At 54.3% G+C, this 115,343-nt stretch carries 111 protein-coding genes and 1 riboswitch (2 of these 112 only partly in view); of the genes, 36 read left to right on the top strand and 75 right to left on the bottom strand.

All coding sequences use genetic code 11. The features are described from left to right. From BJ887_RS05595 to BJ887_RS05465, 28 genes are all read right to left on the bottom strand, one after another. Positions 1-36: the start of an RHS repeat-associated core domain-containing protein gene (locus BJ887_RS05595; protein WP_121339513.1), read on the bottom strand. The gene continues 4,335 nt to the left of window position 1, outside the view; the window shows 36 of its 4,371 coding nt (coding positions 1-36); it begins with the start codon at positions 34-36; its stop codon lies off the left edge, out of view. A 3-nt stretch (positions 37-39) separates the two neighbouring features. After that, positions 40-480, bottom strand: a complete 441-nt coding sequence (locus BJ887_RS05590) for a DcrB-related protein (RefSeq protein ID WP_041162718.1) — start codon at positions 478-480, stop codon at positions 40-42. Positions 481-556: 76 nt separating this feature from the next. Further along, positions 557-934 (bottom strand): hypothetical protein, encoded by a 378-nt coding sequence (locus tag BJ887_RS23040; protein WP_229216806.1) that lies wholly within the window; start codon positions 932-934, stop codon positions 557-559. A gap of 35 nt (positions 935-969) precedes the next feature. Then, on the bottom strand, positions 970-1,626 hold the full coding sequence (locus tag BJ887_RS23035; RefSeq protein ID WP_229216805.1) for a hypothetical protein: 657 nt from the start codon (positions 1,624-1,626) through the stop codon (positions 970-972). A gap of 3 nt (positions 1,627-1,629) precedes the next feature. Next, complete coding sequence (locus tag BJ887_RS05580; RefSeq protein WP_229216804.1) at positions 1,630-2,184, bottom strand: hypothetical protein; 555 nt, start codon at positions 2,182-2,184, stop codon at positions 1,630-1,632. A gap of 75 nt (positions 2,185-2,259) precedes the next feature. Further along, entirely contained in the window at positions 2,260-2,736 is a 477-nt protein-coding gene (locus BJ887_RS05575; protein WP_229216803.1) for a hypothetical protein, read from the bottom strand. A gap of 10 nt (positions 2,737-2,746) precedes the next feature. After that, positions 2,747-4,669, bottom strand: coding sequence for a type VI secretion system Vgr family protein (locus BJ887_RS05570; RefSeq protein ID WP_063858471.1), 1,923 nt, complete (start codon positions 4,667-4,669; stop codon positions 2,747-2,749). Between the two features lie 174 nt (positions 4,670-4,843). Further along, a complete protein-coding gene (locus BJ887_RS05565; RefSeq protein ID WP_229216802.1) occupies positions 4,844-5,293 on the bottom strand; it encodes a hypothetical protein in 450 nt (149 codons plus the stop codon). A 92-nt stretch (positions 5,294-5,385) separates the two neighbouring features. Next, the gene (locus tag BJ887_RS05560; protein WP_121339509.1) at positions 5,386-5,733 is read right to left on the bottom strand and encodes an immunity protein Tsi6 family protein; all 348 of its coding nucleotides are present in this window, start codon (positions 5,731-5,733) and stop codon (positions 5,386-5,388) included. A gap of 258 nt (positions 5,734-5,991) precedes the next feature. Then, on the bottom strand, positions 5,992-7,062 hold the full coding sequence (gene tri1, locus BJ887_RS05555) for an ADP-ribosylarginine hydrolase Tri1 (protein WP_121339507.1): 1,071 nt from the start codon (positions 7,060-7,062) through the stop codon (positions 5,992-5,994). After that, positions 7,059-8,393 (bottom strand): PAAR domain-containing protein, encoded by a 1,335-nt coding sequence (locus BJ887_RS05550; RefSeq protein ID WP_121339505.1) that lies wholly within the window; start codon positions 8,391-8,393, stop codon positions 7,059-7,061. Before BJ887_RS05550 ends, tri1 begins: the two co-directional genes overlap by 4 nt. Positions 8,394-8,395: 2 nt before the next feature. After that, the gene (locus tag BJ887_RS05545) at positions 8,396-9,190 is read right to left on the bottom strand and encodes a DcrB-related protein (RefSeq protein ID WP_121339503.1); all 795 of its coding nucleotides are present in this window, start codon (positions 9,188-9,190) and stop codon (positions 8,396-8,398) included. Positions 9,191-9,201: 11 nt separating this feature from the next. Continuing rightward, positions 9,202-11,130 carry a type VI secretion system tip protein TssI/VgrG gene (locus BJ887_RS05540; protein ID WP_121339502.1) on the bottom strand — a complete coding sequence of 643 codons (1,929 nt, stop codon included), beginning with the start codon at positions 11,128-11,130 and terminating at the stop codon, positions 9,202-9,204. Positions 11,131-11,212: 82 nt separating this feature from the next. Continuing rightward, the gene (locus BJ887_RS05535) at positions 11,213-11,698 is read right to left on the bottom strand and encodes a hypothetical protein (RefSeq protein WP_229216801.1); all 486 of its coding nucleotides are present in this window, start codon (positions 11,696-11,698) and stop codon (positions 11,213-11,215) included. After that, positions 11,674-12,396 (bottom strand): ankyrin repeat domain-containing protein, encoded by a 723-nt coding sequence (locus BJ887_RS05530; RefSeq protein ID WP_198922454.1) that lies wholly within the window; start codon positions 12,394-12,396, stop codon positions 11,674-11,676. Before BJ887_RS05530 ends, BJ887_RS05535 begins: the two co-directional genes overlap by 25 nt. Before the next feature lie 35 nt (positions 12,397-12,431). Next, entirely contained in the window at positions 12,432-13,850 is a 1,419-nt protein-coding gene (locus BJ887_RS05525) for a hypothetical protein (RefSeq protein WP_020883471.1), read from the bottom strand. A gap of 36 nt (positions 13,851-13,886) precedes the next feature. Next, on the bottom strand, positions 13,887-15,323 hold the full coding sequence (locus BJ887_RS05520; RefSeq protein WP_047356829.1) for a serine/threonine-protein kinase: 1,437 nt from the start codon (positions 15,321-15,323) through the stop codon (positions 13,887-13,889). 24 nt (positions 15,324-15,347) lie between these two features. Further along, entirely contained in the window at positions 15,348-17,963 is a 2,616-nt protein-coding gene (gene tssH, locus BJ887_RS05515; RefSeq protein ID WP_121339500.1) for a type VI secretion system ATPase TssH, read from the bottom strand. 34 nt (positions 17,964-17,997) lie between these two features. Beyond that, positions 17,998-19,041: a type VI secretion system baseplate subunit TssG gene (tssG, locus tag BJ887_RS05510; RefSeq protein WP_121339498.1), complete on the bottom strand. Its 1,044-nt coding sequence runs from the start codon at positions 19,039-19,041 to the stop codon at positions 17,998-18,000. Next, entirely contained in the window at positions 19,038-20,909 is a 1,872-nt protein-coding gene (gene tssF / locus BJ887_RS05505) for a type VI secretion system baseplate subunit TssF (protein WP_040017737.1), read from the bottom strand. The genes tssG and tssF overlap by 4 nt, the downstream gene beginning before the upstream one ends. A 2-nt stretch (positions 20,910-20,911) precedes the next feature. Then, positions 20,912-21,475 carry a type VI secretion system baseplate subunit TssE gene (gene tssE / locus BJ887_RS05500; protein WP_010432861.1) on the bottom strand — a complete coding sequence of 188 codons (564 nt, stop codon included), beginning with the start codon at positions 21,473-21,475 and terminating at the stop codon, positions 20,912-20,914. Beyond that, the gene (locus BJ887_RS05495) at positions 21,468-22,280 is read right to left on the bottom strand and encodes a type VI secretion system accessory protein TagJ (protein ID WP_041162721.1); all 813 of its coding nucleotides are present in this window, start codon (positions 22,278-22,280) and stop codon (positions 21,468-21,470) included. The genes tssE and BJ887_RS05495 overlap by 8 nt, the downstream gene beginning before the upstream one ends. Positions 22,281-22,289: 9 nt before the next feature. Next, complete coding sequence (locus BJ887_RS05490; protein WP_113655980.1) at positions 22,290-23,276, bottom strand: hypothetical protein; 987 nt, start codon at positions 23,274-23,276, stop codon at positions 22,290-22,292. A gap of 16 nt (positions 23,277-23,292) precedes the next feature. Further along, complete coding sequence (locus tag BJ887_RS05485; protein WP_014170545.1) at positions 23,293-24,090, bottom strand: PP2C family serine/threonine-protein phosphatase; 798 nt, start codon at positions 24,088-24,090, stop codon at positions 23,293-23,295. Beyond that, a complete protein-coding gene (tagH, locus tag BJ887_RS05480) occupies positions 24,087-25,889 on the bottom strand; it encodes a type VI secretion system-associated FHA domain protein TagH (protein WP_121339496.1) in 1,803 nt (600 codons plus the stop codon). The genes BJ887_RS05485 and tagH overlap by 4 nt, the downstream gene beginning before the upstream one ends. 424 nt (positions 25,890-26,313) lie before the next feature. Further along, entirely contained in the window at positions 26,314-26,667 is a 354-nt protein-coding gene (locus tag BJ887_RS05475; protein ID WP_049022653.1) for a T6SS amidase immunity protein Tai4 family protein, read from the bottom strand. Continuing rightward, positions 26,664-27,155, bottom strand: coding sequence for a type VI secretion system amidase effector protein Tae4 (locus tag BJ887_RS05470; protein WP_121339494.1), 492 nt, complete (start codon positions 27,153-27,155; stop codon positions 26,664-26,666). Before BJ887_RS05470 ends, BJ887_RS05475 begins: the two co-directional genes overlap by 4 nt. Positions 27,156-27,214: 59 nt before the next feature. Continuing rightward, positions 27,215-27,697, bottom strand: coding sequence for a type VI secretion system tube protein Hcp (locus tag BJ887_RS05465; RefSeq protein WP_014884229.1), 483 nt, complete (start codon positions 27,695-27,697; stop codon positions 27,215-27,217). Positions 27,698-27,967: 270 nt separating this feature from the next. Here BJ887_RS05465 and BJ887_RS05460 point away from each other — a divergent pair, with 270 nt between their 5' ends. After that, the gene (locus BJ887_RS05460; protein ID WP_121339492.1) at positions 27,968-28,177 is read left to right on the top strand and encodes a hypothetical protein; all 210 of its coding nucleotides are present in this window, start codon (positions 27,968-27,970) and stop codon (positions 28,175-28,177) included. Between the two features lie 199 nt (positions 28,178-28,376). On the opposite strand, the gene BJ887_RS05450 is transcribed toward BJ887_RS05460, so the two are convergent. From BJ887_RS05450 to BJ887_RS05405, 10 genes are all read right to left on the bottom strand, one after another. Next, entirely contained in the window at positions 28,377-29,042 is a 666-nt protein-coding gene (locus tag BJ887_RS05450) for a hypothetical protein (protein ID WP_229216800.1), read from the bottom strand. Between the two features lie 98 nt (positions 29,043-29,140). Further along, positions 29,141-30,640: a type VI secretion system contractile sheath large subunit gene (gene tssC, locus BJ887_RS05445; RefSeq protein WP_121339489.1), complete on the bottom strand. Its 1,500-nt coding sequence runs from the start codon at positions 30,638-30,640 to the stop codon at positions 29,141-29,143. Between the two features lie 3 nt (positions 30,641-30,643). Beyond that, positions 30,644-31,168, bottom strand: a complete 525-nt coding sequence (gene tssB / locus BJ887_RS05440; protein WP_008502644.1) for a type VI secretion system contractile sheath small subunit — start codon at positions 31,166-31,168, stop codon at positions 30,644-30,646. A gap of 75 nt (positions 31,169-31,243) precedes the next feature. Beyond that, entirely contained in the window at positions 31,244-32,260 is a 1,017-nt protein-coding gene (tssA, locus tag BJ887_RS05435; protein ID WP_121339487.1) for a type VI secretion system protein TssA, read from the bottom strand. A gap of 11 nt (positions 32,261-32,271) precedes the next feature. Beyond that, positions 32,272-32,988: a type VI secretion system-associated protein TagF gene (gene tagF / locus BJ887_RS05430; protein ID WP_020883457.1), complete on the bottom strand. Its 717-nt coding sequence runs from the start codon at positions 32,986-32,988 to the stop codon at positions 32,272-32,274. Between the two features lie 16 nt (positions 32,989-33,004). Then, on the bottom strand, positions 33,005-36,625 hold the full coding sequence (gene tssM, locus BJ887_RS05425; protein WP_047356837.1) for a type VI secretion system membrane subunit TssM: 3,621 nt from the start codon (positions 36,623-36,625) through the stop codon (positions 33,005-33,007). 2 nt (positions 36,626-36,627) lie between these two features. Beyond that, entirely contained in the window at positions 36,628-37,866 is a 1,239-nt protein-coding gene (locus BJ887_RS05420; RefSeq protein ID WP_121339485.1) for a DotU family type VI secretion system protein, read from the bottom strand. A gap of 17 nt (positions 37,867-37,883) precedes the next feature. After that, positions 37,884-39,227 (bottom strand): type VI secretion system baseplate subunit TssK, encoded by a 1,344-nt coding sequence (gene tssK / locus BJ887_RS05415; RefSeq protein ID WP_121339483.1) that lies wholly within the window; start codon positions 39,225-39,227, stop codon positions 37,884-37,886. A 28-nt stretch (positions 39,228-39,255) separates the two neighbouring features. Next, complete coding sequence (tssJ, locus tag BJ887_RS05410) at positions 39,256-39,759, bottom strand: type VI secretion system lipoprotein TssJ (RefSeq protein WP_014170556.1); 504 nt, start codon at positions 39,757-39,759, stop codon at positions 39,256-39,258. Positions 39,760-39,782: 23 nt separating this feature from the next. Then, positions 39,783-40,277, bottom strand: a complete 495-nt coding sequence (locus BJ887_RS05405; RefSeq protein WP_014170557.1) for a hypothetical protein — start codon at positions 40,275-40,277, stop codon at positions 39,783-39,785. Positions 40,278-41,278: 1,001 nt separating this feature from the next. Between BJ887_RS05405 and BJ887_RS05400 the strand changes: the two genes are divergently transcribed. Together BJ887_RS05400 and BJ887_RS05395 are read left to right on the top strand one after the other, a co-directional pair. Then, positions 41,279-43,567, top strand: coding sequence for an FdhF/YdeP family oxidoreductase (locus BJ887_RS05400; protein ID WP_121339481.1), 2,289 nt, complete (start codon positions 41,279-41,281; stop codon positions 43,565-43,567). A 23-nt stretch (positions 43,568-43,590) separates the two neighbouring features. Then, entirely contained in the window at positions 43,591-44,493 is a 903-nt protein-coding gene (locus BJ887_RS05395; protein WP_063924850.1) for a LysR family transcriptional regulator, read from the top strand. A 17-nt stretch (positions 44,494-44,510) separates the two neighbouring features. Here the strand turns inward: BJ887_RS05395 and BJ887_RS05390 are convergent, their stop codons facing one another. After that, a complete protein-coding gene (locus tag BJ887_RS05390) occupies positions 44,511-45,263 on the bottom strand; it encodes a phosphate/phosphite/phosphonate ABC transporter substrate-binding protein (RefSeq protein WP_063215232.1) in 753 nt (250 codons plus the stop codon). After that, positions 45,256-46,227, bottom strand: a complete 972-nt coding sequence (locus BJ887_RS05385; RefSeq protein WP_121339479.1) for a fatty acid desaturase — start codon at positions 46,225-46,227, stop codon at positions 45,256-45,258. The genes BJ887_RS05390 and BJ887_RS05385 overlap by 8 nt, the downstream gene beginning before the upstream one ends. 165 nt (positions 46,228-46,392) lie before the next feature. Between BJ887_RS05385 and BJ887_RS05380 the strand changes: the two genes are divergently transcribed. Together BJ887_RS05380 and gap are read left to right on the top strand one after the other, a co-directional pair. Continuing rightward, the gene (locus BJ887_RS05380; protein WP_121339477.1) at positions 46,393-47,373 is read left to right on the top strand and encodes a GlxA family transcriptional regulator; all 981 of its coding nucleotides are present in this window, start codon (positions 46,393-46,395) and stop codon (positions 47,371-47,373) included. A 78-nt stretch (positions 47,374-47,451) separates the two neighbouring features. After that, positions 47,452-48,462, top strand: coding sequence for a type I glyceraldehyde-3-phosphate dehydrogenase (gene gap / locus BJ887_RS05375; protein ID WP_040017756.1), 1,011 nt, complete (start codon positions 47,452-47,454; stop codon positions 48,460-48,462). Between the two features lie 70 nt (positions 48,463-48,532). Here gap and BJ887_RS05370 read toward each other — a convergent pair whose 3' ends face one another. Continuing rightward, a complete protein-coding gene (locus BJ887_RS05370; protein WP_032678410.1) occupies positions 48,533-49,720 on the bottom strand; it encodes an MFS transporter in 1,188 nt (395 codons plus the stop codon). Between the two features lie 115 nt (positions 49,721-49,835). Between BJ887_RS05370 and BJ887_RS05365 the strand changes: the two genes are divergently transcribed. Continuing rightward, positions 49,836-50,792 carry an AraC family transcriptional regulator gene (locus BJ887_RS05365; RefSeq protein WP_063156550.1) on the top strand — a complete coding sequence of 319 codons (957 nt, stop codon included), beginning with the start codon at positions 49,836-49,838 and terminating at the stop codon, positions 50,790-50,792. Between the two features lie 361 nt (positions 50,793-51,153). Further along, entirely contained in the window at positions 51,154-52,839 is a 1,686-nt protein-coding gene (locus BJ887_RS05360) for an alpha,alpha-trehalase (protein ID WP_121339475.1), read from the top strand. A gap of 72 nt (positions 52,840-52,911) precedes the next feature. Here BJ887_RS05360 and BJ887_RS05355 read toward each other — a convergent pair whose 3' ends face one another. Together BJ887_RS05355 and BJ887_RS05350 are read right to left on the bottom strand one after the other, a co-directional pair. After that, positions 52,912-55,014: a TonB-dependent siderophore receptor gene (locus tag BJ887_RS05355; protein WP_121339473.1), complete on the bottom strand. Its 2,103-nt coding sequence runs from the start codon at positions 55,012-55,014 to the stop codon at positions 52,912-52,914. 111 nt (positions 55,015-55,125) lie between these two features. Then, a complete protein-coding gene (locus BJ887_RS05350; RefSeq protein WP_010432765.1) occupies positions 55,126-55,380 on the bottom strand; it encodes a GlsB/YeaQ/YmgE family stress response membrane protein in 255 nt (84 codons plus the stop codon). 207 nt (positions 55,381-55,587) lie between these two features. On the opposite strand from BJ887_RS05350, the gene BJ887_RS05345 reads away from it, so the two are divergent. After that, positions 55,588-56,319 carry a flagellar brake protein gene (locus tag BJ887_RS05345; RefSeq protein ID WP_020883443.1) on the top strand — a complete coding sequence of 244 codons (732 nt, stop codon included), beginning with the start codon at positions 55,588-55,590 and terminating at the stop codon, positions 56,317-56,319. A gap of 37 nt (positions 56,320-56,356) precedes the next feature. Here the strand turns inward: BJ887_RS05345 and emtA are convergent, their stop codons facing one another. Then, a complete protein-coding gene (gene emtA, locus BJ887_RS05340) occupies positions 56,357-56,968 on the bottom strand; it encodes a membrane-bound lytic murein transglycosylase EmtA (RefSeq protein ID WP_014170571.1) in 612 nt (203 codons plus the stop codon). Positions 56,969-57,075: 107 nt separating this feature from the next. Between emtA and ldcA the strand changes: the two genes are divergently transcribed. Continuing rightward, on the top strand, positions 57,076-57,990 hold the full coding sequence (gene ldcA, locus BJ887_RS05335) for a muramoyltetrapeptide carboxypeptidase (RefSeq protein WP_014170572.1): 915 nt from the start codon (positions 57,076-57,078) through the stop codon (positions 57,988-57,990). Positions 57,991-58,086: 96 nt separating this feature from the next. After that, positions 58,087-59,820 carry a potassium/proton antiporter gene (locus tag BJ887_RS05330; RefSeq protein ID WP_014170573.1) on the top strand — a complete coding sequence of 578 codons (1,734 nt, stop codon included), beginning with the start codon at positions 58,087-58,089 and terminating at the stop codon, positions 59,818-59,820. A gap of 60 nt (positions 59,821-59,880) precedes the next feature. Here the strand turns inward: BJ887_RS05330 and dadX are convergent, their stop codons facing one another. Together dadX and BJ887_RS05320 are read right to left on the bottom strand one after the other, a co-directional pair. Continuing rightward, positions 59,881-60,951 carry a catabolic alanine racemase DadX gene (gene dadX / locus BJ887_RS05325; RefSeq protein ID WP_040017760.1) on the bottom strand — a complete coding sequence of 357 codons (1,071 nt, stop codon included), beginning with the start codon at positions 60,949-60,951 and terminating at the stop codon, positions 59,881-59,883. 9 nt (positions 60,952-60,960) lie between these two features. Beyond that, positions 60,961-62,259 (bottom strand): D-amino acid dehydrogenase, encoded by a 1,299-nt coding sequence (locus BJ887_RS05320; RefSeq protein WP_020883441.1) that lies wholly within the window; start codon positions 62,257-62,259, stop codon positions 60,961-60,963. Between the two features lie 321 nt (positions 62,260-62,580). Between BJ887_RS05320 and BJ887_RS05315 the strand changes: the two genes are divergently transcribed. After that, on the top strand, positions 62,581-64,113 hold the full coding sequence (locus tag BJ887_RS05315) for a SpoVR family protein (RefSeq protein ID WP_020883440.1): 1,533 nt from the start codon (positions 62,581-62,583) through the stop codon (positions 64,111-64,113). A gap of 67 nt (positions 64,114-64,180) precedes the next feature. On the opposite strand, the gene fadR is transcribed toward BJ887_RS05315, so the two are convergent. Further along, positions 64,181-64,900 carry a fatty acid metabolism transcriptional regulator FadR gene (gene fadR, locus BJ887_RS05310; RefSeq protein ID WP_025203875.1) on the bottom strand — a complete coding sequence of 240 codons (720 nt, stop codon included), beginning with the start codon at positions 64,898-64,900 and terminating at the stop codon, positions 64,181-64,183. A 201-nt stretch (positions 64,901-65,101) separates the two neighbouring features. Here fadR and nhaB point away from each other — a divergent pair, with 201 nt between their 5' ends. Then, positions 65,102-66,640, top strand: a complete 1,539-nt coding sequence (gene nhaB, locus BJ887_RS05305; protein WP_020883438.1) for a Na(+)/H(+) antiporter NhaB — start codon at positions 65,102-65,104, stop codon at positions 66,638-66,640. 143 nt (positions 66,641-66,783) lie between these two features. Further along, on the top strand, positions 66,784-67,314 hold the full coding sequence (gene dsbB, locus BJ887_RS05300; RefSeq protein WP_020883437.1) for a disulfide bond formation protein DsbB: 531 nt from the start codon (positions 66,784-66,786) through the stop codon (positions 67,312-67,314). Between the two features lie 27 nt (positions 67,315-67,341). Here dsbB and BJ887_RS05295 read toward each other — a convergent pair whose 3' ends face one another. The 3 genes from BJ887_RS05295 to BJ887_RS05285 all read right to left on the bottom strand — a co-directional run bounded on the left by BJ887_RS05295 (position 67,342) and on the right by BJ887_RS05285 (position 68,861). Further along, positions 67,342-67,785 carry a YcgN family cysteine cluster protein gene (locus BJ887_RS05295; protein ID WP_020883436.1) on the bottom strand — a complete coding sequence of 148 codons (444 nt, stop codon included), beginning with the start codon at positions 67,783-67,785 and terminating at the stop codon, positions 67,342-67,344. A 93-nt stretch (positions 67,786-67,878) separates the two neighbouring features. Beyond that, the gene (locus BJ887_RS05290) at positions 67,879-68,538 is read right to left on the bottom strand and encodes a fumarylacetoacetate hydrolase family protein (protein WP_020883435.1); all 660 of its coding nucleotides are present in this window, start codon (positions 68,536-68,538) and stop codon (positions 67,879-67,881) included. Positions 68,539-68,585: 47 nt separating this feature from the next. Continuing rightward, positions 68,586-68,861: a YcgL domain-containing protein gene (locus BJ887_RS05285; protein WP_020883434.1), complete on the bottom strand. Its 276-nt coding sequence runs from the start codon at positions 68,859-68,861 to the stop codon at positions 68,586-68,588. Between the two features lie 124 nt (positions 68,862-68,985). Between BJ887_RS05285 and minC the strand changes: the two genes are divergently transcribed. From minC to minE, 3 genes are read left to right on the top strand one after another with little or no spacing between them, the layout of a single operon-like run. Further along, positions 68,986-69,693, top strand: coding sequence for a septum site-determining protein MinC (minC, locus tag BJ887_RS05280; RefSeq protein WP_020883433.1), 708 nt, complete (start codon positions 68,986-68,988; stop codon positions 69,691-69,693). A 23-nt stretch (positions 69,694-69,716) separates the two neighbouring features. Continuing rightward, on the top strand, positions 69,717-70,529 hold the full coding sequence (gene minD, locus BJ887_RS05275; protein ID WP_014170584.1) for a septum site-determining protein MinD: 813 nt from the start codon (positions 69,717-69,719) through the stop codon (positions 70,527-70,529). 3 nt (positions 70,530-70,532) lie between these two features. After that, a complete protein-coding gene (minE, locus tag BJ887_RS05270; protein ID WP_008500504.1) occupies positions 70,533-70,802 on the top strand; it encodes a cell division topological specificity factor MinE in 270 nt (89 codons plus the stop codon). Positions 70,803-70,880: 78 nt separating this feature from the next. On the opposite strand, the gene rnd is transcribed toward minE, so the two are convergent. The 5 genes from rnd to BJ887_RS05245 form a co-directional block, all read right to left on the bottom strand. Further along, complete coding sequence (gene rnd, locus BJ887_RS05265) at positions 70,881-71,996, bottom strand: ribonuclease D (RefSeq protein ID WP_229216827.1); 1,116 nt, start codon at positions 71,994-71,996, stop codon at positions 70,881-70,883. 83 nt (positions 71,997-72,079) lie between these two features. Continuing rightward, positions 72,080-73,765 (bottom strand): long-chain-fatty-acid--CoA ligase FadD, encoded by a 1,686-nt coding sequence (fadD, locus tag BJ887_RS05260; protein WP_032669980.1) that lies wholly within the window; start codon positions 73,763-73,765, stop codon positions 72,080-72,082. Positions 73,766-73,967: 202 nt separating this feature from the next. Next, positions 73,968-74,549 carry a Slp family lipoprotein gene (locus BJ887_RS05255; protein WP_121339471.1) on the bottom strand — a complete coding sequence of 194 codons (582 nt, stop codon included), beginning with the start codon at positions 74,547-74,549 and terminating at the stop codon, positions 73,968-73,970. A gap of 37 nt (positions 74,550-74,586) precedes the next feature. Next, positions 74,587-75,282 (bottom strand): tRNA (adenosine(37)-N6)-threonylcarbamoyltransferase complex dimerization subunit type 1 TsaB, encoded by a 696-nt coding sequence (gene tsaB / locus BJ887_RS05250; RefSeq protein ID WP_121339469.1) that lies wholly within the window; start codon positions 75,280-75,282, stop codon positions 74,587-74,589. 66 nt (positions 75,283-75,348) lie between these two features. Further along, positions 75,349-77,259, bottom strand: a complete 1,911-nt coding sequence (locus BJ887_RS05245; RefSeq protein WP_121339467.1) for an ATP-dependent DNA helicase — start codon at positions 77,257-77,259, stop codon at positions 75,349-75,351. Positions 77,260-77,390: 131 nt separating this feature from the next. Between BJ887_RS05245 and BJ887_RS05240 the strand changes: the two genes are divergently transcribed. Further along, the gene (locus tag BJ887_RS05240; RefSeq protein WP_014170591.1) at positions 77,391-77,735 is read left to right on the top strand and encodes a RidA family protein; all 345 of its coding nucleotides are present in this window, start codon (positions 77,391-77,393) and stop codon (positions 77,733-77,735) included. A 6-nt stretch (positions 77,736-77,741) separates the two neighbouring features. Here the strand turns inward: BJ887_RS05240 and BJ887_RS05235 are convergent, their stop codons facing one another. Beyond that, on the bottom strand, positions 77,742-77,924 hold the full coding sequence (locus tag BJ887_RS05235) for a YoaH family protein (RefSeq protein WP_020883426.1): 183 nt from the start codon (positions 77,922-77,924) through the stop codon (positions 77,742-77,744). Positions 77,925-77,985: 61 nt separating this feature from the next. Here BJ887_RS05235 and pabB point away from each other — a divergent pair, with 61 nt between their 5' ends. The 4 genes from pabB to BJ887_RS05215 all read left to right on the top strand — a co-directional run bounded on the left by pabB (position 77,986) and on the right by BJ887_RS05215 (position 83,206). Further along, complete coding sequence (pabB, locus tag BJ887_RS05230; protein ID WP_050736978.1) at positions 77,986-79,332, top strand: aminodeoxychorismate synthase component 1; 1,347 nt, start codon at positions 77,986-77,988, stop codon at positions 79,330-79,332. Between the two features lie 6 nt (positions 79,333-79,338). Then, entirely contained in the window at positions 79,339-79,917 is a 579-nt protein-coding gene (locus BJ887_RS05225) for a CoA pyrophosphatase (RefSeq protein WP_014170594.1), read from the top strand. Between the two features lie 184 nt (positions 79,918-80,101). Then, positions 80,102-81,466, top strand: a complete 1,365-nt coding sequence (gene sdaA, locus BJ887_RS05220; protein WP_020883424.1) for an L-serine ammonia-lyase — start codon at positions 80,102-80,104, stop codon at positions 81,464-81,466. A 141-nt stretch (positions 81,467-81,607) separates the two neighbouring features. Continuing rightward, positions 81,608-83,206, top strand: a complete 1,599-nt coding sequence (locus tag BJ887_RS05215; RefSeq protein ID WP_020883423.1) for an EAL domain-containing protein — start codon at positions 81,608-81,610, stop codon at positions 83,204-83,206. Positions 83,207-83,212: 6 nt separating this feature from the next. Here BJ887_RS05215 and yoaE read toward each other — a convergent pair whose 3' ends face one another. Together yoaE and BJ887_RS23270 are read right to left on the bottom strand one after the other, a co-directional pair. Next, positions 83,213-84,772 carry a CNNM family cation transport protein YoaE gene (gene yoaE / locus BJ887_RS05210; RefSeq protein ID WP_014170597.1) on the bottom strand — a complete coding sequence of 520 codons (1,560 nt, stop codon included), beginning with the start codon at positions 84,770-84,772 and terminating at the stop codon, positions 83,213-83,215. Beyond that, a complete protein-coding gene (locus BJ887_RS23270) occupies positions 84,760-84,918 on the bottom strand; it encodes a protein YoaL (protein WP_370874538.1) in 159 nt (52 codons plus the stop codon). The genes yoaE and BJ887_RS23270 overlap by 13 nt, the downstream gene beginning before the upstream one ends. Positions 84,919-85,234: 316 nt before the next feature. Between BJ887_RS23270 and manX the strand changes: the two genes are divergently transcribed. The 5 genes from manX (at position 85,235) to mntP (ending at position 89,387) form a co-directional block, all read left to right on the top strand. Further along, positions 85,235-86,197 (top strand): PTS mannose transporter subunit IIAB, encoded by a 963-nt coding sequence (gene manX, locus BJ887_RS05200; protein WP_014170598.1) that lies wholly within the window; start codon positions 85,235-85,237, stop codon positions 86,195-86,197. A 47-nt stretch (positions 86,198-86,244) separates the two neighbouring features. Further along, a complete protein-coding gene (manY, locus tag BJ887_RS05195; RefSeq protein WP_014170599.1) occupies positions 86,245-87,045 on the top strand; it encodes a PTS mannose transporter subunit IIC in 801 nt (266 codons plus the stop codon). 12 nt (positions 87,046-87,057) lie between these two features. After that, positions 87,058-87,909, top strand: a complete 852-nt coding sequence (locus BJ887_RS05190; protein WP_006810994.1) for a PTS mannose transporter subunit IID — start codon at positions 87,058-87,060, stop codon at positions 87,907-87,909. A gap of 54 nt (positions 87,910-87,963) precedes the next feature. Then, positions 87,964-88,422 carry a DUF986 family protein gene (locus BJ887_RS05185; RefSeq protein ID WP_121339465.1) on the top strand — a complete coding sequence of 153 codons (459 nt, stop codon included), beginning with the start codon at positions 87,964-87,966 and terminating at the stop codon, positions 88,420-88,422. A 198-nt stretch (positions 88,423-88,620) separates the two neighbouring features. Beyond that, a riboswitch (yybP-ykoY riboswitch) is annotated at positions 88,621-88,810 on the top strand. Between the two features lie 10 nt (positions 88,811-88,820). Continuing rightward, complete coding sequence (gene mntP / locus BJ887_RS05175) at positions 88,821-89,387, top strand: manganese efflux pump MntP (protein WP_014170601.1); 567 nt, start codon at positions 88,821-88,823, stop codon at positions 89,385-89,387. Here mntP and rlmA read toward each other — a convergent pair. From rlmA to mgrB, 7 genes are all read right to left on the bottom strand, one after another. After that, positions 89,384-90,199, bottom strand: a complete 816-nt coding sequence (gene rlmA / locus BJ887_RS05170) for a 23S rRNA (guanine(745)-N(1))-methyltransferase (RefSeq protein WP_121339464.1) — start codon at positions 90,197-90,199, stop codon at positions 89,384-89,386. The genes mntP and rlmA overlap by 4 nt on opposite strands. A gap of 67 nt (positions 90,200-90,266) precedes the next feature. Continuing rightward, positions 90,267-91,973: a peptidoglycan glycosyltransferase FtsI gene (gene ftsI, locus BJ887_RS05165; protein WP_121339462.1), complete on the bottom strand. Its 1,707-nt coding sequence runs from the start codon at positions 91,971-91,973 to the stop codon at positions 90,267-90,269. Positions 91,974-92,204: 231 nt separating this feature from the next. Next, entirely contained in the window at positions 92,205-92,414 is a 210-nt protein-coding gene (gene cspE / locus BJ887_RS05160; RefSeq protein ID WP_001062678.1) for a transcription antiterminator/RNA stability regulator CspE, read from the bottom strand. 39 nt (positions 92,415-92,453) lie between these two features. Then, positions 92,454-92,570 (bottom strand): DUF2627 domain-containing protein, encoded by a 117-nt coding sequence (locus tag BJ887_RS05155; RefSeq protein WP_032611517.1) that lies wholly within the window; start codon positions 92,568-92,570, stop codon positions 92,454-92,456. A gap of 525 nt (positions 92,571-93,095) precedes the next feature. After that, a complete protein-coding gene (locus BJ887_RS05150) occupies positions 93,096-94,085 on the bottom strand; it encodes an MBL fold metallo-hydrolase (RefSeq protein WP_121339460.1) in 990 nt (329 codons plus the stop codon). A gap of 23 nt (positions 94,086-94,108) precedes the next feature. Then, on the bottom strand, positions 94,109-94,399 hold the full coding sequence (locus BJ887_RS05145) for a YebO family protein (RefSeq protein WP_020883419.1): 291 nt from the start codon (positions 94,397-94,399) through the stop codon (positions 94,109-94,111). Positions 94,400-94,473: 74 nt separating this feature from the next. Continuing rightward, positions 94,474-94,617, bottom strand: coding sequence for a PhoP/PhoQ regulator MgrB (gene mgrB, locus BJ887_RS05140; RefSeq protein WP_014170606.1), 144 nt, complete (start codon positions 94,615-94,617; stop codon positions 94,474-94,476). A gap of 159 nt (positions 94,618-94,776) precedes the next feature. Between mgrB and BJ887_RS05135 the strand changes: the two genes are divergently transcribed. Then, positions 94,777-95,016, top strand: coding sequence for a YobH family protein (locus BJ887_RS05135; RefSeq protein ID WP_020883418.1), 240 nt, complete (start codon positions 94,777-94,779; stop codon positions 95,014-95,016). A gap of 64 nt (positions 95,017-95,080) precedes the next feature. Here BJ887_RS05135 and kdgR read toward each other — a convergent pair whose 3' ends face one another. Next, the gene (gene kdgR, locus BJ887_RS05130; RefSeq protein ID WP_014170608.1) at positions 95,081-95,872 is read right to left on the bottom strand and encodes a DNA-binding transcriptional regulator KdgR; all 792 of its coding nucleotides are present in this window, start codon (positions 95,870-95,872) and stop codon (positions 95,081-95,083) included. Between the two features lie 178 nt (positions 95,873-96,050). Between kdgR and BJ887_RS05125 the strand changes: the two genes are divergently transcribed. Continuing rightward, a complete protein-coding gene (locus BJ887_RS05125; protein ID WP_121339459.1) occupies positions 96,051-97,424 on the top strand; it encodes an MFS transporter in 1,374 nt (457 codons plus the stop codon). A gap of 48 nt (positions 97,425-97,472) precedes the next feature. Here BJ887_RS05125 and htpX read toward each other — a convergent pair whose 3' ends face one another. The 4 genes from htpX to BJ887_RS05105 all read right to left on the bottom strand — a co-directional run bounded on the left by htpX (position 97,473) and on the right by BJ887_RS05105 (position 101,896). After that, positions 97,473-98,354, bottom strand: a complete 882-nt coding sequence (gene htpX, locus BJ887_RS05120; protein ID WP_014170610.1) for a protease HtpX — start codon at positions 98,352-98,354, stop codon at positions 97,473-97,475. A gap of 193 nt (positions 98,355-98,547) precedes the next feature. Continuing rightward, positions 98,548-100,596: a carboxy terminal-processing peptidase gene (gene prc / locus BJ887_RS05115; RefSeq protein ID WP_121339457.1), complete on the bottom strand. Its 2,049-nt coding sequence runs from the start codon at positions 100,594-100,596 to the stop codon at positions 98,548-98,550. Between the two features lie 19 nt (positions 100,597-100,615). Next, positions 100,616-101,302, bottom strand: a complete 687-nt coding sequence (gene proQ, locus BJ887_RS05110; RefSeq protein ID WP_014170612.1) for an RNA chaperone ProQ — start codon at positions 101,300-101,302, stop codon at positions 100,616-100,618. Positions 101,303-101,398: 96 nt separating this feature from the next. Continuing rightward, positions 101,399-101,896, bottom strand: coding sequence for a GAF domain-containing protein (locus tag BJ887_RS05105; RefSeq protein WP_121339455.1), 498 nt, complete (start codon positions 101,894-101,896; stop codon positions 101,399-101,401). A gap of 132 nt (positions 101,897-102,028) precedes the next feature. Here BJ887_RS05105 and yebS point away from each other — a divergent pair, with 132 nt between their 5' ends. The 4 genes from yebS to BJ887_RS05085 all read left to right on the top strand — a co-directional run bounded on the left by yebS (position 102,029) and on the right by BJ887_RS05085 (position 107,778). Continuing rightward, on the top strand, positions 102,029-103,312 hold the full coding sequence (gene yebS, locus BJ887_RS05100; RefSeq protein WP_020883415.1) for a membrane integrity lipid transport subunit YebS: 1,284 nt from the start codon (positions 102,029-102,031) through the stop codon (positions 103,310-103,312). Continuing rightward, positions 103,281-105,914: a PqiB family protein gene (locus tag BJ887_RS05095; RefSeq protein WP_229216799.1), complete on the top strand. Its 2,634-nt coding sequence runs from the start codon at positions 103,281-103,283 to the stop codon at positions 105,912-105,914. Before yebS ends, BJ887_RS05095 begins: the two co-directional genes overlap by 32 nt. A 76-nt stretch (positions 105,915-105,990) precedes the next feature. Next, on the top strand, positions 105,991-107,433 hold the full coding sequence (rsmF, locus tag BJ887_RS05090; protein ID WP_040017777.1) for a 16S rRNA (cytosine(1407)-C(5))-methyltransferase RsmF: 1,443 nt from the start codon (positions 105,991-105,993) through the stop codon (positions 107,431-107,433). A gap of 105 nt (positions 107,434-107,538) precedes the next feature. Beyond that, entirely contained in the window at positions 107,539-107,778 is a 240-nt protein-coding gene (locus BJ887_RS05085; RefSeq protein WP_020883412.1) for a YebV family protein, read from the top strand. Positions 107,779-107,812: 34 nt separating this feature from the next. Here the strand turns inward: BJ887_RS05085 and pphA are convergent, their stop codons facing one another. Continuing rightward, the gene (gene pphA / locus BJ887_RS05080) at positions 107,813-108,457 is read right to left on the bottom strand and encodes a protein-serine/threonine phosphatase (protein ID WP_020883411.1); all 645 of its coding nucleotides are present in this window, start codon (positions 108,455-108,457) and stop codon (positions 107,813-107,815) included. A 167-nt stretch (positions 108,458-108,624) separates the two neighbouring features. On the opposite strand from pphA, the gene BJ887_RS05075 reads away from it, so the two are divergent. After that, on the top strand, positions 108,625-109,566 hold the full coding sequence (locus BJ887_RS05075) for a VirK/YbjX family protein (protein WP_059306269.1): 942 nt from the start codon (positions 108,625-108,627) through the stop codon (positions 109,564-109,566). A 406-nt stretch (positions 109,567-109,972) separates the two neighbouring features. Here the strand turns inward: BJ887_RS05075 and BJ887_RS05070 are convergent, their stop codons facing one another. The 3 genes from BJ887_RS05070 to yobA are packed head-to-tail and all read right to left on the bottom strand — an operon-like array spanning position 109,973 to position 111,570. Beyond that, on the bottom strand, positions 109,973-110,311 hold the full coding sequence (locus BJ887_RS05070) for a YebY family protein (protein ID WP_121339451.1): 339 nt from the start codon (positions 110,309-110,311) through the stop codon (positions 109,973-109,975). A 16-nt stretch (positions 110,312-110,327) separates the two neighbouring features. Continuing rightward, complete coding sequence (gene copD / locus BJ887_RS05065) at positions 110,328-111,197, bottom strand: copper homeostasis membrane protein CopD (RefSeq protein WP_121339449.1); 870 nt, start codon at positions 111,195-111,197, stop codon at positions 110,328-110,330. Between the two features lies 1 nt (position 111,198). Further along, the gene (yobA, locus tag BJ887_RS05060) at positions 111,199-111,570 is read right to left on the bottom strand and encodes a CopC domain-containing protein YobA (protein WP_121339447.1); all 372 of its coding nucleotides are present in this window, start codon (positions 111,568-111,570) and stop codon (positions 111,199-111,201) included. Positions 111,571-111,707: 137 nt separating this feature from the next. Here yobA and BJ887_RS05055 point away from each other — a divergent pair, with 137 nt between their 5' ends. From BJ887_RS05055 to exoX, 3 genes are all read left to right on the top strand, one after another. Then, the gene (locus BJ887_RS05055; RefSeq protein WP_013096102.1) at positions 111,708-111,938 is read left to right on the top strand and encodes a DNA polymerase III subunit theta; all 231 of its coding nucleotides are present in this window, start codon (positions 111,708-111,710) and stop codon (positions 111,936-111,938) included. A 109-nt stretch (positions 111,939-112,047) separates the two neighbouring features. Beyond that, on the top strand, positions 112,048-112,698 hold the full coding sequence (locus BJ887_RS05050; protein ID WP_121339445.1) for a carbon-nitrogen hydrolase family protein: 651 nt from the start codon (positions 112,048-112,050) through the stop codon (positions 112,696-112,698). A 24-nt stretch (positions 112,699-112,722) separates the two neighbouring features. Further along, the gene (gene exoX / locus BJ887_RS05045) at positions 112,723-113,385 is read left to right on the top strand and encodes an exodeoxyribonuclease X (RefSeq protein ID WP_014170626.1); all 663 of its coding nucleotides are present in this window, start codon (positions 112,723-112,725) and stop codon (positions 113,383-113,385) included. Here exoX and ptrB read toward each other — a convergent pair. Further along, positions 113,382-115,343 carry the 3' portion of an oligopeptidase B gene (ptrB, locus tag BJ887_RS05040; protein ID WP_121339443.1) on the bottom strand. Its footprint extends 99 nt past the window's final position, so only the last 1,962 of its 2,061 coding nucleotides appear in the window; the start codon falls outside the window, past its right edge; its stop codon occupies positions 113,382-113,384. The genes exoX and ptrB overlap by 4 nt on opposite strands.

Here is a 115,343-nt window from a genome sequence, read left to right as displayed (position 1 = left end):
CTCGTCGCCCTGACGGGCCGCGTTGTTATCGCTCATGCCTTACACATTCCGGTTGTCGTTTAGCGTCAGACTCTGCTTAAGTGCGCTCCAGCGCACCTCATCCTCTGCGGTGAATGCTCTGAGCGCCGAGAGGGTAAAAATCATCAACACCGGCTTGCCCGGCGTTTGTACGGCCAGCTGTTTTTGCCAAATGCGCTGTCCGTTACTGTCAAAAGTCGTCTCGACTTCCAGCGCGTTAATTTTTCCGTCAGGCCCGACCTTTACGCTCTGGAATGCGCTTTGGGCAATCTCGCCCATCTGCGGACGTAGTAGTTCCCACTGGCGGTGAAACTCTTTCTCATAGTCGCTGCCATCCGGAATAACACCGCGACTGACCACCACGGACAACCCGCTTTCGTCGTCGCGAATAATGTTCATACTGTTATCCTGCCACGCGGCAGGAAAAAGGGAGAAGGAACCTTCCTGGAGGGTATATTTCATATGGGAACTCGGGATGATTAATAGTGTGAGAAACAAAAGAGGCCAATCCACACTGGCCTTTTGGCTGGCGAATGCATTATTTAAGCCACTGACCTGACTGTTCAACTAACACATGGCTGCCTTTGCTCACGACCAATTTCACGGGTGAGTAAGTCACGGTGTAAGCGATCTCGCCATTCTTATAGGTAGAGCCAATTATTTTGCCTGCAGGATCGTGCAACGTTTTCCCCTTAAGGGAGATCGTACTATTATCACTTTTGCGCACGCCGAGATAATACATCTGGTCACATTCACTAGTAAAACGCCCGCATTTATTGACCAGAGAAATAGCGAACTTTTCAGTATTGAGTTTTCGGGTTTCAACTGTCTGAGCCGAAGCAGCTTTCTGTAACGTATAACGCTGTGGAGCATAATAATTTCCTTTTTGAGGAGGAGTAACTAAACGCCATTCCATTTCACTCCCCTTAATTTCCAGAACAGCCCGTCCGCCTATACCGCCAAACGATGAGTTGAACTCAACATTGGCACGATTGCCCGCGATCGTACCGCTAGCTCATCATCTTCCGGGCAATCAATGCGGTTTCCTCTTTGAGAAATATAGCAATAAGATCCGGAGATACGGCCACCTGATTCAGCTAACCGCAGAGTTAACGTCGAGTCGTTCGCGTACCCGCCTGACCATACTCCGCCAAATGCGGGACCAGATTGGCTTATCGTTTCAAAATGCAGTGTGCCAAATCTTGCAGCCCATTTTTTAATATCGCCGTTAATATCCTGGCGATGTTCAGAAGACTGATAATGAATAACGTCAGACTCGGGTATGACCCAGGCAGCGTAGATTTTGCCATCTGGTTCGATAACCAAAGCAGAGGCGTTTTCCAGATAAAGATTTTTTAGCCAGCCTTCAATCAACAATCCTCCGTCAGCCGTGGAATGCGGTTCACCAAATACATCAAAATTGTTGATAAACGTCTGGTAATCGCTTCCCAGGGCCTCTCTGAGGAGGTCTGTCACTTCGCTATCGTTAACGATGCGACTGACCGTATTGAGCTTATTGTATTGTGATAACTGTAGCGCAGTTGCAGTTTCAGCTGCATCTGCCAAGAAAGCGGTGAGCAATACGGCTGCCAGATATTTCCTTTTCATAAATTACTCTGGATTTCCATTGTCGTAATTCATTGTTATCTTAACAATTTTACTGTCTTTGATCTCAAAAGAGAGGACCTTTTTACCCAACTCATAGGTAATCCATTGTTCTCCGGCATCCTTTGCGACCTGACCGTCACCGTATGCTGTGTTCAAGTCCGTTCTCGTTGAACCAACATGGACACCACGCGGCGTTGCGGCATCTGTAGCAGTCAGCGTGATCTGCGACACGATATAATCATCAACGCTTCGTTCCGCTTTATCCCACCAGAGATTGGAACTGAAAATGTCTAACCCAGACTTTTGATGCTGGAAGAATTTATAGTTAGCTCCGTCAAAAGGAACCTCACCGGTAAAACTGCCTTCCACTGGCACGTCAATTCTGCGCGCAACGTCAGGAGTCCATCTTTCACCCAATTCGACAGGCTGGCTTTTTATCTGCACAGAAAAATCGTGATTTGTCAGAACGGGCGGTATAACTTGAGCCAATACCGCACTGCTGCACAGACAGGTAAGCATCAGAACAAAAAAAAGATATGTCGGAGTCTGTTTTTTCACGTTAATCGTCATTTTCTCAATCTAAATTACGCTTCTCACCGATGTGGGAAACCGCGAGTCATGGAAGCTGTTTTCTTAATCAGCGCTAATAACAACAGAGCTCAGACAGTCAGGTTTTTTTACGGTGAAACTGAAACTCACTTTTTGTCCATTCATATCTTTTGGTGCTGTATAACTGGTCACTTCATTCTCCGAGCGGCCTCGGGGATAATCAGTTAACGTCAGTTGTGGGTAATGCTTTTTAACGGTTTGAAGTGTGATGCACTGGCCTGATGGTGAAAAATTCAGTAAGGGAGCCATGCCATCATTTTCTTTGCTTACTCGTAAATCAATGGTAGTAATGCTCGTACGCTCCAAAAGCTTGAAATCATCAGCATGGTAGAAGTTCATATAAGCATTATTTTTCATGTAGTTAAAATGCAACGGCATGTCATTTAGACTCGTAACGGATAACGTTTTGAGTGAGGCGCTCATTTGTGAAATGAACGCCCAGAGATCCTTTTTCTCTGAATTTCCCTCAGCCATTCCCGTCGTTAATAATGCAATAAGCACTGCTACGACCTTACTCACCTTTAGTCGTAAATTTCTCCTGAACTGCCGCATCAATATCCCCTTTATGCCCGGAACCCGGCGCCGTGGTGCCCGGTTGTGTGCCAGACGTATTCAGGTGCAGCTTACCGCCGGTGGTGATATGACCATCCCCTTCAACGAAGAAATTAAACTCTTTGCCGATGAGGTTAATCTTGCCGTTAGCGTTCAGTTCAATTGCGCTTTCACCAGAGACCAGCCGTAGCTTCGTACCGGAAGCAATGACATATTGCTCCACCGCCGCATCCAGCTTGCCTTTGCCCGTCAGGATCTCTGTTCCGCCTTTCACCGCCTGGATCTGATTCGCTTCCACCCGATGCAGTTCATTTTTCTTCACATAATGGCTGCGCTCGCCACCGACGCTGTGCGTTTCATCGTTCTTAATGCTGGTGTCCATGTTGCGCTCAGCCTGGATCCACACCTGCTCAGCACCCGCCTTGTCCTCAAAGCGCAGGGCATTGGCATTATCCACGGAGCCATCCTTCGTGCGGCTCATAAAACCCATCTGCGTGGCCGCCGCCGGCAGCGCCCACGGCGGCATGCTTGCTTCGTTATACACCCGCCCGGTGATAATCGGACGGTCCGGGTCGCCGTTGATAAAGTCCACCACCACCTCATCGCCGACCCGCGGAATTTGCACCCCGCCGTACCCCTGACCCGCCCAGGCGCTCGACACACGCACCCAGCAGGAGCTGGTGTCATCCCCCTTCGCCAGACGGTCCCAGTGGAATTTCACCTTCACGCGGCCATATTTGTCCGTCCAGATACTCTCCCCATTTGGCCCCACAACCTTTGCCGTCTGCGGGCCGTAGGTGCGCGGCCACGCCGTGCTCTGCGCCGGACGGTATGACACCGACGCCGGGATAACCGCGAAATCAGTACGGTGAATGGTTTCCCCCTCGCCGCTCGCGTAGCGGTTCTCCTCGAAGTGGTAACCCGCCGCCGTGACCAGATAGTCACCGTTATCACTGAAGAACGGGGCGTTAGTCAGGGTGAAGGTGTGTCCCGGTGCAATACCCGCGGCCGTGGCCGTCGCCTGAATCTGCTGGTGCTCCACCTGCCAGCGCTCCTGACGGATACGGGCGTAGAACTCCGCATGCCCGGTCTCAACAAACCGTCCCGGCCAGTCGTACACGTCGATACTGCCCGGTTTCGGTGACGCCGGGTTCTGCTGCGCCTGGAACAGCCACGCGTTCGGCTTGCGGAAGTCGTAGTCATCGAGGCTGTAAATCCCCGGGGTGACGCTGTCCTCCAGCGCCCACTGGCTGATGCCTTCTTCATCCGTACTGCCGCCTGACGGCGTCTGGTGGTAAGGAATGACTTCGTAGCCGCTGAACGGCTGGTGCTGCGTCGCGGCGTCGGTGAGCACCAGCGTGTGCTTGTCCGCCTCGTGGCTGAAGTGATACGCAATCCCCTCCAGCTCCATCAGACGGCTGATGAAGTCCAGGCTCGACTCCTGATACTGCACGCAGTAGTCCCACACCCTGTAGCTCCCGGTGAGCTTATCTTCTACGTTAACCTGATGTTCACCCAGCAGGGTTTTCACAATCTGCGGCACCGTCTGGCCCTGGAAGATACGCAGGTTACGGTCGCGCTTCATCGGCCACAGGTCCGGCTCCACCGTCAGCTGATACACCGCATAGCGGGTGCCCGTCAGCTCGACGGCACTCACCGCCACGCGGGTGATTTTTCCATTGATATAGCGGGGCGTCAGCAGGCTCTGCGTCGGGATGGTCACCGTGACCGGCTGACCCAGCAGTTTGCTGCGGTCAATGCGCGCATCCGTGCCAAGCAGGGTCAGCGTCAGGGCGAACGACTCGGACATCGCCTCGCGACCTGTGAGTTTCCAGAACAGAAGCCCCTCCACCGGGAGCTGAACGGTAATTCGGTTGAGCATAATCTTTATTCCACTATGGACTAATCTCAATGCCAGAAGTTAACTCATCGTCGATAAGCAAAGCGGGAGCGCTGTTAATGTGATGATGAGTAGCTGTAAGAGTTACTTCCCTTGCCACAAAACAAGACTACTTTTCCTGAAGTTCAATTTAGATAATTTGAGTCAATGTCGTGCTTATTTAAGCCATAAACCTGAAAACATAAGGACGCTACCCAGGGAAACTACAATTTTGGCAATGATAAGTAAGCCAGGCGCAACGACGTGAGTCATAGACGATATTTTTCCATAATTTTCCGCATTGTATTTTTTGTGCCTCCCTATAATTCCGGAAAAGATCGTGCAGAGCAGCACAACGGTAACTTTTAGTCCCCATACGCACAGAAAAGACATAGAAAAGATAATCGAATAGTGTTTTGCCGTTGCAACGGAGAATAATGACATTGACTGAGCGAGCCATTTCAACGTAAATCCGATAACGACCGTAGCCACTAACACTAGAACAAACATCAATCCGGCCAGGAACCATTGCTTTTTATTGAAGAAATCTTTTCCATTCCAGATATATGCCAAAGTGACAAAAATGAAAAATATACAACCAATCCATTTCACCTTTTCATTCTCCACTCATATTTCCAGCATCACCATACAAACATTAAAAATAAGACCGACCGGGCTAAAACATTGACAACCTTCATACATTAAAACAAAAAACTTAATCATTTGAGATGTCTTTTTTGTCTTTTCAAATATTCCACATCTTGTTCATGAGGAAGAATGATCTTCAATCCTTTCCCCATCTGCGAAGCTATATAGTTAGCATGAGATAAATGCTCAGCAAGTTCGGCATCTGTTGTATCAAATTCTTTAGATGCAAGTACTCCAAGATTTAATGAATGTAATTTACTTTTATCTTTTTCAGCGCCAACCAAAACAGATTTAATATAATCCAACTGGCACTTCACCATAACATACAGTGAAAAATCAGGTTTTGTTTCCAATCGTTTATTGATTATATCAATGGCATCATTGATATAATTCAGCTCGTTATGATTTTCTTTATTCATGAGCACTCTTAGACATATTTTTATCTTAATAAATTCTGTATCCCCCTACCTTTTGGCTGGTAGGGATATTTTTAACTAGCCTAATACCAGGCACGGGAAGAAATATTACCGAACTACTCTACTTTTTTTGCATAATTCAGTATATTTTCTATGCTGGCAAAGTGAGTTCTTTTCCTCACATGTAACTTCACATTAACCCAAGATTTTCTCTTCAACTGAATGGCACGCTACAATAGCCGTGCCATATGAATTATTCAATTATAAAAAATTATCCTCAGGAGCTCTATCGAACAGTTCACCTGCCATTTTGGCGATACGCTCGTGTTGTACAAGTTTGTTTTTCCACTCCGACGGAATACCAGAATAACCATATAATGCTCCCGCTATTTGTCCTGCCGTCGCCGCAACGCTGTCAGCATCATCGGCAAGATTGGCAGCCAGCAGAATCGCATCATGGAAATTGTCAGTATTCCATACGGACCACATCGCGGCCTCAAGCGTATCTATTACATAACCACTTGAACGAATCTGATCGCGAGTTTTTTGCTTATACTCACCCGCATTTATGATCATTACACGCGCGCATAATGGGAAAACATGAGGGGAAAAAGCTTCTTCTTTTTTATAACCGTTAATTAAATAGTGCAATACCAATCCGAGAAATTGGCATGCATTAATTGACTCTACCGCGCCATGAGTTGCGCGACTCTGAGCCTGGGATTCGAAGTAAATCGCGCGCAGCGATTTTCGACGAAAGATAGACACCGGAGCTTGACGAATAACCCCAGCATTACCAGCAGTGTGTTTCTCGGTATTACCATACCAGGAAGGCCCAATACGCAAATACTGTTCAAGCGCAAATCGCGTCGTATTGCCAATATCGAAACACCGACCATTACTGCTATTATCACCGTTAAGATACCATTTAACGAGATATTTTCTAAGTATATCGGTATGCATTCTGTTTTCTGAAAGATAAGTTTCCGCCAGACATAATGCCATGGACGTATCATCCGTCCATTCACCGGGTTTTAAATGAAAAGGTCCGCCACCAATCATATCCGCTACATGTTCACTGTCTCTTTTTTTAAACTCAAGAGTAGTGCCGACTGCGTCCCCAACAGCCAAACCGACCAGCGCCCCAAGTGCTTTATCACGTGAAATATCTTCAGTCGTAATTAAAGGTAATGTTTCATCCCAGGCTTGTGAAGAACTCAAACCATCAATACCGTTATTTTTTATTGCCTTACGGACATTAATTGGCATGTATGTACGATAGCGATCGGCATAATGATTGATTACAGAGTCTTCAGTATGAAGGTCGATCATGGTATTTCCCTTAATTCTATATTTGTTATCCCAAGTTCATCTGACCTGCTGATAACCTCAAACGATGTATTAGGCTTAAATAGCACTTCAGTCTCTGTTGCATTGAATTCTGAAAGGAAGTCAATTTTCCGGCCGGAAAAACCTTCAATACGCATTTGGATAGGACCGCTGAAGCCTTGATTAACATCAGTACTAACAAAGGCTGGATCGATAACTGTTTTGCCCGGAGTATATCCATCCAATATGTGTGAAGGTAAGCTGTTCATCCCGCGGTATGTCTCTCCACTAAAAGCAGGAAGCTGGTCCAGGCCATCATTTATATGTTGAGTAAATGCTTCCATTTCTTTAGTCATTGGTTTCATACCTCGTAATGCTGGGTTTACCATTTGGTAGCCAGGATCGGTAGTATAACCATACAATGCGCCTACTTGCTCATCACTGAGTAAAGCAGACAAAGCAGGATCACGATTATCTGCCAATTCTCTGCCACGAGTAATCCATTTTTCAGCTCGTTGTTTCCCTACGGCTTCGCTTAAGCTCATCCTCGGCGAAGCTGGGGCTGTAATGGGTTCCGCACTAACGCGCGGCATTGATTTACCAGCTCGCCACGCATCAAACCGCGCCCCGCCTTTCATGCCAGCCCCGCCGCCGATAACCGAGCCGATCAGCATCCCCCATTTCTGACCGTCGCTACCTTCGCCAAACAGCATCCCACCTGCGTAGCTACCAACCGTTCCACCCCCCATCGCCCCGAGGGTACTCAGAAGTGCGATAGCAGGACTGGCAAGCACCGCCATGGCTCCGGCACCAACGGCGAGCATCGTCCAGTTCACCCATTCCGGGATTTCAGGACTTATTTCATCGGTCTGGACCTTGCTTCCGCCGATAATAACATTACGCGATCCCTGACTAATCTCAGCGCTGCATGTCAATTTATCGCCTGTGCGAGAGGCGGGGAAGTTGTTGATGTAAACTTTTATCGAACCTTCCGCGACCCGTTGCAGGCTGCCGCTGTGCTCATCACACTCTCCGGCTGATAGATGTGCGCGGATCGCCTTTCGGCTGTTGATAAAGACATTGGGTGAACCTTCTTTCAGCGTACCTGTCGTGTGATGCGGTGCCCATGACATACTGCCGAGGAGTTCACCCAGCCCACCCGCAGCACATGCCCCAGCCGCAACGGCAGAAACAGCAACCAGCGCGGTCCCTCCGGTGACGACAACGGCAGCAGCGCCCAGAATTGCCCCACCCACCAATCCTGCGATCATCCAGCCTTTTGAGGCTGTATGAGCAATCTCATCATCTACGCGTGCGGCCAGACATTCTGACATAACTATTCGGCTCGCTGTGCCATCAGATACCCACGTATCCGATCGGGTGTATTAAGTTGGTCAGAACCAGAGACCTGGCGGCATACGGAAAGTTGTGAAAGCAAGTGATGTGGTTTGTCTGAGGAAGTCGTCCAGAGCGCATAACGAAGGGGTTGGCTGTCCGGAACGGGTGCAATACTGAGTGGTTTACCTTTTTTTTCATAAAGCAAATATTGACCCTCTTTCGCCCGCTGAAGCGAAAGATGTCCATAAAGTTCCTGAATGTTTTCAAAGACACGGAGAACTTTACTCTCACTATCAAGCGCAAAAAAAGGCCCCTGGCTGTCGGCAGCGAGCATTTCTTTGGGATCCGTTTGAGCAGGTTTGTGAAACTTAATACTACGGATAATTTCCTGGTATTGATTATGATAATAATCGCTAAATTCGCCCGGGCATGTACCGATGTAACACACCATCTTTTGCCCGCCAGGATGGTCAGCGAGTAAAATCACCGTCTGCTTCTGAAAAATGACCGAGTTATCATTTTTAAACTGATAAAAAAGCTCTACCGCCGGATGACCATCAACAGAAGTCATCTGAGAGGATTCAAGACGAAAGTCGGGCACTGTAATTTCCAGTTCACGCGCCAGTCGGGTAGCCGCATCATGGACTTTATCTTCGTTTTTTGCCGTCGCACGAGAAACAACAAAAGTAAACTCGCTAGCTCCGTTATCACTCATGGTGAATAAATTCATGGTTCTGTCTTTAAATACATCGGGTAAGGCGAGTGTTGCTTCCTGAAGAATATAATCAGCCATTCGGGTTACTCTTACTTGTTGCCATTAATAACAAAAAAACTATCCACTTCCTGTTGGATTTCACCCTGAAGGGATGCACCAGGCGGATCGATGACATTTCGTCCATCATCAGGGTTCAAATGCAATTCGCCGGAAAGCGTATTAATTTGTGCGTTCTGTTTTGCAGTAAAGTTAAAGTTATTACCAATGATATGAACGCTACCGTCTTTTGATAGCTCGATGGCGCTTTCACCACATTCCAGTCTCAGCGTATTACCCGCGGAAAGTATAAAATTATTAACGACCTTATCGTTTCGACTGTTCCCCGTCAGGCATACCACATCGCCTTTAATCCCTGATTTCTGGTTTTTCGCTACCCGTAAGGTTTCATCCTCACCAACAAACTGGGTTCGATTTTTTTCAGTAGAATGTGTTTCGTCGTTTTTGACGTTAATATCCAGATTGCGCTCAGCCTGGATCCACACCTGCTCTGCACCCGCCTTGTCCTCAAAGCGCAGGGCATTGGCATTATCCACGGAGCCATCCTTCGTGCGGCTCATAAAACCCATCTGCGTGGCCGCCGCCGGCAGCGCCCACGGCGGCATGCTTGCTTCGTTATACACCCGCCCGGTGATAATCGGACGGTCCGGGTCACCGTTGATAAAGTCCACCACCACCTCATCGCCGACCCGCGGAATTTGCACCCCGCCGTACCCCTGACCCGCCCAGGCGCTCGACACGCGCACCCAGCAGGAGCTGGTGTCATCCCCCTTCGCCAGACGGTCCCAGTGGAATTTCACCTTCACGCGGCCATATTTATCCGTCCAGATACTCTCCCCATTTGGCCCCACAACCTTTGCCGTCTGCGGGCCGTAGGTGCGCGGCCACGCCGTGCTCTGCGCCGGACGGTATGACACCGACGCCGGGATGACGCTGAAATCAGTGCGGTGAAGGGTTTCCCCCTCGCCGCTCGCGTAGCGGTTCTCCTCGAAATGGTAACCCGCCGCCGTGACCAGATAATCACCGTTATCACTGAAGAACGGGGCGCTGGTCAGGGTGAAGGTGTGTCCCGGTGCAATACCCGCGGCCGTGGCCGTCGCCTGAATCTGCTGGTGCTCCACCTGCCAGCGCTCCTGACGAATACGGGCGTAGAACTCCGCATGCCCGGTCTCAACAAACCGTCCCGGCCAGTCGTACACGTCGATACTGCCCGGTTTCGGTGACGCCGGGTTCTGCTGCGCCTGGAACAGCCACGCGTTCGGCTTGCGGAAGTCGTAGTCATCAAGGCTGTAAATCCCCGGGGTGACGCTGTCCTCCAGCGCCCACTGGCTGATGCCTTCTTCATCCGTACTGCCGCCTGACAGCGTCTGGTGGTAAGGAATGACTTCGTAGCCACTGAACGGCTGGTGCTGCGTCGCGGCGTCGGTGAGCACCAGCGTGTGCTTGTCCGCCTCGTGGCTGAAGTGATACGCAATCCCCTCCAGCTCCATCAGACGGCTGATGAAGTCCAGGCTCGACTCCTGATACTGCACGCAGTAGTCCCACACCCGGTAGCTCCCGGTGAGCTTATCTTCCACGTTGACCTGATGTTCAGCCAGCAGGGTTTTCACAATCTGCGGCACCGTCTGGCCCTGGAAGATACGCAGGTTACGGTCGCGCTTCATCGGCCACAGGTCCGGCTCCACCGTCAGCTGATACACCGCATAGCGGGTGCCCGTCAGCTCGACGGCACTCACCGCCACGCGGGTGATTTTTCCATTGATATAGCGGGGCGTCAGCAGGCTCTGCGTCGGGATGGTCACCGTGACCGGCTGACCCAGCAGTTTGCTGCGGTCAATGCGCGCGTCCGTGCCGAGCACGGTCAGCGTCAGCGCGAACGACTCGGACATCGCCTCGCGACCTGTGAGTTTCCAGAACAGAAGCCCCTCCACCGGGAGCTGAACGGTAATTCGGTTGAGCATAACTTTATTCCATATGGCTTATGCGATGCAAAGACTCACGGCACTAAATGTGTCATGGTAATACTATGCAGTGTCAGATTGGTTATTTAGCGCGAACTGTTTTGATTATATATATGAGAGAGCCAATCTTTAATATTTCCGATAATATAAATAAAGCAATATTAATGGAAATAACGCTCAATCCTAAACCAGCGATCGCCATAGGGAAAAGTGTCACTGAGCAACTGAAGATGATAACGCGCAGCACTTCTTGTATAAGAGCAAAACCGACCGCATATCGATGTTTCGTGAAAAAAAACCAGGCAGAAAAAAGCAAGGAAACTGGCATGAGGAGATAAACAAGATAAAAAGCACCTGTCACTATTCCGTTTACGCCACCTGCTATCAGCATAAAGATAATTACACCCGGATTTCCTCCGGTGGCAACCCACCATGACTCAAGTAAATGGTATGGACCAATCGAATAAAACACAATCCCGATGACATCCATAACACCCCAGAAATAGAAAATTTTATTTTTCGCGGTCATGTTCGCCCTAACCTTTACTTGACTGGTGCTGGCGGCCATTTACCACCATGTTGAATAAGCGTCTCTTTGATTTCAGTTAGTTTTTTATATTCTTCACTGCCTTCTTCTGTTCTGTTCAGATAACGTTGAAGTTGATTACCCATCGTCCAGCCATTGATAGTCTTAATTTCAGGGTCAGTACCGCGTTTCAGCAAAAGGAGCACGTGATCGTAAGCGTGGTAATCCAGCGCGGCTACTAACAATGTACTACCCAGTGAGTCGGTAATATTAATATCCGCTCCGCCGTCAAGCATCGCCTTGAGTGTCTCGGTATTTTTCGCTTCGATACTTTCGAATATTATAGGCTCACCAAACGTTTTGTCTTTTGCATCTGGAGATAATCCGCCGTCCAGCATCGCCTTTATCCACACGTCGCTGTCCGCTTTTAATACTAATTCTGCAGGCGAACTTTTTCCCTGCGGCCTCGGCTGCAGCGGATCTGCGCCAGCCTTAATCAGAGTAGTGATAATTTTTAAATGTTCAGGCGTTTTTTTATCGTTAAGTGAATTCATCACCGCCCAAAACAACAGGGTCATGTCCTCTTTACCAGGTTTGTTTAAATCAGTTTTCGAAGCTAACTTTTTCACCTCATCGCCGTCACCATTCTCAATTGCGCGCGCTAATGTGAGCTGGTCACCATTAAAGTAATTATCTGGTTGTAAATCCATATTTTGCTTGCACCCCTGAACCATAAACATTAAACAAAGCGCTACCCAGCCAAAAATTAGTGATTTCACGCGCGGCTCCTGATAATAGAGATATCCTCATCCTTCTGTTGTTCAATACAGTTTATCGCTTGATCTATTCCATGTCGGTCAAATGCACTCCCCATTCCACCAGGAAGGTCGTGAGCTATTCCGGCAGCATTGGGCATAATGGCAGAAATCTCTTCTTTCGCTATAAGTGCTGGCACGTGCCCTTTTACCATTTTAAAATCTTCCCAAACATTTACTTCCTGAGTCCTGGTCAGCAGTTCACCCTCGACGCGGTAAGCCTGAATGTTATCCGTGCTGCCCAATATGCTTCCGCCATATTTCTCGACGGTACCGGAATTTAGGCCAGAAGCATTAAACGTCCATCCCGCCATACCGCTTGCCATAGAGGTGGCTGATGCTAAACCTCCCCCAAGAGAGTGCCCCGCAATGTCTATTTTTTGACCTGATTTGGCGAGCTGCTCGCCCATACTTACGGCTCTTCGGTAATAATCCGACTCCAACCCAAGCCCCTGCGCACCGTTATTTTTCCAGTCAGTCATGTTCTTCATGGGGAAAAACTCTGGTTGCCTCGACCCTCTGAACACCAGCGTAGGGTTCATATCGCCACCAAAAACGTCAGGGTCAGGCTGATAGACGCGTGCCAGAAAATCAGGATCCTCACTCTTGTCATAAAGTGTTTTACTTTTAAGACCTAACTTCTTTAGCACCGATGCATCGTTGCTTATATCCTTCCAGCCCTCTGGCACCCCCGGCGTTGTCTCCAGCGGATTCACTGTCTTATAAACATTCTCAGCAAGCTTCGCTTTCTCCACCGCAATATTATTCGCCGCCAGTCGTTTAGCGGCGATCTGCGCATCCGGGTAAAGGCTATTACTCCCCTTCGCGATCAGATCCTTACGCGCCTGCCAGCGTTCCGCCTTGGTCATCTGCTGTAGCTGCGAAGCATAGGTTTTACCGTCTTTACCCGGCGTGGCCTCATCCGGCACCTGTGCCGCTTTGGATTTCACCACCTGCTTCGGCAGTACCGTCGGCGCAGGACGGGCACCGTAGGTTCGCACCATGGTTTCGTAGCGATCGACGATTGTGCTTACCGGATACCAGCCCAGACCGGTAAGCGAGGCCGCCTGCAGTCGGCCATCGGCATTGATATAAAATATCTCCGTTACCGATGACCAGTTACGGAAACTCTCGTCGATGGCAACGATCCTGCCGATATCGAGATCCTGCACGATCAGCTTACGGGTATCGCGTCCTGACTGATAGGGATTCGCCCCGGTGATGGAATGCAGCAAATCGTAACGCGTAAACAGCGAGCGCAGCGAATTGTCGGGAACTGACATTATCCACTGCCCGGCTACGGACGGGCGGATAATTTTCGCGAAAAGCGCTGGCGAGACATTCTCGCTGAAAAGATAGACAAACTTGAGGTTATACATTCGCTCCGTCCTGTTACCAGTCCCTGCTTACCTTACTTACGGATTCACCAGCCAGGTGCCAGGCTTCGCGATATCCAGCGTCTGGGTACGCGTTTTCCCGTTGCCCTGCAGTTCAATTCTGGCCTCGCCCGCAGGTAGCTTGAGCGATGCATAACCGTTATTTGCCGGACGCAGTGTTTTTGGCTCACCGTTCACTTTCAGGGTCTCACCGTCAAGAATACGGATATAGACCAGTGCCACCGGGCTGGCATCCACCGGCGGGGTGGCCGGTTGCGCTGTCGCAGTCGGTGCAGTCTGTTCACTGGCTTTCGCCGTTTCCGGTTTCACATCCGGCGCGTTCGATGCGGTTTCAACGGGGCGTGTCTCAGCAGGGGCCTGCGCCGCCTGCTCTGGCGCATCATGGTCGCCACCGCTAAACAGCATCGCTCCGGCGACGACGCCAACCAGCACGCCCGCGGCAACCATTGCCGGGATTTTGTACCGGTGCCAGTCCAGTGCAGAAGCCGGTGCCTCTTCCTCTACCGGTACCAACATCGTGCCCGGTTTTTTCGCGCTCAATACATCGTCGATACCCGCTACCGGCATCTCAATCAGCGCCGCGAATTCATCGATGGATTGCGGTCGGTCTTCCATGTGCAACGCCAGCGCCCGGTCGATGGCCTGCAACAGCGAGAGGGAATAGCCCTGTGGCTGCAGTTCCACCAGCGGTTTGCAGGTGTCCTGGATTGATCGCACCACGCTGACCGGCGGCGGTGAGCCGACAATCAGGGTACGCAGTACGGCGCCGAGGGCATAAATATCCGTCCACGGGCCCTGCTCGCTTTCGTTGTCGTCAGTGTACTGCTCGATCGGCGCAAAGCCCGGGCGCAGCATAGTTTCCGTCTCATCAGAGAGATTACCAATGGTGCGGCGCGCAGAGCCGAAATCGAGCAGAACCGGCAGCCCGTTGTCCTGAATCTGGATGTTATCCAGAGAGATGTCGCGGTGCAGATAGCCTTCGTCATGAATTGTCTTAATGGCACCGAACAGCATGGGCAGCATACGACGGATCCAGGCTTCGTTAATCAGCTCCGGTTTTTGTTCGCGCAGGCGGGAGAGCGTGGTACCGCTATAGAACAGCGTTCCCATATAGGCCGTATCGTTTTGCACCCAGAAACGCAGCACGTGAAGCAGGTTCGGGTGGTTGAAGCGCGCCAGCAGGCGGGCTTCCTGAATGAAGCTGTTCAGACCGGCGGAAAACGCTTTGCCAAAACGTTCGCTTCGCAGTACCAGCGTCATATCGTCGCCGCGCACGGCGAGCGAGGCAGGCATAAATTCTTTGATAGCGATAGTGCGTTCGAGCTGATGATCCCACGCGCGATAGACGATGCCGAACCCGCCGCCGCCGATCACCTCTTTAATTTCAAACTCGTTGAAGCGATACCCGACCGGGAGCGCGTTTGGGACAGTCCGATTGTTATCATTATCCGTCATCTTTTACAGTTCTCTTGATGATTATTACGCGGCAAACTGACAGTGAAACTCGCCCTGCTCACAGGTGACGTGCAGACGTCGGTACTGCTCATCGCTGCGGCTGGCGGTAAGTAATATCTGGCTCATCTGAGGCAGCAAGGTGTTTGTCAGAATAGCGTCCACCATGCGGCCGCCAGACTCCACCTCGGTACAGCGCTGAACAATTTGTTCCACCACGCTGTCATCAAACTCGGAAATAATATTGTGATTCTCTTGCAGACGACGCTGAATGCGTTTGAGCTGCAGGCGGACAACCTGCCCCAGCATCTCGTCGCTCAGTGGATAATACGGCACCACCAGCAGACGGCCCAGCAGCGCCGGCGGGAAGACCTCCAGCAGCGGCTGACGCAACGCGCCGCTTAACGCCTCAGGCTCAGGCATCAGTTCCGGATCGGCACACATGGCGCTGATCAGATCGGTGCCGACGTTGGACGTCAGAATAATGATGGTGTTACGGAAATCAATATGGCGGCCCTCGCCATCTTCCATCCAGCCTTTATCGAAGACCTGGAAGAAGATTTCATGTACATCCGGGTGCGCTTTTTCAATTTCGTCCAGCAAGACCACGCTGTACGGGCGACGGCGAACGGCCTCGGTTAACACCCCGCCTTCACCATAACCCACGTATCCCGGAGGCGCACCTTTTAAGGTGGAAACGGTGTGGGCTTCCTGGAATTCACTCATGTTGATGGTGATAACGTTCTGCTCACCACCATAAAGCGACTCCGCCAGCGCCAGTGCAGTTTCCGTTTTCCCCACGCCGGACGGGCCACAGAGCATAAATACGCCAACAGGTTTGTTCGGATCGTCGAGTTTTGCCCGCGAGGTTTTCACGCGACGGGCAATCAGATCCAGGCCGTGACGCTGGCCGATGACGCGCTGGTTGAGGGTATCAGCCAGGTTGAGCACCGCATCAATTTCGTTTTTTACCATCCGGCCCAGCGGGATACCGGTCCAGTCAGAGACCACCGCCGCCACCACATTTTCATCCACCGCCGCAAACAGCAGCGGCTCGTCGCCCTGTAAAGCGTTGAGCGCCTGCTGCTGCGCGTTAAGCGCGCTGCGCAGTTCGCCGGTCTCGTCATCACCCGCGGCAAACAGCGCGGCACGCAGGCGGATGATTTCAGTCACAAGAGCACGTTCCTCTTCCCAGCGCTGGGTCAGGGCTTCGCGCTTTGTTTCGTATGTATTGCGCTCGGCGGTCAAGGCTGCGACGCGCTCCGGATCGCCGGCCCCCACGCGCGCTTCGCGTCCGGCAATCTCGATCTCCACATCCAGGGCCGCGAGATGGCGCAGGCAATCTTCCAGCTGTGCCGGTGGCGCGCTCTGGCTGACCGCCACGCGGGCACACGCAGTATCAAGCAGCGCAACGGCTTTATCCGGCAACTGACGCGCCGGAATATAACGATGTGATAGCTTGACCGCTGCGCTGACCGCTTCGTCGAGAAGCAGTACCTGGTGATGCGTCTCCAGCGGTGACACGGTGCTGCGCAGCATCAGAATGGCTTTGGCTTCGTCCGGCTCGTGAACCTGTACCGTCTGGAAACGACGGGTCAGCGCCGGGTCTTTCTCGATGTATTTTTTGTATTCTGCCCAGGTGGTGGCGCCGATGGTGCGCAGTTGCCCGCGCGCCAGAGCCGGCTTGAGCAGGTTAGCGGCATCACCGGTACCCTGCTGGCCGCCTGCGCCAATCAGGGTGTGGATCTCATCGATAAACAGAATGACTGGCGTAGCGCTGGACTGCACTTCATTAATCAGGGCCTGTAGACGCGCTTCGAACTCGCCTTTCATGCCTGCGCCGGCCTGCAGCATGCCGATATCCAGCAGCCAAAGCTGAATATTCTGCAGCGGTGCCGGCACGTCGCCTTCGGCGATACGCAGCGCCAGCCCTTCCACCACCGCCGTTTTGCCAACGCCAGCTTCCCCGGTCAGCAGCGGGTTATTCTGGCGACGGCGCATCAGAATATCGACCATCTGGCGGATCTCTTCATCGCGCCCGACAACCGGGTCAATCTTCCCTTCACGGGCGCGCGCGGTCAGGTCCTGACCATACTGGGCCAACGTCCCCTGTGCGGCAGGCACCGTACCGGCTGGCGTATCCGCGGCAGCGGCCGCCTGCTGCGTCTCTTTGCTCTGAGCGCAAATCGCATCAAACTGCTCGATCAGCACGTCGACGTTAAGGCGGGTGAACTGCGCCGAGATGCTTTTCAGCACGTTAGCCAGATTCCAGGTTTTCAGGATGCCAATCAGTAAATGTCCGCCGCGAATACGGCTGACGCCATACTTCAGCGAGCCAAACACCCACGCGCGCTCCACGGCGCTGTCGATATGTTCTGACAGATCGGAAACAGAACTCGCGCCACGTGGCAGCGCATCCAGTGCGGCCACGATATCGCGCGTCAGCTGCTGTTCATCGAGGGCAAAATGACGAATCACCTGTTGCAGATCGCCATCCTGCTGCTGCATCAGCTGATGCAGCCAGTGCACCAGCTCAACATAGGGGTTGCCGCGCAGCTTGCAGAACGCGGTGGCGCTTTCCAGTGAGGTAAATAACAGCGTATCCAGTTTGCCGAAAAGCACGGCACGGCTGATTTCTGACATGTTCGGTTCCGTTGATAACAATGCGTTAGAAAAATTATCGCTCTGCGCGATACACCAGATCGCCACGTGGGACAGGCTGAGGCTGAAGGCCCAGCCAGGTGTTGTAACCTAACCGCCCGGCGCTACCGAGCGAGGCACCCTGCACCGCGTCGGCGCGCAGAATAACCCGAGTTTCCCATTCAAATTCTACCCCTGCGTACTGGCGTACCCAGTCGCGCAGTTCAGTGACCCACGCTTCGCCTGGCAGGAAGCGGTTGTACTCTTCCGCGCTCAGTGGGCCGATTTCGATACGAAACTTGTGTTGCACGTCGCGCACCGCAACGCCGAGAAAAGCGGATTCTCCCATCCGCGGCAGACGACGCCCTTCACCCAACTGCGCCTGTTCCCGCGGCGAAAGCGGCATCCACTGCGCCACGTTCGTGACCAGTTTTACCGGGGCGTGAAAATAGTTGCGCAGGATCTTCTCCAGCCCTTCCGGATCCCGTGCGTGACGGGTCAGGTGCCCCGCGTGAGTAAAACGGGCATGTGCGCTCAGGCTGCCTTTGGTCATCTGCCCCGGCTGGCCCATGCCGATCAAGGATGCCAGGTACCCCTCAAAGCGTTTGTTGTCCGCGCGGTCAAGAGAGACGGCGGGCTGCGCATCAGCCCAGGCACGGTAAAACAACAGCGTCAGGCGATGATGGAACAGATCGGCAAACGCGCTCAGGCTGGTGTCCTGATGATGATGAATACGCTCCCGGGCGTACTCTGTCATATGGACGGGCAGCGGGCCATTTGGACCAAACAGACCGAAGCTGAGGATAGACACCTCGTGCAGCCCGTTCTCTTCACGCTGGCGCACCTGCGCGAGGGTTGACGGCGCAAAGCTCATCGATGGCTGCTGACCGATACGTAACGGTTCAAATTTCGGCAGCGGCGCGCGCCCCAGCGGATAACGTTCACCGCCCTGGGCATCAATGCGTCTTAATAGCTGGAACAGATCGTAGCGCCACGGCGTCTCGCGAACGCCGCGCCAGAAAGCGTCCGGCAACGGCATCAGGCGATGGACACGCAGCGGCGCGGAGGCGACTTCGCTCATAGTAGTGCCCTTTTCCCCATGCGCGGTGCCCAGTAGCCAATCTCGCCGCGCTGCTGACTCTTCAGCGTGAATTCAGTAAAGCTGTTGATGGACACCAGACGGGCAAACAGGCGTTCCAGCACGCTGCCGAAAAGCCAGGGGCTGGCGCCGGAAAACGCACGCTCATCTACCGTCAGAGTAATGCCGATCCCGCGCGCAAAGACCACCGGACCCGGCTCCGGGACGCGACGGTGAACCGGCTCCAGCACGCAGTGGCGAACGCCCTCAACCTGACGCGCAACCGGCGTCTCCGCCAGGTTAGCATACAGCCCTAACAGCTGACGCAGGGCGGCGGCGCCCTCTTCGTTTTCGCTGTCCATCAGGCTGAGATAGTTCATCTGCAGCTGGCTGATCAATCGCCAGGTGCTAAACCCTTCGGCCAGAGCCGGGCGTGGCGGCGTTGGGCCTTTTCGCAGGGTCAGGGATTTCACCGGCATGGAATCGGCCATGATGAACTGTCCGAGCTCCTGCTGAAGCATCAGCGGCAGGTCGCGGCTGGTGCACAATACTTCCGCGGAGATATAGCGCAGATTTTCCTGCCAGGGTGCATGCTGTTCATCCACTAGCGAAACAAAGACTTCGGAGCCGATATAACCGGTGCGGGTGCCGTAGCGCAGGGCATGTTCAGAGAGCACTCGCTGCTCGCGGCGCAGGGAAAAATAGGCGCCGTAGTTGCCCGCATCACCGCTCCAGGTGCTCCAGAAAGGACGAAATGTCTGGTCGTCACGCTGGCCGTCGGCACTGCCGAAGATTTTGTTTACCGCATAAATTTCATAATCCAGGGGACGGATGTTATCCACCACCAGATGATATTCATGCTGGCTCTCGCTCAGCTTCTGCCGCGCCGCCACTTTCGGGAAAAGGTTGATCACCGGCGTGCAATGCATCGCCAGATGGCTGGCATCAACCACCCGCTCCAGCTGCTCATCGCTTTTATCCAGCAGGATGAAAATATCGAACGCTTTTTCATTTTCACAGCGCTGGATAAGCTTGCCCAGACCGCTGAGGCTGATAAAGCGGAACCGTGCCGGAAACGCAAAGTATTCCTGCAGCAGACGATAGCCGTCAAAGTTGCGCAGGTCGTCCGGAAGCAGCGCCTGGTCCGGCTCAAACCCTTCCTGTCGTAAGGCATCCGCAGAGAGCAGCTGTCGCTGCGGGTGCTTGCTGACGGTCTGGCAGACGATCCCGGCGTGGTGCTCCATGACCAGCTCAAGCAGCTTGAGCGCTTCAATATCCGGGCCGCTAAGGAAAAACTCCAGACGGTCAAAATCCAGATGCCCAAGATGCTGCGGGCCATCACAGGCAATGCGGATCCGTAACGCGCTGTTGATCCCCCGCTGGCTCAGGCCCAGCTGCGCCAGCGGCAGATCGGCAGGCACACCGCCCAGCTCGACCTTATCGATTTTCAGCGGCAGCAGATTAACTTCATGCGCCGTGGTGTAGCTGCAGGTGACCCCGGTCTTTTTCAGCGCCAGGCTGTCCATCATGGTGCCGCGCGGCACCTTAAAACCGTTGCTCAGATCGCCACGCGTGCTGTCGGGCTGGATTTCAGCAATCGCCATTGAGGGAGTTGGCGCGAGATAGTTTGGCGCAATCATTTCCAGCAAACGCTGGGAGAAGCGCGGGAACTCCGCATCCATTTTCATTTGCACGCGGGAGGTCAGGAACGCGAACCCCTCCATCAGGCGTTCTGTATACGGATCCGCCACTTCGATGCCGCGCATGCCCAGTCGACCCGCAACTTTGGGATAGCGCTCGGCAAATTCAGCGCCCATTTCACGCAGATAGGCCAGTTCACGGTTGTAATATTCGAGCAGTTTACTTTCCATGATCACCCCGCATCTTTCAGTTCAAAATGGCCGTTTTCCAGATCGACATCGGTGCGAAACAGAAACTCCAGCGGGTACGGCACACACCACAGACGCCCTTTTATCTCAATGGACAACACGTTGTGCAGATCCAGTGACGAGGTGTCTGACACGCAGCGGACCTGCAGTCCCTGCGGCAAAATACGCGGTTCGAAGTTAATGATGGCCTCGGTAAGCTTGCGCTGAATGTCGTGCCATTCAATGTCTGACATTCTTTTCCCGGCCAGCGGCGCGACGCCAAAATTAACCACCGAGCGGTTCACATGCGGCAACGCGCTCAGGTCACCGGATGCGTCATGGTTGATGGTGTTAAACAACCACTGCAGATCCCGCAGCACGTTACGGCGCAGGGCGGCGTGAGTAATCAGATTACTGTTGGCGGACTCGCGTTTTTTTTCCGGATCGTTATCGGTGAGGCGATCCAGCAGCGAGGGCTGCATTTTATCGCGCGCCCCCACCTTCTCCTGCTTGCTGCGGGCTTGCCAGCCGCTGCGCAGCAGATCGCCTTCGCCAGCGGGATTACTCATGGGCTCCATCCGCAGCAAACGTCACCAGGTTCAACGACAGCAATGGGCTTTCGCTTTGCTCGCTAAGCCAGGCTTTCTGCCCCATGCCTTCATACAGCGTGCCGTCATTGTCGAGCGGCAGCCACTCGGTGGTGCGCGCGAGCTTAACCGCGTCAGACGCATCCGCTGCGAAAGGATAGCGCGCCGGGATCTGGCAAACCTGTTCGGTACCGTCCGTCAGGCGCACCAGCGCATGACGCCACACCAGGTCAGTCACGCTGGCAGGTGCCTGGAAACGGATCTCGGCGATGGCGTTAAACGGCAGCCAGAAATAACGGCCGTTGACGATGGTTTCACACACGGGCCCCAGACGAGCATCGCCGTCCATCAGCCATGCGAATGCCTGCGTCTCGTCATTCTCAAGCGTGATTTGCCCCGCCGTTGCCTGCGCCTGCTCAAGGGCTTCCAGACGCAGCGCCTGAGCACGCTCTCCCGCGTCATTAAGTGCGGCGGCAAGCGTGGTAAGCCACGGCCACTGCGTTTCAGGCATGGCAGGACGAGCCTGCCCCGCCATCACCTGCGCGCGCTGCAGCTCGCCCTGGATGGACTGCTCCAGCAGGGTAACGGTTGGTTTAGCCTGGGGCTTAAGTGCCAGCCAGCTTTTCAGCTGAGTCAGGGCACGCGTCCAGTTACCACTGAGGGTCAAAAATTGCACAAACGCGGCACGGAGATCGGCATCGGCCGGACGGGCTTTGATCTCAGCTTCAAGACGCACCAGCGCGTCACTCAGCGATTCACCCGCCAGGTGTTGATAGAGCGTATTCATAGCCATTCCTTAGTTTGCCGCGCGCCAGGCGCCGACTGCCGGATCGCGCAGCTGAGGGCGCAGGGTGTCAATCAGGACGATATTGAGCGTTGTGCCAGGGGTAACCCAGGCGCCCCAGATTTTTTTCACCGCGGCGATACGCGCCTGCAGTTTTGCATCGTCGCTGGCGGTCTCACGTGAAATCTCCACGGCCACCGTGCCGTTGCTTTTCCAGCCGTTGAGGCTGCTGTCGTAAGGCAGGATCATCCAGCTCTGGTCGCTGTTGGAGGTGCTGAAAACCATGCGCTCTTTGTTGACGGAGGTGATCAGCGCGTTTTCCGGGTCGGCACTTTGATTCAGTCCCATGACCGGGAAGCCGTGAATGTAGGTCACCGGTATCTCTTTTTGTCCACCACTACGGGACTGGGAGATAACTGTGTGTCCACTCAGCCAGCTCCCGTTTCCGCAGCGGGTGGTGTCTGAATCCGGAATAAAGAGCGCCGGAGCAGACGAGCCCCCTTCCCAGAAGGTACGCAGATGGCAGCCGTCCTGAAGGGTAAATTCCTGCCACGGCGTGCGATCGGCAGCAACCGTGTGGGTTTCCGCGTTCTGGTCCGGGGGCAGCAACGCACCGCTGGCCGGAGTACTCACTGGCGCAGTCTGCTGCTGTTTTACCACCAGCGCCCAGTCCTGCGCTTTGCCTGCTGTCCCCTGCGCCAGCGTCGTCCCGGACGGATCGTTCAGCGTCCAGCTCAGTTTACTGACTTTGCTGCACTGGTGTTCCAGCAGCGAGCCCAGACGCGGGACAAAGTTCTCCAGAACCGAAACGTCTTTGTTGCCATTCGCCACGATACGCAGCGCAATCTCTGACTTACACCAGCTCTGTGGGGTGTTGTCTTTGATGTTATCAATCCAGATATCCAGCTTCTGCGCAGGAGACTGCACGATGCGGAAATTCTCAGCCTGCGCGGTGGACGCCACCGCCAGAAGTGCTAAACCCGATAGCCAAAGTTTCATATCGTTCCTTGTGTGTCTAATCAGTTCCGCAGGGAAGAAATTGTGCTGCGTCAGAAAGCGTATGCAGCAAAGTGGTGTCCTGAGGGTTGCCCATCCATACCGCCAGGGCGGTATAGTTATCCTGAGCATTCCCCTCCTGTTCGCCATTCTTTTGGATGATTTGGTTCATTAAGGTCAGCCACTCTTGTGGCGTGTTAACCATGTGCAGCGACTGTTTCATCTGTTCTTCGCTGACGCCGTGCCAGAAACCGTCTGTACAGAGTAGAAATGCATCTCCGTCTTCGACCTGCACCACATCGCTGTAGCTCGCTTCCGGCCCACCGTTTTCAATACCCAGCGCCAGATAGAGCAGATTGCTGTTGAGGTTATCGGTGTCGTGCCCTGCATCTTTCATCTGCTGAACCAGGCTGTGATCGGTGGTGACATGCCACAGCCAGCCCCGGCGAAACAGATACAGGCGGCTGTCCCCGGCATGTGCCCAGTAGGCCAGCCGGTAATCTCTGTCGATAAACAGACTGACCAGCGTAGTGCCCATTCGACGATAATCCTGAACCGCCTGCTGTTCGCTGAGAATGGTGCGATTCGCCGTTTGCACATAGTCGCGAATATGCTGCGCGTTCAGGTGCTTGTCGCCATCGAAGCGGGAGATAATACTGTTGCGGGCCAGTTCAGCGGCCACCTCACCGCCCGGCAGACCAGCGATACCATCACAGACGACAAAGCAGGCTGAACGTTCCCCTATGGTTTCTCCCGTCTGATCCTGGTTGCTGGCGCGCGTCCCCTGGCGGGAGAGAGAAGCCGTTGCGATATTCATTTTTCTTCCGATCCGCTCTGTGAGTCTTTGTACTGATTTACCTCCATGTCATAGGCATGGAGGAAGGCTTCGCCAAACAGGGTGTGGAAGTCATCCTCAATCTCGCCTGCCGTTTCACCGTAGCTGCGGACAAAGTAGTCCCACAGTGCGGCTTTGCGGCTGCCCGGCAGCGCCAGTCGGGAGGTCATCCCGTTCTGCTTCGCCTGCTCTTCCAGCTGTTCCGGGTTGAAGGATTGCAGCATGGCGGCAATGATGGCGCGGATACCGGAGATCATACCCAGCTGATGCGCCTGCAGATCGATCAGCGCGTCACGCACGGATTTTGTCGGCGGCATAAAGCCCGGCATTGGTGTACCGAACATCTGGATCAGAACGGTTTTCCCGGTCGGCAACAGTTTGAACGGGTTGTTGGCATCATCAAGTACCATGGTCATATCGGCTTTTACGCCGCGCTTGAGAATGGAGCGCGAAGAAAGCAGCGCCACGGTGCCCTGAGAGAACATGCCCAGAATTTGCCCCAGCTGACGCATATTTTCACGGTCAAACTGCGGGACGGGCTGCATTTCGCTGAGCCCCATCCCTTCCAGCAGTGCCTCAAGTAATTCGCCCTGCAGTACTTCACCCTTTTCGCCATTATGGGCTGCTGGCGACGCCGCGTTTTTGACCGGGTCAATACGCAAACGCCCTTTAGGTGCCTGGGCATTACTGCGCGCCACGGCCTGCGGGGTTGGCATGGTGAAGCCGGCATAATCCGGTCGCGCCGGCTCTTCTTCTTCCACGCGCGGCGGCACCTGCGGCTCAGGAGCAAACAGCGGAGAAGCGGCAAGGACGTCCTCTTCCTGTTCTGCTTGCGGCTCCGGCGTCAGTTCTGGCTCAACGACGGTCTCTGGCTTATCGCCGGTCTCTGGCTTATCGCCGACAATCTCATCCGCATGGGTTAACGGCGCCCCGCCCATCAACCCGAGGGGGTCATCATTTCGTGCGGCAGGTGCGCTGGCACTACCGCCAAACAGTGCCAGCGGATCGAGTTCATCCGTCTGCTCTTCTTGTGGCTGTGCAGGTTTAGCTTCATTGGGCGGCACCAGCGTAGACGGAGTGACGTCGTCAAAAATGCTCTCTTTTTTGAACAATGCTTCGTCACTGAACAGCGTGTCCGGATCCACGTTCTTACGCTCAAGCTTCGGATCGCTGTCATTGAACATCGCCAGCGGATCTTCAGCGTTACGCTCAGGTGCGACAGGCTGGGAGAACGGATCGTGCGACGCTGCCGGCTGCGGCTTCGCCCGAGAACTGGAAATGCTGTCGGAGATAGAGAACTCCTGCATCAGGCTATCCCAGATTTCCGACGGCACAGCAGTCGGTTCCGCCTTCCCGCGCGGGGCGGCGCTCGCAGGCTTCGGCTGCGGGGCTGCCGCAGGGGCCGCGGCTGGACGCGCCTGCTGCTGCATGGTCGCCGCCATGCGGCTGACTGGCTGCGTATCATGAATCAGTTCGGTCACTTCGATGCGGTAATCATCAATACCGAGAATGTCCCCATCCTGCAGCTCAACCTGGCGCCCGCGCTCAAGCGGAATGTCATTCAATACCACGCGGGTGACGCTGCCACGGTTAGTGACGCGGCATTCGCCCTGGGCGTCAACGTGAACAATGGCCTGCAAACGCGAGATGGTGCGGTCATTGTCCGGCAATACCAGATTGTTATCCGTACCGCGCCCAATGGTGCCGCCCGGGGCATAAAAATCACAGCTGCTCTGCGGCGGCTGATGACCAGGTTTTGTAGAAATAATCGTGAATCGCATGGCGTATTCCTGCTGGTATGATTAGCGCTCAAACGCTGCCGCTCTCGGGCCGAGAACGGCGGCGTTTGAGCGTAAAGTTAATTAGAACTCAGATTCCATTGTTACTTGCCAGAATTAAAAGCATTTAAAAATAGCCACCGTAAAAATAATCTTTTTGTTATACGAAGAGATCCAGACCATTTCAGAATCAGACGAAACGCCATTACACTTATGGAAATCTCTTTTTGTAGCAACCCAGCTTGCGTTAATGGCTGATAGACTCACGAAACCTCGCTGTAATGGTTTCGACAATGAATATAAAAAGTCATCACCAGAACAAAAGGAAAATTTCAAAAGTGGAGAACATATTCGAACTCACGTTCTTCTCCACGTAATATTAAATTATTCATTTGCCCACCAGCTTCTACATGACCACCAAATGACTCTATTTTTGGGTGTTTAGCGTTCGAATTGCGTCACTGTTGGTGATTAAGCTGCACTTCAATACCTGATAATGGCCCGGTTCGCTACCGCCTACCTTCTCTTTAAGTAAGGAAACAATAACGTTATCCGCTTTTTCAAAATTCTCTGCAGGTAGATTGCTTGCTTCGAGCCATGCGGCAGCGCTGGCCTCTGCATCATCTTTTAAACTCTTACTGTCCGCAATCTTACTGATGCAACGATTTTGCACCCAGTTTTCAAAGATTTGTTGTTGAGTAAAAGCACTGACATCAGGCAATGTTTGAGCATAAACAACGGTGGCATTTAACGCTAATGCGAGCAGTAATAAACGTTTCATTTCAGGCTCCAGAATGTTGCATTCGTAGGAATAAACGAACCATTGCCGGGTGATCCAAGGAAATGGCAATCATCCGAGCAAATATTTCCATTCCAGAGTGTTACATGTCCGGTTGCATCACTCCACCCATGGCCGGTAAAGATAATAATGCCTTGCTTGCCTGAAAATTGTGCTGGCGTAGGAGAGGCGACTGACATATCTGCATGACCCAGAACAGTAGGAAGAAATGCAATCATATCTTTAACGCGGAACATATAGCGTTTTTTGTCATTTCCGGTCACTGTCGCGTATTTGCTATTAGACGGAATAGGTATACCACAATAATTCAAAACATAGCTCATACGTATGGGACAGGCATTTTTAAAAATACCAGCATCGATATTATGCTGAACTTTTCCACCCAATAATTTGCCAACCTGTTCCACATTAACGTTAACTTCTCTGAATCTGTTCCAGGCAGCACCAAAAGCAGGACGTATAGCAGACATTCTTCTTTCTCCATCCTAAGAAGGTCATGTAAAAGTGAGCCCTTTCGGGCCCACTATCATTACGCTTCTTTGTTTTCTTTGATGTTCCAGCCAGCGCTGCTTTCAGCACCTTTACCACCAGCAGTGGTCTGCTCCCAGTACTGCTGTTTCACTTTCGCAGCCTGGAATGCATAGGTCACACCAACGGTGTCGCCGTTGTCTGCACCGGTGTACTGAACAGAAGTTACCAGCACATCTTCCAGCGTGATGCGGGTATATTCAACTTGCTGACCACCCGCTTTGCACACGGACAGTTCAACTTTAGTCAGGTGCTTACCGCTTGCGCAGTGTTTGAGAATTGCTGTAGTGGATTTATCGATCAGAGCGTTAACGTGCAGATCGTTAAAGTTAACTTTACCGGCGCCGCCGCCGCCACCAACACTCATATTACCTGGCTGGGAAGCGCCCCAGGAGAAGGAGGTAATATCAGTCCAGCCGGTGTGGTTAGAATCTTTAGATTCGCCCGTAACACCCTCGACCTTCAGAAACATATCAATAGCCATAATATCTACTCTTCGTGGATGAACAATATTGCTTTCGAAAAAGCACTTATATGGCAAACAGGAAAGCATGGGGCTGAATAAAACCGTCCATATTTTACCTCTGCCTCCAGCCTGACGAAAACACATTCGTACAGACTGTTCAGAGTGGCTGCAATGACAACCACCCTAAATTAACTTAGTCACTCAATACTTCAACTAAGAGCTAGACAATTAACCTTTTAATCATCTAGAATAAAATCTATTGATTTTTGACAATTTAAGGGTCAGCGAATGAAGAAAATCATCTTATTAATGCTAATGATTATTTTTATAACCATTGGAGCTTTTACTCTTTTTGATATTTCTCAATCAATATGGTATGTATTTTCGCTTGAAGCAATAACAGCAATGTCTGCCGGTTTAATTTTTGGAAAAATCATTTTCCTAATTATCATTATTTTGGGGGTTCATTACTTATTGAAGGCATGGCGAAATTCATAGTCTTGACTTCATTTTTTCAGCAAAATAATAAATAGCGATGGATGCAATTACCAAAGAGATTAACAGGACAGCATTTATCGCTATTTCCATTACACTGCCACCCCAGCTAAATACAAAAACATAATAACCCAGAGTCGTAAAGAATATCATAAACGACACAAGTAACATCAGATAGACGAAAATATACTTAATCGTTTTTTCAAACACGTGTTACCCCTGACACAAAACGGCTAAAAATTTCCTCATCCACTGCACCATGACTTTGTTGGAAATTCACCGCCTCAATGAATGGTTTAACATTATCCTCAACCAAAAAATATAACAAATCCAAATCACCGGCTCCGCGCAATTCATAATAAATATCTTTATTCAACTTCAGCAAATCATATGAGGTATATACGGAGCGCGAAATTGAAGCACCAACACTCAAAACCCCTGTGATACCGGCAGAAACAAGGAATCGTGGAATGATTTTAGAGACAAATAATGTAATTAACTCATTAACGAAAACCATTTTAAAGGTAATTCCGCCTACTTGCGACCCACCTATTTTAAGGAGCAATTTCTTTGACTGCTCTTCAGATAAACCAGACAAATAGCGTTTAATCACTGTGTTGATTAGCCTACGTACATCTTCTGAGGTCAGCCCTTTTTTGATGAGTGTCAGCAACCTAATTTTATCGGTTTCATTTCTCCAGCGATGATCCGAATCCAGAAAATCCTTAGTTAACATCCACAAGTCTTCCGGGATGGACAAAAAGCCATCGACCGTACTGCGAGCGAATATTTCAGGACCACTTTGTGTACGTGGATTAAAGATTTTCAACATGCCATCGGCAATTTCTTTTGGCGAACTCGCTCCCAATTTATAGTCTCCCTGAGGTTAATGAATGTCGATGGTTAATTTTATGAATTGGATACCCACCAGCTAATTTACCGGCCCCGAAGGACCGGCAACGCACATCACGCGTCTTTCGTCTTCAGTGACGGCAGTTTAGAAACCAGACGCAGAGAAACGGTCAGACCTTCCAGCTGGTAGTGTGGACGCAGGAAGAATTTCGCGGCGTAGTAGCCCGGGTTATCTTCAATTTCCTGCACCTGCACTTCGGCAGCCGCCAGCGGTTTACGGGACTTGGTCTCCTGTGAGGAGTTAGCCGGGTCGCCGTCCACATAGTTCATCACCCAGTCGTTCAGCCAGCGTTCCATCTCTTCACGTTCACGGAAGGAGCCAATTTTGTCGCGCACGATGCACTTCAGGTAGTGGGCAAAGCGGCAGCAGGCGAACAGGTACGGCAGACGGGATGCCAGACGCGCGTTAGCGGTCGCATCCGGGTCGTGGTACTCAGCCGGTTTCTGCAGAGACTGCGCGCCGATGAAGGCGGCAAAGTCAGAGTTTTTGCGATGAACCAGCGGCATAAAGCCGTTCTTCGCCAGCTCGGCTTCACGACGATCGCTGATGGCGATCTCGGTCGGGCATTTCATGTCCACGCCGCCGTCGTCGCTCGGGAAGGTGTGACATGGCAGGTTTTCAACCGCCCCGCCGGACTCCACGCCGCGGATTGAAGTGCACCAGCCGTACTCTTTAAAGGAGCGGTTGATGTTGGCAGCCATGGCATACGCGGCGTTCGCCCAGGAGTAGCTGTTGTGGTTCGCCCCATCGGTCTGCTCTTCGAAATCGAAGCTGTCGACCGGGTTAGTGCGAATACCGTACGGCAGGCGCGACAGGAAGCGCGGCATCACCAGGCCAAGGTAGCGTGCATCTTCGGATTCACGCAGTGAACGCCACGCGGCATACTCGGTGTTCTGGAAGATTTTGGTCAGGTCGCGCGGGTTCGCGAGTTCCTGCCAGGACTCCATCTGCATCACGCCCGGTGCGGCACCGGTGATAAACGGACAGTGGGCCGCCGAGCCGATACGTGCCATCTCGCCCAGCAGTTCAACGTCCTGCGGACTGTGGTCGAAGTAGTAGTCGCCGACGATGCAGCCAAACGGTTCGCCACCAAACTGACCGTACTCCTGCTCGTAGATTTTCTTGAAGATTGGGCTCTGGTCCCAGCCCACGCCCTTAAAGCGTTTCAGGGTACGACCCAGCTCCTGCTTGGAGATGCTCATAAAGCGGATCTTCAGCATCTCGTCGGTTTCAGTGTTGTTCACCAGGTAGCTCAGACCGCGCCAGGCGCTCTCCAGCTTCTGGAACTCTTCATGGTGAATAATCTGGTTCACCTGCTGAGACAGCTGCTCGTCGATACCGGCAATCAGGTTCTGAATGGTGCGGTAGGTGTCACTGGAGAAGGTAACTGTATTTTCCAGTGCCTGCTGCGCCAGCGTTTTTACCGCACTTTCCACCGCGGAGCGCGCCTGATCGGTTTTCGGGCGGAACTCTTTGTTCAGCAGCGCGCTGAATTCATCCTGGCTGAACGCCTGACCACTCTGCTGCTCGTGTTGTTGAGTCTGGTTGCTCATCGATTATTCCTCGCTACCTTTCGCGCTTTCGTCATTTTTCGGCAACTGGCTCAGAGATTTGAGCAGCGTCGGATCCTGCAGAATTTTAGCGATCAGCTCTTCCGCGCCGTTTTTGCCATCCATATAGGTCAGCAGGTTGGAAAGTTGAGTTCGTGCTTCCAGCAGCTTGTTCAACGGCTCAACCTTGCGGGCTACCGCGTCCGGCAGGAAGTCGTCCATGCTGTCGAAGGTCAGATCAACGTTGAGCTTACCTTCGCCGGTCAGCGTGTTATCCACCTGGAACGCCACGCGAGGTTTCAGCGCTTTCATGCGCTCGTCAAAGTTATCAATGTCGATTTCGAGGAATTTACGCTCATCGACTGCCGGCAGGTTTTCCACCGGTTTGCCGACCAGATCGGCCATGACGCCCATCACAAACGGCAGCTGAATTTTACGTTCTGCACCGTAGATCTCTACGTCGTACTCGATCTGCACGCGGGGGGCACGGTTACGTGCGATGAATTTCTGCCCACTGTTACTCATTGCCATGATGTTCTCCATCAAAGATGCGCGGTGAAGGTGAAACGGCAGGCTCCATGCCTGTCGTCATAATGCCAGGACGCGTTATTCGCGGCGTCCAAAGATGTTTTCCAGTTGGTTAACGCCGTCTGGCGCCAGGTCGCGAATAATGTCCATAAAGTTAAGTTCTGACAGCCGCTGCACCCGTTCAATCATCAACGGTGCGGGGTGGCTCGGTTCGTACTGCGCAAAATACTGTTTGGCTTTCTCCAGCATCAGCTGTGCATCGGCGCGGCTGGTGACCTGCACGCTGCGCCAGTCTGTAACCTGCTGAACGGGTTGTGCGACCGCCGGTTGAGGTTCAGCGCTGAGCTCAGCCTGTGCCTCCCGGTTGGGCAGCAGCTTGCTGATGTCGGTCACCTGACAGGCGCTGGCGACCAGCCCGACGGTTTTCAGCAGCTGTTCCATCTCCGGAACGCCACTTTCACCAAGATGGCCGGTGAGCAACTCACGAATGGCCAGCAGCCGTTCGTTAATCACTATCACCGCCGACGTGCCCGGCTGATCGCCGCGGGCCAGCTCGTCAATCAGTCTTGGACGGCCACCGGGGTAATCCGGACATTCGGTTTTACTGCCATCCAGCAGTGCCTGAGCGTCGCGAAGTGAAATTTCATCGCCATTTGATCGCAGCAGCGAGGCGTTACGCACGGCGACGGTCAGGTCAGACTTATCACTCAGCCCGGCCAGGGCGTTAATGCGGTAAAACGGGTCGGTTTCGCCATACTCTTCCAGCAGCGGATAGAGCGGCTCCCAGTAACGCGTGATCGCCTCCTGCACCAGTAACAGCCCGTCGGCGTAGCCCGCAAGGCCGCGGCGACGTGTCCATGCATGCGTTAACGCCAGCATGACGCGCAGATCTTTGGTGCGGCTCAGCAGGATGGTGGCGAATTTTTCCACCGTATTCCAGTCAGCAGGTTCTGCCGGAATGATGGTGTCGCCAAACTGCTGCTCTGCTTTGCCCTGGCTGGCCTGATTCATGAGCTGGAAATCAGCGTCATACTCCAGGTTTTCGCCGCAGGGCTTGTCGGGGCTTATTGGCGCGAGAAATTCTTCGATATTCATAAGATCCCTGCTTATTCAAACATAGGCGGATAGAGACCGTGACGGCCCGGGCGGGCGCCACCTGCCGGGTCGAACAGCAGCGTAAAGAGCTGCCCGGTGAAGTTCCCGCTGTGAACATGGGTGTAGAGCGGGTAGCCGTCGCAGCGGTTGGTCCACCAGTAGCTGGTCTGGCGAAGCGGGTCAAAGCACTCTGCTGCCTGAGGCCAGCCCAGCGTGCTCTGGCCGTCTTCGTCATAACCAATCACGTCGAGAATATCTGAGCGCTTTTGCGGCTCGACGGGCTGCGGTGCCGGAATGGACATCAGCATGTCATCGAGCTGTGAGGCAGAAAAACTGTTACGTACCGCATGCAGGCCCAGCCGGCCAATCTGCTGATACCAGCTTTCAGCCTGACTGAGCAGACGTGATGACCAGTCCGCGGGGGCAAAGCTGAGCTGAATGCAGACCGGATATTGTCGACCAACGCTGTCACGTCCCGGCAGCAGGCAGCCCATCTGAATCATCTGGCTGCCCAGCATCGGCGGTACGACAAAATTCCAGACCGGCGCTTTGTTAAACGGGCGCTCACCGCTGCGCTGCTCTTCCTGCTGCCAGGCCAGCAGGCCGACCTGGAACCAGTGTGACCACTGGCGTTGCAGGGTGTCAGGAAAGCGACGCTGCAAAAAATCTCCGGCGCTGGGCAGTTTGCCATACCAGCTGTAGCGGTTCATCGCAGGGGTATTCGTCATACGGCTGTCCTTGCGGTTATGGGCATGAGAAACGGGGAAGCTGGAACGGGTTACGAATACTGTTTGGCGCAAATTCCAGCGTAACCTGATGTCCGTCTACGTTGAAGGTGGCCTGGCGACTCAGACTTCCCGCCCCCGGGCTGGTACGCGCTTTATCGAAAAAGCGGTTCAGCGCCCAGGAACCGTTCGTCACCAGCGTAGCCGTGCTGCCGTTAGCCAGACCCAGCTGCATACGCACCTGGTTAGTCCCGCCCGGCCCCGGCCAGTTCATGATCTGCACAGCCTGTGGACCGTGGCTGTAGCGCAGCAGTTGACCGTCAACATCCAGCGTCAGGTTAAGGATCGTGTTATCCATTCTGACGGTGCGCACCGTCACTTTGTAAGATGGCGTGGTGGCACCGTTAGCAAAGAAAGCATCGCGAATGGACTGGGCCTGCTGGAACGGTCTCAGGAGACCTTCACTTCCCGGCAGCGTTTTTCCATCAATGCCCGGCATAAAGCGCCAGTTCGCCTGCGTGGTATCGACTTTATTGGTCAGGTTGTCACGAAAGAAGGTGTCCATCAGCCCGGTGCCTGGCGCAAACATGCGCGCGAGATCGTCCGGCGTGACCTCCGTACTGGCGCTGCGCACCAGCGGGTAACGGCCAGCGATTGCCTGACGGCAGAAACCACCGACTTCGACGTTAATCCGCTTACGCACGTTTTCGAGGTCGCGACGCTGGGTATCACTGCTGGCCCCCACCGCCATATTGCTGAACATGGTTTGCAGACCGCCCGGCAGACGACCGGCACTGGCCTGCAGACGGCTAATCGCCTCGCCTCCCGGAGCAGGCATGCCGCTGTTGGCCGCGTCCTGAACGGCAGTCAGGTAGCGGTAAAGTTCATCAACCTGCTTGAGAAAATCATCAAAGACGATGGTCTTCCCGCCTTTCTCCAGCGGCTGCGCCAGCTCAATCATTGGAGCATAGTGATCGGTTACCAGCTGTTCAGGTGCCTGAGTGACCACCGCGGCTTGCGTCGGGGCATTGTCATTATTACTGAATAACGCTTCGAGCGTGCGGGTGGCACGGTTGCTTTGCGCTTGCGCTTTACCGGCATCATCCGGGGCTGGCGCATTACGTGAAAGCGTCAGGACCTGGCTCAGGTTCAGCACCAGACGGCGCAGCGGCGAGTTTGCCCCGGAGAGCAGACGCGCGGTATTGATGCGCTGGGAGAGATCGGCGCTGTTATTAAGCTGAATGTCGGCGAGGAAGCGATCCCAGTTGGCGATAAAGTCGCGCATGTAGAGCTGGCGCACGGCGTTATCGATCTGCTGTTTATCTTCCTGGGCTGAGGTCGCCCCCAGCACCCACGCATCGTCTTCATGCAGGGCAGTGGTGACGCTGTCAATCTGGCCGTTGAAGCTTTTCCAGTAACCGTCCGGGGTATAAAGACCCGGTACGCCTTCACTCACCGGCTTGCCGCTTTTGCGTGAAAACACCAGCTCGCTCTGCGGACCGCCCAGGTCGGAGAGCGATACCGGTTTCAGGTTTTCATCATGCTCCAGCAGACGCTTCAGACGACCATACACCCGGGTGGAAAGTGGCTGCTGGTTGATTAGCGCCCTTTCACGCGCGACCAGGGATTCATCCTGCGCGTACGGCGAGGCCTGAATTTTCGGCTCAAGCAGCTGAGTCAGATGCCACTCAAGCTGCTGAAGCTGCGCCTGAGTCACGTTCTGCGGCAGGTTGCGCTGCAGATTGAGCATTACCCAGGAGTGCAGGAATTTGCCGTCATAGTGCTTCGGCTGATAGAGCATCTGGTAGGCCTTCAGCGCTTCATAGCTGTATTCCACATCGCTGCCGTTATCGTTGCGCAGCCAGGTGGTGATATGCATCGCCACGGCAGGGAGCAGCATCTGGTCCAGCGCTTTCTGGTACAGAGACTGCGATGCATCGCTGACGTCATCCCCACGATAGAGCCCCATACGGCGTGAAACAGGCGGATCGTTAACATCAAACGCGTCACTTTTCGGCAGATCGACCAGGCCATTCAGCAAGGGCAGAAGGTCAAACAGATCGCGCTGAGGCTGATTCTGCAGCGCCTTGCTCTGCTGATCCAGCAGCGGCACCTTTGCGTCCACCTCTTCCAGATAAGCCTTGTTCCTGGCATAGCTGGTCAGCCACAGTCCACCAAGGATCACCAGCAGGGCCAGCAGCGCCGCATAGCCGGACCAAATGACGGCGCGGTTACGCAGTTCCCACCAGCGGTTTTCCCCGGCGATGCCGGCTTCCTGGAAAATGACGTTTTGCAGCAGGTTCTTGATGAAGAAGCTCTGCCCTTTCGCCCCCGGAATCGGGGCCTCTTTGCTGACGGAATCCCAGCGATTTCCCTCTTCACCTTCCGGCAAGGAGAGCGCACGGTTAAGTTCGCCCATCACCCGGTCAAACGGCATACCTTCCTGGGTACCACTGGCGAAATAGATCCCGCGCGGGGAGAATTCGGTTTCAAAGTTAGAGCGGGCAAAGACCGTGCTCAGGTAGTCAGCCAGCAGCGGACGCAGTGCGGCAAACTCCTGCGGAAAGAGATACGCTTCCGCGCGCGCTTTTGCGTCATGCTCCTGCAGCAGGGTTTCCGGCAGTCCGGCATCCAGGCGCTGCTGTAAGAGGGAAAATTCCTGCTGGAAGTTACCCATCAGGTCGTAATCAGCGTGTTTGGTTTGCTCCCACGGCAGCGTGAAGCCCCAGATCTGGTCGCGCTGCGCTTTGTCGTAATCGGCAAACCAGGCACGGAAGCCTTTAAGCAGGTCAGCTTTGGTCACCATGACATACACCGGGAAGCGAATACCCAGCTGCTCATGCAGCTCAGAGAGACGCTGGCGCAGGTTGACCGCCTGCTGGCGTGACGCTTCAGGCGAGAGCGTCAGCAGATCAGAAATGCTGATGGTAATAATCACACCGTTGATCGGCTGGCGACGGCGATACTTACGCAATAACCCCATAAACTCAAGCCATTCACCGGCGTCCTGAACCTGTTCGCTCTCCTGGGTGGTATAGCGACCCGCGGTGTCCAGCAGTACGGCCTCGTTGGTGAACCACCAGTCGCAGTTACGCGTGCCGCCGATCCCGCGCAGCGCGGTCTTACCGAAGCGGTCGGCCAGCGGGAATTGCAGCCCGGAGTTGACCAGCGCCGTGGTTTTACCGCTGCCCGGTGCGCCGATGATCACGTACCACGGCAGTTGATACAGATATTGCGTGCTAAAGCGCTGCGTCCACTGGGCACCCTGTCCCGCTTTGCTGAAGTGCGCTTTTTTCAGCATCTGTGCGGCTTCGTCAAAACGGCTGGCGAGGATCTGCTCCTCGCTGTTCAGTCGCTTCTGCGGATCCGCTGCTTCCGGGCTGGTGGTGTTCTCATTGAGTTTGTCCATCAGCTTGCGGTTCAGCCAGGCATTGTACAGCCGCGGCAGAATGTGGCCCTGCGCCCAGAGCAGATAAACCACCGCAATACTGATGATGCGGTTCTGTTCAGATTCAAGCGGTCGGGTGTCCACGATGGACAACAATGGGCCAATCATCCAGATAACCGCCGCAAGCGCAGTGACGCCCAGGAAGCTCCACAGAATGCGATTGGTCAAAATGGAAAGAAGAGTAGTCAGCATCCTTAGTTTCCTTGCGGCAATCCGTTCAGCTCAGCCTGGGTATTTTCAGGCGACACCAGCAGAGTAATTTCCACCCGGCGGTTACGGGCACGGTTTTCCGGCGTTTTGTTAGGTGCCACTGGATTAATCTCGCCGCGGCCTTCCGCTTTCACACGTTCAGGTTGAGAGAGGCTTCCCTGCAGCATTTTCTGAACTGACCGGGCACGTTCCAGCGACAGTTCATAGTTAGAGGCAAAGCGCGCGCTGCGAATTGGCACGTTGTCGCTGTAGCCCACCACCAGAATTTTACCGCTGACGTTATTCATGGCCTGTGCAATACGGTTTATCACCGGCTCATAACGGTCACGTACCACGGTTGAGGCGGAAGCAAACAGGCCGTCCCCTTTCAGGATCACCACGCTACGGTCCGCTTCATCTTTTACCGCAACCAGACCGGCTTCAATTTCCGGCTTCAGGAAACCACGCAGGTTCAGCACCGCAGGCAGCTGGCGGGCAGGTTGCTGGATAGTCGTTTCGGGAAGCTGTGACTGATAAATTTTTGCTAATACCGGGTTGGTGCTATCGCCAAGCCGCCAGTTAAGCACGATATAGAACAGGCAGGCGATAAACCCGGCCAGCGCCACACAGGCCCACAGAGGTACCATGGGTCGCCATAGCTTGCGCAGTACCGGACGATCTTCCGGATGCGGAGAGAGCTGTGGCGGGTAACTGCCACGCACGCCGCGAATCATCTGCCACAGCCGTTGCTTGATGGTTTCAAGCTGGGTGCGGCCATTATCCAGCACCCGATAGCGCCCCTCGAAGCCGAGCAGCAGGCAGTAGTTGATCATCTCCAGCAGCAGAATATGTTCGCGCGGGTTTTGCGACAGACGCGCCAGCAGCTGGAAGAACTTTTCGCCGCCCCAGGTTTCGTTATGAAACGTCACCAGCAGACCATTGCTGGACCAGACGCCGCTGCTGCCCCAGGGGGTAAGCGCGGCGGCCTCATCAAGTGCCGTACACAGGCAGTAACGTGCCCCGACGATCACCTCATAGGCCAGACCGGCCTGCTGACAGCGCACTTCGAACCGGCGGATCTCATCGATCAGGCGCTGGCGCAACGCCACCTGATCGTCATGTGATACCGAATGACGGATTTGCGGAATCGCATTGAGCAGCGGATTGGCGGCCGCCACCAGCTGATTGTTGCTACTGGCTCCGGTAAACGCGGCATCACTGCCGGTATCCTGTCGTTCCTGCATATTAAGCGCTCGCTTTATTATTCATTCGGGCTACGGATGGCCCAAAACTCCATATCAAGTCCCGGGAACTCGCCTGCGAGATGCAGGGCGAAAGCGCCGGACTTATCCATCTCGTGCCACAGCTCGCTCCCCTTCTCCAGCTCGAAGTAGCTGTAGCCTGCATGCCAGGGGATCTGCGGCGGTGCGACCGGCATGGCGCGCAGCATAATACCAGGCAGTTGCAGCTGAACCAGATCGCGAATTTTCGAGACCGGCGCCACTTTCATCTGGGCAGGGAAATGGGTTTGCAGGTGTTCGCCCGGCACGTTGGCTTTGACCGCCAGCACGAAACCGAACTCACGCACCATGCTGGTTTCCGGCACGGTCGCGATGTTCAGACCGTGGGAACGCTCGTTAAGCGGCAGCTGAATGGCATGGTCTTCCATCACCAGAGACAGCCCCTGACGCAGCAGCATCATCAGTTTGCTGAAGCAACCCGCGAGGTCGTCGTGATCGTAAATTGGCAACACGCTTTCAGCGGTACGCTGAGACGCCCAGGTGGCGAGCTCGGTCGCAAACGGCAGCCAGCTGCGCCAGAGTGTTTCCGGATGCAGCAGCGGAAGCGTTTTTAAATGTGAAACCTCGCCCAGATGGCGGTTCACCAGTGAGAGCAGCGTGAATTCAATCAGTTCCGAGGTATTAAAGCGGCCAGGCTGGCGCAGACGACCGCCAATTTGCTGGCTGCGCTGCACCAGTAAGCCGTGCAGATCGTTAATCATGCTGTAGATCTGCGGGCTGTTATTGGCGTTCAGCATCGGCGGAATGTAGCTGCTATCGAGACGCACGTGGTTATCGTTGCGTTTCTCGGTCACAAACGCCACGCCGATAGCGGTCCACTCTGCCGTTACATCTTTTTCCAGCATCAGGGTCAGACGCAGGCGGCCAAACTGCACGGTGGCATCGCCTACCGACATAGCGTTGTCGTCTTCCACCTCTTGCTCAAAGGCGATGAAGCGCGCCAGCGAGGCCGGCTCGTCACTGAAGATCACCTCTTCTCTCTCTCCACGGCGAACCGGCAGGGCGAGCACCACCTTTTCATTGGTGAGATTGTCAGGGATTTTCAGCGGCACCGGACCATTGCGGCCGTTGCGCACCTGGAAAAAGGTTCCGTCAGGCAGCAGTCCGCTGCAGTAGCTCAGGGCAATGCATCCCTGGCGCAGCATCGCTTCGTCCAGCTCAACGTCGAGAAAGCCCCAAAGGTATGAACGCTGCAGCGCACCCCATTCACGAACGTGGTTGAGCAGATAGCTTTCAGTCCGCTGAAAATGGTGTGGGCGCAGGAACATGCCTTCGGTCCAGACGACCTTTTCTGCTTTCGTCATGATGATGTAATTCCTGTTATGAAGCGCGTTACTGGCTGATGACCCGGATGCCATTCACGTCGAGAAAAACGTTGGCCTGGAGTTCATCCGCTGACCATTTCCAGAACTGGTAGATATGGTTTTCGCCTGGCACAGGCAGAGGGAGTGAAACGCGCCATTTTTTGCCATCCAGCATCTGATATTCCGCCATCACACCAATATAGCGGGCGTCGGGAGAGCTCTGTCCACTCAGGGTTTTCGAGAGCTGACCCGGCATCAGGAAGAAAACATCGCTGTTCAGCAGATTCGCGCCAAGCGTGGCTGACGCGTTGTTCTGCAGGGAATAGAAGTCGCTGGACATGAAATCCGCATCGGATTTCAGCAACAGCACTCTGACTTTTAGCGGCGCAGATTCATTGATTTGTGGATGAGCCTGAAACTGCAGATTGTAGCGGGAAGGGTCGCTGTGTGAAGACGACGTACAACCACTGACAAGGGCGAAAATCGCCGCGTAAAAGACGGACCACAACCAATGAAAATTTTTATTATTCATAAAAATACGCTCAGGGACGCGGTTTAGTTCAGGATCCAGGTACCGTTAGCGCTGTCTTTGCAGGCTTTGCTGTTACCGTCCACATCAACACAGGTTGCCTTCTTACGCACTTTCGCACGCTGGGCCTGCTTACGGACGGTCGCTTCGTACTGATCGGCTTTGATCACTGCACGCATCGGGACGTAGCCAATCAGCTGATCATTTCCCTCATCGGCAAGCGCCATCCAGTAGTGCTCAACCTGACCCAGGACCACATACGTTTTACCGGTTTCCAGGGTACGGATAACCTTTCCGCCGAAGTCAGGACGGCTCATCAGCGAGGCCGGATACATGGCACGATACGGCTCATTGAGCTGAGTAAACTCTGCTGGAGGTAAAACAGCATGACGGTGGGTTAACGTGACGCCATTGACCTGGCTGGTCACGATCGTGTCGTCGTTGATCACAGGTTTCTGCGGCGCTTTACAGCCCGCCACCGCCATTACAAACAGAAGTGAAAACAGTACGCGCATTTTCATATGCTTTTCCGTAGCGATATTTCGATGATGGAGATAAAGGGGATGAAGTTTGACTTAGGTGCTATTGTTAAAATAGTCAGTATATTTTCGGGGCGTTACTATTTAAGGGCATAGCTACCGCACGAGCCCTTCAGAATAAGGCCCAGCGTCTTCCTGACATATTTTGACAAACGGTAAGCAAGTTTACATGAGCTTGCCACCAATTCAATATTTACCGCTTCATAACTGATGGTTAATGAAGCACTCGAGACATTATAGGATTAATCTGAGAAAAAAATACGATTTAGCTAAAATCGTCTATCCCCCTCAAGCCAAAATCACATATCCATCTGATTTAAAATGAAATTCCACAAAAGAGAATCACTTTCATTAACGCAATAACCCTATTACTGCTACTACCATAATTAGTAGAATCTGGCTTTATGAGGGCGAAGAAAATATATCCAATATGAATTATTTGTTGCATTATCGAAGTAACTTTCAATTTCAGCCAGACCTGTCTCAATATATGAAATTGTTTCAGGGAAACTGAGAAAAGTTAATTTTACACCTCAAAATAAGTTTGTCTTTTAATCTCCCTTTCGGATTTAATCTGGTAATTTTCCGATATTAACAATTAAGCACAGCTACATATTCCTGGTTAAAGCGACGATTAATTTGCACCGATTCCTCCTGCCTGCAGGGGTCTTCGTCGCCCTGCCCTTCAGCCACCTTCATCTGAAATTTAACGCTGACTTCATCATCGCTTCGCTTTCGCCATAGCGCAGAGTGAACAGGTGATAGATAAGATTTATTATAAAAATGATAAAATTTCGTTATAATTTCTTTAAAAGTTTACACCGATTAGCATGTAAACCACTGTAAAATATCGCCATTAAATTCAATGCACTTAACTTTGCCCTGGCCTCTGGTAACAGACGCCATCATTGTTTTCGCTTATTGGCGAACCCGGTGGTTTATGGGCGCAGGTGATGTCATGACCGCACAAGTCAGGAGTTGGTATGAATAAGAAAAGACGCTCAGTTCCCGGTATCAGGCACTATGACGGCCCAGCCGGTGGCTGGGGGGCGTTAAAGGCGACGGCCATTGCGGTACGTACCCAAATGGATACGCTGGATGCCCCCGCAACCCTGCTGCGCACAAACCAGCCTGACGGTTTTGACTGCCCTGGCTGTGCGTGGCCCGATAAAGAACACAAATCCACGTTCCAGTTCTGTGAGAACGGGGCGAAAGCCGTCACCTGGGAAGCCACCAATAAACGCGTCACCACGGATTTTCTCGCCAAAAACAGCGTGTCCTCGCTGCTGGCTAAATCTGATTTTGAGCTGGAAGGTTACGGTCGTCTCACCCATCCCCTGCGCTATGACCGGGCAAGTGATACCTTCCAGCCAGTGGAATGGGACGACGCTTTCCAGCGTATCGGTGAGGTGCTGCGCGGGCTTGAGCCTGACCAGGTCGAATTTTATACCTCCGGCAGAGCCTCGAACGAAGCAGCGTATCTGTTCCAGCTGTTCGCCCGCGAGTACGGTACCAATAACTTCCCCGACTGCTCGAATATGTGCCATGAAGCCACCAGCGTCGGTTTACCCCGTTCCATTGGTATCGGGAAAGGGACCGTCTCACTTGATGATTTCGATAAAACGGAGCTGGTTATCTCCATTGGTCATAACCCTGGGACCAACCATCCGCGGATGATGGGCACGCTGCATGAGCTGGCTCGCCGCAACGTACCGATTATCGTTTTTAATCCCCTGCGCGAGCGCGCGCTGGAACGTTTCGCGGATCCGCAAAGCGTTATTGAGATGGCAACCTACAGCTCTACCGATATCGCCTCCACCTATTTCCAGGTGAAAGCCGGGGGCGATGCCGCTGCGTTAAAAGGGATCGCAAAACACCTGCTGGAGATGGAGAACGAACGCGGAAACGTGCTCGATCGCGCCTTTATTGCTGAACACACCCTGGGCGTTGAGGCGTTTACTGCGGATATTGCGCAAACCGACTGGGAGGCCATTGAGCGTGAATCCGGGTTGAGCCGGGCAGCGCTCAAATCCGTGGCCGAGGCCTACGCAAAATCGAATGCCACCATCATCACCTACGGGATGGGCATCACCCAGCATAATAAAGGCACCGCGAATGTCCGCCTGATCGCTGATCTGTTGCTGCTGCGCGGTAACATTGGCAAACCCGGCGCGGGGATATGCCCTCTGCGCGGCCACTCGAACGTTCAGGGTAACCGCACCGTGGGCATAAGCGAGAAACCGACACCGGCATTTCTCAACCGCCTGAAGGAGGTATTCGGTTTTGAGCCCCCTGCTCACCACGGCCATGATGCGGTGCAGGCAACGCAGGCCATGATCGACGGACGTGCAAAAGCGCTGATCTGTCTGGGGGGAAATTTTGCGGTGGCGATGCCCGATCACGAGAACGGTTTTCCGGCAATGAATGCGCTGGATTTGAGCGTTCACATCGGTACCAAGCTCAACCGCACCCATTTGCTGGTGGGGAAAGAGACCTTTATTTTGCCGTGCCTCGGTCGTACCGAGCTGGATGTCCAGGCCACCGGACGCCAGTCCATTACCGTGGAAGACTCGATGTCGATGGTGCATGCCTCTTCCGGCAAGCTGAAACCCGCCTCTCCGCGCCTGCGCGCTGAGCCGGCCATTGTCGCCGGAATGGCGCAAGCCACCCTGCGGGAGACCCGCGTGGACTGGATGACGCTGGTTGAGGATTATGACCGTATCCGCAACCTGATTGAGCAGACCATTCCGGGCTTCGAGAATTACAATGAACGGATCCGCATTCCCGGTGGTTTTCGCATGCCGCTGCCGCCCACAGAACGTATCTGGCCAACGGCGACGGGCAAAGCGATGTTTTCGGTTTTCGACGGCGTCAATGAGAACGCCAGTGGTGAAGGCGATAATGTGCTGCGCCTGATCACGCTGCGCAGCCACGACCAGTACAACACCACCATTTACGCCCTTGATGACCGCTACCGCGGCGTCTTTGGCCGTCGCGATGTGCTGTTTATGAATGAAGACGATATGGCGCAGTCAGGCCTGGAGCATGGCGATCGCGTGGATATCGAAACCGCCCTGCCGGGGAGCGTTCAGCGTCTGGAAGACATTACCGTTGTGGCCTACAGCATTGCGCCGGGTTCCGTCGGAGCCTACTACCCGGAGGCCAACGTACTGGTTCCGCTTGATTATCTGGATAAGGACAGCGGTACGCCGTCTTATAAATCGGTTCCGGTCCGCCTCATCCTGCGTTCGAAAGAGATCCGCATGCTGTAAGGCTTTCCGCGCAGAGAAATACGATGGATATAAAACAGTTAAAGTACTTAATCGCACTCGATCAGACCCGGCATTTTGGTAAAGCAGCCTCGCAGTGCAACATCACCCAGCCGACCCTCTCCATGCGTATTCGCAGCCTGGAAGAGGAGCTGGGGCTGGTGCTGATTACTCGCGGGCAACGTTTTGAAGGCTTTACGCCCGAAGGCGAACGCATTCTGGCATGGGCGCGCGCGGTGCTGGCCGCTCACGACGGCCTGCAGGCCGAAGCCTCGCTGTGCAAAGGGCAAGTGGTGGGTGAATTGCGTCTGGGAATGGTGCCGCTGGCCAGCGTGGATCCGATGATCTTTATCCGCCAGCTGACGCAAAAATACCCGGAGCTGACCTACAGCCTCTACTCAATGTCCTCGCAACAAATTGCCGACGGCGTCAGCCGGAATCAGCTTGAACTGGGGATTTGCTACCTGAACAGCATCGACACCCGTCCGTTTGATATTATCCAGCTGCCAAAAACCGAAATGGGTTTGCTGCACGATATCCGCCACTTCCAGCTGGATCAGGAGACGCTGACCTGGCAGGAACTGATGGCATTTCCGCTGGGGTTTCTGACCAAGGGGATGCATTATCGCGAGCATATGGAGGTGAGCTTTAAATCTGCCGGCATTAATCCCGAGTCTGTCTTCGAAAGCGATTCCACTTTCCAGATCATTCAGGCGGTACAAAGCGGCGTCTGCTGTGCCGTGATGCCGCTGAACAACGGGCTGGAGAACCTGAACAGCCACTTCCGGATAACCCCCATAACCGACTCGAACATCGAAGCCCCGATCGGCCTGATCATGCGTCGACAGGCCCCCGTCTCCTCACTGGCACTGCGCTGTTTCAGCGACGCGCAGGCGCTTTATCTTGCAGAGAACAACGGCATTGAGTGAGGTCATGTGATAACGCGTCAGTCGAGCAACACCGAATAAGACTGACGCGTCACCACACTGAACCCGCCGATCAGCACCGCCTTGCAAACGTCCCGGTATTGCGGGGCATTCACCAGCGTGTTCAGCGCATCACGGAGAGCGTTAAGCGTTTCAGGGGATGTGTTGTGCGCGGTAATCAGCGGTAACCCGGGTGTCAGGGGAGTACTGTCGATCGCCGCCAGCCCGTCGAGCAACGCCGGTTCATGACGCTGCAGTAGCGCGTACGTCACGCAGTCGATAGCGGCGATATCGCCCTTACCCTCTTTTAGATCAATCAGCGACTGGCGATGGCTGCCGCTAAAGGTCGTCCGGGCAAAATAATGGCCATCGGGTGCAAGTGGCGCCACTTTTTTTCGCAGCGCGTGATAACCGGACTGCGAATCCGCAGAATTGCATACCGCCCATCGGCCGCGAAAATCAGCCAGTGTCCGGGTACGCTTCTGGGCGCGCGTCACCAGAAGGCTACGGTAATAAAACGCTTCGCAGCCCGGCGCCTGGTAGTGAAAACAGCCCACGACCTGTACGTCCGGCAATTGCGTCATCAGCGGGTAGCCGCAGGTCTGGCTGAGGACAAGCCCGGGCTGCTGCCAGTGGGCCAGCAGAGAATCATCGGGTACGCCCTCGCTCACCGGCACGCCGCGTTCGGCAAGCAGGTGCTGTACCGCTCGCCAGAGGGCATCCGTGTCGGCGCGATTGATGGCATACATCGGAAACGCCAGCGGGTTACTCATGACTTCCCTCGTGTTGACGCCCTGGGTGAGCGGTGACGTTGACCGCCCGCCTCCAGAACTGTCGCATCCATTCACTATAACCCCTGACCAGAAAACCATGGTTACGCTTCTGGTACGCCGCCCGGTTTTGCAGATAGACGCTTTTTAGCCCATACCACGGAACACCCGGTAAATCGTGATGGACTGAATGGTAGTTAAGATTTAAAAACAGCACCCGCCAGAACAGCCCTGCTTCGTTGATGACAGAACGCGCCAGCGGATCATCCGCCGCGCGATGTTCATAGAAGGAGCGCACTTTGGTCAGCGCCAGCGCCGGATAACTTACCGCCAGCACAAACCAGACGGGCGAGAAACCGTTGTGCATCATCCAGGCAAACAGCGCTGCCAGCAGCGACGCGTGGACAAGCCACATTGCCATTGCGCGCAGGTGAAGATGGCGAAACGCCGTCACGGCGCTGGCCAGCGTCTGCAGGATATCCAGCAGCGGTGCCAGCAACAGCCGGCCGCAGAAGGTATTCCGTGCATGGATCACGCGCTTGTGCCAGGGCGAAAAGCGTGCCCAGCTCTCCTCGGTAAAATAGTACGACTCCGGGTCATCCACCGGGATCGTCAGGCTATCGTGGCGATGATGGGCAAGATGAGAGTCCCGGTACAGACCATACGGATACCACACCGCCAGCGGAAGCGTGCCAAACAGCGCGTTAAGCCAGGCAAAACGCGTGGGATGGCCGTGGATCAGTTCATGCTGGAGTGACATATACCAGGTGGTAAATCCGATGAGCAGCAGCGTAGCGGGCAGCAATCCCAGCGTTTTCCAGTACGCCAGCGTGGCAAACCAGCCACTGTAAAGGGTGATGATGACGATCCACGTGGGCAGTTCGCTTCGCCACAAAAACCCCGAGGCGAGGTGGTGAATTTGATCGCGTTGTTGCGGATGTAAATAGAGGGAGCTTTGTTTACCCATGCCTTCAGACGCCGTTTCGCCAGAGAGAATGCCCTGACGATCGGGGAAAACGCCTGAAATAACAAAGAACTTATATCGCTTTGCTTTGCCAGAAACGCGGGCAGCGCGAGATCTCCCTCTCGTTCGCAGCTTGACTTATTTTGCAATAAAGGTACTTTTCAGGACATGAAGAAGATCCTGATTATCGTCCCTGACGGCGGCATGCTGTTTGAAGCCGCCGGTATCGCAGACATTCTGATGCAGGCGAACCGGCTGCATCCGGAAGGCCTAGCCCATCCCTGTTACCGCATTATCATCGCCACCACCCAGCCTCACCAGGTGATCCACGGCCAGTCCGGCCTGAATCTGCTGGCGGATTATCGCCTGCCGGAGCTGGATCCGCGTGAACCGCTTGATACGATTATTATCACCGGCCGCGGAATGAACGAGCAGGAGAGCACGGCGGTGGTGGACTGGCTGCACCTGGCTGCGCCACACGCGCGGCGGATAGCCTCCATTTGCGGCGGCGCGATGCTGCTGGCCCAGACCGGCCTGCTTGATGGACGCCGGGCGACCACCCACTGGCGGCTGCTGGAGACCCTGCAAACCCAGTACCCGGCCATCCATGTGGAAGGTGGCCCGCTGTATATTCAGGACGGTCCCATCTGGACCTCCGGTGGGGTTAGCTCCGGGTTTGATTTGACCCTGGCGCTGGTGGAAGACGATTACGGTTTTACCCTCGCTCGCGAGGTGGCGCAGGATATGGTGATGTATCTGCGCCGCCCCGGCGGGCAGCTGCAGTTCAGTCGCTATAATCTTCAGCAGCCCGGCACCTCCGGCCCGATAAGCGACCTGCAAACCTGGATCCTGGAGAACCTGACCGCTGACCTGTGCGTGGAAAATCTGGCGCACAAAGCGGCGATGAGCCCGCGCAATTTCACCCGCGTGTTCACCCGTGAAACAGGCGCCTCTCCGGCGCGTTATGTCACTGAAGCACGCCTTGCCGCCGCCCGGCAACTGCTTGAACAGACCAGCAACCCTCTCGAACGCATTGCTGAGCAGAGCGGGTTTGGCAGCAGCATCAATTTGCGTCGCGTCTTTGAGAAACAACTCCACCTCACGCCTGGCGAGTATCGTCAGCGCTTCCACTGTCGCAAAATGGCATAATGTGATCCTTTTTTGTCGTTTACGCCATCCGGCCTGACGCCTACAGTGACTCCAGACAACAGAGATAAGGAGTGCACTATGGTTAAGGTCGGCATTAACGGTTTCGGCCGTATCGGACGTAATTTCCTGCGCGCGGCGCTGGGTAACCCGGATGTGCAGATTGTGGCAATTAACGATCTGACGGACAGCAAAACCCTCGCCCATCTGCTCAAACATGATTCCCTTCTCGGCACGCTGCCGGCTCCCGTTGAAGCCGCAGACGGGGCACTGCAGGTCGATGGCCAGCGGATCGTCGTCTTTAGCGAACGCGATCCGGCGAATATCGCGTGGCGTGATGCCGGCGTTGACGTGGTTATAGAAGCCACAGGCTTCTTTACGGAACGGGAAAAAGCAGCCGTGCATATCACGCACGGTGGGGCTAAGCGCGTCATCATCTCCGCCCCCGGCAAAAACGATGACCTGACGGTGGTCATGGGTGTCAACCATGAACAGTACGATCCGGCTCAGCATTACGTAGTGAGTAACGGCAGTTGTACGACCAATGGCCTGGCCCCCGCCGCTCAGGTTCTGCATCAGCAGTTCGGTATTGAGCATGGCCTGATGAACACCACGCACGCTTATACCAACAGTCAGGCACTGCACGATCAGCCAGAGAAGGATCTGCGCGGTGCACGTGCGGCAGCGCTGTCGATTGTGCCTTACTCCAGCGGTGCGGCGAAAGCGCTGGGGAAAGTGATCCCCTCACTTGACGGTAAACTGACCGGGTATTCCCTGCGCGTGCCGGTTCCGGTGGTGTCGATTGTGGATTTGACGGTAACCCTGAGCCGTGACGTTACCGCCGAGGAGGTGAATGACGCCTTCCGGAAAGCCGCTGCCAGTGGCCCCCTGAAAGGCATTCTGGGTTACAGCGATGAACCGCTGGTTTCCAGTGATTATCAGGGCGACCCGCGCTCGTCAATTATCGACGGGCTCTCCACCCTCGTGATTGGCGGCAAAATGGTGAAGATCCTGGCGTGGTATGACAACGAGTGGGGATTCTCAAACCGTCTGGTGGATCTGGCGGTGCTGATGGATAAGAAAGGGTTGTAACCTTCCCCCCGTTCCCACTCTGAGTGGGTGTCGCTGCCCGGTAGCCTTTCGCTGACCGGGCACGCGTTCGTCACTCTGCTTTGACTTTCACGCCCATAAATACAATTACCATGGCCGTCACCAGCAGGAAACCGCTGCCCGCGAAGACGCCGCTGGCACCGTTGAGGTCGAATACCGCCCCGCCCACTGCCGCACCGGCGCTTATCGCCAGCTGGATAGAGGCCACCAGCAGACCACCCGCACTTTCGGCTTCATCCGGCACGGTGGTGGCAAGCCACGTTGACCAGCCCACCGGTACCAGACCAAACGCAAAGCCCCACAGCGCGACCAGTAACCCGTCCAGCATCGCCAGATGACCAAACGCCACCATGGTGAGAGCAAGCACGCCCATCGCGAACGGTACCAGTGCCAGCGTCAGGCGCAGGTTACGCGCCAGCAGATGCCCGGCGACGGAGGTGCCGATGAAGTTGGCAATCCCAAAGCCCAGCAGGATCAGCGAGATGCTCTCCACGCTCGCCTGCCCCACCGTTTCAAGGAACGGACGCAGGTAGGTAAAGAAGGCAAAGTGGCCGCTGAAGATAAGAATGGTCGCCAGCATGCCGCCAATCATCCCCGGACGACGCAGCACGCGGAACAGCGTACTCAGGCTGCCGCTGCTTTCCGGCTTCATGGACGGCAGTACCCAGAGCTGCCACAGCAGCGCCAGCATGCTCGGCAGAATGCAGAGAATAAAGACGTTACGCCAGCCAATCAGGCTACCCAGATAGCTTCCCAGCGGCGCCGCCACCACCGTCGCAATCGAGACGCTGGAGAAGATCACCGCCAGCGCTTTCGGCACTTTATCGGCGGGCACCAGGCGCATCGCCGTGGCGGTCGACATCGCCCAGAATCCCCCGATCGCCACACCCAACAACAGCCGGCCCATCAGCAGGACGTGCAGCGTGGGCGCAAAGGCCACCAGCAGGCTGGAGATGATCTGCAGCACCGAGAAGAACATCAATACCCAGCGACGGTCGATATTTTTGGTGGCCGGCGTGATGAGCAACCCGGTGACCAGCGCCACCAGCGCAGTGGCCGTCACCGCTTGTCCGGCCATCCCCTCGGACACCCCCAGACTCGCGGCCATCGGCGTCAGCAAACTGGCGGGCAGGAATTCTGCTGTGATCAGGCCGAATACGCCGAGCCCCAGTGAGTAGACGGCTCGCCAGGCGGGTTTTGCAGGCGTGACCGCCTCTCTCGCCACGACACATGAATTCATCTGTTGTTCTCCCGTTATAAAAATGTGACAACTGTCGCAAAAGCATAGTGGGTTCACCCTGGACGATCTATGACATATAATCTCCACTTATTGATTATTCGTCCGGAGTTGCGACATGACCGCTCAGTCACCCGATTTGATCAGCGAACTTTTGCGCGGCATGCGCCTGTCGGGCGTGAAATACCGTCGGATTGAGGCCAGCGCGCCGTTTGGCGTGGCGTTTCACCAGGCGCCCGGCAAAGCCCAGTTCCATTTTGTCAGCCACGGTAGCGCCCTTTTGCGTATGGAGAGTGGCGCCACCTTCACGCTGAATGGCGGCGACGCCCTTTTTATCCCAAACGGCAACGCCCATGCCCTGCTCTCTGACGAGCACGCCAGCATTACCCCGGTCAGTGCATTCCCCAGCGAGCCTATCTGCGGTTCGGTCTGTGCGATCACCTGTGAGCCGTGTCCGGAAAGCGAGAACACCATCATCTTCAGTGGATGCATGGATTTTGAACTGGGCGGGATGCAGCCGCTGATCAAGGCGATGCCGGAAGTGATGATGGTGAGCCGGCTGATGTCCACATGGCCGGAAATTCATCCGCTGCTGGCAGCGATGGAGCGGGAATCAATGACCCGCCAGGCCGGATTCGCCGGGATCCTCGCGCGACTTGCCGACGTGGTGGCCGCGTTGATCGTGCGTGGCTGGGTTGAAGGAGGCTGCGGCAAAGCTACCGGCTGGGTGCAGGTATTGCGCGACCCGCGTTTGAGCCGGGCCATTTACGCCATGCATCAGCAGCCAGGCCTGAACTGGAGCGTGGCGGATCTGGCGAAAGAAGCGGGCACTTCCCGCTCCGTGTTTGCTGAACGTTTTCTGGCGGCCACGGGAACCACACCGGCAAAATATCTCAGCGAACTGAGGATGCGGCTGGCCATTCAGTACATCCGCCACGAAAATCAGCCCATTGAAACCGTCGCGTTGCGTCTGGGGTACGGTTCACTGGCCGCGTTCAGTCGGGCATTTAAGCGCATTATTGGGCATGCGCCGGGCACATTGCGCGAGACCAGCCAGACCCCGGAAGAGGTCTGAGCCAGGCGTTAGCGCTGCGTATTTTTTGCCAGTCGCTTTCGCGATTTAATTATGGGGCGTGCTAAGGGAGAGCCTTGCGCTATTACGGAATAAAAGATCACTCCGCGCATTTTATTATCGCGCCATGATTTGCGCCCATTGATTAAATTAAAAGCAATATAATTATTTATCATAAAAAAGAATTACCTTTCATCGAGATAGCAAATTCTCCCAATTCCTTCCGGCGCATAACCAGACGGTAAATTGTCTGGTTATGCGCAAAATGGGATATTCGACACGCGAAGCGGCCAATATTCGTCTAAGGTTTTCAGGTGATTGATAACAGCGGCAACGCTGCTCAGCGAATACAGGAGATGAACCGATGATAAGACCTCGTACACTACGCCCTGCTCTTTTGCACCTGGCTTTGGGCGGCGCGTTACTCGGTGTGACAACATGGGGTTATGCGGAAGAACACCTCACCACCCAGACAAGCTCCCCCGATATTTTACTTGGTCCTCTCTTTAATGATGTGCAAAGTGCCAAACTGTTTCCCGATCAAAAGACCTTTGCTGACGCCGTGCCGAAAAGCGATCCGCTGATGATTCTGGCGGATTATCGGATGCAGCGCACTCAGTCTGGCTTCGATCTGAAGCACTTTGTGGAAATGAACTTTACGCTGCCAGCGGAGGGTGAAAAATACGTTCCGCCTGCCGGGCAAAGTTTGCGTGCACACATTGATGACCTCTGGCCCGTACTGACCCGCACCACCGATAAAGCGAGTAATAAGTGGGATTCCCTTCTGCCGCTGCCTAAACCCTATGTCGTGCCTGGCGGACGTTTTCGCGAGGTCTACTACTGGGACAGTTATTTCACCATGTTAGGGCTGGCTGAGAGTGGCCACTGGGACAAAATCAGCGATATGGTCGACAACTTCGCTTACGAGCTGGACAGCTGGGGACATATCCCGAACGGCAACCGCAGCTACTACCTGAGCCGCTCCCAGCCTCCGTTCTTCGCGCTGATGGTCGAGTTGCTGGCGACCCATGACAGCGATGCGCTGAAGAAATACCGTCCGCAAATGGAGAAAGAGTACGCCTACTGGATGGAGGGGGCCGACACGCTGCAGGCCGGACAAGCCAACAAACGTGTGGTGAAGCTGGACGATGGCTCAGTGCTCAACCGCTACTGGGATGACCGCGATACGCCGCGTCCTGAATCCTGGCTCGATGATATTACCACCGCTAAAAGCAATCCTAACCGACCGGCCACGGAGATCTACCGCGATTTACGCTCAGCGGCCGCCTCGGGGTGGGACTTTAGCTCCCGCTGGATGGACGATCCGCAAAAACTGGGCACGATCCGCACCACCAGCATTGTGCCTGTCGATCTTAACGCCCTGATGTTTAAGATGGAAAAACTGCTGGCCAGGGCAAGCCAGGCATCCGGCGATACCTCCGCTGCCAGCAAGTATGACGCGCTGGCGACCGCGCGTCAGAAAGCGATCGAGAGCCATCTGTGGAATGATAAAGAGGGCTGGTACGCGGATTACGATCTTAAGAGCAAAAAGGTGCGTAATCAGCTTACGGCAGCCGCACTTTATCCGCTCTATGTGAAGGCGGCTTCGCAGGATCGCGCTGATAAGGTCGCTGCAGCGGCATCGTCACGCCTGCTCAAACCGGGCGGCATTTCCACCACCACCATCAACAGCGGCCAGCAGTGGGATGCACCTAACGGCTGGGCACCGTTGCAGTGGGTGGCGACAGAGGGGTTGCAGAATTACGGGCAGGATAAGGTGGCAATGGATGTGACCTGGCGCTTCCTGAAAAATGTTCAGCATACCTATGACCGCGAACAGAAGCTGGTAGAGAAGTACGACGTTTCGAGTACCGGTACAGGGGGCGGCGGCGGCGAATATCCGCTGCAGGATGGCTTCGGCTGGAGCAACGGCGTGACGCTGAAAATGCTGGATCTGGTGTGTCCGAAAGAGAAACCGTGCGACAGCGTGCCGGAGAATCAGCCGGCGGCAAACGATGCTGTCGCGCCGGCGAAAAGTACGGCGCAATAAAGCGGCCGCATTCCCTCACCCTCTCCCACCAGGAGAGGGTGAATGGGCCGTCTTACGGGGTTTAACAGGGCGTCAGAAGCTGTAGCTCGCGCCTAACTGATAGGTTCGGTCACGTCCAATCCAGCAGTTGGTCGCATCGTAACAGGTCAACGTCTCTTTATTGGTGATGTTCTGCGCGCTCGCTTTCAGGGTCAGCCCTTCAAGCGAAGGCAGAATTTCGCCCATCCGATAGGATGCCGCCAGATCGTACTGCGTGGTGCCACCGAGTTTACCCGCGTCGTTCGCCGGTGAAATCTCCATCGGCCCGGTGTAGCGCGCCCCGGCCCCCAGCATCAATCCTTTCAGTGGCGTATTCTCAAAGGTGTAATCCCCCCACAGGTTGAATGCATTTTCCGGCACCTGCGTAGGGCGTTTGCCCTGATACTTATCGTCCTGCGTATTGATGGCGTGAGTGTATGCGTAGTTGGCCATCAGGTTCAGATTGTCTGTCGGACGGCCAATCACAGACAACTCCGCCCCTTTAGACTCCACTTCGCCGGTCTGACGATAGTTCAGGAAGCCGGGATCGGAGGTGACGACATTCTTCTGGCGAATACTAAACACCGAGGCGGTAAAGGTGGTGGCGTACTCTGCCAGCAGATATTTCACCCCGCCCTCCACCTGCTTGCTGGTGGTCGGCTTGACCTCTTTCGCCGTCAGGGTTCCCTGCGGCGAGACCGGGGCAAACCCTTCTGAATAGCTGATAAACGGAGAGAGACCGTTGTCGAAGGCGTAGAGCGCGCCCAGTCGTTTGGTAACGCGATCCTGCGATACCCACGCCTTGTCGCCGTTATGCAGATAATCGGTGGTGACGGAGCGATAATCATCATAGCGCAGGCTGCCCAACAGATTTAAGCCGCCAAACTCCACCTGATCCTGCAGGTAATACCCATTCTGCTGATAGCTCAGACGGTTTTTCTGCGCGGTATACAGCCCCAGCGCATCCTCATGGACCTGTGAATAGTCCGGATTGCGCATATCAATCCCCGGTGTTGTCGAGGCATAGCGGTAGTGGAAGTGGGAATTCAGCTTTTGGTAATCAAACCCGGCCAGCAGATGGTGTTTCCACTCACCCAGCGCAACGGTTTTGGTCACCTGATTATCAATGTTGACGCTCCGGAGATCTTCATCCGTGGTGTAGGCAAAGCGGTTAAGCTGGTTGACTTCACTGCCCGGCCCGGTTGCATAAATACTGCGCTGGTGGGTATCGATGTCAAAATAGCGTGCCTTCTGGTTAAAGCCCCAGCCGCTGTCAAATTCATGTTCAAAGCTGTAACCCAGCATCCACTGGCGCTGTTTAAACCCGCTCCATTCGTCGCCGGCATAATCTCGCTTGCCCGCATATTTCGAACGCAGCCAGGCGAGCGGCAGCGGGTTAGACGGCGTCAGGCTTGGGGAGTTTTGCGCCAGCGCATCAAGGGTGAGACGCGTTTTGTTGTCCGGTTGCCAGGTGACAGACGGCGCAACCAGGTAGTTTTCATACCGGGAGGTGTGCGGCTGATCGTCACTCTCCGTCGCTTTCCCCAGCAGACGGTAGTTCCAGTCGCTATCGGCAATTTGCCCGGTCGAATCCAGATACCCCTCTTTCAGGTTACGGTTGCCGGTGTTAAAGCCCAGTTCGGTCCGGGCGGCTTGTTGCGGTTTTTTACTCTGAATATTCACCAGCCCACCCGGCGAGGCACCGCCGTACAGTACCGATGAGGGACCTTTGAGGATATCAACGCTTTCAACCAACAGCGGATCGATGCGGGCTTTGGTATTGCCGGTAACGTTATAGGGCAACTGCAGCCCGTTGTAGAACTCCTGATCGACGGTAAATCCGCGAATTTTATATTCGCTCATGTAGGAGGTGTTTCCGCGCACCTCGGTCGACACACCCGGTGCATAGCGCAGGATCTCATTCACGGAGTTCGCGTGACGTTTATCGATTTCCTGTGCCGACAGGGTATTGATCACCTGCGGGGTTTTACTCTCGGCAACGGCTGATTTGGTTGCGCTGTTCGTCCAGTCGGGCAGTACGCTGCCCTGCGCTGAGTCCGTGACTACGATGGTTGATTCTTCGGCAAACGCCTGTACCTGCAATGCCAGCGTCACGGCTCCTGCCAACGCGCATAACGTGAAACGAGAGGGGTTCATAAAGTCGTCTTGTGATTAAATGTAATCAGGAACGACAATTATTATCATTTCGATTAGCAAATCAATATGCACGTAAAAAAACGGCCCTCCTTGAGAGCCGTTTTAGTGAAGTTATGCCCGTCGCAGTAACCTGAAAATGCCCAGCACCACAATGGCACCCACGACAGCCACCAGGAAACTGTGCAGGTCAAAACCGCTGATGCTACCACCAAAGCCAAACATCGTCGCCAGCCAGCCGCCTACAACCGCCCCCACGACACCGAGCACACACGTCAGTATGAAGCCGCCGCCATCATTTCCCGGCATGATAAGTTTAGCGATAGCGCCAGCAATTAGACCAAAGATAATCCAGGCGATAATACCCATAGCGATGCCCTCTTGCAGGTTTAATGCATGCGCAGAAAACCTTCTGCGCAGGTAACTTAAGTATAGGTCATCCCTGGAAAACTAATTTCATCTCACCGACTTATCTTCTCTGCAATCTGAAAAAAAACTCATCGGTTTGTATTAAGTTTCATTGTGCAGTGCCGATAACGCAAAGACAGTCTGTCATCTATCAAGGAGCCATCCGGCGTGAGTAATTACAGTGAGCAGTTCCTCAAGCAAAATCCGCTGGCTGTATTAGGGGTATTGCGTGACCTGCAAAAAGGTGAAGTGCCGCTGCGCATCAGCTGGTCAAACAATCAGTTCATCAGCAAGATCCTCGACGTCTCGCAGGAGCGACTGGTTATCGATCTGGGCAGTCAGGAGTATGAAAACCGCGCCGCACTGAAAGCAGAGAAACTCGCGGTGATGGCAGAGACCCACGGTGCAAAAGTGGAATTTGTGCTTCCGCGCCTTGAGATGAGCGAATACCAGGGTCTTCCCGCCTTTGTCACACCGCTGCCTGCCAACCTGTGGTTTGTGCAGCGCCGGGAATATTTCCGCATCAGCGCCCCCCTTCACCCTGCCTATTTTTGTAAGGCTAAAATGCCGGACAAAAAAGAGCTCCGTTTCCGCCTCTTCGACCTGTCGCTGGGCGGTATGGGCGCGCTGATGGATACGCCGAAACCTGACGGACTGGTCGAAGGCATGCGATTCTCGCAAATTGAACTGGATATGGCCGGCTGGGGACGGTTTTATTTTGATGCCCAGTTGATTGCCATCAGCGAGCGTAAGGTGGTGGACAGCAAAAACGAAACGATTACCACGCCACGTTTGAGTTTCCGCTTCCTGAACGTCGGACCCGGTTCAGAGCGCGAACTGCAGCGCATTATCTTTGCACTGGAGCGCGAAGCACGGGAACGTGCGAATAAAGTTCTGTGAGGAAAACGGGCAGCGTGACCGCCGCCCGCCTGCGGCATTACATGGCATCCATCGCTTTCTGTACTTTCCAGATGTAACGCGGAGCCTGTGGTGCCGGATGATTTTTCGCCACATGTTCAACGAATTCATCTTTGTCCATGCCGTTAATCTCTTCTATCGCCTCTTTACGGTCAGAGGAGAAGGTTCGCAACAGCGCCCCGGCCCCGTTGACGTAAGAGACCACCAGCGCGTATTGCATCACTTCCGGGTCGTCGATGCCCTTCAGTACGCCATGCTCCAGAATGCTGAGATAGGCTGTCCCCATGGAGATATTACGCTCCGGGTTCTTCAGCTCGCTGGTCGACGGCTGACCGCTCCAGCCCATGTAGCGGTAGACCTCTTTACCTGCGGTAGACGCTTTAAGCTGCATCAGCCCCACTGCGTTTGATTTGCTGACAAGCGTGGGATTACCGCCGGATTCAACGGCAATAATCGCGGTGATAAGACGCGGACTGACGCCCCATGCCTTCCCGGCTTGCTCGCTGATCGGCATCCACTGCATGGCCCGTTTCACCGGCACTTCCGGGTTCCAGGGCGGATTTTGATAGTCATGTCTGGAACTACAGCCCGCAAGCAACACAATCAAAAAAGCAAACCATCTCAATTTCACGTCATCTATCCTTATAGCCGGTCATCGCAGTGCGCCGCCCCTTGAAGCGGGCAGCGTATAAGCGGCATGATATAGACAATTAGTTTCTCATTCAGCAAGGAATTGCCATGTCTCAGTTTCATCTTATCGCACCGTCGGGCTACTGCATCAATCAAGACGCGGCACAACGGGGCGTTCAGCGCTTACTGGGCTTCGGCCACCAGGTAGAAAATCAGACGATTATCCCTCGCCGCCAGCAGCGTTTTGCCGGCACCGAGGCCCAGAGACTGAATGATATCAACAGCCTGGTGAACCTGAAGGGTGAGGATCGGATCGTGCTTGCGGTGCGGGGGGGCTACGGTGCGAGCCGGTTACTGGAGAGCATTGACTGGCAAGGTCTGGCACAGCGTCAACAGCAGGACCCGCTGCTGATATGCGGCCACAGCGACTTCACGGTGATCCAGCTTGGGCTGCTGGCGCTGCATAACGTCATTACCTTCAGCGGCCCGATGCTGGCCGGAAATTTTGGTGCGCCAGCGCTCGATGCGTTTACCCTTGAGCATTTCTGGCGCGCCCTGCGAAACCCAACCTACAGCATAACGTGGCAAGGCCAGGGGCCGCACTGGGCCTGTGAAGGCCAACTCTGGGGCGGTAACCTGGCAATGCTGGTCTCGCTCATCGGTACGCCGTGGCTGCCGGACATCGAAGACGGTATTCTGGTGCTGGAAGATATTAACGAACATCCGTTCCGCGTCGAGCGCATGTTATTGCAGCTTTATCATGCCGGGATCCTTGAACGTCAGTCAGCAATTGTGCTGGGCAGTTTTAGCGGTGCGGCACCCAATGATTACGACGCCGGTTACTCCCTTGAAACGATGGTTGATTTCATCCGTTCCCGTCTCGATATCCCGGTTATCACTGGTCTGGATTTTGGCCATGAGCAACAAACCGTAACCCTTGCGCTGGGGGCACATGCGTCCCTGATACATGATGATTCAGGCAGTCGGTTAACAATAAGCGGTCATCCGGTCATAAAGGCATAAAAAAGCCGTTAAACCCCTTAATAAAACGCTGTTGCCGTGGTTAATATGTTAGGGTTTTAGTAACAGCGTTAACATTGAGGTGGGAGTAAGACAACATTGGATGCCGCAGCGATAATCAGCCTTTTCATTCTGGGTTCTGTGCTTGTAACCTGTAGTATATTATTAAGTTCATTTTCATCGCGTCTCGGCATACCTATTCTCGTTATTTTCCTTGCTATCGGCATGCTGGCTGGCATCGATGGCATCGGCGGTATTCCTTTCGATAACTACCCTTTCGCCTACATGGTGAGTAACCTCGCGCTGGCAGTGATCCTGCTGGACGGCGGGATGCGCACTCAGGCGAGCTCGTTCCGCGTCGCCTTAGGGCCAGCGCTGTCGCTCGCGACCGTAGGCGTATTAATCACATCCGGCCTGACCGGGATGATGGCCGCCTGGCTGTTCCATCTCAATATCATGGAAGGCTTGCTGATTGGCGCTATTGTCGGTTCAACCGATGCGGCGGCGGTCTTTTCCCTGCTTGGCGGTAAAGGGCTTAACGAACGTGTTGGCTCCACGCTTGAGATTGAATCCGGCAGTAACGATCCCATGGCGGTGTTTCTCACCATCACGCTGATTGAGATGATCCAGCAGCACGAAAGCGGGCTGAGCTGGATGTTTGCCTGGCATATCCTGCAGCAGTTTGGTCTGGGGATTATTCTTGGCCTCGGCGGCGGCTATCTCCTGCAGCAGATGATCAACCGGATTTCACTTCCCGCCGGGCTTTACCCTCTGCTGGCGCTGAGCGGGGGCATTCTGATTTTTGCCGTCACCACCGCGCTGGATGGCAGCGGCATTCTTGCCGTCTACCTCTGCGGCTTCCTGATGGGTAACCGCCCTATTCGCAACCGTCACGCCATTTTGCAGAACTTCGACGGACTGGCCTGGCTGGCGCAGATTGGCATGTTCCTGGTGCTTGGCCTGCTGGTTACCCCTTCAGACCTGCTGCCTATCGCCGTGCCGGCGCTGATGCTGTCGGCGTGGATGATCTTCTTCGCCCGTCCACTGTCGGTGTTTGCAGGCCTGCTGCCGTTTCGCGGCTTTAACCTGCGCGAGCGTATCTTTATCAGTTGGGTGGGTCTGCGCGGCGCGGTGCCGATTATCCTTGCCGTGTTCCCGATGATGGCGGGTCTGGATAACGCCCGACTGTTCTTCAACGTCGCATTCTTCGTTGTTTTGATTTCACTCCTCTTCCAGGGCACGTCACTCGGCTGGGCGGCGAAAAAGGCAAAAGTGGTGATCCCCCCCGTTGGCTGGCCCGTCTCCCGGGTGGGGCTGGATATTCATCCGGAAAACCCGTGGGAACAGTTTGTGTATCAGCTTAGCGAAGACAAATGGTGCGTGGGCGCGTCGCTGCGCGATCTGCATATGCCCGCCGAAACGCGGATTGCCGCGTTGTTCCGCGACAATGTTCTGCTTCACCCTACCGGCAGCACCCGTCTGCGTGAAGGGGATATTTTGTGCGTGATTGGCCGCGAGCGCGACCTGCCCGCGCTGGGTAAATTGTTCAGCCAGTCGCCACCGGTGGCGCTGGATCAGCGTTTCTTCGGCGATTTTATTCTGGAAGCGAGCGCCAAATTTGCAGATGTTGCCTTGATTTACGGTCTGGATGAAGGGCTGGAGTATCGCGATAAGCAGCAAACGCTGGGGGAAATTATCCAGCAACTGCTTGGCGCAGCACCCGTTGTCGGTGACCAGGTCGAGTTTGCCGGGATGATCTGGACAGTGGCCGAGAAAGAAGATAACGCGGTACGCAAAGTCGGCGTAAGGCCGATGGAAGAAGAGTCAGAGTAGTTTAGGTTTCGTGTCTTACTGGCCGGGGAAGGCGTTATCGCCCCCCGGCACATCGCATAGTTACACCGTCACAACCGGTACGCGCGGCGCCAGAGCGCACATCAGCTCATAGCCAACGGTTCCTGCAGCAGCGGCCACATCGTCAATTTTAATTTCATTTCCCCACAGCTCAACCGGTGAACCAATCCCCGCCTGCGGGCACGGCGTGAGGTCTACCGCGAGCATATCCATTGAGACCGTCCCCACGGTACCCGTGCGAACACCATCCACCCACACCGGCGTGCCGGTCGGAGCGATACGCGGGTAGCCGTCGGCATAGCCTCCCGCCACAATGCCAATTCGCTGTTCGCCTGTCGCCCGGTAACGGCTGCCGTAGCCCACCGTGGAACCGGCCTTCAGCGTTTGTACGCCGATGATTTCGCTGCGCAGGGTCATCACCGGTTTCAGGCCGCTGTTAGCAATATCCTGCCACTGCCCTGACGGTGACGCGCCGTACAGAATGATCCCCGGGCGTACCCAGCTGTAGTGCGCCTCCGGGTGCCACAGCGTGGCCGCCGAGTTAGAGAGCGAGCGCGAACACGCCAGACCTTCAGCCGCCTGCTCAATCCGCACCATCGCCTCGGCGATGCCATCGGGCTTTTCCGCGTCGGCAAAGTGCGCCATCAGCGTCATTTCGCCCACATTCCTGATGCCGCGCAGCTGTTGCCATACCGTATGTACCCGCTCGGGCTGGAAGCCCAGGCGGTTCATGCCGCTGTTCACCTTGAGATAAATGTCGAGCGGAGCATGCAGTCTGGCGTCCTGCAGGGCTTTAACCTGCCAGTTGCTGTGAATGCTGGTGGTCAGCCGGTACTTATCCAGCAACGGCAGATCGTCGGCATGGAAGAACCCTTCCAGCAATAAGATAGGGCCTTTCCAGCCGCGCTCGCGCAGCAAAATGGCCTCTTCCAGATTCAGTAACGCAAAACCGTCGGTCGCGCTGAGCGCGCTCCAGATGCGGTCAATACCGTGGCCGTAGGCGTTCGCTTTCACCACCGACCAGACACGTGAACCTGGCGCAGCACGGCGAACAATCTGCAGGTTATCCTTCAGGGCCTGCAAGTCCAGCTGAGCCAGAACAGGACGGGACATGACAACTCCTTAGTTATGCGCGCCGTGCAGGTGCTGTGGACGCGAGGGGGTGAACCCAGATTGATAGCGCGCGGCACTTAAATCGTCAAACGGAATTGCCGGGGTGCGCCCGGAAATCAAGTCGCTCAACAGCTGCCCTGAGCCACAGGCCATTGTCCAGCCGAGGGTGCCGTGTCCGGTATTCGTCCACAGGTTTTTGAACGGGGTGCGGCCCACAATCGGCGTGCCGTCTGGCGTCATTGGACGCAGACCGGTCCAGAACGTGGCCTGCTCGACAAAACCGCCGCGCGGGAAGAGATCGCCCACGACCATCTCCAGCGTTTCACGACGCGGCTGCAGCAGCTCGGTGTTGAAGCCGACAATCTCCGCCATGCCGCCTACGCGGATACGGTTGTCGAAACGGGTAATGGCGATTTTATAGGTTTCATCCAGAATGGTGGAGACGGGTGCACCGCTGTCCTCTTTCACCGGGATGGTCAGGGAGTACCCCTTCAGCGGATAGACCGGAATGTCCAGAATGCCCTTCAGCATGGCGGTGGAGTAAGAGCCAAAGGCCATGACGTAGGCATCCGCTTTGATCACCTCTTCGCCGCACTTCACGCCGTAAATATTACCGCCTTCCGACAGCAATTTATCGACGGGCGTGTTAAAGCGGAATGTTACCCCTGCCTGCTCGCACATCTGCGCCAGACGCTGGGTAAAGAGCTGACAGTCGCCGGTTTCATCGTTGGGTAAACGCAGGCCGCCCGTCAGTTTGTGGGACACCTCCGCCAGCGCCGGTTCAACCTGTCCCAGCTGACTGGCCTCGAGGAGTTGGTACGGAACACCGGCATCTTCCAGCACGGCGATATCGCGGGTGGCGTTTTCGTACTGTTGCGCCGTGCGGAACAGCTGCAGCGTACCGCCCTGACGGCCTTCGTACTCGATGCCTGTGGTGGCGCGCAAGGTTTTCAGGCAGTCACGGCTGTATTCCGCCAGACGCACCATACGCCCTTTGTTTTCCATGTAATGGCGGGTGTCGCAATTGCGCAGCATCTGCCACATCCACTTAAGCTGGAACTGCGTGCCGTCGAGGCTAATGGCCAGCGGCGCATGGCGCTGGAACATCCATTTAATCGCCTTCAGTGGCACGCCGGGAGCCGCCCACGGTGCCGCATAGCCCGGAGAGATTTGCCCGGCATTCGCCGCGCTGGTTTCCAGCGCAGGGCCTGGTTCACGATCGATAACGGTTACGTCATGCCCCGCCTGACTTAAATACCAGGCGCTGGTTACGCCAACCACACCACTTCCCAGTATGACAACACGCATAGCCACTCCATAATGTGCAAAAGAACAATCTTCTAATTACAGATTGATAACCTAGTTGAAAATATTATTCAACATACGACTTTTTTATGGTGACTTATCTCACATCTTCCCCTACTGGCGGGGAAAGGACTTATTTGGGATCTCCTGCTGCGCGTTATTTTTAACCAGCATAAAACTCTGCATGAACCGCTTTTTTTACCGTATTGAAAACGGGAAATCGTAAAGAAAAAATTTCTGCTCCAGCACGCTTTCTAACACGTTGATCTATGCTTGAAAGGAGGCTCTCCAGACAGAGAGAGCACCCACAACGAGGGCGCGCTAATGGCTACTATTGATTCCCTGAACAAGGACAACACACGTCTCAGCGATGGACCCGACTGGACCTTTGAGTTGCTGGATGTCTACCTCGCTGAAATCGACCGGGTAGCAAAACTCTATCGCCTGGATACCTATCCTCACCAGATTGAAGTCATAACCTCCGAACAGATGATGGATGCCTATTCCAGCGTCGGGATGCCGATCAATTATCCGCACTGGTCGTTTGGTAAGAAATTTATTGAAACAGAACGGCTGTATAAACACGGCCAGCAGGGGCTGGCGTATGAAATCGTCATCAACTCCAACCCGTGTATCGCTTACCTGATGGAAGAGAACACCATTACCATGCAGGCGCTGGTGATGGCGCATGCCTGCTACGGGCACAACTCTTTTTTCAAGAATAACTATCTTTTCCGCAGCTGGACGGACGCCAGCTCGATCGTCGATTACCTGATCTTCGCCCGTAAATACATTACCGACTGCGAAGAGCGCTACGGCGTCGATGAAGTGGAGAAACTGCTCGACTCCTGCCATGCGCTGATGAACTACGGCGTAGACCGTTACAAACGGCCGCAGAAAATTTCCCTGCAAGAGGAGAAAGCCCGGCAGAAAAGCCGCGAGGAGTATCTGCAAAGCCAGGTGAATATGCTGTGGCGCACCTTGCCTAAGCGTGAAGAAGAGAAAGCTGTCGCTGAGGCGCGCCGCTACCCGTCTGAGCCACAGGAAAATCTGCTCTACTTTATGGAGAAGAACGCGCCGCTGCTGGAGTCATGGCAGCGTGAGATCCTGCGCATTGTGCGTAAGGTCAGCCAGTACTTCTATCCGCAAAAACAGACGCAGGTGATGAACGAAGGCTGGGCGACATTCTGGCATTACACCATCCTCAACCATCTGTATGACGAGGGGAAAGTTACCGAACGGTTTATGATGGAATTCCTCCACAGCCATACCAACGTGGTGTTCCAGCCGCCTTATAACAGCCCGTGGTACAGCGGCATCAACCCGTATGCCCTCGGCTTTGCGATGTTCCAGGACATCAAACGTATCTGCCAGTCGCCAACGGAAGAGGACAAATACTGGTTCCCGGATATTGCCGGTTCGGACTGGCTGGAAACGCTGCATTTTGCGATGCGCGATTTCAAGGATGAGAGCTTTATTAGCCAGTTTATGTCGCCGAAGATCATGCGCGATTTCCGCTTCTTCACCGTGCTGGATGATGACCGTAACAATTTCCTGGAAATTTCAGCGATTCATAATGAAGAGGGATACCGGGAGATCCGCTCTCGCCTCTCTTCCCAGTACAACCTGAGCAATCTTGAACCCAATATTCAGGTATGGAACGTGGATCTCCGCGGTGACCGCTCTCTGACGCTGCGCTACATCCCGCACAACCGTGCCCCGCTGGATAAAGGGCGCAAAGAGGTGCTGAAGCATGTGCATCGCCTGTGGGGCTTTGACGTGCTGCTGGAGCAGCAGAATGAAGACGGTAGCGTGGAGCTGCTGGAGCGCTGCCCGACGCGGATGAATACGCTGTAGTGCCTGCCTGAACCGAAACGCCCGCGTCAGGGCGAAAAAAAACCTCTCAGCTGAGAGGTTTTTTCTTTTAGCGGGTCTGGATGGCCAGGTCACCCGGCAGCGTTTTTTGCATCCGGTGCCAGATTTCACCGGAGTCGCGGCCGTAGCGGCGCACGGTTTCATACACCTGATCGTGCTGACCGGTGGAGCAGAGCTCGCTCAGCTTGTGGTAAAAGCCCAGCGCCAGACTGCGGGCTTCCGGATTGGCAAAGTAGTGACGACCGATACGGGTATAGAGCCCTTTCATGCCGTTAAGGATGAGGCCGTAAATCGGGTTACCGGAGGCAAACGCCAGGCCGCGGAAGATGTTGTAATCAAGGGTAGCAAACGCATCCGCATGATCTTCCACCTGGTTGGCACTGGCCAGAACCTGGAGCGCATCTTCCGGGTGCTGACGGAAAGCCGTACGAATAAAGATGGTGGCGATATTGGTACGCACGGAGAGCAGATTATCAATCAGCTGCGGCACGCTTTCATGATCGAGGCGCGCCAGCGTTTCAAGAATATTCAGCCCGGAGGTTTCCCAGAAATTGTTTACTTTTGTTGGCTTGCCATGCTGAATCGTCAACCACCCATCACGCGCCAGTCGCTGGAGCACTTCCCGAAGCGTGGTGCGAGTGACGCCAATCAGTTCAGAGAGTTCGCGTTCAGCCGGAAGAATGGACCCTGCAGGGAAACGATTATTCCAGATGCTTTCAATGATGTACTCTTCCGCGAAACCCGCTGGGCTCTGCGCCTTAATGACCATAGTGAGATTTCCATTACACAGCTTTAGCAAATTGCACTCATCATACCAGAGGCTCGCAGAGGCAGATAGCGCAGCAGTGAGAGAAAAGAGGGATCGCCGTTTCATTTTTATGAAATTTACATTGCAGCCGAATCCCCCTCCAGGCCGTGATTTTTGCGTATACTGATGTTTTGTTTTACTTCACGGGGAAGAACGTCTGTCGTGGAAATTTCTTTTGGGCGCGCGTTGTGGCGCAATTTTTTAGGCCAGTCTCCCGACTGGTACAAGCTGATACTTCTGGTGTTCCTGGTTGTTAATCCTCTCATCTTTATTGTGCACCCGTTTATTGCCGGGTGGCTGCTGGTCGCGGAGTTTATCTTCACCCTGGCCATGGCGCTGAAGTGCTATCCCCTGCTGCCTGGCGGTTTGCTGGCCATTGAAGCGGTTGTCATTGGGATGACCAGCGCCGAGCATGTAAAAGCTGAACTGGCCTCAAACCTTGAAGTGCTTCTGCTGCTGATGTTTATGGTGGCCGGCATCTACTTTATGAAACAGCTGCTGCTGTTTATTTTTACCCGCCTGCTGCTGAGCATTCCTTCAAAAACGCTTTTGTCGCTGGCTTTCTGCGTGGCTGCGGCATTTCTTTCAGCCTTCCTGGATGCGCTGACGGTGGTCGCCGTGGTGATAAGCGTCGCGGTCGGGTTTTATGGTATTTATCACCGGGTGGCCTCTTCACGTCCCGGCGATGACCTGCTTGATGACAGCCAGGTCGATAATGACCACCGCGAGGTGCTGGAACAGTTCCGCGCCTTCCTGCGCAGCCTGATGATGCATGCCGGCGTCGGGACCGCCCTGGGCGGCGTGATGACGATGGTGGGTGAACCGCAAAACCTGATTATTGCTAAAGCTGCGGGCTGGCATTTTGGTGATTTCTTCCTGCGAATGGCACCGGTGAGCATACCGGTTCTGGTGTGCGGTCTGGCGACCTGTGTAGTCGTGGAGAAATTCAGCCTCTTTGGCTATGGTGCGCATATTCCGGCGCCCGTGCGTCAGGAGCTGCAGAAATTCGACCAGCAAAGCCGTAGCCAGCGGACGCGTCAGGAGACGCTGCGTCTTATTGCACAGGGCGTCATTGGCGTCTGGCTTATCGCCGCACTGGCGTTTCATCTTGCCGAAGTCGGTTTAATTGGCCTGTCGGTGATTATTCTCGCCACCAGTTTTACTGGCGTGACGGATGAGCATGCGATTGGCAAAGCCTTTACGGAAGCCCTGCCCTTTACCGCCCTGCTGGCCGTCTTTTTTGCGGTCGTCGCGGTGATCATCGACCAGAAGCTTTTCGCGCCGATCATTACCTTTGTCTTGCAGGCGGCACCGGATGCTCAGCTTTCGCTGTTTTATCTGTTTAACGGGCTGCTGTCGTCTATCTCGGATAACGTGTTTGTTGGCACGGTCTACATCAACGAGGCCAAAACAGCCATGGAGCAAGGCGTCATCAGCGCCGGACAGTTCGAACTGCTGGCGGTGGCAATTAACACCGGGACCAACCTGCCGTCGGTGGCGACGCCCAACGGTCAGGCGGCGTTCCTGTTCCTGCTGACTTCTGCGCTGGCTCCACTCATACGTCTTTCTTATGGGCGAATGGTCTGGATGGCGCTTCCCTATACGCTGGTGCTCACGCTTGTAGGATTGCTTTGCGTCAAAATTACCCTTATTCCCTGTACGCAATGGTTGATACAAGCGGGTATACTTGCCGCGCAGTAAACCTGATATATCGGGCAGCTTGCTGCCCGTTTACCTTTTCGCACGATAAACATCCAATTACGTTTTATTTCGTCAGGTACAGGTGGCGCGAAAAACGAATTCGTTTACACTGCGCTTTCTAAGCATGTTCCAGGGAAATGATTATGTTGAGATTTTTAAACCAGTGCTCTCGCGGTCGCGGAGCGTGGTTGTTAATGGCCCTGACCGCCTTTGCGCTGGAAATGGTCGCGCTGTGGTTCCAGCATGTGATGGGACTTCAGCCTTGCGTACTCTGTATTTACGAACGCTGTGCATTGTTCGGCATTATGGGGGCGGGTCTGGTGGGCGCGATTGCCCCTAAATCGCCGTTACGCTATGCCGCAATTGCCATCTGGCTGTACAGCGCCTGGAAAGGTATTGAGCTCTCCTGGCAGCACACCATGATGCAGCTGCATCCGTCACCTTTTATGACCTGTGATTTCGCCGCCCGCTTCCCGAGCTGGCTGCCGCTTGATAAATGGCTGCCGCAGGTGTTTGTTGCTTCCGGTGACTGCTCTGTGCGCCAGTGGGAATTCCTGAGCCTTGAGATGCCCCAGTGGCTGGTGGGGATTTTTGTGGCCTACTTCATTGTGGCGCTACTGGTGCTCATCGCACAGCCGTTCAAACCCAAGAAACGCGACCTGTTTGGCAGGTAAAAAAAACCCGCCTCGGCGGGTTTTTTCTTATCCACGGTTGGGATGATTCATGATGTGATCTTCCCAGTCCTGTACCTCTGACTCTTTCACCGCAATATGACGCACAGAGATGCGTTCACCGTGCATCGCCGCTTTGGAGCCCGTCAGCAGCGGGTGCCATTTTGGCAGGTCTTTGCCTTCCGCCAGCAGACGATAGGCGCAGGTATGCGGCAGCCATTCGAAGGTAGGCAGGTTCTCACGGGTTAGCTTGATGCAATCCGGCTCGTACTCGAAGCGACGCTCATAGTTGCGACACTGGCAGGTTTTGATGTTCAGCTGCTTACAGGCAACGTTGGTGAAATAGATTTCGTCCGAATCTTCATCCATCAGTTTATGCAGGCAGCACTGCCCGCAACCGTCACACAACGATTCCCACTCCACGTCTGTCATTTGGTCGAGAGTTTTGCTTTGCCAGAAAGGAATGTTGTTCATCAGGATGTCCACACGTCAAAAGAGAGCGCACCTTATAACGAGTCTGGCACGTTGTTGCAAGTTTTGCCGCCCTCTTCAGGCGGCAAGATGCTTTTACAGCACGCGAGTTTTCAGTGACAGGCCGTTAAAACTGACGTCCAGTTCGTCACCGGCCTGCAGCGGGCCGACACCTTCTGGCGTACCGGTGAGGATCACATCGCCCGGTTTCAGGGTAAAGAAGCGGCTCATGTAGGCAATCAGCGGCACAATTTTATGGATCATATCTGCCGTGGTGCCCTGCTGGCGGATCTCGCCGTTAACCTTCAGGCTGAGCGGGGTGTTCTGCGGATCGTCGGTAAATTCACTTACCGGAATAAAACCGGAGATCGGGCAAGCGTTATCAAACCCTTTGGCCTTTTCCCACGGCTGCCCCGCTTTCTTCATTTTGCCCTGAACATCACGCAGGGTCAGGTCGAGCGCGACACCGTATCCGGCAATCGCCTTTTGCACATGCTCTTCGGAGGCCTGACGCAGCGTCGCGCCAATCAGCACGGCCAGCTCCACTTCATGATGCACCGACCCCAACCCCTGCGGCAGCGCCAGCGGCTGGCGAATATCGCACAGCGCGGTTTCTGGTTTGATGAACAGAACCGGCTCGTCTGGCGTCGCGCTGCCCATCTCCTGAATATGTTTGGCATAGTTACTGCCTACGCAGACCACTTTGCTGACGGGATAATCCAGTAATGCACCTTGCCAGTTATGATGTTGATACATGTACGACCCCTAAACGGTTGATGTGTTAACCCCGAACACAGCCGGGACTATTTTTTCCCGTTCACCTCAAGATGCTGTTTTAATAAATTCTCGGGTGGTGGCGGGAGCTGTAAATAATAGCCTTGCTCCGCTAATGCGGTTTTCACTTTTTCCAGATCGGCGTTGACCAGTTTCTTACGGCCATCCAGCGGCAGCAGCATCGCCAGCTGAGGTCGGCCAAAGTTCTTCATTAATTCTTCAGGTACGCGCGAAAAATCGTCTTTCTTTTCGACATAAAGATAGGTCTGGTCACGACTTGTACTTCTGTAGATCACACAAAACATGTTTTTACTCTGAATTAATGGGTGGTTGCTTGCCTCAATATACTCCTGACTATAACATGCCTGATACTCTTCGGAATATCGCAACGGCGGTGTTGCGGTTAATAGCAAATTGAGTAAGGCCAGGATGTCAAACACGCCAATCGAGCTTAAAGGCAGTAGCTTCACCTTATCAGTGGTACATTTGCATGATGCAAAACCCGAGGTTATTCGTCAGGCGTTAGAAGACAAAATTGCGCAGGCTCCCGCTTTTCTGAAACATGCCCCCGTCGTCGTGAATGTCAGTGGTCTGGATGCACCGGTTAACTGGAAACTTCTCCAGCAAGCCGTGGCCGCGACCGGGCTGCGTATCGTCGGTATCAGCGGCTGCAAAGATGCTGAGCTGAAAGCAGAAATTGACCGTGCGGGTCTGCCCATTCTGACCGAAGGCAAAGAAAAAGCCGCGCGTCCTGCCCCTGCGGCAGTCCAAACGCCCCCTCCTCCGGTGCAAAACGTTACACCTGTCACAAAAACGCGATTGATTGATGTGCCGGTTCGTTCCGGTCAGCGCATTTATGCACCAAACTGTGATCTGATTGTTACAAGCCACGTCAGCGCTGGCGCAGAGCTGATTGCAGATGGCAATATTCACGTATACGGTATGATGCGTGGGCGTGCGCTCGCGGGTGCAAGTGGTGACAGGGATGCGCAAATATTTTGTACTCATCTGACGGCGGAACTGGTGTCCATCGCAGGTGAATATTGGCTGAGCGACAAGATCCCAGCCGAATTTTATGGCAAAGCGGCTCGTCTGCGACTGGCAGACGACGCGTTGACCGTTCAACCGTTGAATTGATCCCTTTTTAACAAGGAATTTCTATGGCACGCATTATTGTTGTTACTTCGGGTAAAGGAGGCGTTGGCAAGACCACCTCCAGCGCGGCCATCGCTACTGGTTTGGCCCAGAAGGGAAAGAAAACCGTCGTTATCGATTTCGATATCGGTCTGCGTAACCTCGACCTGATCATGGGATGTGAACGTCGCGTGGTCTATGACTTCGTGAACGTCATTCAGGGCGACGCCACACTGAACCAGGCGCTGATTAAAGACAAGCGCACCGAAAACCTCTACATCCTTCCGGCTTCTCAGACGCGTGATAAAGACGCCCTGACCCGTGAAGGCGTGGAAAAGGTGCTCGACGAGCTGAAAAAAATGGAGTTCGACTTCGTTGTCTGTGACTCCCCTGCCGGCATCGAAACGGGCGCCCTGATGGCACTCTACTTCGCTGATGAAGCCATCATCACCACTAACCCTGAAGTCTCATCCGTGCGTGACTCGGACCGTATTCTGGGGATCCTCGCCTCCAAATCGCGTCGTGCGGAAAATGGCGAAGAACCCATTAAAGAGCACCTGCTGCTGACCCGCTATAACCCGGGTCGCGTGAACAAAGGTGACATGCTTAGCATGGAAGACGTGCTGGAGATCCTGCGCATCAAACTGGTCGGCGTGATCCCGGAAGATCAATCCGTATTGCGCGCCTCTAACCAGGGCGAGCCAGTGATCCTGGATACAATGGCAGATGCAGGTAAAGCGTACGCGGATACCGTTGACCGTCTGCTGGGAGAAGAACGTCCTTTCCGCTTCATTGAAGAAGAGAAGAAAGGTTTCCTCAAACGCCTGTTCGGAGGATAAGTTATGGCATTACTGGACTTTTTTCTCTCGCGGAAAAAGAACACCGCCAACATCGCAAAAGAACGACTGCAAATCATCGTTGCGGAGCGTCGTCGTAGTGACGCCGAGCCACACTACCTGCCGCAGCTGCGTAAGGACATCCTGGAAGTGATCTGTAAGTATGTGCAGATTGACCCGGAGATGGTCACGGTGCAGCTGGAGCAAAAAGACGGGGATATTTCGATTCTGGAGCTGAACGTTACGCTCCCGGAAGCCGAAGAGTCACGTCCGTAGTTCGGGATTGTGTATCCCCGGTAAGCGTATGCCGCCGGGGAAATGTGCCGGGCATGTCAGCATGACCCGGCATTTTCATTATCGCGGATAACCTTCCAGCACCGTATTCAGGCGATCGGCCATCAATTCCCCGCGCCAGCCCGCCATCATTTCCGGCAAACCATTCTGAGGTTTCAGCTTCCAGTGCCAGTTCAGCAGCTGGTTAATCTGACGGCGTGACGCCAGCAGTTCCGCGCTCAGTTTGCTTTGCGTCGCGACGTCCTGCACCAGCGCTTTGATATCCTTGAACGCCTTGCGATAGCCCGGCATATCCATGAGATTCAGCAGTGGCTCCGGCAGTGCTTCGTCCGGCATTTCCTGCGCTTTTGCCACCAGCGCAAGCAGGGTTTTACCGTGGAAACGGATCTCGCTCCCGGAAAGCCCGATGCTGTCCAGTTCGCCCATGCTGCCCGGCATATACCGCGCGACCGCCCAGAGGTGTTCTTCGCGTACCACAAAGTTAACGGCCAGATCGCGCTCGCGTGCTTTACGCAAACGCCAGTCCGCTAACAGCTGCAGACACGCCAGCTGACGCGTACGCAGCTGCCAGGCGTTACTGATATCGCGCCAGGCCTCTTTCGGATCAACCACTTCCTGACGACGCTGCTGCGTCATTCGGCACTCATCCAGCGCGGCGGGCAACCAACCTGACGCTTCCGCCTCTTGCATCAGCTGGCCGGCAATCGGCAGGAGGTAAAACACGTCTGCCGCCGCGTATTCCAGTTGACGCTCGGTTAATGGGCGCGCCAGCCAGTCGGTGCGGGATTCGCTTTTATCCAGCGTCAGGCCCGTATACTCCTCAACCATGGCGGCAAAGCCCCATGAGAGCGGTCGATTACTGAAGGCCGCGAGGATCTGCGTATCAATCAACGGTTGTGGCATGACGCCAAAAGTATTCAGAAAGACTTCCAGATCTTCACTGCCTGCGTGCAGGTATTTTGTTACCGCAGTATCGAGCAGCAGGTCACGCATCGGCGTCCAGTCGGTAATGCCGAGCGGGTCGATCAGCGACACGTGTTTACCGTCGTACATCTGAATCAACCCCAGCTGCGGATAGTAGGTCCGGGTGCGGACAAACTCGGTATCCAGGGCAATGGCAGGAAAGTCGCGCGTCACTTCGCACAGCGAAGCCAGCTCGTCGTTGGTCGTGATCATCTGGTAATTCAAAACGGATTCTCTTTTGTTTGCGCCCATAAAAAACGCCGGCTTAACCGGCGTCTGGGCGATTAGCGTGAAGCTCAGGCCTTATTGTCTACTTTGCCACGGGCTTCGTCACGTAATTCTCGTCGTAATATCTTTCCGACATTCGATTTCGGCAGTTCCTCGCGAAACTCAACCAGCTTCGGCACCTTGTAGCCGGTCAGCTGACGACGACAGAAGGTGATCAGCGCCTCCTCCGTAAGAGAAGGATCTTTTTTGACCACAAAAATCTTCACCGCCTCGCCGCTGCTCCCGGAAGGGACGCCTACGGCAGCCACTTCGAGCACGCCGCTGTGCTGCATCACCACATCTTCGATTTCATTCGGGTAGACGTTGAAACCGGAAACCAGGATCATGTCTTTCTTACGATCGACGATACGCAGGAAGCCCTCTTCATCCATCACGGCGATATCACCGGTGTGCAGCCAGCCGTCTTTGATAATTTCATCGGTCGCATCGGGACGTTGCCAGTAGCCCAGCATCACCTGCGGCCCTTTGACACAGAGTTCGCCCGGTTCACCTGGCGCCACTTCGTTATCGTCATCATCAACCAGTTTGGCTTCGGTCGACGGAACCGGCAGGCCAATGCTTCCGCTGTGATAGTCGATATCATGCGGATTCACACTGACCAGCGGGGCGCATTCCGTCAGGCCATAGCCTTCCAGCAAATACTGACCCGTCAGTTTCATCCAGCGTTCGGCAACGGCCTGTTGAACCGGCATACCGCCACCCGCAGAGAGGTGCAGCGTGGAGAAATCGAGCTTCTGGAACTCTTTGTTGTTGAGCAGCGCGTTAAACAGCGTATTCACCCCAGTCATGGCGGTGAACGGATATTTCGCCAGCTCTTTCACCAGCCCCGGAATATCGCGCGGGTTTGTGATCAATACGTTTTGACCGCCCAGCTCAATAAACAGCAGACAGTTCATGGTCAGCGCGAAGATGTGATAAAGCGGAAGCGCGGTGATCACCAGCTCTTTTCCGTGGTGCAGCAACGGTCCGTAGGTGGCATTCACCTGCTCAAGGTTTGCCAGCATGTTACGGTGGGTCAGCATGGCGCCTTTAGCCACACCCGTTGTGCCGCCGGTGTACTGCAGAAACGCGAGGTCTTCTGATACCACTTCCGGTTTAACGTATTGCATGCGGTAGCCCGCCTGCAGCGCACTGCGGAAGGAGATCGCGTCCGGCAGGTGGTATTTCGGCACCAGACGTTTGATGTATTTGACGACAAAGTTAACCAGTGTCCCTTTGGCGGTAGAGAGTTGATCCCCCATACGCGTCAGGATGACGTGTTTGACCTGGGTTTTGTCGACCACTTTTTCCAGCGTGTGGGCAAAGTTAGAGACAATCACAATGGCGGCGGCACCGCTGTCGTTGAGCTGATGCTCCAGCTCCCGCGGCGTATACAGCGGGTTAACGTTGACAACAATCATCCCGGCACGCAGGACACCGAACAGCGCCACCGGGTATTGCAGCAGGTTCGGCATCATCAGCGCGACGCGGTCCCCTTTTTGCAGCCCCAGCCCTTCCTGCAGATAGGCGGCGAACGCCCGACTACGCTCCTCAAGTTTACGGAACGTCATGACCTCGCCCATATTCACAAAAGCAGGCTGGTCTGCGTAACGCCTCACCGAGTGTTCAAACAATTCAACCAGGGATTGATAACGGTCAGGATTGATCTCGGCAGGAACATCTGCGGGATAACGGTTAAGCCAAACCTTCTTCAATGCATCACCTCTGAAATGAGTGTTCGTCGTCATCACAACCCCGATAATAAACAGTTTGTTAACATTATATTAACTCAGCGTACCAGTTTATTAATTGTTCAGATTTAAGGTTGCGAAGCGCGTCACTCTTTTTTTTCGTTTTATTCGTAAAAAACAGAGACAGCGGCTGAGCCGCTGTCTCTTTTCTAACAATTACAGGGAGTTACTCAGTAACGATTGTCTGAACCTGTGCAGGCCCCGGGTTATACCAGCCCCAGCCCGGGTAGCCATACCGATAAGGATGTGGACCCCACATCCACGGATCCATCGGCTGAGGTGGCATGATGACCTGCTGTGTCAGCCGCCAGCGCTTATACCCGTTGACCTGCATGGTCATAAATTTATACGGCGTGTTGCCGACTTTGCCCTCTACCGAACCGGTAATCGGGCCGACGACGGTGACCAGCTGTCCGCGAAAATCGACCGGGTCGAGAAAACCGCCAACGTCGGCATAAATACGCCCGCGGGAAGGTTCGCCAAGGATCGGCCGCGCACCGCTATCCAGCGGAACGGTGGCAATCTCCAGACGGGTTTTCCCCTGCTGGTTTTGCACCTCGATAACCTTGCCGCCAAAGCGCGCTTCCTGGCCGACGTAAAGCTCAGGCGCATTCATCACGCGAACCAGATCCTGCTGTGGCGTGGGGCTGCTGCCCTTAATCGCATCAGGAACGGAAACGCATCCGCTCAGTGCTATGGCCACTGCGCCTGCCATATAAAGGCGTACAACTTTAGACTGAACCGCCATGATGCGACTCCTTTTTCTCAGTTCCTGTTACTGAGATTCATTCCCGGCCTGGAAGTTTCTTCCACGCGACGGTGTTTCGCAAATAAACCGGCTCCGCATGTTCAACGGCCACGGTTTTGCCCGCCTCAAGCAGTTGGCAGGCGATGGGAAGCATATCCTCTGCGGCGGGCAGAAGCATGTTGCCGTCTGTCAGCGTGATCCCGGTGCCGTTAGCCATCTCTGGCCATGCCGGCCAGCCGGTGCCTACTGTCGCCCACTCGCCGGACAGCTGTTTCAGCCGCTCGGTCACCGCTTCCGGCTTGAGGACAGCCTCGGTCTCTTCACCGTGCCAGATGCCATTTTCATCGCGGGTGTATTCTGCCCAGTAAACTTCTCCCATTCGGGCGTCAATGGCCGCCAGAACGCGCGTTGCCCCGGTCATACGCCATGCGCCCTGCGCCATGGTTGCCAGCGTGGAAACACCGATCATCGGCAGTTCTGCGCCCAGCGCCAGCCCCTGCGCAATGCCAATTCCAATGCGTACGCCCGTAAAGCTGCCGGGGCCACGGCCAAAGGCCAGTGCGTCGAGGTCGGTTAAGGTGGTGTTGCCTCTGGTTAAAATCTCTTTAACCAGAGGCAGAATGCGTTGGGTGTGTTCTCGTGGGCACTCTTCGAAATGAGAAGAGATAGCACCGTCGTTCAACAGAGCCACAGAACAGGCCTCTGTCGCGGTATCAATAGCCAGAATTCGCATCAGTCGTCGCGCTCTCGCAATGGTCAGTCACAAAATGGCGCGCATCTTAGCATACTCACGGGCAAATTACTCCGCCGTTGGGTTTGCCAGGAAGCGAACCGCGCGTTTAATGTCCCGCGTGCGCGGCGCGGGCGGCAAGCTGGCAAGGAAGGTCGCACCGTAAGGGCGCATCACCAGCCGGTTATCGCATATAACCAGCACGCCGCGGTCGTCTGTGTCGCGAATCAGACGTCCTACCCCTTGTTTAAGGGTGATCACCGCGTCCGGTAGCTGGACCTCATCAAAAGGATCGCCGCCGCGCAAACGGCAGTCTTCCATACGTGCCTTCAGCAGCGGATCGTCCGGTGAGGTAAACGGCAGTTTATCGATGATCACCAGCGACAGGGTATCTCCCCGCACGTCCACCCCTTCCCAGAAGCTGCTGGTGGCTACCAGCAGGGCGTTACCGGCACTGACAAACTGCTGTAACAGTTGCCCTTTGCTGGTCTCGCCCTGAAGCAGAACCGGCAAAGTCATGGTGGCGCGGAACTGCTCCGCCAGATCGCGCATCATCGCGTGGGAGGTGCAGAGCATAAAACAGCGGCCGTTGTTGGCCTCGATCATCGGCCTGAGCATTGCCGCCAGCAGGCGCGCCGCGCCGGGCTGGTTAGGCAGAGGCAGATTACGCGGAACGCAGAGCAACGCCTGTTTTTCATAATCAAACGGGCTGGGCAGCAGCAGCGACTCCGCCTGTTCAATCCCCAGACGCCCGGTAAAGTGGTGTAGATCGTCATTCACCGAAAGGGTTGCCGACGTGAAGATCCAGCTTCCCGGTTTTTGCGCCATCACCTCTTTGAATTTATCCGCTACCGTCAGCGGCGTCAGGGCCAGCGTGAAATGGCGGGAGGTGCATTCATACCAGTAGCTGAACCCCGGCTGGTTTATCTCTTTCAGCCGTTTGAGGCGTGCCCGATAGAGCGTGGCGCGCTCGAAGGCGGCATCCAGCAGTGCGGAACGGCCGAGCGATAGTTTCGCCACGTCGTAACAAAGCTCAAGGGCATCATCGAGCAGCAACAGCGCGCGCTGGATATTTTTGTCTGCCAGCAGCTCACGCAGATTACCGCGATAGCCCGGCTCACCCAGTTGCAGGCGAAAATCCTGCGCACTTTGCGCCAGGCGGTCAGCACACTTCTGCAGCTGTTGGGTATCTTTTAACTCGGTGCGGTAGGCAATGGTGAAATCTTTCGCTAAGTCCTGCAGCTGGCGGCTGGAGAGCGACTGGCCAAAATACTGGCTGGCGATGTCAGGAAGCTGGTGGGCTTCATCGAAGATCATCACGTCCGCTTCCGGGATCAGTTCGCCAAAGCCGCTATCTTTAACCACCATATCGGCAAGGAAGAGATGGTGGTTGACCACCACGACATCCGCATCCATGGCGGTTTTACGCGCTTTCACCACAAAACAATCTTTATACAGCGGGCAGTCGCTCCCCAGGCAGTTGTCGTTGGTACTGGTGACCAGCGGCCAGGCGGGAGAGTCTTCCGGCACGCTCGCGCAGGTGCTGATATCCCCCTCCTCTGTCTGATTGGCCCAGGCGCGAAGAATAATGACATCGCTGAGCGTCTGCACCGGCAGATCACCGCCCGCCAGCGCCTGCTGCTCAAGCCGTTCAAGGCAGAGGTAGTTGGAGCGGCCTTTCAGCAACGCCAGGCGGCCTTTATACTTCAGGGCGTTGGCGACCGTGGGCAGATCGCGGCTGTAAAGCTGGTCCTGCAGCGCTTTAGACCCGGTGGAGATGATCACTTTCTTTTTGGCCCGCAGCGCTGGCGCCAGGTAGGCATAGGTTTTGCCCGTGCCGGTACCGGCTTCCACCACCAGCGGCTGCGCGATGTTGATTGCGCGGGCCACGGCATGCGCCATCTGCCGCTGGGGTTCACGCGGTTTAAAACCGGGAATCGCCTGTGCTAACTGACCTTCTGGGGAAAAATCGTCTGCCACGTTGCTCTCTCACTGTATTTTTGCACAGGGATTATGTCAGCCCATCCTCTCCAGTGCCACCCCAAATAGTGACGAGGGGAACACAATATGGCAGTCTTGCCGACTGACATGAAAATAACGAGGAAACGTTTATGACAATTGTGCGCATTGATGCCGAAGCACGCTGGTCTGATGTGGTCATCCATAACCAGACGCTCTACTACACCGGTGTACCGGAAAATCTCGACGCAGATGCCTTCGAACAGACGGCGAATACGCTGGCGCAGATTGACGCCGTGCTGGAAAAGCAAGGCAGCGATAAATCACGCATTCTGGATGCGACCATTTTTCTTGCCAGTAAAGACGATTTTGCGGCGATGAATAAAGCCTGGGATGCCTGGGTTGTGGCGGGACATGCGCCCGTACGGTGTACCGTACAGGCGACGCTGATGAAGCCGGAATACAAAGTCGAAATTAAGATTATCGCGGCGGTTTAAGCCGGATTACTCCTCTTCATCATCCTCAAAACGCGCCACGATCCGCTCGCCGGTGTGGGTGGCGCGAAGTTCATTAGCAACTTGCGTGATCGCCTGTCCGCTGCTCATCCCCTGGGACATCAGTTCCTGAATACGCTCAACCGCTTTCTGCTGCTGGTCATGGCTCAGAGAAGGTAAACCTGCAAACATTGTCAACTCCTGCTAAATTATCCGCGCTAATTATTTCACGCTGCCCGGTAGTATGCCACACATGAACCCGTTACCCCCTACAGTCATTTCATTACCCTGGCGTTCAGACGCCGCGGAATTCTGGTTTGCCCGCCTCAGCCATCTTCCTTTTGCGATGTTGCTGCACTCCGGATATGCGGATCATCCCTATAGCCGCTTTGATATTCTGGTTGCCGACCCTCTGCAGACCCTGATAACACAAGGGAATGTGACTACGACAGGCGAAACGCAGTCAACGGACGATCCGCTGTCATTACTTCAGCAGGCGCTGGACGCGCTGGACTTAACCGTCCCGCAAAATCCCGACCTTCCCTTCCAGGGAGGTGCGCTGGGCTTGTTCGGCTATGATTTAGGTCGCCGCTTCGAAACCTTGCCGGAGACTGCACAGGACGACATTCCGCTGCCGGATATGGCGGTGGGGCTTTATGACTGGGCAATAATCGTCGATCACCACAAGCAGGCGGTCTCTCTGCTCAGCCATCAGGATGTGTCCGCCCGGCTTGCCTGGCTTGAGGCACAGGTCCCCGTCGCAACAGCGGATTTCCACCTGACCTCTGCGTGGCGCGCCAACATGACCGTGCAGGAGTACGCCGCGAAGTTTGAGCGGGTTCAGGGCTATCTGCAGAGCGGTGATTGCTATCAGGTCAACCTTGCCCAGCGTTTTCAGGCAACCTGTGAAGGCGATGAGTGGCAGGCATTTACCCGCCTCAACGCCAGTAACCGGGCACCGTTCAGTGCATTTCTGCGCCTGGAACAGGGCGCTATTCTGAGCCTCTCGCCCGAGCGTTTTATTCATCTTGCCGATGGCACTATTCAGACGCGACCGATTAAAGGCACGCTTCCCCGGCTGGCCGATCCTGTTGCCGACCGCCAGCAGGCGGAAAAACTGGCGGCCTCGTTAAAAGATCGCGCTGAAAACCTGATGATTGTCGACCTCATGCGTAACGACATTGGCCGGGTCGCCGTGCCGGGAAGCGTGCGTGTCCCTGAACTGTTTGTCGTCGAGCCGTTCCCCGCGGTGCATCACCTGGTCAGCACCATTACCGCGCAACTGCCCGCCTCGCGCACGGCCTGCGATCTGCTTCGCGCCGCGTTCCCGGGGGGCTCGATAACCGGCGCGCCTAAAGTGCGGGCAATGGAAATAATCGATGAGCTGGAACCGCATCGTCGAAACGCCTGGTGCGGCAGCATTGGCTATATCAGTCTCTGCGGTACGCTGGATACCAGCATCACCATTCGAACGCTGACCGCCTGTAACGGGCATCTTTACTGTTCCGCAGGGGGCGGAATTGTTGCTGATAGCCAGGTCGATGCGGAATATCAGGAAACCTTTGATAAAGTTAACCGTATCCTGAAACAACTGGAGTAATGACGGGTGGAAAAAGAGAACCTGACGCTGGATGATTTTCTGTCGCGCTTTCAGCTTTTGCGGCCCAACGTGAGCCGCGAAGCCCTCAATCAACGTCAGGCAGCGGTGTTGATCCCGGTGGTCCGTCGTGAGCAGCCGGGCCTGCTGCTCACCCAGCGTTCGCCACATTTACGTAAGCATGCCGGTCAGGTCGCCTTTCCGGGTGGTGCCGTGGACAGTTCTGACGCCTCGCTGATTGCCGCCGCGCTGCGCGAAGCCCAGGAAGAGGTCGCCATTCCGCCTGAAGCGGTTGAGATCATTGGCGTGCTGCCGCCGGTCGACAGCGTGACCGGTTTTCAGGTCACACCGGTGGTCGGCATTATCCCGCCGGATCTGCAATATCACGCCAGCGTCGATGAAGTGTCTGCGGTGTTTGAGATGCCACTGGAAGAGGCTCTTCGGCTCGGGCGTTATCATCCGCTGGATATCCAGCGTCGGGGTCATGCGCACCGGGTGTGGTTGTCCTGGTATCAGCATTATTTTGTCTGGGGCATGACGGCGGGCATCATTCGTGAACTGGCGCTGCAAATCGGCCTGAAGCCTTGACTATACTTTACATTCCACCCTCTTCTGCCAGGTTTGCGATCGGCGTCGCGCTATTAGCAAAACCATCGTTAACCATTAGTTTAATTCATGTGAATAGTTAAGCCGAGGTCGGTCTTCCCTCTTACACTATGCGCAGTTATAACATCGTTACTGGAACCCCGGTAACCCTGTCAGGAGTGTGAAAGTGATTAGTATATTCGACATGTTCAAAGTGGGAATTGGCCCTTCGTCTTCCCATACTGTTGGCCCGATGAAGGCCGGTAAACAGTTCGTCGATGATCTGGTCGAAAAAGGATTACTGGAAAGCGTTACCCGTGTCGCCGTGGATGTTTACGGCTCACTGTCATTAACGGGTAAAGGCCACCACACCGATATCGCCATTATTATGGGTCTGGCGGGCAATATGCCGGATACCGTAGATATTGATGCCATTCCGGCATTTATCCGCGACGTAGAAACGCGCGGCCGCCTGCTGCTGGCAAACGGTCAACATGAAGTGGATTTCCCGCATGATGACGGCATGCGTTTTCGTAGCGATAACCTCTCCCTGCATGAAAACGGTATGCAGATCCACGCCTTTAACGGCGACAAAGTGATCTACAGCAAAACCTATTACTCCATTGGCGGTGGTTTTATCGTTGATGAGGAACACTTTGGCAAAGATACAACGGGCGATGTGAACGTACCTTACCCGTTCAAGTCCGCCAAAGAGATGCTGGACTACTGCCATGAAACCGGTCTGTCACTTTCCGGCATGGTGATGCAGAACGAACTGGCTCTGCACAGCAAAAAAGAGATTGAAGACTATTTTGCGAACGTGTGGCAAACCATGCAGGCCTGTATCGATCGCGGCATGAACACCGAAGGCGTACTGCCTGGGCCACTGCGCGTACCGCGTCGCGCCTCTGCGCTGCGCCGTATGCTGGTCACCACAGACAAATTCTCTAACGACCCGATGAACGTGGTCGACTGGGTGAACATGTTTGCGCTTGCGGTGAACGAAGAAAACGCCGCGGGTGGCCGGGTGGTGACTGCACCAACGAACGGCGCGTGCGGTATCGTTCCGGCGGTACTGGCCTACTACGATCACTTTATTGAACCCGTAACGCCTGATATCTACATTCGCTACTTCCTGGCAGCAGGGGCGATTGGTGCGCTGTACAAGATGAATGCGTCTATCTCTGGCGCTGAAGTGGGCTGTCAGGGTGAAGTGGGCGTGGCCTGTTCTATGGCCGCGGCCGGTCTTGCAGAGCTGCTGGGCGCCAGCCCGGAGCAGGTCTGTGTGGCGGCTGAAATCGGTATGGAACATAACCTCGGTCTCACCTGTGATCCGGTTGCGGGTCAGGTGCAAGTACCATGCATTGAACGTAACGCTATCGCGTCGGTAAAAGCGATCAACGCCACGCGTATGGCCATGCGCCGTACCAGCGAGCCACGCGTTTCGCTGGACAAGGTTATCGAGACCATGTACGAAACCGGTAAAGACATGAACGCCAAATATCGTGAGACCTCCCGCGGCGGTCTGGCGATAAAGGTGCAGTGCGACTAACCGTTTCACCTCAACGCCTCTCTCGCCCATCTTCCACGGATGGGCGAATTTTTATCCCTTTCTCGTCGACTTAATATTTCCCCACTACACTTGCTGTGTTGCCTCGGCTTTTGGTGCTGAAGGCGTATTGGGCGGCCTCCCATGCAAACAGCACAGAGGATCATAAAAAAGTATCGCCGAAAACGCGTCATCGTCTGCGTGATGGTTGCGCTTCTCACGCTCATCATTACGCTGGGTATACGCTTTATTTCACAGCGTAACGTAAATCAGCAAAACACCCTGAACTTTGCGGCGCACTCCGTCAACGTGCTGGATAACGTCTTATTGCCGCTGGAAAAAGGGCGCAACCCGCTGCTGGCACTGGTCGGAGCGCCCTGCTCTCAGGCGCATTTAGTGTTACGAAAACAGGCGGCCTCACTGCAAACGGTGCGCTCAATTGCACTGGTCAAAGACGGTATCCTTTACTGTTCAAGTATTTTCGGCAATCGCGACGTCCCGTTGCGAGAGATTCAGCCTGCCCTGCCGTCCGCCGAAACAAAGCTGGTGCTCTCCACCGACAAATCCTTGCTTAAGGGAAGCCCGATCCTGATCCAGTGGTATCCGGTTTCTGATAGCGGAGAAGATGGGGTGATGCAGATTGTGAATATCGATCTCATCACTCGCCTGATGCTGGAGCCACAGCGCCCACTTATCACCGACGTGGCCCTGACCGTGGGGGATAAATACCTGCGCTACGGTGAAAATGTCTCCGACTCGCTGACAATAAACGATGATGAGAGGGTTCTGCGCCAGCAATCCAGCCATTTCCCGTTCACCATTACCGTCAGTGGCCCGGGAGCCAGCGAGCTGGCGTTGATATATTTGCCCTCTCAGCTGCCGCTGGCGCTGATGCTCAGTCTGCTGATGGGTTACGTCGCCTGGCTTGCGACCGCGAACCGCATGAGCTTTACCTGGGAAATTAACCTTGGCCTGGCCGCACGTGAATTCGAGCTGTTTTGCCAGCCGCTGCTGAATGCCCGCACGCAGAAATGCGTGGGGGTGGAGATCCTGCTGCGCTGGAACAACCCCCGTCAGGGATGGATTTCCCCGGACGTTTTTATTCCGCTCGCCGAAGAGCACAACCTGATTATCCCTCTCACACGTTACGTCATTAACGAGACGGTGAGTCAGATTGGCTATTTTCCGGCAACGCCCGGCTTTCACATTGGCATTAACGCCGCCGCCAGCCATTTCCGGCATGGAACGCTCATTCAGGACCTGAACCGCTACTGGTTCAGCGCGCATCCCACCCAGCAGCTGATTGTGGAGCTGACGGAGCGTGACGCGCTGCAGGACGTGGATTATCGCATTGTAAGAGAGTTACACCGTCAGGGCGTGAAGCTGGCCATAGATGATTTTGGCACCGGCAATAGCTCTCTCTCGTGGCTGGAAAAGCTGCATCCGGACGTGCTGAAAATTGATAAGTCCTTTACCAGCGCTATCGGCACTGATGCCGTGAACTCCACGGTGACGGACATCATCATTGCGCTCGGACAACGGCTTAGCATTGAGCTGGTGGCTGAAGGGGTAGAAACGCCCGAGCAGGCGCGGTATTTGCGTCATCATGGGGTAGAGGTACTGCAGGGATTTTTGTTTGCGCAGCCTATGCCGCTGAGGGAATTTCCGCAATGGCTGGCGGAGAGTTCGTCTCCGCCAGCACCGCGTAACGGGCATATCGTTCCGCTGATGCCGTTACGCTAGGCTCAGTTACTCTTCTTCGTCGTGGGCCGACTGCTCTTTAACAATGCGCACCATATCGACGCGATAGTCATTCGCTTCGATTATCGTGATCTGCAGCGGAGGCAGTTCGATGATATCGCCGGTTCGCGGGATTTGTCCGTTGACGGCAATAACCAGCCCAGCCACGGTCGCAATGTCCTCTTCATCGTTGATGATGTTTTCCAGACCCAGCGTGTGCTGTAGCGCGTGCAGATCGGTGGTGCCTTTCACCAGCCAGCCGTCACCGTCGGAGACAATTTCCGGGGTTTCATCCGCATCCGGGAATTCACCGGCAATGGCTTCAAGCACGTCGAGCGGCGTCACCAGACCCTGCACCACACCAAATTCATTGGTGACGATAACAAAGCTACCGCGTGCGCGGCGCAGGACGCCAAGCAGGTTGATAGGATCCAGTGTTTCCGGCACCACAATCGCCGGTGATGCGGCGGCGACGGCTTCGACGTTAATCCCCTCTTCCAGCGCCACCAGCATCTCTTTCGCACGCACCACGCCGATGATTTCGTCCAGTTCACCCCGGCATACCGGGAACAGGCTATGCGGTGAAGAGAGCAACTGCTGGCGAATCTCATCAACGCTCAGGCGGGAATCGACCCAGCTGATTTCACCGCGCGGGGTCATGATGCCGCGCAGCGAGCGGGAGGCCAGGGAGAGCACGCCGTTAATCATATAGCGCTCTTCTTCCACAAATGCCCCTTCCGGGACGGGAACCGGGTTACGGCTTTCATTGTCATTCTGCACGTTGACCTGACGGCGACCGCCCATCAGACGCAGAATCGCATCAGCCGTACGCGCACGCAGCGGCTGGGTAGACTGCTGCTTGATAAAGTTATGTCGTGCAATCTGGTTAAACAGCTCGATGAGGATCGAGAAGCCAATGGCTGCGTACAGGTAGCCTTTTGGTATATGGAAGCCAAAACCTTCCGCCACCAGGCTCAGACCAATCATCAGCAGGAAGCTAAGGCAGAGCACCACGACCGTCGGATGCTGATTCACAAAGCGCGTCAGTGGCTTAGATGCCAGCAGCATCACCGCCATCGCGATAACCACCGCAGCCATCATCACCGGGAGATGGTTCACCATGCCGACAGCCGTGATCACCGCATCCAGCGAGAAGACCGCATCAAGCACCACGATCTGCAGTACCACGACCCAAAAGCTGGCATAGCCTTTACCGTGTCCATCATCGTGCTGGCGATTTTCCAGCCGCTCGTGAAGCTCTGTCGTCGCTTTGAAAAGCAGGAATATCCCCCCGAGCAGCATGATCAAATCACGCCCGGAGAAAGTGAAATCCATGACGGAAAAAAGCGGCTTCGTCAGCGTAACCATCCACGAGATCACGGACAGCAGTGCCAGACGCATGACCAGTGCCAGAGAGAGGCCGATCAGACGCGCTTTATCACGTTGTTTTGGCGGCAGTTTGTCCGCAAGGATGGCAATAAACACCAGGTTATCAATGCCGAGAACAATCTCAAGCACGACCAGCGTGAGCAATCCCACCCAGATTGACGGGTCCATTAAGAATTCCATGAAACGCTCCTGCTAACGGAATGACCAAACGGTGCCCCACTCAACGTGGGCAAAACAGAGGCAGACAGAGTCGATACGTGGCGAGGATCGCCGGTAAAACAGGCGCGGAATGGCCTGGAGGATGACTGACGTCGGTGACGGTCCATATAGTGGGCTGTAGCCCTATACTCCTGAACAATTAAACGGAGGCTAAACATATCAGAGACAATGCGTTTTTAGCAAAGATTTACGTTCCTTTGCAAAGATCTGTAACACAGCTGCTTTACCTTACAGATAATTCTGTAACCCATAGCTAAATTACGGATCTTCATCACATAAATTATTTTTTCACTATCTAAAATAATTCGCGGAAGTCTTAGTTTTTTAACTCTAACCCTTTTCTGAATCGATTCGGTTGGCCAGATACGATTCACAGTGCGACTGCCTGGCAGGCGTATTAATGATAATAAAAGGAGGTAGCAAGTGACCATTGCTATTGTCATAGGCACACATGGTTGGGCTGCAGAGCAGTTACTCAAAACGGCAGAGATGCTGTTGGGTGAGCAGGAAAACGTCGGCTGGATCGATTTCGTTCCCGGTGAAAACGCTGAAACGCTGATTGAGAAGTACACTGCTCAACTGCAGAAACTGGATACCAGCAAAGGCGTGCTGTTTCTCGTTGATACATGGGGAGGCAGTCCGTTCAATGCTGCCAGCCGCATTGTCGTCGATAAAGAGCATTATGAAGTTGTCGCCGGGGTGAATATCCCCATGTTGGTGGAAACCTTCATGGCACGCGACGACAATCCGAGTTTCGATGAACTGGTCGCTCTGGCAGTTGAAACCGGTCGCGAAGGCGTGAAAGCGCTGAAAGCACAACCGGTTGAGAAGCCTGCTCCAGTGGCCGCGGCGCCAAAAGCCGCAGCCCCGGCGAAGCCCATGGGCCCGAATGATTACATGGTGATCGGCCTTGCCCGTATCGATGACCGTTTAATCCACGGCCAGGTGGCAACGCGCTGGACCAAAGAGACCAACGTTCGACGCATTATTGTCGTCAGCGATGAAGTTGCTGCTGATACCGTACGTAAAACCCTTCTGACACAGGTTGCTCCTCCTGGCGTTACCGCGCACGTGGTGGATGTCGCCAAAATGATCCGCGTTTATAACAACCCGAAATATGCGGGTGAGCGCGTGATGCTGCTGTTCACAAACCCGACAGACGTTGAACGCCTGGTTGAAGGCGGCGTGAAAATTACCTCCGTAAACATTGGTGGTATGGCATTCCGTCAGGGCAAAACGCAGGTCAACAACGCCATTTCAGTCGATGCGAAAGATATCGAGGCATTCAACAAGCTGAATGCACGCGGTATCGAACTGGAAGCCCGTAAGGTTTCCACGGATCAGAAACTGAAAATGATGGATCTGATCGGTAAAGTTGGGAAATAAGCCCGCGCCGGTTTTTCACATAAAGCTTATGTAATAGGAGAAGTACAATGGAGATTACCACTCTTCAGATTGTGCTGGTGTTCATCGTCGCGTGTATTGCGGGTATGGAATCCGTACTTGATGAATTTCAGTTCCACCGCCCTCTGGTGGCCTGTACGTTGATTGGTGCCGTTCTGGGTGATATGAAAACCGGGATCATCATCGGTGGTACCCTGGAAATGATTGCCCTGGGCTGGATGAACATCGGTGCGGCAGTTGCGCCTGATGCCGCGCTGGCGTCCATCATTTCTACGGTTCTGGTTATTGCCGGTCACCAGAGTATCGGTGCAGGTATTGCCCTGGCCATCCCGCTGGCAGCAGCAGGTCAGGTACTGACCATCATCGTGCGTACTATCACCGTGGCCTTCCAGCACGCGGCGGATAAGGCGGCCGAAAATGGCAACCTGACGGCGCTCTCCTGGATCCACGTCTCGTCCCTGTTCCTGCAGGCGATGCGTATCGCGATCCCGGCCGTTATCGTTGCGATCTCCGTCGGTACCAGTGAAGTACAGAGCATGCTGAACGCCATTCCAGAAGTGGTCACCGGCGGTCTGAACATCGCAGGCGGTATGATTGTGGTGGTTGGTTATGCGATGGTTATCAATATGATGCGCGCAGGCTACCTGATGCCGTTCTTCTACCTCGGCTTCGTTACTGCTGCGTTCACCAACTTCAACCTGGTTGCGCTGGGTGTGATTGGTGCAGTGATGGCGATTCTCTACATCCAGCTCAGCCCGAAATATAACCGCGTTGCGGGTGCCCCAGCGCAGGCTGCTGGTAATAACGATCTCGATAACGAACTGGACTAGCAGGTGAGCGAAATGGTTGATATGACAAAAACTACCACCGAGAAAAAACTCACTCCGGGTGATATTCGTGGCGTGTTCATCCGTTCTAACCTGTTTCAGGGTTCATGGAACTTCGAACGTATGCAGGCGCTGGGCTTCTGTTTCTCCATGGTACCGGCTATCAAACGCCTGTATCCGGAAAACAACGAAGCGCGCCGTCAGGCGATTAAGCGTCACCTGGAATTCTTTAACACCCATCCTTATGTGGCGGCTCCGGTTCTGGGCGTGACGTTGGCGATGGAAGAGCAGCGTGCAAACGGCGCAGAGATTGACGATGGTGCCATCAACGGTATCAAAGTCGGTCTGATGGGTCCGCTGGCAGGCGTCGGTGACCCAATCTTCTGGGGTACCGTGCGTCCGGTCTTCGCGGCGCTGGGTGCCGGTATCGCCATGAGCGGAAGCCTGCTTGGGCCACTGCTGTTCTTCATCCTGTTCAACGCGGTGCGCCTGCTGACCCGTTACTACGGTGTGGCTTACGGTTACCGTAAAGGGGTGGACATCGTTAAGGATATGGGCGGCGGCTTCCTGCAGAAACTGACTGAGGGGGCGTCAATCCTCGGCCTGTTTGTCATGGGGGCGCTGGTTAACAAGTGGACGCACGTGAACATCCCGCTGGTGGTGTCCACCATCACCGGTCAGGATGGTCAGACCCGTGTTACCACCGTGCAGACGATTCTGGACCAGCTGATGCCGGGTCTGGTACCGCTGCTGCTGACCTTCGCCTGTATGTGGCTGCTGCGTAAGAAAGTTAACCCGCTGTGGATCATTGTTGGCTTCTTCGTCATCGGTATCGCGGGCTACGCTGTCGGTCTGCTGGGCCTGTAAGACATCACGTAATACGCCGGGGGCTTGCCCCCGGTTTATTTATCTGGAGGATGAATGACTGTCACGGACATCGTACTGGTTTTTTTTATTGTGGCCCTTCTGGCATATGCGATCTATGACGAGTTCATCATGCCCCGCCGCCACGGCGAAACGCTGCTCTCCCTGCCCCTTCTGCGACGCGGCCGCGTGGATGCGTTTATCTTCGCCGGTCTCATCGTCATTCTTATATACAACAACGTGACCGGTCATGGTGCAATATTAACCACATGGTTATTATGTGCGCTGGCATTAATGGCGATTTATCTGTTCTGGATCCGTGTGCCGAAAATCATTTTTAAAAGCCGCGGGTTTTTCTTTGCCAATGTATGGATAGAATATAACCGTATTAAAGAGATGAATTTATCGGAAGACGGTGTATTGGTGATGCAATTAGAGCAACGCCGGCTGCTTATTCGGGTCAAGAATATTGATGACCTGGAAAGAATATACAAACTAATGCTTAAAACTCAGTAAGTTAACTACATAGCTTTGGCTATATTCTGCGTTTATTTTGCGCACCTGATATAGCCAAAGCTATATTCCATTCTGTCATTTCTCTTATATTTATTAACGTTATTTTCACGCATAAATCTAAATGAAAATCGTTATCAACGCCTTGACGAAATAATGCCGTTTCATTGTTGTTTTATATTCTCAAAATATGTTAAGGTTGCGCCCGTCGTTGGGGAGTAGCTGATTTCCTGTTCGCAGGAAATGTACGTGTCAACATACTCGTTGAAAAACGTGGCACGTACGGACCGTTTGCCGCACAGATTTGTGCAAGGCGGTCAGGCGAGACCATAGATACATCAACTGCTGTTTACTGGGGGCAGTGATGTGTCATATGGATATCTCCCGGTCTGGACGCTTTAATGAATATCTCCGCAACCCTTCTTCTTGCTTTCGGTATGTCCATGGACGCTTTTGCCGCTTCCATCGGTAAAGGTGCCTCGCTGCACAAACCCAAATTCTCTGAAGCGCTACGCACAGGCCTTATCTTTGGTGCTATCGAAACGCTGACACCGCTCATCGGCTGGGGTCTTGGTATGCTGGCAAGCCAGTTCATACTGGAGTGGAACCACTGGATCGCTTTCGTGCTGCTCGTATTTCTGGGGGGCCGAATGGTGATTGAAGGTTTTCGCGGTAATGGCGATGAGGAAGACGAGCCGCAGCACCGCCACGGTTTCTGGCTGCTGGTGACCACCGCCATCGCCACCAGTCTCGACGCCATGGCCGTCGGTGTGGGCCTGGCATTCCTGCAGGTCAATATTATTGCGACCGCGCTGGCCATTGGTTGTGCCACGCTGATTATGTCGACGCTGGGAATGATGGTTGGCCGGTTTATTGGCCCTCTGCTGGGCAAACGCGCCGAGATCCTGGGCGGTATCGTGCTGATTGGCATTGGTGCCCAGATCCTCTGGGCACACTTCGCCGGTTAATCTTCGCGCTGCCAGCAGTGGATACTGAAATCCGTCTGGCAGCGAAACGTTGTTTGCTCCGCTAAGGTTTCCCACACGTCCGGTTTTGCCCGCCATGCAAATGGCGTCATCTGCAACAACGCTACAGCTTCTTCCCCTGCCAGGTTCATCTCGTAGGCCAGCGTCTGCTCCTGCTTCAGCGTAAAGCCCGCCAGTTGCTCAGAATGTGGCGCATGCAGCCTAACATCATCATAGATAAGCCCTTTAAGCTCCATCAGATGTCGGGGACCTGGCGTGACGGTAATGACCCATCCGCCCGGTTTGATAACGCGTGCCAGCTCCTGCGCCTTACAGGGCGCATAGATGCGGATAACCGCATTCATGCTGGCATCGTCAAACGGCAGTCGGTGGCTCGATGCCACGCAGAACGTCACGCCGGAGTAGCGTTTTGCCGCCGCGCGGATAGCCACTTTGGAAACATCCAGACCAAATGTCTGCGCGCCCTTCTCTTGTGCAACCTCAGCAAACCGCGCGGTGTAATACCCTTCCCCGCAGCCAATATCCAGCACGCCTGCTGCACTGTCAGTCAGATTATCTTCCAGCAATTGCGCGACGGCCTCTCTGAGTGGCTGATAATGCCCGGCGTCGAGAAATGCCCGGCGTGCCTGCATCATCTCAGCACTGTCACCCGGATCGCGCGAGCGCTTATGCTGCACCGGCAGAAGATTCACGTAGCCTTCTTTCGCCATATCAAACTGATGTCCCTGCGGACAGGCATAACTTTTTTCTGATCGCGTCAGACGCGCGTGGCAAAGGGGACAACTGAAGGACATGGCAGCTCCGGGGCGTAAATCAAAGGGCGAAGTGTACCGCTATTCGCCCCGGTATAAAACGCCTGGGTTAACGTATGACGATAAGGTGCGAGGAATCAGGCGCCAGACCATCGGGTTTGACGTTCTCAAGACGCAATACGTTACCCATAATCTCGCTGAATACCGGTGCGGAGACGGCGCCGCCATAGTACGCCCCGTTTTGAGGATCGTTAATCACGACCACCAGCGCAAAACGCGGATCGCTGGCAGGCGCGACACCCGCGGTATAGGCGACATATTTATCGACATATTTGCCGCTATCATCGATTTTCTTCGCCGTACCGGTTTTCACCGCCACACGGTAATCACGCACCGCAGCCTTAACGCCGCCCCCGCCCGGCAGCGCAACGCTCTCCATCATATGCTCTACCTGATGAGCAATCTCTTCCGGCATGACTCTGTGCCCGATAACGGGTGGATCGATACGGGTAATTGAGAGGGGCCGTTCCAGCCCGAAGCCGCCGATGGTGGCATAGACGTGCGCCAGCTGGAGAGGGGTAACCATCAGGCCATAGCCAAAGGCGAAGGTCGCCCTGTCGAGCTGGCTCCAGTATTTACGCTGGGGTAACAGACCGGCGCTCTCGCCGGTTAAGCCAAGCCCGGTGTTTGTACCAAAACCAAAGTTCCGGTAGGTATCAATCAGGTGCTGAACAGGCATCGCCAGCGAGAGGCGAGATACGCCAGTGTCGCTCGATTTTTGCAGGATCCCGGTCATCGAGAGTTCAGGGTAGTAACCCACATCCCGAATGCGGTGTCCGTCAAGCATATACGGATGGGTGTCAATGACGCTGTCAGGCTGCACCAGCCCCTGTTGCAATGCCGTCATCAGCACAAGCGGCTTCACGGTTGAACCTGGCTCGAACGTATCGCTGATGGCACGGTTACGAAAATCGTCTATTGTCGCGCCCTGGCGGTTATTGGGGTTGAAATCGGGATAGCTCGCCATCGCGAGGATTTCACCGGTGGGGATATTAATGAGCACTGATGCCCCCGACTCCGCCTTGTTCCAGGCCACTGCGTTATCTAGCGCATCTTCGGTGATGGTTTGCAGGCGCTCATCAATACTGAGCTGAATATTGTGCGCAGGCACCGGTGCGACTTCCGTCAGATTCTCCACCACGCGACCGTAACGGTCTTCCCTGACCTGGCGGACGCCCGGCTTGCCTGTTAGCTGGGTGTTGAAACTTTTCTCTACCCCCTCAATACCCTGACCGTCAATATTGGTGAAACCAATCAGGTTTGCCGCCACATGCCCGGCAGGATAAAAACGGCGTGATTCATCGCGTAAATTGATACCCGGCAAATTCAGCTTATCGATCCATTTTGCCTGAGCAGGATCCACCTGCCGGGCAAGGTAGATGAACCTCCCCTGTGGATTCGCATTAATCCGTGATGACAGGGTGTTCAGGGAGAGATGTAACGCATTCGCCAGCGCCTGCCAGCGATCGTCAAAGCCCACGCCCCCTTTTGCCAGCACCGTTTTTGGGTCGGCCCACACGGCCCTGACTGGGACACTGACCGCCAGCGGCCGGCCCTCACGATCCATGATCATTCCGCGGGGAGCATCAATCGGCAGTTCGCGCAGCGATCGCATATCCTCCTGCTTGACCAGGTTGTCAGGTTTAATAATTTGCAGCCAGGCAACGCGGCCCAGTAAAAACGCCAGACTGCAAAAAATGGCTAAACAGAGCAGCGCAAAACGCGCCGGCGTGAAATTGCCGGCGGTCGTTATCATTTTCTTCTTCACCTGAACCCCAGGACTGTTAAACAACGCCCTGATTTAACGGGAAAAGACGGCCAGAGGGAGGGAAAACAGTGCTACTAACCTCGTAGCTTTGCAACAAGTTACTAACAAGAGCGGGGATGGTAATATTTTGAAAGATAAGGCACATAAAAAAGCCCCGCTATATGCGAGGCTTTATGTCTGAGAGTGAAGTACAACGTGCTTCAGTCAGCAGTGGTTCGATCAGATAGCAGTTACGTTAACTGCAGCTGGGCCTTTCTGGCCGTCCTGAATTTCGAACTCAACGTTCTGGCCTTCAGCCAGAGTTTTGAAGCCGTTACCCTGGATTGCAGAGAAGTGTACGAACACGTCTTTGCTGCCGTCAGCAGGAGTAATGAAACCAAAACCTTTAGACTCGTTGAACCACTTAACTTGACCTTTAATCTTTGCCATTTGCAAAATTCCTTAGAGTGTTTTCTTAGCCCGCAGGCATTACTGAGATAAAACTGAGACATTACTGCATGAGGCACTAATATAAGGTTCGGCAGAGAAGCGGTATTCAACGACAACGTGTTTACTCAGGACTTCTTTACTGAAAATGCCACACATAAACAGAACTGTACCTCGTTTGACCCAAAACGTGTTATCACACACTATGTTTAATATGGCAAGCCATTTTTAAACATGTCTCGATCCGCCGCACAAATTCGAACTGTGCCGGTATGCTTTTGCACAATTATGCGCATGACATATGGACAGCCCTGCTCACTTACACAGACTCGCCGTTGCTTTCACAACCGCTGTTATCTAAGACTTTTTTAACATAGCTCAATCATTCCAGTGCGTCCAGCAACCCGCTAAGAAAAACCCCTACATTGATTGAGTTAGAACAATTTGTGAAAACTTATGCTTAAATCATTGTAACGCCCCTGTATTGTTACAGTGGAAATACAATGTTAATCCTTCACGCTAAACTGTATTAAAAAGCACCAGCTAATAAAGAATGTTATGCACCAAAATAATGAAATTTTTATGACTCTGCATCAAAACAAGGCAAGCAAAACGTTTCGATAAAAATAAAACATTCTTTAGACCTTAGACATACAGAATATATGCAACAATCCAGCGCTTCGTTTATAAGGATAAATATTCACCAATTTTCAGTATCCTGAAGGAATTATTAACCGGTGCTAAATTATCGAGGACTGCAGTTAACTCTCGCACGGGGTCATCAAGCGATTCATCAGCCAGTTCAAACACGCCCCAGTGAATGGGAAACGCCAGTGGGCATCCCAACTGTTGCCACAACGCAACGGCAGATTGCGGATCCATATGATGTATGGCCATGAACCACCGTGGTGCATAAGCGCCAACGGGCAACGCCGCGGCGTCAATTTTACCCAGTCTTTCCGGTATCCGCAGCAGTTCAGGTGAATAGCCCGTGTCGCCGCTGAACCAGAAACGATGATGCCGCCCTTCAAACACCCAGCCACACCACAGGGAACGATTGCGGTTCCAGAGCGTGCGCATACTCCAGTGCTGCGCTGGTACGGCGGACAGCGTTATCCCCTGCCAGGTGAAACTCTGCCACCAGTCGAGCTCAACAATGCGTCTTGCCCCCCGGCGGCGAAACCAGACTGCCAGACCTAGGGGAACAAACAGAGTGACGTCGGGGAAGCGTTTAAGGATCCGGCGAATGGTCGCGTCATCCAGATGATCGTAATGATTATGGGAGATAACCACTGCATCGAGCTGTTGGAGCTGTTCGACAGACAGAGCGGGAGGCGTTTTACGTTGTGGTCCGAGGAAAGGTAAGGGAGAGGCGCGGCGAGAAAAAACGGGGTCGGTCAGCAGGGTGTTGCCATCAATGTGCAACAACAGGCTTGCGTGTCCGAGCCACCATACCCCATTTTCCTGCGGCTGCTTAAGCGTTGCCGGCTGCCACCACTGGCGGATAAAGTCCTCATATCCGTTTGCCGGGGGGCGGGGTAAGCCAGCTTCTTTGCGCGCTTTTCGCCAGCGATCAACGTCACCGGGCTGATGCCCGACGGGGTCAGTATTACGAAAACCGTTCGGTGTGTGATGTTTCAGGGAGGGGTCATACCAGGGATTTTTCCAGACCACAGCCACCTCCCGGATAAGACAAATTAACGCTCAGCCACCAGGCGGATAAAGTCATCCTGCTCAGTGTTGTCTTCAGCAACCGCGTCTTTCGCCGACGCTTTCTCTTCTGGTTCGTTAGCCTCGCACAGACGACGTAACAGCGCATTCTGACGTTTTTGTTGGTCAAGCAGCGCTTCCAGCAGTTCGATCTGCTCGTTTGTACGGGAACTGGCACGGTTTACGAAAAACCAAATGACAAGCCCCACCAGCAGAACAACCAACGAGATCATCAGGGATGCCATATTTAGCAGCCCTGAATTCAGTAACTCACCCATTTCACCACCTCAATAAAAACGTCTATCTTACCACTGGTGCGAAGGAAGGAAATCACCTTGAGAAAAAATGCGTGTTACCACGGAATAAACTTATTGATTGCGCAAACGCCGCTAAAAAACTGTACATCCTGATCGCACATCACATTGATAGTCTGCGTCCACAACACCACACAGGCTACCAGCACAATAATCAGAATCACCCAGCGTATTTTTTTCACTCCACACTCCGTCTAAAGGCCCGATATAACCAGGTTATCACGGCTATCTTAAACAAGGACTAACTGTACCGCCATCTGGTCGTTTTCAGAATCATGCACTTGTTTCATAGAGTAAACCGTTTAGGCTTACTGCATGACAACAAAGATAAAGAGGCAATGATGCATTTAATCATTCGTACAATTATTGCACTGGCCGTAGTATGGGTTGGCCTTCTGTTAACCGGCTATGGCGTGCTTGTGGGAAGCACCGAAAACGCCGCTGGATTAGGGATTCAATGCAAATACATGACCGCGCAGGGCATGAGCACGGCACAATATATTCATTCAGACAGCGGGATCATTGGTTTAACCAACTGCCCGGTTCTGCGTAAAACATCCGTCGTCATTGATAACGGCTAATCACCCCGATTGATACTGATAAAAAACGCCGCACTGTGTGCGGCGTTTTTTGTGCCCGTAAGGATCAGAACGGGTAGTCGTTATAGCCCATTTGTTCAGAAATCTTGCGTGCGGCTGTATGGAGAATCGCCACATACTCATGCAGACGTTCTTCAGAAAAGCGCAGGGTCGGGAAAGAGATACTCAGCCCGGCAATGACAACGCCAAAGCGGTCAAATACCGGCACACCGATACAGCGCAGCCCTTCCTCCTGCTCTTCGTTATCTTCGCCATACCCCTGCTCACGTACTTTGTCGAGCACGGCCAATAACTCGTCAGTGCTGGTAATGGTGCGTTCAGTACTGCGCTTATATTCCACGCCTTCGAGGATCTGCTTCACTTCTTCGCGATCGCGCCACGCCAGCAGCACTTTGCCAATCGCGGTACTGTAAAGCGGATTACGACGACCGATGCGTGAATACATGCGCAGGTTGTACATGGAGTCGATTTTATGGATGTAGACAATGCTGTCTTCATCCAGTGCCCCCAGGTGGATAGTCTCTTTGGTCAGGCGAGAGATCTCACGCATCTGGATATCTGCGCTGCGGATCAAATCCACGTTTTGCAGCGCACGGGCTCCGAGCTCGAACAGTTTCAGCGTCAGAGAATACTTTTCAGACTCGCCTTCCTGTGCGACGTAACCCAGTGACTTCATGGTTTGCAAAAAGCGATAAACGGTGCTTTTCGACATCATCACACGCTGCGACAACTCTGTAATACCAATTTCACGCTCTTCTCCGAGCGCCTGTAAGATGCCAAACACCTTCAGCACGGAAGAAACAGAATCTGGCTGTTTATCCAAATCTGCAATTGCCATTTACCACCTCATAGAGAGTGTTTTATAAAAATCAGAACCGGTTTTTATTATAAATTCCCGTCATGTTACCTGCAATCGATCCTCGTTTACTTCGTTACAAATCTGCGACATAAAACTGAAATAACGATGCTAAAATAGTTACCCTGAGAATAATTTCACACTGAGCTTTTCATCCCTAATGGAAAAAAACCTGTCCGATGGCCTGCCTTTGCCCCAGCGGTATGGCGCTATCGCCACAATTGTTATCGGTATTTCAATGGCCGTCCTTGACGGTGCAATCGCTAACGTTGCCCTGCCAACCATTGCCAGCGACCTGCATGCCTCCCCTGCCAGTTCTATATGGATAGTCAATGCCTACCAGATAGCGATCGTGGTTTCACTGCTCTCGTTCTCTTTCCTGGGCGATATGTTCGGTTACCGACGGGTGTATCAATGCGGCCTGCTGGTGTTCACCTTTACTTCCCTTTTCTGTGCCCTTTCTGATTCGCTGCATACTCTGACGCTTGCGCGCATAGCGCAGGGTTTTGGGGGGGCGGCACTGATGAGCGTCAACACGGCGTTGATCCGCTTAATCTATCCGCAGCGTCATCTGGGACGCGGTATGGGGATAAACTCGTTTATTGTCGCCGTCTCGTCTGCGGCCGGGCCAACCCTTGCGGCGGCCATACTCTCTGTCGCGTCCTGGCAGTGGTTATTCGCCATTAACGTACCGCTGGGTATTGTGGCCCTCTTCTTTGCTCTGCGCTATCTTCCCGCGAACGGTCCCAAAAGCACGATGCCGCGCTTTGACCTCATCAGCGCAGTGATGAATGCCCTGACCTTTGGCCTGCTGATTACTGCCCTGAGCGGCTTTGCACAAGGTCAGTCCCTTTTACTTACCGCCGCGGAGCTCATTGCGTTGCTGGTGATTGGCTTCTTCTTTGTACGCCGCCAGCTCGCGCTCCCTGTCCCTTTATTGCCTGTCGACCTGCTGCGTATTCCTCTTTTTTCTCTCTCGATTTGTACTTCTGTTTGCTCATTCTGCGCTCAGATGCTGGCCCTGGTCTCTCTGCCCTTCTTCCTGCAAAGTGTGGTGGGACGTACTGAAGTCGAGACCGGACTGCTGTTAACGCCGTGGCCACTGGCGACGATGGTAATGGCGCCGCTGGCAGGGTATTTGATTGAGCGCGTCCACGCCGGATTGCTTGGCGCGCTGGGGCTTGCCGTCATGGCCACGGGGCTGTTCGCACTCGCACTACTCCCCTCATCACCCACCGATCTGGATATCATCTGGCGCATGATCCTGTGCGGTGCAGGGTTCGGTCTGTTCCAGACGCCTAACAACCACACCATCATCACCTCAGCGCCGCGCCATCGCAGCGGTGGTGCCAGCGGTATGTTAGGCACCGCACGTCTGCTGGGACAAAGCACCGGCGCGGCCCTGGTCGCGCTGATGTTTAATCTTGCCGGGCAAAATGGCAACCACGTTGCACTTTTCACCGCAGGCGCCCTTGCCACCCTCGCCGCCATCATCAGCGGGCTGCGCATTACCCAGCCCAGAGTACAGGCATAAAAAAAGCCGGGCGGATATCTCCAGCCCGGCTCATTGCTCTTCTTAGCGTTACTTCAGGTATTCACCACTGCGCAGCGCTTCAATACGTTTATCCAGCGGCGGGTGACTCATAAACAGTTCGCTCAGCGATTTTGATTTACCGTTAATGCAGAATGCCATAATGCTGGTCGCTTCCTGCGGTTCATAGCTGGTTTTCAGACGCTGTAGCGCGGCAATCATCTTCTCACGGCCAACCAGTTTCGCCGAGCCAGCATCCGCGTGGAACTCACGATGACGGGAGAACCACATGGTGATGATGCTGGCCAGAATACCGAATACCAGCTCCAGTACCGTCGCAACCGCGAAGTAGATCAGCGGGTTGCCGTTGCTCTCTTCCCCTTCATCGCGGTTCCCGCCCATAAAGCCTGCGGCGATCTGCGCCAGAATACGGGAGATGAAGATAACAAAGGTGTTCACTACGCCCTGGATCAGGGTCATGGTGACCATGTCGCCGTTAGCGATATGGCTGATTTCGTGAGCGATAACCGCTTCGGCTTCGTCACGGCTCATGTTCTGCAACAACCCGGTGCTGACGGCAACCAGCGACGCATCACGGCGGGCACCTGTAGCAAAGGCGTTAATATCTGGCGCGTGGTAAATGGCCACCTGCGGCATGGCGATACCCGCCTGCTGCGATTGCTGAGCCACGGTATTCATCAGCCACTGTTCCATATCGTTACGCGGTTGCTCAATGACTTCACCACCTACCGATTTCAGTGCCATCCATTTCGACATCAGAAGTGAAACGAATGAGCCACCAAAACCAAACAGCAGCGCCATAATCAACAGACCCTGAACGCTGCTCGACTGAATTCCTGTCAGGCTTAGCACGAGCCCGAAAACCACCATCACCGCAAGGTTGGTGAGCAGGAAGAGCGCGATTCGCATCATAATTTTCTTTTAACCTCAGTTTAACAAAGCGCACTATGCGATTACCCACATCGTATGGGTATTACGGCTATTTTCAAGCATCCATCGGGCGTAAGTCACCAGAAAGACACAACTTTACACAATTGGAAATTTGCCTGACGGGAGAATGCGGAACAAAAAGAAACAGGCACAATTTCTTGTGCCTGTTGGGGGATTATTTTGCCGGTGCGGGTTGCACGGCGGGCTTCGCCTTTTCCTGATTCGCCAGGTCAAGAGCGATATGCACCGTCTCGTCGAGGTAAGGATCCGGCTCCTGGTAATCTTTTGGCAGATCGTCCAGTTTCTTAAGCAGAGGCTTACCTTCACGCTTGAAGCGATCGTTGATACGCGCCAGACGCGTTGCATCATCTTCGTTGTTCTCTTTCTCACGCTGAGCGTAGTTGAGAGAAACAATATTCCGCTTATCTTTCAGGGCATTGAAACGGGCAATGTCCTTCATGATGTACTGGAATTCCGGATCTTTGGCGATGCGTTCGTTGTGCGCTTTCAGCAGTTCAGGACCAAACTGCGTCATATCACCCGCTTTCACGTAGGTCGCGGCGTTAATGCTATCCCACGGCAATGCGTTATCTTCAAACTTCTCGCCGGTTTCAGTCTCTTCCGTGCCTGTCGGCATCATGATATCCGGCGTCACGCCTTTACGCTGCGTACTGCCACCGTTTACACGATAGAATTTCTGAATGGTGTACTGAACCGAACCCAGTGCAGGCCATTCCGGACGCAGCATCTGATCGTAGATACGATTCAGAGAACGATACTGCTGTACGGTACCTTTACCAAATGTCGGCTCACCGACAATCAGCGCACGGCCATAGTCCTGCATAGCGGCGGCAAAGATTTCAGACGCGGAAGCACTGAAGCGATCGACTAAGACCACCAGCGGGCCTTTGTAATAGACCACACCATCGTTGTCGGCATCTTCACGTACTTTACCGTTGTTATCGCGCACCTGAACCACCGGACCAGACGGGATAAACAGCCCGGACAGTGAAACCGCTTCGGTCAGCGCCCCACCACCGTTGCTGCGCAAGTCGATGATGACGCTGCTCACGTTCTGCTTTTCAAGCTTCTGCAGCTGGACTTTTACATCATCAGTCAGCCCGACGTAGAAGCCCGGGATATCCAGAACACCCACCTTCTCTTTACCCACGGTCTTCACCGACATTTTCACCGCGCGGTCTTCCAGGCGGATACGCTCACGCGTCAGGGTAACGATACGGGTTTTGGTGCCTTTACCGGCTGGCAGAATTTCAAGGCGAACTTTGCTGCCTTTCGGGCCTTTGATCAGCGCAACCACATCATCCAGACGCCAGCCGATCACATCGACCATGTTCTGGCCGGTTTGACCCACACCAACAATGCGATCGCCTACGCTTATCGCTTTGCTTTTCGACGCCGGGCCTCCGGCGACCATTGAGTTGATCACGGTGTAATCATCGTCCATCTGCAGCACCGCACCGATACCTTCCAGAGACAGGCTCATTTCGGTATTAAACTGTTCGGTATTGCGAGGCGAGAGATAATTGGTATGCGGATCGATTTCGTGAGCGAAAGCAGTCATCGCCAGTGAGAAAACATCTTCACTGTTGGTCTGAGCCAGACGACGAATAGCGAATTTGTAACGACGCGTCAGCGTGTCACGGATCTCTTTTTCATCTTTACCGGTCAGCTTAAGGCTCAGCTCGTCGTATTTTACTTTTCCATCCCACAGCGCATTCAGCTCGGCTTCGTCTTTCGGCCAGGGCGCTTTGCTGCGGTCCAGATTAAAGGTGTCGTTGCCGGTGAAGTCCATCGGACGTTCCAGCACTTTCAGCGCATACTGATAGCGTTCAAAGCGGCGCTTTTGCGACAGGTTATAGAGATCGTAGAACAGATCCAGCTTGCCTGAACGCAACTCGTCACCCACCCCGGATTTACGCTTAGCGAACTGCTCGACATCGCTGGCGAGCAGTACGTTATGGCTGTAATCCAGCAAGTTCAGATAGCGGTCAAAGATTTTGGCCGAAAAGGCCTGATCGAGATCGAACTGACGATAGTGCGAACGAGTGAAGCGTGAGGTCACACGCTCGCTCACCGTCGCGTGCTGCGTCTCTTCCTTGAGGACCGGAATTTGATCAACACGCGTGATATCGTCCACTGCGAAAGCATGGCCTGTTATAGCAAACAGGCCCGCCAACGCGGTGAGCTTAAAAAAAGTGTTCATGCCAGGCTTGGCCTCCGTTTCAGAACAACAAGTGTTCTGCGCGTACAATCATTGACATACCAGAAGTCAGCTGTACACGAACGCCATCTTTGGTGATTTCCAGTACGGTGGCGTCCATTGCGTTGTTACCCGCTTTCACCTTCAGTGCCTGACCCACGCTCAGGGCGTTAATGTCAGAAACCGGCGTATGGCGCGGCTCTTCACGAGGGGCGCGCGGGGCTTTAGCTGCTGGTTTGTCAGCACGCGGTTTGCGATCGTTATTATCGTTACGACGCGGCGCTGGGCGTGGTTTACGCTCACGACGAGGCGCTTCTTCCTGGCCGTTTGCCGCTGCGGCTTCGCGTTTTTTCGCTTGCTGTTCTGCACGTTGTGCCTGAACGCGTGCTTTGGCTTCTTCCAGCTGTTTACGTGCGTGCTCAACGTGCTGCTCGTCCAGCTCACCACAAGGGTTGCCGTCAAGATCAACACGCGTCGCGCCCGCTTTGATACCGTACAGGTAACGCCAGCTCGAAGTATAAAGACGTAAGGCGGAACGAAGCTGAGTTTTGCTGAGGTTCATTTCCCCCTCAACGCGTGCCACCAGATCCTGAAAAATACCGACTTTCAGGGGACGAGCTTCACCTTCAGCACTGAAGCACTGCGGGAAACGCTCGGCCAGAAATGCGATAACTTCTTTACTGCTATTCAACTTAGGTTGATTTTCCATGAAATTTCCTGATTACAACGGACGTTGCCAACAAGCGCAGGCATGAACAGGCGTCATTATAATGACGCTATCAGTAAATGCTACGTTATCCGTTGATTATCCTGCTACGCTCGCAAAGAATTTTTGATAATCGGTTGCGGCGAGAACGTTTTCGAGGTTCGCCACCAGCTCGCGCAGCCCTTGTTCGTCCTCGGTTGTGAAGCGACTGAAGACCGTGCTGTCGATATCCAGAACGCCAATAATCTGATTTTTTACCACCAGAGGCAGAACGATTTCAGAATTACTGGCTGCGTCACAGGCAATGTGTCCGTCAAACGCATGGACGTCTTCGACGCGCTGTACCTGATTAGTCGCGACCGCTGTACCACAAACGCCGCGTCCTACGGGAATACGCACGCAGGCAATTTTCCCCTGGAACGGGCCAAGCACCAGCGTTTCACCTTCCAGAAGGTAAAAACCGGCCCAGTTAACGTCAGATAGCCGTTCAAACAGCAATGCGCTAGTATTTGCCAGAGTGGCTAAGAAGCTGGTCTCACCCGCCATCAATGCCTTAAAATCGCGGTTAAGATCCGCGTAGAATTCTGTTTTGTACATTATTCAATCACTTAGTTGTCTTACAAAATTACCGCATAGCCTATTAAAATAAGCATTAAATGCGCTCATGCTCAAGATGAATCCGTTCATGAGTTAATATAACGTTCAACAATACTTATTTGTGCGCAGCTGATGGCCTTAAAAACAACCAAAATTACGCCGACAAAAAAGATAACTGTCCATACGGTAAGCGAAGCTTTGCCTCGTGCACATTATCAGCGTTGCCCGCAGTGCGATACGCTTTTTATGTTGCCGAAGATGAAATCGCATGAAAGTGCTTTTTGCCCCCGCTGCGACGCTAAAATTCGCGACGGCCGCGACTGGTCGCTGACCCGCCTCGCCGCGATGGCCATCACCATGCTGCTTCTTATGCCGTTTGCCTGGGGCGAACCGCTGCTGAAGCTGTACCTGCTTGGTGTGCGTATTGATGCCAACGTACTGCAGGGGATCTGGCAGATGACGCGCCAGGGTGACCCGCTCACCGCCGCCATGGTGCTGTTCTGTACGGTCGGCGCGCCGCTGGTGCTGGTCGCCGCCATTGCCTATCTTTGGTTTGGTAACATTCTGGGGATGAATCTCCGCCCCGTGTTGCTGATGCTGGACAAACTGAAAGAGTGGGTCATGCTGGATATCTACCTGGTGGGCGTCGGCGTGGCGTCCATAAAAGTCCAGGACTATGCATTCTTGCAGCCTGGGGTCGGACTCTTTGCATTTATTTGCCTAGTCTTGCTCAGCATCCTCACACTCATTCATCTGAACGTCGAACAGCTCTGGGAGCGCTTTTACCCTCAGCGCCCGGCCACGCGACCGGATGAAAGTCTCCGGGTCTGTCTGGGGTGTCACTATACTGGCTTGCCCGACCCACGTGGCCGTTGCCCGCGGTGTCATATTCCCCTGAGACTGCGGCGCAACAACAGCCTGCAAAAATGCTGGGCCGCGCTGATTGCCTCGCTGGTCTTTTTGATCCCGGCCAATATGCTGCCGATTTCCATCATTTACGTGAATGGTGGGCGCCAGGAGGATACCATCCTCTCCGGGATCATCTCCCTCGCCCACAGCAACGTGGGGGTGGCAGCAATTGTGTTTATCGCCAGTATTCTGGTGCCGTTTACCAAAGTGGTGGTGATGTTTACCCTGCTCCTGAGTATTCACTTCAAATGTGAGCAAGGTTTACGTACCCGAATTCTGCTTTTGCGATTCGTCACCTGGATTGGCCGCTGGTCGATGTTGGATCTGTTCGTGATTTCGTTGATGATGTCGCTGATCAATCGCGACCAGTTATTAGCTTTTACAATGGGACCCGCAGCTTTTTATTTCGGCTCCGCGGTGATATTGACTATTCTTGCTGTGGAATGGCTGGATAGCCGCTTACTTTGGGATGCACATGAGTCAGGAAACGCCCGCTTCGCCGACTGAAGCGAGAATTAAAACAAAACGCCGCATTTCTCCATTCTGGTTGCTGCCTGTCATCGCCCTGATGATTGCAGGCTGGCTTATCTGGACGAGCTATGAAGATCGCGGAAGCACCATCACCATTGACTTCCAGTCTGCCGACGGCATTGTGGCCGGGCGAACCCCTGTCCGCTTCCAGGGGGTTGAGGTGGGTACCGTTCAGGACATCAGCCTGGGAAAAGGGCTGAATAAAATTCAGGTCCGCGCCAGCATTAAGTCCGATATGCAGGATGCGCTGCGCAGCGAAACGCAGTTCTGGCTGGTAACGCCTAAGGCCTCTCTGGCGGGTGTTTCAGGGCTGGATGCACTGGTTGGCGGTAACTACATCGGCATGATGCCGGGTAAAGGTGAACCGCAGGATCACTTTGTTGCGCTGGATACCCAACCCAAATACCGACTGAATAACGGCGATCTGATGATCCATCTGCAGGCACCGGATTTGGGTTCCCTCAACAGTGGCTCACTGGTTTATTACCGTAAAATTCCGGTAGGTCGCGTTTATGATTACGCCATCAACCCGAATAAACAGGGCGTGACGATTGATGTGTTAATCGATCGCCGCTTCACTAACCTGGTGAAAAAAGGCAGCCGTTTCTGGAACGTCTCCGGCGTGGATGCCGATCTCAGCCTGAGCGGTGCCAAAGTGAAGCTCGAGAGTCTGGCCGCACTGGTCAACGGTGCCGTTGCCTTCGACTCTCCGGAAAACTCCAGCCCGGCCACGGCAGATGACACCTTCGGATTGTATGCTGACCTGGCGCACAGCCAGCGCGGCGTGATCGTCAAACTCGCCCTGCCCGATGCTAAAGGGCTGAAAGCGGGTTCCACACCGCTTATGTATCAGGGATTGCAGGTTGGGCAGCTCACCAAAATGACGCTCAATCCAGGCGGTTCCGTGACCGGTGAGATGACCGTCGACCCGAGCGTGGTTGATCTCCTGCGTGAAAAAACGCGTATCGAGATGCGCAGCCCAAAACTGTCTCTGAACGATACCAGCCTGAGCAATCTTCTGACCGGTAATACGTTTGAACTGATCCCCGGTGAAGGTCAACCCAGCAACAGTTTCGTTGTTGCGCCGGCAGATAAAGCGCTGCTGCAAAAACCGGGCGTCGTAACGGTAAAACTGACCGCGCCTGAAAGTTACGGTATCGAAGCCGGCCAGCCGCTGATTCTGCATGGCGTCCAGGTGGGCCAGGTGCTGGAGCGTACGCTCTCTGAAAACGGCGTGAGCTTCTCGGTGGCTATCGATCCGCAATACAGCGACCTTGTCCATGGCGACAGTAAATTTGTGGTGAACAGCCGCGTCGACGTGAAGGTAGGCCTCGACGGCGTTGAGTTCCTCGGTGCCAGCGCCAGCGAATGGGTTAACGGCGGGATCCGCATTTTACCGGGCAATAAAGGCCCGGTGCGCGACAGTTATCCGCTGTATGCCAACCTGGACAAAGCGATTGAAAACAGCATGAGCGATCTCCCAACCACGACACTGACGCTAAGCGCCGAGACGCTTCCTGATGTCCAGGCTGGCTCCGTTGTGCTGTACCGTAAGTTTGAGGTCGGGGAAGTGATTGCCGTACGCCCTCATGAGGACGCGTTTGATATCGAACTGCATATCAAACCGGAGTATCGCAAGTTGCTGACCCCGAATAGCGTGTTCTGGGCCGAAGGTGGTGCGAAAGTGCAGCTTAACGGTAACGGGCTGACCGTGCAGGCCTCCCCGCTTTCACGTGCGCTGCGCGGAGCGATCAGCTTCGATAACCTCAGCGGCGCGGGTGCAAACCTGCGCAAAGGCGATAAGCGTATTCTCTTCCCGTCTGAAACCGCTGCCCGTGCCGTTGGCGGACAGATTACCCTGCATGCTTTTGATGCAGGGAAGCTGGCGGAAGGGATGCCCATCCGTTATCTGGGTATTGATATCGGGCAGATCCAGAAGCTGACGCTTATCACCGCGCGTAACGAGGTGCAGGCCACCGCCGTGCTCTACCCGGAATATGTTCAAACCTTCGCCCGCTCAGGCTCCCGCTTCTCGGTGGTGACGCCACAGATTTCGGCCGCTGGCGTTGAGCACCTCGACACTATCCTGCAGCCTTATATCAACGTCGAACCCGGTAAGGGGAATGCCCGCCGTGACTTTGAACTGCAGGAAGCCACGATCACTGACTCTCGCTATCTGGATGGCCTGAGCATTGTGGTGGAAGTGCCGGAAGCAGGCTCGCTGAACATCGGCACACCGGTGCTGTTCCGCGGGATTGAGGTGGGTACAGTGACGGGCCTGACGCTCGGTACGCTCTCTGACCGCGTGATGGTGGCATTACGCATCAGCGATCGTTACCAGCACCTGGTGCGTAATAACTCGGTGTTCTGGCTGGCCTCCGGCTATTCACTGGACTTCGGTCTGACGGGCGGGGTGGTGAAAACCGGCACCTTCAACCAGTTCATTCGTGGCGGTATTGCTTTCGCTACACCACCGGGGACGCCGCTGGCGCCGAAAGCGCAACCGGGCAAACACTTCCTGCTGCTCGAAAGCGAGCCGAAAGAGTGGCGTGAATGGGGCACTGCCCTGCCGCGTTAATCTCAGGGCTCCGGTGTCAACGCACCGGAGCCTTTATGTTACACTGCGCCCCTGAACTTTTCCCTGTGGTGTGCACGTGGCTCAAAACTCCGTATTTCTTCCTGAACAATTCCTGGCGCAGATGCGCGAGGCGCTTCCTTCTCACCTCTCGTTAGACGATTTTATCGCCGCCTGTCAGCGGCCGTTGCGCCGGAGTATTCGCGTCAACACGCTGAAAATAAGCGTCGCCGATTTTCTGGCGCTGGTCTCGCCGTATAACTGGCAACTGACGCCAGTACCGTGGTGTGCAGAGGGTTTTTGGATTGAACGGGATGACGAAGCGTCGTTGCCATTGGGCAGTACCGCAGAACATCTGAGTGGTCTGTTTTATATCCAGGAAGCCAGCTCGATGCTGCCGGTTGCCGCCCTGTTTGCGGATGATAATGCGCCAGAACGCGTCATGGATGTCGCTGCCGCGCCGGGCTCCAAAACCACGCAGATTGCCGCCAGGATGGGGAATCGCGGGGCCATTCTCGCCAACGAGTTTTCAGCCAGTCGCGTTAAAGTTCTGCACGCTAACATCAGCCGCTGCGGGATCCATAACGTTGCCCTGACGCACTTCGATGGCCGCGTATTTGGCGCAGCCCTGCCAGAAGCGTTTGATGCCATCCTGCTGGACGCGCCCTGCTCCGGCGAAGGGGTGGTGCGTAAAGATCCTGATGCGTTAAAAAACTGGTCTGTGGAGAGTAACCTTGAGATTGCCGCCACCCAGCGCGAACTGATCGACAGCGCCTTCCATGCCCTGCGTCCCGGTGGCACATTGGTTTATTCGACCTGCACCTTAAACCGTGACGAGAACGAGGACGTCTGTCTGTGGCTCAAGGCGCAATACCCTGATGCCGTCGAGTTCCTGCCGTTAAACGGCTTGTTCGCTTCAGCCAATGAAGCCGTCACGCCTGAAGGATTTCTGCACGTTTTCCCCCAGATTTATGACTGCGAAGGTTTTTTTGTCGCACGGTTGCGTAAAACGCAGGCGGTTGAGCCACTGCCAGCCCCGACGTTTAAGGTCGGCAATTTCCCCTTCGCCCCCATGAAAAGGCGTGAGGCGGAGCAAGTCACTACCGCCGCCGCTAAGGTCGGGCTTGCCTGGGATGACACATGCCATCTTTGGATTCGCGATAAAGAGATTTGGCTTTTCCCGGCAAATATTGAGCCGCTTATCGGCAAGGTACGTTTTTCCCGCATCGGGATCCGCCTCGCGGAAGTGCACAATAAAGGCTATCGCTGGCAGCATGAGGCTGTTATCGCCCTCGCCGGCAGCGAGAATACGTTCGCCCTGACGCACCAGGAAGCCGAAGAGTGGTACCGGGGCCGTGACGTATATCCGGACAACACGCCATCGCATGATGAAGTGGTAGTGACCTATCAGGGTTATCCGTTAGGGCTGGCGAAAAAGGTGGGCTCGCGACTGAAAAACAGCTATCCGCGAGAGCTGGTTCGTGATGGACGATTGTTTACCGGTAACGATCGCACCGGCTGAAAAAAGCGCATTTTTTTACTGGCGATTTTGCTCTCCTTGTCTACGATCAAAAATGGATGCCCATACTGGTCATACCAGATTTTGATAACACACCCGGAGAGCAATATGACGAAAACCAGCGTGCGTATTGGCGCTTTCGAAATCGACGACGCAGAATTGCGCGGCGAAGCACAGGGCGAACGAACGTTAAGTATTCCCTGCAAATCCGACCCGGATTTGTGCATGCAACTGGATGCCTGGGACGCCGATACCAGCGTACCGGCAATACTTGATGGCGAACACTCAGTCCTTTACCGTGAGCATTACGATAGTCAATCCGATGCCTGGGTCATGCGTCTTGCCTGACCTAAAGAGAACCCGCCCGAAGGCGGGTTATTTATTACTGAAGCTGCGCCAGCGTAAAGTAACCATCGAAAACGGCGCCGGTATCAATGTAGTGCAGGTTATTAAAATCATACCGCCGGTCAAGTGGCGTATGTCCGAACCAGAAATGGTCCGCACCGCCGATCCCCTGCCCTTTCCCGACCATAAACCCCATCAGCCGATCGCGATCCCATAGTACGTGCTGGGCGCTTACGGGTTTTTGCCAGCGGTATTCCGCAGCGGGATAGTCAGCGTGAGCAATCACATTCAAACCGTTTGCACAGGTTATCTCGATAATGTGCGGCAGTTCCCGACACGCATTAAGTAACGTCAGCGCCAGCTGCTGCTGTGTGTGCTCAAGGCGGGTAAACCAAATTCCGCCATTCATTGTCCAGAGTGCAAAATCATTATTATCAAGGCTGTCGATAGCCATTTGTTCATGGTTGCCCCGTACTGCACGAAACCATTTTTCATTCATGAGCTGTAAACATTTAATACTGTCAGGGCCACGGTCAATTACATCCCCTACGGAAATAAGCAAATCCTCATAAGGATTAAAATGCCGGCGTTTCAGTTCATCCATGAGCCATTGATAACAACCATGTATGTCGCTGACAACCCAGACGTGCCGCCACTTCCCACCATCGATTCGCTGATACATAAAACCTCCTTGCTTAAGTATAGACGCAGCAGAAATTGCAGCTGACACGCGCAGCATTCACAAAGCCAAACGAACGGTAAACCAAATGGAAATAAAGATCCGCGCGCTATTAATCCCTTTTTGCTGACTCTTTAGAATAAGGCATGAATTAAACGAGAGGTCTTAACGTGTCTAATATGCACCTGCACGACGATGTGTTCTATCCGCATCGCACAAATATCATTTCCGAGCTGGTGAAAGGAAAACGCGTTCCGGGTCCAATCTGGCAGAAGCGCGAGTATCGTCTGAAGTTCCTGCTGCGCTCGCTCCTGTTCTGGTCTTCCACCCATCGCGTGCTGGAAACGCTCTCAGGACGTGATGATTTTGACCGTCTGCTGGCCTCTCAAATTACCTTACCGAGTAAAACCCATCGGCAGTATCTGATGCGTGGCCTGACGGCCGGCGATCGGGCTGACGCTATCATTAGCCATTATCACTGGGTCGATAGCCTGAAAAATATCACCCTCGCCAACGCGCTGACCAGCCCGCAAGAGCAGACGATAGTGCAATTTCAGGCAAAAAACGACGCGACGTATACCGTGAGTGCCTCCTCTGCCGGCAAAGCCGAGCGGGAAGGTGAAAGCACGCTGTGGCTGCGCGACAGCGAGAATACCGTGCTCGCAAGCCTGACGTTTAGCGTCGCCCGCAGCAACGGGCAGCGAGTGCTGGTGATTGGTGGGCTTCAGGGGCCACGTCGCAACGTCTCGCATGACGCCATTAAACTGGCGACCCGCGCCTGCCATGGCCTGTTTCCAAAACGCGTGCTGATGGAAGTTGTTTTCCAGCTGGCCGCACATTCATCCGTCCGGGCGATTTTTGCTGTCGGTGATGAGGGGCACGTTTTCCGCGCACTGCGTTACCGCCTGAGCAAAGGCCGTCATTTCCACGCCAGCTATGACGAATTCTGGGCGAGTCTGGACGGTAAGAAAATCTCCCCCTTCTGCTGGCAGCTGCCGTTACAGATGGAGCGTAAATCCCTGGAAGATATCGCCAGTAAAAAACGGGCGGAATATCGCCGTCGCTTTGAACTGCTTGACTGCATTGAGGCTGAGGTGAAATCACGCTTTTAAGCGCGCTGAGAGCTTTCTTCAACTCTGCACAAAAATTTAACAAAACCGACAAAAAGGGCTGGACTTACGCCTGCCGTTTTGTGATATGGTTGAAGGCGGATCACTGAACGTGTCCCTTCTGAGAGAGCCGGTGAAAGGAATAAATCGTTTGCTTTCAATCAGATAAAAAGAGACCGAATACGATTCCTGTATTCGGTCCAGGGAAATGGCTCTTGGGAGAGAGCCGTGCGCTAAAAGTTGGCATTAATGCAGGCTAAGTCGCCTTGCCTTTTAAGAATAGATGACGACGCCAGGTTTTCCAGTCCTCAGTTAAAGCGGCCGGAAAAAAAGCGTATGAGCATCATTAAAAGTAAAAAACCGCAGTGCTTTCGCAAGCATCTGCGGTTTTTTATTGGAAACCCGAAGATTAACAAAGCGTGTCTGCACGCTCGATAAACGGTGCCAGGCTCATCTTCTGCCCTGGATGCGTGGGATCATCAATCTGAATAACGCTGATTGGCTGTCCACTGCTTTTGCCGCTGGCGACCTGCTGCTCTGCGACATCATTTAAAGGGTATTGCACCAGCGTGCTTGGGTTAATCGCATACAAGGCGTGCCCCGGACGGCAGGTCAGCATCACCTCTTCACGATTAAACGCCCATTTGTCCTTACCCACTTCAAAACGGCTGACGGTAATGACCTGTGGTGCGGCCAGGGCACTCCCCGTGCAGGCCAGCAAGATGAGAGAAAGTAGTGTCTTTTTCATAGGATAGTTAACCTTGTCAGAAGGGTTCCCAGGTCGCGAACAGACTGACTGTAGCCAGCACCAGCGCACCCAGCACCACTTCTGCATGTGTCATTCTGATAAATATTTGTTGTTCTCGCCCGCTTTGCGCACGAAACCGTGGCACCAGAAAATACCGATTTGCCAGCGCAATTACCACCATCAAAGCCACCAGCGCACATTTGAACAACAAAAATTGCACGTAACGGGCCTGCCAGGGAATATCGATACCCAGAATAAACAGCGCATTAAAAACGCCGGTAAGCACCACGCCTGCTACGGCGTAATGCCCCACGCGTGAGAAGCGCATCATGGTGTAGATTGCGGCAGGCTGCCACTGCCCTTTCGCCAGACGCATGCAAAACAGCAGCGGCAGTAATCCGCCAAGCCAGGTTGCAGCACATAACACATGAAGAGCGTGATTAAGGCGCTGTAATGCGCCCACCGCGCCTTCGTTCATTGTCGCATGCCCTACTCCCGCCAGCAGGACGAACTGTCCCATGGCGAGCAGTAACAGCCGTGAGCCTTTATGCGGAGCCAGCCATGCTGTACCGGCAGTAAGGGCCGCGAGAATGATTTGCCACAGCCAGACGCTTCCAAACTGCGTCCCCAGCACGCTACGCCAGATGTCGGGGTTGACGACATCGCCCCAGCCATTCCCCATTAACCCGCCCTGAAGCGTAAACATCAGGAGCGCTGTCACCAGGCTGATTAACGCCGCCATTCTCTGCTGCGACTGAAAACGCCGGGACATGAGTCGTTGCAGAGAGGAAGGAGCAAACCAGACGCTATACAGCGCATTGCCAAAAATAAGCATTAACGCGCCGAAATGGAGAAAGCGCAGCCCTACGTAGCACATCGCCAGCATGCTATTTCACGCTAAAGTGATAACTGCCTTTTGTCTTGTGGCCGTCTACCGACACCACATGCCAGTCAACCTGGTAGGTTCCGGGCGTCAACTCGCGTTCCAGAGGCACATTCAGCTGCGTCTTGTCTTTCTCGTCGTGTTTAACGGCACCGGTCCTGATGGTCTGCTTTTGTGCATCCGTCACCACCACACCGCTAAAACGGGGCTCAATACCTTCTGAAAACGTCAGCGTCAGCGTGCGCGGTGCCGTCACGAGGCTATCTGCTGCCGGAGTCTGTTGTTTAAGGTGAGCGTGCGCCAGCACGGAGGGTGACATCACGCAAGAGGCCAAAAAGACCAGTGCGCCTGCCGCGCGGGAAGAGGATAAACCCATCGCAATCATTCCTTTTTGTTATGCCTGTATGGCAAAGAATAACTCTGTATAATAAGCGAGTCGAGGATCATCCCACCTCTGCTTGTCATCGTCGAGCAATCGCGGTAACGTTGCCGCCGTCTAAAAAGGAGAAGGTAATGAAGATCAATCTGGCCGCCCTTCCTCAGGACGAGATGGATAAAGTGAATGTCGATCTCGCTGCCGCTGGCGTCGCATTTAAAGAGCGTTACAACATGCCCATCGTGGCTGAAGTGGTTGAACGTGAGCAACCTGCTCATCTGCGCGACTGGTTTCGCGAACGCTTAATTGCGCATCGTCTCGCCTCAGTTAACCTTTCTCGTTTACCGTACGAACCTAAAGTTAAATAAGCTTAACGAGTCGTTACACTTCCTTACGCGGAATATGGCAGGATAAGAAAACCCTGATTAAATTAGGTGTATTCTTAAATCACTGCGACTCTGTGTAAAGGAAGTCACGATGTCACAATGGAATATTGCTGCCGCCCAGTATGCCGGGCTGCACCACAGTGTAGATGAACATGTCGCGCACCATCTCCGTTTCATTGCCGAAGCGGCACGACAGCAGTGCGATTTGCTGGTATTCCCGGAGCTCTCATTAACTGGCCCAGGGACAACGACGCTCCCCGCCCCTCCCGATGATAAACAGCTGGCCCCATTGCTAAACGCCGCGAAATTATGCCGGATTACTATTATTGCCGGGCTTCCGCTCGACGTGAATGGCCATCGTCAGAAAGGCCTTGCCCTGTTTACCCCTTCTCGCCATAGCATCCTGCGCTACCCTCAGGGTCGTGGTGCAAGCCTGATCCCGGGTGATAAACAGCTGACGATCATCGATGCACATGCTGATTCGCCAAATCTCGACCCACAGGCGACGCTGTTTACCAGCTGCCAGTCAGTGGGAGACAGCCGCTGGCGGCAATCCATCAGTACCCTGCAGCGATTCGCACACAAATATGCCATTGCGGTGTTAATGGCGAACGCGCGCGGCGGCAGCGCGTTATGGGATGAAAAAGGTCAGCTGATCGTCCGCGCGGACAAAGGTGAACTGCTATTGACCGGATCTCTTGGCAGACAGGGTTGGCAAGGCGATATCATTCCTTTAGGCTAGGCGTTTTAGGCTCAGGAGAGTTCAATGCTGCGCGTCATCGATACCGAAACCTGCGATCTTCAGGGCGGAATAGTGGAAGTGGCTTCTGTCGACGTGATTGATGGAAAAATAGTCAACCCAATGAGCCATCTGGTACGTCCCGACCGCCCGATCAGCCCGCAAGCAATGGCTATTCATCGCATTACAGAATCGATGGTGGCGGACAAACCGTGGATAGAAGAGGTGATACCCCATTATTACGGTAGCCCGTGGTACGTCGCGCACAACGCCAGTTTTGACCGCCGGGTGCTCCCCGACATGCCCGGAGAATGGATTTGCACGATGAAACTGGCGCGTCGTCTCTGGCCTGGGATTAAGTACAGCAATATGGCGTTGTACAAATCCCGTAAGCTGAGCGTCAGAACGCCGGAGGGTCTGCACCACCACCGCGCCTTGTATGACTGCTACATCACCGCCGCGTTACTCATTGATATTATGAATAACTCCGGCTGGACTCCTGATGATATGGCGACCATTACCGGGCGTCCGGCGTTGCTGACTACCTTCACCTTTGGCAAATACCGCGGTCGGGCGGTTTCCGATATTGCGGATAAAGATCCGGGCTATCTGCGCTGGCTCTATAACAACCTCGATAAGATGAGCCCGGAACTGCGTTTAACGCTTAAGCACTATCTTGGCGAAGCTTAACGCTCCGCACGGCCTGGCAGCGTCTCCTGTGCCAGGCCAACCAAAAACGCATACTCCAGAGCCACGCCTTCGTAAGATTTAAATCGCCCCGATTTCCCGCCGTGACCGGAGTCCATATCCGTGCACAGCAGCAGCAGGTTGTCGTCGGTTTTCAGTTCCCGCAGTTTCGCCACCCATTTTGCAGGCTCCCAGTATTGCACCTGTGAGTCGTGCAATCCGGTGGTTACCAGCATGTGCGGATACGCTTGCGCTTCCACATTGTCGTACGGGCTGTACTCTTTCATGTAGCGATAGTAGATCTCATCCTGCGGGTTGCCCCACTCTTCAAACTCTCCGGTCGTCAGCGGGATGGATTCATCCAGCATGGTCGTTACCACATCGACAAACGGCACCTGCGCAATAATCCCTTTAAAGCGATCGGGACGCTGATTGATGACGGCCCCCATCAATAATCCTCCCGCGCTGCCGCCCATACCAAAGCAAAGCCCAGGATCGCCATAGCCCTGCTCAATCAACGCATCGCAGACGTCGAGATAATCATTGAAGGTATTTTTCTTTTTCAGGAATTTCCCGTCTTCATACCAGTGCTGACCCAACTCCCCGCCGCCGCGAACATGCGCAATGGCGAACACAAAACCGCGATCCAGCAGACTTAACCGGCTGCTGCTGAAATCAGCGTCCATGCTTGAGCCGTAGGAGCCGTAGCCGTAAACCAGAATCGGATTCTTACCTTTCTGGAAATGCGCCCGATGATAAACAAGCGAGACCGGCACCTCGACGCCATCGCGGGCGGTAACCCACAGGTGTTCGCTTCGGTAGTTGTCGGAATCGAACCCTTTCACTTCGGACTGTTTAAGCACCTGACGTTGCCCGGTGTCCATATCCAGCTCAAAGAGCGTATCGGGCGTGGTCATAGACGAGTAGCCGTAGCGCAGACGCGACGATTCCGGCTCAGGATTAAACCCTATCCACGTAACATAGGCCGGGTCGTCAAACGCAATCCCGATCACTTCCCGCGTTTTGCGGTTAATTTGCCGCAGGCTGGTCAGCCCCCGCTGGCGCTCCTCAACCACCAGCCAGTCGGTGAACAGTGTAAACCCTTCGAGCATCACCTGCTCCCGGGCGGGGATTAACACTTCCCACTTACGTTCATCGCGTACTTTGGTTTTGTAGAGGCCAAAGTTTTTACCCTCCCGATTAGAGCGCAGGTAAAAGCTGTGCTGGAAGTGATCGAGGCTGTATTCATGATCTTTACGCCGCGGCAGGAAGCACAGCGGCTGCGCATCAGGTAGCTCGGCGTCCAGAAGCAGAACTTCAGAGGTTGTGGCGCTGGCCAGGAAGATAATCACATAGTGGCGGGACGAGGTTTTGTGCAGGCTGACATAAAACGTTTCGTCTTTCTCTTCGTAAACCAGTTCGTCGTCAGCAGAATCCGTCCCAACGGTATGGCGCCACACCTGGTAAGGCAGCAACGTGGAGGCATGCTTTTTGACGTAGTAGACCGTTTCGGAATCATTCGCCCAGACAAAGTCCGGCGAAACGTTATCCAGCATTTCCGGATACCAGTTACCGGTTTCCAGGTTGCGAAAACGCAAACCGTACTGACGACGGGAGAGGTAATCCTCCGCCAGCGCCATAATGGTGTTATCGGGAGAGATGGACATGCCGCCGAGGGTATAAAACTCGCTGTGGGCGGCGCGCTGGTTGGCATCCAGCAAGATATCCCACTCATCCCATTCCGCGCATAACACCGACTGTCGCTGGTAGATGGGATACTCGTTGCCAGGTTCGTAGATATGGCGATATCGATAGCCATTTTTGGTCCATGGCGCGGAAATATCGCGCTGGGGGATACGCTGCACCATTTCATTTAGCAGCTGATCCTGCAACGCCTGCTGGCTGGACATGACCTTGCGGCCATAGTCGTTTTCCTCGTGCAGGTAGTCAAGCACTTCTGG

The organism is Enterobacter sp. WPR_3_1 (assembly GCF_003635055.1).
Classification (GTDB): domain Bacteria; phylum Pseudomonadota; class Gammaproteobacteria; order Enterobacterales; family Enterobacteriaceae; genus Enterobacter; species Enterobacter ludwigii.
Note: the sequence above shows the minus strand (reverse complement) of the source record. Positions and strands in the feature narration are given on the sequence as shown.

Excerpts from the sequence above, each read along its gene's own strand:
- BJ887_RS05590 (WP_041162718.1), bottom strand. The coding sequence starts at position 480 with ATGAAATATACCCTCCAGGAAGGTTCCTTCTCCCTTTTTCCTGCCGCG.
- BJ887_RS23040 (WP_229216806.1), bottom strand. The coding sequence starts at position 934 with ATGGAATGGCGTTTAGTTACTCCTCCTCAAAAAGGAAATTATTATGCT.
- BJ887_RS23035 (WP_229216805.1), bottom strand. The coding sequence starts at position 1,626 with ATGAAAAGGAAATATCTGGCAGCCGTATTGCTCACCGCTTTCTTGGCA.
- BJ887_RS05570 (WP_063858471.1), bottom strand. The coding sequence starts at position 4,669 with ATGCTCAACCGAATTACCGTTCAGCTCCCGGTGGAGGGGCTTCTGTTC.
- BJ887_RS05560 (WP_121339509.1), bottom strand. The coding sequence starts at position 5,733 with ATGAATAAAGAAAATCATAACGAGCTGAATTATATCAATGATGCCATT.
- tri1 (WP_121339507.1), bottom strand. The coding sequence starts at position 7,062 with ATGATCGACCTTCATACTGAAGACTCTGTAATCAATCATTATGCCGAT.
- BJ887_RS05550 (WP_121339505.1), bottom strand. The coding sequence starts at position 8,393 with ATGTCAGAATGTCTGGCCGCACGCGTAGATGATGAGATTGCTCATACA.
- BJ887_RS05545 (WP_121339503.1), bottom strand. The coding sequence starts at position 9,190 with ATGGCTGATTATATTCTTCAGGAAGCAACACTCGCCTTACCCGATGTA.
- BJ887_RS05540 (WP_121339502.1), bottom strand. The coding sequence starts at position 11,130 with ATGCTCAACCGAATTACCGTTCAGCTCCCGGTGGAGGGGCTTCTGTTC.
- BJ887_RS05535 (WP_229216801.1), bottom strand. The coding sequence starts at position 11,698 with ATGGCCGCCAGCACCAGTCAAGTAAAGGTTAGGGCGAACATGACCGCG.
- BJ887_RS05530 (WP_198922454.1), bottom strand. The coding sequence starts at position 12,396 with ATGTTTATGGTTCAGGGGTGCAAGCAAAATATGGATTTACAACCAGAT.
- BJ887_RS05525 (WP_020883471.1), bottom strand. The coding sequence starts at position 13,850 with ATGTATAACCTCAAGTTTGTCTATCTTTTCAGCGAGAATGTCTCGCCA.
- BJ887_RS05520 (WP_047356829.1), bottom strand. The coding sequence starts at position 15,323 with ATGACGGATAATGATAACAATCGGACTGTCCCAAACGCGCTCCCGGTC.
- tssH (WP_121339500.1), bottom strand. The coding sequence starts at position 17,963 with ATGTCAGAAATCAGCCGTGCCGTGCTTTTCGGCAAACTGGATACGCTG.
- tssG (WP_121339498.1), bottom strand. The coding sequence starts at position 19,041 with ATGAGCGAAGTCGCCTCCGCGCCGCTGCGTGTCCATCGCCTGATGCCG.
- tssF (WP_040017737.1), bottom strand. The coding sequence starts at position 20,909 with ATGGAAAGTAAACTGCTCGAATATTACAACCGTGAACTGGCCTATCTG.
- tssE (WP_010432861.1), bottom strand. The coding sequence starts at position 21,475 with ATGAGTAATCCCGCTGGCGAAGGCGATCTGCTGCGCAGCGGCTGGCAA.
- BJ887_RS05495 (WP_041162721.1), bottom strand. The coding sequence starts at position 22,280 with ATGAATACGCTCTATCAACACCTGGCGGGTGAATCGCTGAGTGACGCG.
- BJ887_RS05490 (WP_113655980.1), bottom strand. The coding sequence starts at position 23,276 with ATGAAACTTTGGCTATCGGGTTTAGCACTTCTGGCGGTGGCGTCCACC.
- BJ887_RS05485 (WP_014170545.1), bottom strand. The coding sequence starts at position 24,090 with ATGAATATCGCAACGGCTTCTCTCTCCCGCCAGGGGACGCGCGCCAGC.
- tagH (WP_121339496.1), bottom strand. The coding sequence starts at position 25,889 with ATGCGATTCACGATTATTTCTACAAAACCTGGTCATCAGCCGCCGCAG.
- BJ887_RS05475 (WP_049022653.1), bottom strand. The coding sequence starts at position 26,667 with ATGAAACGTTTATTACTGCTCGCATTAGCGTTAAATGCCACCGTTGTT.
- BJ887_RS05470 (WP_121339494.1), bottom strand. The coding sequence starts at position 27,155 with ATGTCTGCTATACGTCCTGCTTTTGGTGCTGCCTGGAACAGATTCAGA.
- BJ887_RS05465 (WP_014884229.1), bottom strand. The coding sequence starts at position 27,697 with ATGGCTATTGATATGTTTCTGAAGGTCGAGGGTGTTACGGGCGAATCT.
- BJ887_RS05460 (WP_121339492.1), top strand. The coding sequence starts at position 27,968 with ATGAAGAAAATCATCTTATTAATGCTAATGATTATTTTTATAACCATT.
- tssC (WP_121339489.1), bottom strand. The coding sequence starts at position 30,640 with ATGAGCAACCAGACTCAACAACACGAGCAGCAGAGTGGTCAGGCGTTC.
- tssB (WP_008502644.1), bottom strand. The coding sequence starts at position 31,168 with ATGGCAATGAGTAACAGTGGGCAGAAATTCATCGCACGTAACCGTGCC.
- tssA (WP_121339487.1), bottom strand. The coding sequence starts at position 32,260 with ATGAATATCGAAGAATTTCTCGCGCCAATAAGCCCCGACAAGCCCTGC.
- tagF (WP_020883457.1), bottom strand. The coding sequence starts at position 32,988 with ATGACGAATACCCCTGCGATGAACCGCTACAGCTGGTATGGCAAACTG.
- tssM (WP_047356837.1), bottom strand. The coding sequence starts at position 36,625 with ATGCTGACTACTCTTCTTTCCATTTTGACCAATCGCATTCTGTGGAGC.
- BJ887_RS05420 (WP_121339485.1), bottom strand. The coding sequence starts at position 37,866 with ATGCAGGAACGACAGGATACCGGCAGTGATGCCGCGTTTACCGGAGCC.
- tssK (WP_121339483.1), bottom strand. The coding sequence starts at position 39,227 with ATGACGAAAGCAGAAAAGGTCGTCTGGACCGAAGGCATGTTCCTGCGC.
- tssJ (WP_014170556.1), bottom strand. The coding sequence starts at position 39,759 with ATGAATAATAAAAATTTTCATTGGTTGTGGTCCGTCTTTTACGCGGCG.
- BJ887_RS05405 (WP_014170557.1), bottom strand. The coding sequence starts at position 40,277 with ATGAAAATGCGCGTACTGTTTTCACTTCTGTTTGTAATGGCGGTGGCG.
- BJ887_RS05400 (WP_121339481.1), top strand. The coding sequence starts at position 41,279 with ATGAATAAGAAAAGACGCTCAGTTCCCGGTATCAGGCACTATGACGGC.
- BJ887_RS05395 (WP_063924850.1), top strand. The coding sequence starts at position 43,591 with ATGGATATAAAACAGTTAAAGTACTTAATCGCACTCGATCAGACCCGG.
- BJ887_RS05390 (WP_063215232.1), bottom strand. The coding sequence starts at position 45,263 with ATGAGTAACCCGCTGGCGTTTCCGATGTATGCCATCAATCGCGCCGAC.
- BJ887_RS05385 (WP_121339479.1), bottom strand. The coding sequence starts at position 46,227 with ATGGGTAAACAAAGCTCCCTCTATTTACATCCGCAACAACGCGATCAA.
- BJ887_RS05380 (WP_121339477.1), top strand. The coding sequence starts at position 46,393 with ATGAAGAAGATCCTGATTATCGTCCCTGACGGCGGCATGCTGTTTGAA.
- gap (WP_040017756.1), top strand. The coding sequence starts at position 47,452 with ATGGTTAAGGTCGGCATTAACGGTTTCGGCCGTATCGGACGTAATTTC.
- BJ887_RS05370 (WP_032678410.1), bottom strand. The coding sequence starts at position 49,720 with ATGAATTCATGTGTCGTGGCGAGAGAGGCGGTCACGCCTGCAAAACCC.
- BJ887_RS05365 (WP_063156550.1), top strand. The coding sequence starts at position 49,836 with ATGACCGCTCAGTCACCCGATTTGATCAGCGAACTTTTGCGCGGCATG.
- BJ887_RS05360 (WP_121339475.1), top strand. The coding sequence starts at position 51,154 with ATGATAAGACCTCGTACACTACGCCCTGCTCTTTTGCACCTGGCTTTG.
- BJ887_RS05355 (WP_121339473.1), bottom strand. The coding sequence starts at position 55,014 with ATGAACCCCTCTCGTTTCACGTTATGCGCGTTGGCAGGAGCCGTGACG.
- BJ887_RS05350 (WP_010432765.1), bottom strand. The coding sequence starts at position 55,380 with ATGGGTATTATCGCCTGGATTATCTTTGGTCTAATTGCTGGCGCTATC.
- ldcA (WP_014170572.1), top strand. The coding sequence starts at position 57,076 with ATGTCTCAGTTTCATCTTATCGCACCGTCGGGCTACTGCATCAATCAA.
- dadX (WP_040017760.1), bottom strand. The coding sequence starts at position 60,951 with ATGTCCCGTCCTGTTCTGGCTCAGCTGGACTTGCAGGCCCTGAAGGAT.
- BJ887_RS05320 (WP_020883441.1), bottom strand. The coding sequence starts at position 62,259 with ATGCGTGTTGTCATACTGGGAAGTGGTGTGGTTGGCGTAACCAGCGCC.
- BJ887_RS05315 (WP_020883440.1), top strand. The coding sequence starts at position 62,581 with ATGGCTACTATTGATTCCCTGAACAAGGACAACACACGTCTCAGCGAT.
- fadR (WP_025203875.1), bottom strand. The coding sequence starts at position 64,900 with ATGGTCATTAAGGCGCAGAGCCCAGCGGGTTTCGCGGAAGAGTACATC.
- dsbB (WP_020883437.1), top strand. The coding sequence starts at position 66,784 with ATGTTGAGATTTTTAAACCAGTGCTCTCGCGGTCGCGGAGCGTGGTTG.
- BJ887_RS05295 (WP_020883436.1), bottom strand. The coding sequence starts at position 67,785 with ATGAACAACATTCCTTTCTGGCAAAGCAAAACTCTCGACCAAATGACA.
- BJ887_RS05290 (WP_020883435.1), bottom strand. The coding sequence starts at position 68,538 with ATGTATCAACATCATAACTGGCAAGGTGCATTACTGGATTATCCCGTC.
- BJ887_RS05285 (WP_020883434.1), bottom strand. The coding sequence starts at position 68,861 with ATGTTTTGTGTGATCTACAGAAGTACAAGTCGTGACCAGACCTATCTT.
- minC (WP_020883433.1), top strand. The coding sequence starts at position 68,986 with ATGTCAAACACGCCAATCGAGCTTAAAGGCAGTAGCTTCACCTTATCA.
- minD (WP_014170584.1), top strand. The coding sequence starts at position 69,717 with ATGGCACGCATTATTGTTGTTACTTCGGGTAAAGGAGGCGTTGGCAAG.
- minE (WP_008500504.1), top strand. The coding sequence starts at position 70,533 with ATGGCATTACTGGACTTTTTTCTCTCGCGGAAAAAGAACACCGCCAAC.
- rnd (WP_229216827.1), bottom strand. The coding sequence starts at position 71,996 with ATGATCACGACCAACGACGAGCTGGCTTCGCTGTGCGAAGTGACGCGC.
- BJ887_RS05255 (WP_121339471.1), bottom strand. The coding sequence starts at position 74,549 with ATGGCGGTTCAGTCTAAAGTTGTACGCCTTTATATGGCAGGCGCAGTG.
- tsaB (WP_121339469.1), bottom strand. The coding sequence starts at position 75,282 with ATGCGAATTCTGGCTATTGATACCGCGACAGAGGCCTGTTCTGTGGCT.
- BJ887_RS05240 (WP_014170591.1), top strand. The coding sequence starts at position 77,391 with ATGACAATTGTGCGCATTGATGCCGAAGCACGCTGGTCTGATGTGGTC.
- BJ887_RS05235 (WP_020883426.1), bottom strand. The coding sequence starts at position 77,924 with ATGTTTGCAGGTTTACCTTCTCTGAGCCATGACCAGCAGCAGAAAGCG.
- pabB (WP_050736978.1), top strand. The coding sequence starts at position 77,986 with ATGAACCCGTTACCCCCTACAGTCATTTCATTACCCTGGCGTTCAGAC.
- BJ887_RS05215 (WP_020883423.1), top strand. The coding sequence starts at position 81,608 with ATGCAAACAGCACAGAGGATCATAAAAAAGTATCGCCGAAAACGCGTC.
- yoaE (WP_014170597.1), bottom strand. The coding sequence starts at position 84,772 with ATGGAATTCTTAATGGACCCGTCAATCTGGGTGGGATTGCTCACGCTG.
- BJ887_RS23270 (WP_370874538.1), bottom strand. The coding sequence starts at position 84,918 with ATGGACCGTCACCGACGTCAGTCATCCTCCAGGCCATTCCGCGCCTGT.
- manY (WP_014170599.1), top strand. The coding sequence starts at position 86,245 with ATGGAGATTACCACTCTTCAGATTGTGCTGGTGTTCATCGTCGCGTGT.
- BJ887_RS05190 (WP_006810994.1), top strand. The coding sequence starts at position 87,058 with ATGGTTGATATGACAAAAACTACCACCGAGAAAAAACTCACTCCGGGT.
- BJ887_RS05185 (WP_121339465.1), top strand. The coding sequence starts at position 87,964 with ATGACTGTCACGGACATCGTACTGGTTTTTTTTATTGTGGCCCTTCTG.
- mntP (WP_014170601.1), top strand. The coding sequence starts at position 88,821 with ATGAATATCTCCGCAACCCTTCTTCTTGCTTTCGGTATGTCCATGGAC.
- rlmA (WP_121339464.1), bottom strand. The coding sequence starts at position 90,199 with ATGTCCTTCAGTTGTCCCCTTTGCCACGCGCGTCTGACGCGATCAGAA.
- ftsI (WP_121339462.1), bottom strand. The coding sequence starts at position 91,973 with ATGATAACGACCGCCGGCAATTTCACGCCGGCGCGTTTTGCGCTGCTC.
- cspE (WP_001062678.1), bottom strand. The coding sequence starts at position 92,414 with ATGGCAAAGATTAAAGGTCAAGTTAAGTGGTTCAACGAGTCTAAAGGT.
- BJ887_RS05155 (WP_032611517.1), bottom strand. The coding sequence starts at position 92,570 with ATGTGTGGCATTTTCAGTAAAGAAGTCCTGAGTAAACACGTTGTCGTT.
- BJ887_RS05145 (WP_020883419.1), bottom strand. The coding sequence starts at position 94,399 with ATGGGTGAGTTACTGAATTCAGGGCTGCTAAATATGGCATCCCTGATG.
- BJ887_RS05135 (WP_020883418.1), top strand. The coding sequence starts at position 94,777 with ATGCATTTAATCATTCGTACAATTATTGCACTGGCCGTAGTATGGGTT.
- kdgR (WP_014170608.1), bottom strand. The coding sequence starts at position 95,872 with ATGGCAATTGCAGATTTGGATAAACAGCCAGATTCTGTTTCTTCCGTG.
- BJ887_RS05125 (WP_121339459.1), top strand. The coding sequence starts at position 96,051 with ATGGAAAAAAACCTGTCCGATGGCCTGCCTTTGCCCCAGCGGTATGGC.
- htpX (WP_014170610.1), bottom strand. The coding sequence starts at position 98,354 with ATGATGCGAATCGCGCTCTTCCTGCTCACCAACCTTGCGGTGATGGTG.
- prc (WP_121339457.1), bottom strand. The coding sequence starts at position 100,596 with ATGAACACTTTTTTTAAGCTCACCGCGTTGGCGGGCCTGTTTGCTATA.
- proQ (WP_014170612.1), bottom strand. The coding sequence starts at position 101,302 with ATGGAAAATCAACCTAAGTTGAATAGCAGTAAAGAAGTTATCGCATTT.
- BJ887_RS05105 (WP_121339455.1), bottom strand. The coding sequence starts at position 101,896 with ATGTACAAAACAGAATTCTACGCGGATCTTAACCGCGATTTTAAGGCA.
- yebS (WP_020883415.1), top strand. The coding sequence starts at position 102,029 with ATGGCCTTAAAAACAACCAAAATTACGCCGACAAAAAAGATAACTGTC.
- BJ887_RS05095 (WP_229216799.1), top strand. The coding sequence starts at position 103,281 with ATGAGTCAGGAAACGCCCGCTTCGCCGACTGAAGCGAGAATTAAAACA.
- BJ887_RS05085 (WP_020883412.1), top strand. The coding sequence starts at position 107,539 with ATGACGAAAACCAGCGTGCGTATTGGCGCTTTCGAAATCGACGACGCA.
- pphA (WP_020883411.1), bottom strand. The coding sequence starts at position 108,457 with ATGTATCAGCGAATCGATGGTGGGAAGTGGCGGCACGTCTGGGTTGTC.
- BJ887_RS05070 (WP_121339451.1), bottom strand. The coding sequence starts at position 110,311 with ATGAAAAAGACACTACTTTCTCTCATCTTGCTGGCCTGCACGGGGAGT.
- copD (WP_121339449.1), bottom strand. The coding sequence starts at position 111,197 with ATGCTGGCGATGTGCTACGTAGGGCTGCGCTTTCTCCATTTCGGCGCG.
- yobA (WP_121339447.1), bottom strand. The coding sequence starts at position 111,570 with ATGGGTTTATCCTCTTCCCGCGCGGCAGGCGCACTGGTCTTTTTGGCC.
- BJ887_RS05055 (WP_013096102.1), top strand. The coding sequence starts at position 111,708 with ATGAAGATCAATCTGGCCGCCCTTCCTCAGGACGAGATGGATAAAGTG.
- BJ887_RS05050 (WP_121339445.1), top strand. The coding sequence starts at position 112,048 with ATGTCACAATGGAATATTGCTGCCGCCCAGTATGCCGGGCTGCACCAC.
- exoX (WP_014170626.1), top strand. The coding sequence starts at position 112,723 with ATGCTGCGCGTCATCGATACCGAAACCTGCGATCTTCAGGGCGGAATA.